Source organism: Acinetobacter sp. SK-43 (assembly GCF_015351505.1).
GTDB classification, from domain to species: domain Bacteria; phylum Pseudomonadota; class Gammaproteobacteria; order Pseudomonadales; family Moraxellaceae; genus Acinetobacter; species Acinetobacter junii.
Map to the genome: position 1 here is coordinate 1 of NZ_JADKPY010000084.1, position 115,343 is coordinate 115,343.

The 115,343-nt window shown below is 39.2% G+C and carries 115 protein-coding genes, 2 tRNA genes, 2 pseudogenes and 1 riboswitch (1 of these 120 running past the window's edge); of the genes and pseudogenes, 52 read left to right on the forward strand and 67 right to left on the reverse strand.

The genetic code is table 11. From position 1 onward, the window contains the following. Positions 1-239: 239 nt before the first annotated feature. Genes IRT38_RS16130 through IRT38_RS16140 form a run of 3 tightly spaced genes read right to left on the reverse strand, consistent with a single transcriptional unit; the run spans position 240 to position 3,049 of the window. Positions 240-1,301 carry a DUF6670 family protein gene (locus tag IRT38_RS16130; protein ID WP_194598256.1) on the reverse strand — a complete coding sequence of 354 codons (1,062 nt, stop codon included), beginning with the start codon at positions 1,299-1,301 and terminating at the stop codon, positions 240-242. Between the two features lie 17 nt (positions 1,302-1,318). After that, a complete protein-coding gene (gene pssA, locus IRT38_RS16135; RefSeq protein WP_004957817.1) occupies positions 1,319-2,152 on the reverse strand; it encodes a CDP-diacylglycerol--serine O-phosphatidyltransferase in 834 nt (277 codons plus the stop codon). Positions 2,153-2,191: 39 nt separating this feature from the next. Beyond that, positions 2,192-3,049, reverse strand: a complete 858-nt coding sequence (locus tag IRT38_RS16140) for a 23S rRNA (adenine(2030)-N(6))-methyltransferase RlmJ (RefSeq protein ID WP_194598257.1) — start codon at positions 3,047-3,049, stop codon at positions 2,192-2,194. 118 nt (positions 3,050-3,167) lie between these two features. On the opposite strand from IRT38_RS16140, the gene IRT38_RS16145 reads away from it, so the two are divergent. Continuing rightward, positions 3,168-3,776 (forward strand): 2OG-Fe(II) oxygenase, encoded by a 609-nt coding sequence (locus tag IRT38_RS16145; protein ID WP_194598258.1) that lies wholly within the window; start codon positions 3,168-3,170, stop codon positions 3,774-3,776. Positions 3,777-3,839: 63 nt separating this feature from the next. Further along, the gene (locus tag IRT38_RS16150) at positions 3,840-4,367 is read left to right on the forward strand and encodes a hypothetical protein (protein WP_004957812.1); all 528 of its coding nucleotides are present in this window, start codon (positions 3,840-3,842) and stop codon (positions 4,365-4,367) included. A gap of 14 nt (positions 4,368-4,381) precedes the next feature. Here IRT38_RS16150 and IRT38_RS16155 read toward each other — a convergent pair whose 3' ends face one another. The 4 genes from IRT38_RS16155 to IRT38_RS16170 form a co-directional block, all read right to left on the reverse strand. Next, positions 4,382-4,624 (reverse strand): DUF2789 family protein, encoded by a 243-nt coding sequence (locus IRT38_RS16155; RefSeq protein ID WP_004916443.1) that lies wholly within the window; start codon positions 4,622-4,624, stop codon positions 4,382-4,384. A gap of 159 nt (positions 4,625-4,783) precedes the next feature. Next, the gene (locus IRT38_RS16160; protein WP_004916445.1) at positions 4,784-5,770 is read right to left on the reverse strand and encodes a malate dehydrogenase; all 987 of its coding nucleotides are present in this window, start codon (positions 5,768-5,770) and stop codon (positions 4,784-4,786) included. A 168-nt stretch (positions 5,771-5,938) separates the two neighbouring features. Continuing rightward, complete coding sequence (locus tag IRT38_RS16165; protein WP_194598259.1) at positions 5,939-6,625, reverse strand: ribonuclease I; 687 nt, start codon at positions 6,623-6,625, stop codon at positions 5,939-5,941. 26 nt (positions 6,626-6,651) lie between these two features. Continuing rightward, complete coding sequence (locus IRT38_RS16170) at positions 6,652-8,643, reverse strand: lytic transglycosylase domain-containing protein (RefSeq protein WP_194598260.1); 1,992 nt, start codon at positions 8,641-8,643, stop codon at positions 6,652-6,654. Between the two features lie 215 nt (positions 8,644-8,858). Between IRT38_RS16170 and miaB the strand changes: the two genes are divergently transcribed. The 4 genes from miaB (at position 8,859) to IRT38_RS16190 (ending at position 12,512) form a co-directional block, all read left to right on the forward strand. Then, on the forward strand, positions 8,859-10,310 hold the full coding sequence (miaB, locus tag IRT38_RS16175) for a tRNA (N6-isopentenyl adenosine(37)-C2)-methylthiotransferase MiaB (protein WP_004958909.1): 1,452 nt from the start codon (positions 8,859-8,861) through the stop codon (positions 10,308-10,310). Positions 10,311-10,349: 39 nt separating this feature from the next. Beyond that, positions 10,350-11,423 carry a PhoH family protein gene (locus IRT38_RS16180; protein ID WP_194598261.1) on the forward strand — a complete coding sequence of 358 codons (1,074 nt, stop codon included), beginning with the start codon at positions 10,350-10,352 and terminating at the stop codon, positions 11,421-11,423. Between the two features lie 292 nt (positions 11,424-11,715). After that, complete coding sequence (gene ybeY / locus IRT38_RS16185; protein WP_004957796.1) at positions 11,716-12,201, forward strand: rRNA maturation RNase YbeY; 486 nt, start codon at positions 11,716-11,718, stop codon at positions 12,199-12,201. 11 nt (positions 12,202-12,212) lie between these two features. Beyond that, positions 12,213-12,512, forward strand: coding sequence for an antibiotic biosynthesis monooxygenase family protein (locus tag IRT38_RS16190; protein ID WP_004957793.1), 300 nt, complete (start codon positions 12,213-12,215; stop codon positions 12,510-12,512). Between the two features lie 64 nt (positions 12,513-12,576). Here the strand turns inward: IRT38_RS16190 and IRT38_RS16195 are convergent, their stop codons facing one another. Further along, positions 12,577-14,727 carry a TonB-dependent siderophore receptor gene (locus IRT38_RS16195; RefSeq protein WP_194598262.1) on the reverse strand — a complete coding sequence of 717 codons (2,151 nt, stop codon included), beginning with the start codon at positions 14,725-14,727 and terminating at the stop codon, positions 12,577-12,579. 252 nt (positions 14,728-14,979) lie between these two features. Further along, positions 14,980-15,867: an energy transducer TonB gene (locus IRT38_RS16200; protein WP_004957789.1), complete on the reverse strand. Its 888-nt coding sequence runs from the start codon at positions 15,865-15,867 to the stop codon at positions 14,980-14,982. Between the two features lie 244 nt (positions 15,868-16,111). On the opposite strand from IRT38_RS16200, the gene IRT38_RS16205 reads away from it, so the two are divergent. The 8 genes from IRT38_RS16205 to msrA all read left to right on the forward strand — a co-directional run bounded on the left by IRT38_RS16205 (position 16,112) and on the right by msrA (position 22,149). Continuing rightward, entirely contained in the window at positions 16,112-16,789 is a 678-nt protein-coding gene (locus IRT38_RS16205) for a hypothetical protein (RefSeq protein ID WP_004958891.1), read from the forward strand. 201 nt (positions 16,790-16,990) lie between these two features. Further along, positions 16,991-17,707 (forward strand): DUF3108 domain-containing protein, encoded by a 717-nt coding sequence (locus IRT38_RS16210; protein WP_004916473.1) that lies wholly within the window; start codon positions 16,991-16,993, stop codon positions 17,705-17,707. Between the two features lie 88 nt (positions 17,708-17,795). Then, positions 17,796-18,371, forward strand: coding sequence for a xanthine phosphoribosyltransferase (locus IRT38_RS16215; protein ID WP_004916475.1), 576 nt, complete (start codon positions 17,796-17,798; stop codon positions 18,369-18,371). A gap of 158 nt (positions 18,372-18,529) precedes the next feature. Next, positions 18,530-19,372 carry a thymidylate synthase gene (gene thyA, locus IRT38_RS16220; protein ID WP_004957784.1) on the forward strand — a complete coding sequence of 281 codons (843 nt, stop codon included), beginning with the start codon at positions 18,530-18,532 and terminating at the stop codon, positions 19,370-19,372. Positions 19,373-19,392: 20 nt separating this feature from the next. Next, positions 19,393-19,902, forward strand: a complete 510-nt coding sequence (locus IRT38_RS16225) for a dihydrofolate reductase (protein WP_004957782.1) — start codon at positions 19,393-19,395, stop codon at positions 19,900-19,902. Between the two features lie 20 nt (positions 19,903-19,922). Next, positions 19,923-20,978: a DUF4105 domain-containing protein gene (locus IRT38_RS16230; protein ID WP_194598263.1), complete on the forward strand. Its 1,056-nt coding sequence runs from the start codon at positions 19,923-19,925 to the stop codon at positions 20,976-20,978. Between the two features lie 90 nt (positions 20,979-21,068). After that, entirely contained in the window at positions 21,069-21,515 is a 447-nt protein-coding gene (locus IRT38_RS16235; RefSeq protein ID WP_194598264.1) for an META domain-containing protein, read from the forward strand. Positions 21,516-21,624: 109 nt separating this feature from the next. Continuing rightward, on the forward strand, positions 21,625-22,149 hold the full coding sequence (gene msrA / locus IRT38_RS16240) for a peptide-methionine (S)-S-oxide reductase MsrA (RefSeq protein ID WP_194598265.1): 525 nt from the start codon (positions 21,625-21,627) through the stop codon (positions 22,147-22,149). A gap of 49 nt (positions 22,150-22,198) precedes the next feature. On the opposite strand, the gene IRT38_RS16245 is transcribed toward msrA, so the two are convergent. The 5 genes from IRT38_RS16245 to IRT38_RS16265 form a co-directional block, all read right to left on the reverse strand. Beyond that, positions 22,199-22,603 (reverse strand): ExbD/TolR family protein, encoded by a 405-nt coding sequence (locus IRT38_RS16245; RefSeq protein ID WP_004916491.1) that lies wholly within the window; start codon positions 22,601-22,603, stop codon positions 22,199-22,201. A gap of 1 nt (position 22,604) precedes the next feature. Next, positions 22,605-23,225 (reverse strand): MotA/TolQ/ExbB proton channel family protein, encoded by a 621-nt coding sequence (locus IRT38_RS16250; RefSeq protein WP_004958871.1) that lies wholly within the window; start codon positions 23,223-23,225, stop codon positions 22,605-22,607. Between the two features lie 42 nt (positions 23,226-23,267). Continuing rightward, positions 23,268-24,026, reverse strand: coding sequence for an energy transducer TonB (locus IRT38_RS16255; protein WP_004916494.1), 759 nt, complete (start codon positions 24,024-24,026; stop codon positions 23,268-23,270). Between the two features lie 230 nt (positions 24,027-24,256). After that, the gene (purU, locus tag IRT38_RS16260) at positions 24,257-25,123 is read right to left on the reverse strand and encodes a formyltetrahydrofolate deformylase (protein ID WP_004916496.1); all 867 of its coding nucleotides are present in this window, start codon (positions 25,121-25,123) and stop codon (positions 24,257-24,259) included. Positions 25,124-25,204: 81 nt separating this feature from the next. Beyond that, complete coding sequence (locus IRT38_RS16265; RefSeq protein WP_004916498.1) at positions 25,205-25,906, reverse strand: TetR/AcrR family transcriptional regulator; 702 nt, start codon at positions 25,904-25,906, stop codon at positions 25,205-25,207. 121 nt (positions 25,907-26,027) lie between these two features. On the opposite strand from IRT38_RS16265, the gene IRT38_RS16270 reads away from it, so the two are divergent. The 4 genes from IRT38_RS16270 to IRT38_RS16285 all read left to right on the forward strand — a co-directional run bounded on the left by IRT38_RS16270 (position 26,028) and on the right by IRT38_RS16285 (position 30,033). Then, positions 26,028-27,482 carry a coniferyl aldehyde dehydrogenase gene (locus IRT38_RS16270; protein WP_125298795.1) on the forward strand — a complete coding sequence of 485 codons (1,455 nt, stop codon included), beginning with the start codon at positions 26,028-26,030 and terminating at the stop codon, positions 27,480-27,482. Positions 27,483-27,650: 168 nt separating this feature from the next. Then, the gene (gene rpmB, locus IRT38_RS16275; protein ID WP_004649871.1) at positions 27,651-27,887 is read left to right on the forward strand and encodes a 50S ribosomal protein L28; all 237 of its coding nucleotides are present in this window, start codon (positions 27,651-27,653) and stop codon (positions 27,885-27,887) included. A gap of 12 nt (positions 27,888-27,899) precedes the next feature. Next, a complete protein-coding gene (gene rpmG / locus IRT38_RS16280; RefSeq protein WP_003654787.1) occupies positions 27,900-28,055 on the forward strand; it encodes a 50S ribosomal protein L33 in 156 nt (51 codons plus the stop codon). Between the two features lie 262 nt (positions 28,056-28,317). Next, positions 28,318-30,033, forward strand: a complete 1,716-nt coding sequence (locus tag IRT38_RS16285; RefSeq protein ID WP_194598266.1) for a cation:proton antiporter — start codon at positions 28,318-28,320, stop codon at positions 30,031-30,033. A 47-nt stretch (positions 30,034-30,080) separates the two neighbouring features. Here IRT38_RS16285 and IRT38_RS16290 read toward each other — a convergent pair whose 3' ends face one another. The 11 genes from IRT38_RS16290 to IRT38_RS16340 all read right to left on the reverse strand — a co-directional run bounded on the left by IRT38_RS16290 (position 30,081) and on the right by IRT38_RS16340 (position 40,046). Then, entirely contained in the window at positions 30,081-30,359 is a 279-nt protein-coding gene (locus tag IRT38_RS16290; RefSeq protein WP_004916505.1) for a hypothetical protein, read from the reverse strand. A 116-nt stretch (positions 30,360-30,475) separates the two neighbouring features. After that, complete coding sequence (locus tag IRT38_RS16295) at positions 30,476-30,979, reverse strand: DUF6586 family protein (protein WP_004916508.1); 504 nt, start codon at positions 30,977-30,979, stop codon at positions 30,476-30,478. Between the two features lie 81 nt (positions 30,980-31,060). Further along, complete coding sequence (locus IRT38_RS16300) at positions 31,061-31,408, reverse strand: ASCH domain-containing protein (protein ID WP_026057354.1); 348 nt, start codon at positions 31,406-31,408, stop codon at positions 31,061-31,063. A gap of 6 nt (positions 31,409-31,414) precedes the next feature. Next, positions 31,415-31,660: an RNA recognition motif domain-containing protein gene (locus IRT38_RS16305; protein WP_004916519.1), complete on the reverse strand. Its 246-nt coding sequence runs from the start codon at positions 31,658-31,660 to the stop codon at positions 31,415-31,417. 58 nt (positions 31,661-31,718) lie between these two features. Further along, the gene (locus IRT38_RS16310) at positions 31,719-33,698 is read right to left on the reverse strand and encodes an ATP-dependent helicase (RefSeq protein WP_194598267.1); all 1,980 of its coding nucleotides are present in this window, start codon (positions 33,696-33,698) and stop codon (positions 31,719-31,721) included. A gap of 122 nt (positions 33,699-33,820) precedes the next feature. Further along, on the reverse strand, positions 33,821-34,393 hold the full coding sequence (locus tag IRT38_RS16315) for an HdeD family acid-resistance protein (protein ID WP_004659074.1): 573 nt from the start codon (positions 34,391-34,393) through the stop codon (positions 33,821-33,823). A 168-nt stretch (positions 34,394-34,561) separates the two neighbouring features. Further along, entirely contained in the window at positions 34,562-35,320 is a 759-nt protein-coding gene (locus IRT38_RS16320; protein WP_194598268.1) for a hypothetical protein, read from the reverse strand. An 88-nt stretch (positions 35,321-35,408) separates the two neighbouring features. After that, the gene (topA, locus tag IRT38_RS16325; RefSeq protein WP_194598269.1) at positions 35,409-38,048 is read right to left on the reverse strand and encodes a type I DNA topoisomerase; all 2,640 of its coding nucleotides are present in this window, start codon (positions 38,046-38,048) and stop codon (positions 35,409-35,411) included. Between the two features lie 33 nt (positions 38,049-38,081). After that, complete coding sequence (locus IRT38_RS16330) at positions 38,082-38,531, reverse strand: hypothetical protein (protein ID WP_004958841.1); 450 nt, start codon at positions 38,529-38,531, stop codon at positions 38,082-38,084. A 66-nt stretch (positions 38,532-38,597) separates the two neighbouring features. Beyond that, the gene (locus IRT38_RS16335) at positions 38,598-39,740 is read right to left on the reverse strand and encodes a PIN domain-containing protein (protein WP_194598270.1); all 1,143 of its coding nucleotides are present in this window, start codon (positions 39,738-39,740) and stop codon (positions 38,598-38,600) included. 60 nt (positions 39,741-39,800) lie between these two features. Continuing rightward, positions 39,801-40,046: a SlyX family protein gene (locus tag IRT38_RS16340; protein ID WP_194598271.1), complete on the reverse strand. Its 246-nt coding sequence runs from the start codon at positions 40,044-40,046 to the stop codon at positions 39,801-39,803. Positions 40,047-40,078: 32 nt separating this feature from the next. Between IRT38_RS16340 and IRT38_RS16345 the strand changes: the two genes are divergently transcribed. Continuing rightward, on the forward strand, positions 40,079-41,992 hold the full coding sequence (locus IRT38_RS16345; protein WP_194598272.1) for an ATP-binding cassette domain-containing protein: 1,914 nt from the start codon (positions 40,079-40,081) through the stop codon (positions 41,990-41,992). 53 nt (positions 41,993-42,045) lie between these two features. Here IRT38_RS16345 and IRT38_RS16350 read toward each other — a convergent pair whose 3' ends face one another. Then, the gene (locus IRT38_RS16350; protein WP_112986901.1) at positions 42,046-42,588 is read right to left on the reverse strand and encodes a DUF4334 domain-containing protein; all 543 of its coding nucleotides are present in this window, start codon (positions 42,586-42,588) and stop codon (positions 42,046-42,048) included. Between the two features lie 206 nt (positions 42,589-42,794). On the opposite strand from IRT38_RS16350, the gene IRT38_RS16355 reads away from it, so the two are divergent. Beyond that, positions 42,795-43,730 (forward strand): lauroyl acyltransferase, encoded by a 936-nt coding sequence (locus IRT38_RS16355; protein WP_112986885.1) that lies wholly within the window; start codon positions 42,795-42,797, stop codon positions 43,728-43,730. Between the two features lie 275 nt (positions 43,731-44,005). Here IRT38_RS16355 and IRT38_RS16360 read toward each other — a convergent pair whose 3' ends face one another. Then, on the reverse strand, positions 44,006-45,115 hold the full coding sequence (locus IRT38_RS16360; protein WP_194598300.1) for an endonuclease/exonuclease/phosphatase family protein: 1,110 nt from the start codon (positions 45,113-45,115) through the stop codon (positions 44,006-44,008). A gap of 189 nt (positions 45,116-45,304) precedes the next feature. On the opposite strand from IRT38_RS16360, the gene asd reads away from it, so the two are divergent. The 5 genes from asd (at position 45,305) to truA (ending at position 51,191) form a co-directional block, all read left to right on the forward strand. After that, positions 45,305-46,423 (forward strand): aspartate-semialdehyde dehydrogenase, encoded by a 1,119-nt coding sequence (gene asd / locus IRT38_RS16365; RefSeq protein ID WP_004916583.1) that lies wholly within the window; start codon positions 45,305-45,307, stop codon positions 46,421-46,423. Between the two features lie 140 nt (positions 46,424-46,563). Then, on the forward strand, positions 46,564-47,994 hold the full coding sequence (locus tag IRT38_RS16370; protein ID WP_194598273.1) for a FimV family protein: 1,431 nt from the start codon (positions 46,564-46,566) through the stop codon (positions 47,992-47,994). A 63-nt stretch (positions 47,995-48,057) separates the two neighbouring features. Continuing rightward, the gene (locus IRT38_RS16375) at positions 48,058-49,365 is read left to right on the forward strand and encodes a FimV domain-containing protein (RefSeq protein ID WP_194598274.1); all 1,308 of its coding nucleotides are present in this window, start codon (positions 48,058-48,060) and stop codon (positions 49,363-49,365) included. 44 nt (positions 49,366-49,409) lie between these two features. Beyond that, entirely contained in the window at positions 49,410-50,378 is a 969-nt protein-coding gene (locus IRT38_RS16380; RefSeq protein WP_194598275.1) for an asparaginase, read from the forward strand. A gap of 15 nt (positions 50,379-50,393) precedes the next feature. Further along, positions 50,394-51,191, forward strand: coding sequence for a tRNA pseudouridine(38-40) synthase TruA (gene truA, locus IRT38_RS16385; RefSeq protein WP_194598276.1), 798 nt, complete (start codon positions 50,394-50,396; stop codon positions 51,189-51,191). Between the two features lie 41 nt (positions 51,192-51,232). Here the strand turns inward: truA and IRT38_RS16390 are convergent, their stop codons facing one another. Continuing rightward, positions 51,233-52,240, reverse strand: coding sequence for an AraC family transcriptional regulator (locus tag IRT38_RS16390; protein WP_112986881.1), 1,008 nt, complete (start codon positions 52,238-52,240; stop codon positions 51,233-51,235). Positions 52,241-52,470: 230 nt separating this feature from the next. On the opposite strand from IRT38_RS16390, the gene infA reads away from it, so the two are divergent. After that, positions 52,471-52,692: a translation initiation factor IF-1 gene (gene infA, locus IRT38_RS16395; RefSeq protein WP_001284370.1), complete on the forward strand. Its 222-nt coding sequence runs from the start codon at positions 52,471-52,473 to the stop codon at positions 52,690-52,692. Positions 52,693-52,751: 59 nt separating this feature from the next. Here the strand turns inward: infA and IRT38_RS16400 are convergent, their stop codons facing one another. Continuing rightward, a complete protein-coding gene (locus IRT38_RS16400; RefSeq protein WP_112986880.1) occupies positions 52,752-53,123 on the reverse strand; it encodes a lysozyme inhibitor LprI family protein in 372 nt (123 codons plus the stop codon). A 156-nt stretch (positions 53,124-53,279) separates the two neighbouring features. On the opposite strand from IRT38_RS16400, the gene IRT38_RS16405 reads away from it, so the two are divergent. Further along, positions 53,280-53,687 (forward strand): hypothetical protein, encoded by a 408-nt coding sequence (locus tag IRT38_RS16405; RefSeq protein ID WP_112986879.1) that lies wholly within the window; start codon positions 53,280-53,282, stop codon positions 53,685-53,687. Positions 53,688-53,747: 60 nt separating this feature from the next. Here IRT38_RS16405 and leuB read toward each other — a convergent pair whose 3' ends face one another. The 4 genes from leuB to leuC all read right to left on the reverse strand — a co-directional run bounded on the left by leuB (position 53,748) and on the right by leuC (position 57,677). Continuing rightward, positions 53,748-54,827 (reverse strand): 3-isopropylmalate dehydrogenase, encoded by a 1,080-nt coding sequence (gene leuB, locus IRT38_RS16410; RefSeq protein ID WP_112986878.1) that lies wholly within the window; start codon positions 54,825-54,827, stop codon positions 53,748-53,750. A gap of 45 nt (positions 54,828-54,872) precedes the next feature. Next, positions 54,873-55,448: a hypothetical protein gene (locus tag IRT38_RS16415; protein ID WP_112986877.1), complete on the reverse strand. Its 576-nt coding sequence runs from the start codon at positions 55,446-55,448 to the stop codon at positions 54,873-54,875. Positions 55,449-55,595: 147 nt separating this feature from the next. Next, a complete protein-coding gene (leuD, locus tag IRT38_RS16420) occupies positions 55,596-56,246 on the reverse strand; it encodes a 3-isopropylmalate dehydratase small subunit (RefSeq protein ID WP_004958794.1) in 651 nt (216 codons plus the stop codon). 12 nt (positions 56,247-56,258) lie between these two features. Beyond that, positions 56,259-57,677 (reverse strand): 3-isopropylmalate dehydratase large subunit, encoded by a 1,419-nt coding sequence (leuC, locus tag IRT38_RS16425; protein WP_112986876.1) that lies wholly within the window; start codon positions 57,675-57,677, stop codon positions 56,259-56,261. A 319-nt stretch (positions 57,678-57,996) separates the two neighbouring features. On the opposite strand from leuC, the gene IRT38_RS16430 reads away from it, so the two are divergent. Both IRT38_RS16430 and IRT38_RS16435 read left to right on the forward strand, forming a co-directional pair. Continuing rightward, positions 57,997-58,203 carry a DUF2061 domain-containing protein gene (locus tag IRT38_RS16430; RefSeq protein WP_017397277.1) on the forward strand — a complete coding sequence of 69 codons (207 nt, stop codon included), beginning with the start codon at positions 57,997-57,999 and terminating at the stop codon, positions 58,201-58,203. 51 nt (positions 58,204-58,254) lie between these two features. Continuing rightward, entirely contained in the window at positions 58,255-59,118 is an 864-nt protein-coding gene (locus IRT38_RS16435) for a LysR family transcriptional regulator (protein ID WP_004916621.1), read from the forward strand. A 2-nt stretch (positions 59,119-59,120) separates the two neighbouring features. Here the strand turns inward: IRT38_RS16435 and IRT38_RS16440 are convergent, their stop codons facing one another. From IRT38_RS16440 to IRT38_RS16455, 4 genes are all read right to left on the reverse strand, one after another. Then, positions 59,121-59,876, reverse strand: coding sequence for a hypothetical protein (locus IRT38_RS16440; RefSeq protein ID WP_112986875.1), 756 nt, complete (start codon positions 59,874-59,876; stop codon positions 59,121-59,123). Between the two features lie 72 nt (positions 59,877-59,948). Beyond that, a complete protein-coding gene (locus tag IRT38_RS16445; RefSeq protein WP_112986874.1) occupies positions 59,949-60,695 on the reverse strand; it encodes a sporulation protein in 747 nt (248 codons plus the stop codon). Between the two features lie 53 nt (positions 60,696-60,748). Continuing rightward, complete coding sequence (locus IRT38_RS16450; RefSeq protein WP_112986873.1) at positions 60,749-62,188, reverse strand: DUF2252 domain-containing protein; 1,440 nt, start codon at positions 62,186-62,188, stop codon at positions 60,749-60,751. 150 nt (positions 62,189-62,338) lie between these two features. Then, entirely contained in the window at positions 62,339-62,989 is a 651-nt protein-coding gene (locus tag IRT38_RS16455; RefSeq protein ID WP_004957667.1) for an HAD family hydrolase, read from the reverse strand. 183 nt (positions 62,990-63,172) lie between these two features. Here IRT38_RS16455 and IRT38_RS16460 point away from each other — a divergent pair, with 183 nt between their 5' ends. Beyond that, a complete protein-coding gene (locus IRT38_RS16460; protein WP_004876647.1) occupies positions 63,173-63,649 on the forward strand; it encodes an RNA pyrophosphohydrolase in 477 nt (158 codons plus the stop codon). A gap of 92 nt (positions 63,650-63,741) precedes the next feature. Next, on the forward strand, positions 63,742-66,036 hold the full coding sequence (ptsP, locus tag IRT38_RS16465; RefSeq protein ID WP_004957663.1) for a phosphoenolpyruvate--protein phosphotransferase: 2,295 nt from the start codon (positions 63,742-63,744) through the stop codon (positions 66,034-66,036). A gap of 117 nt (positions 66,037-66,153) precedes the next feature. Here ptsP and IRT38_RS16470 read toward each other — a convergent pair. Beyond that, positions 66,154-66,612: pseudogene (locus tag IRT38_RS16470) on the reverse strand (hypothetical protein). A gap of 533 nt (positions 66,613-67,145) precedes the next feature. Here IRT38_RS16470 and katG point away from each other — a divergent pair. The 3 genes from katG (at position 67,146) to IRT38_RS16485 (ending at position 70,297) form a co-directional block, all read left to right on the forward strand. Further along, on the forward strand, positions 67,146-69,350 hold the full coding sequence (gene katG, locus IRT38_RS16475; RefSeq protein WP_004957656.1) for a catalase/peroxidase HPI: 2,205 nt from the start codon (positions 67,146-67,148) through the stop codon (positions 69,348-69,350). Positions 69,351-69,452: 102 nt separating this feature from the next. Then, the gene (locus IRT38_RS16480; protein ID WP_194598277.1) at positions 69,453-69,893 is read left to right on the forward strand and encodes a thiol-disulfide oxidoreductase DCC family protein; all 441 of its coding nucleotides are present in this window, start codon (positions 69,453-69,455) and stop codon (positions 69,891-69,893) included. Next, the gene (locus IRT38_RS16485; protein ID WP_112986871.1) at positions 69,890-70,297 is read left to right on the forward strand and encodes a DoxX-like family protein; all 408 of its coding nucleotides are present in this window, start codon (positions 69,890-69,892) and stop codon (positions 70,295-70,297) included. The genes IRT38_RS16480 and IRT38_RS16485 overlap by 4 nt, the downstream gene beginning before the upstream one ends. Here IRT38_RS16485 and IRT38_RS16490 read toward each other — a convergent pair. Then, positions 70,284-71,336, reverse strand: coding sequence for an MBL fold metallo-hydrolase (locus IRT38_RS16490; RefSeq protein ID WP_112986870.1), 1,053 nt, complete (start codon positions 71,334-71,336; stop codon positions 70,284-70,286). The two genes, IRT38_RS16485 and IRT38_RS16490, sit on opposite strands and share 14 nt — an antisense overlap. A 386-nt stretch (positions 71,337-71,722) precedes the next feature. Here IRT38_RS16490 and IRT38_RS16495 point away from each other — a divergent pair, with 386 nt between their 5' ends. Then, a complete protein-coding gene (locus IRT38_RS16495) occupies positions 71,723-72,631 on the forward strand; it encodes a LysR substrate-binding domain-containing protein (protein ID WP_112986869.1) in 909 nt (302 codons plus the stop codon). A gap of 44 nt (positions 72,632-72,675) precedes the next feature. Here the strand turns inward: IRT38_RS16495 and IRT38_RS16500 are convergent, their stop codons facing one another. The 4 genes from IRT38_RS16500 to IRT38_RS16515 form a co-directional block, all read right to left on the reverse strand. Continuing rightward, positions 72,676-73,287 (reverse strand): glutathione S-transferase family protein, encoded by a 612-nt coding sequence (locus IRT38_RS16500; RefSeq protein WP_112986868.1) that lies wholly within the window; start codon positions 73,285-73,287, stop codon positions 72,676-72,678. 51 nt (positions 73,288-73,338) lie between these two features. After that, a complete protein-coding gene (locus IRT38_RS16505; protein ID WP_004957644.1) occupies positions 73,339-74,037 on the reverse strand; it encodes a helix-turn-helix transcriptional regulator in 699 nt (232 codons plus the stop codon). Between the two features lie 75 nt (positions 74,038-74,112). Beyond that, the gene (locus tag IRT38_RS16510) at positions 74,113-74,787 is read right to left on the reverse strand and encodes an HAD-IA family hydrolase (protein ID WP_112986867.1); all 675 of its coding nucleotides are present in this window, start codon (positions 74,785-74,787) and stop codon (positions 74,113-74,115) included. After that, positions 74,784-75,716 (reverse strand): RluA family pseudouridine synthase, encoded by a 933-nt coding sequence (locus IRT38_RS16515; RefSeq protein WP_112986866.1) that lies wholly within the window; start codon positions 75,714-75,716, stop codon positions 74,784-74,786. Before IRT38_RS16515 ends, IRT38_RS16510 begins: the two co-directional genes overlap by 4 nt. A 790-nt stretch (positions 75,717-76,506) precedes the next feature. Here IRT38_RS16515 and IRT38_RS16520 point away from each other — a divergent pair. From IRT38_RS16520 to IRT38_RS16540, 5 genes are all read left to right on the forward strand, one after another. Further along, the gene (locus IRT38_RS16520; RefSeq protein ID WP_112986865.1) at positions 76,507-79,866 is read left to right on the forward strand and encodes an Rne/Rng family ribonuclease; all 3,360 of its coding nucleotides are present in this window, start codon (positions 76,507-76,509) and stop codon (positions 79,864-79,866) included. 191 nt (positions 79,867-80,057) lie between these two features. Further along, the gene (locus tag IRT38_RS16525) at positions 80,058-81,899 is read left to right on the forward strand and encodes a long-chain-acyl-CoA synthetase (RefSeq protein WP_112986899.1); all 1,842 of its coding nucleotides are present in this window, start codon (positions 80,058-80,060) and stop codon (positions 81,897-81,899) included. 173 nt (positions 81,900-82,072) lie between these two features. Next, a tRNA-Lys gene (locus tag IRT38_RS16530) sits at positions 82,073-82,148 on the forward strand. A gap of 119 nt (positions 82,149-82,267) precedes the next feature. Beyond that, positions 82,268-82,343: transfer RNA gene (locus IRT38_RS16535), tRNA-Lys, on the forward strand. 267 nt (positions 82,344-82,610) lie between these two features. After that, on the forward strand, positions 82,611-83,786 hold the full coding sequence (locus IRT38_RS16540; RefSeq protein WP_112987608.1) for a DUF4382 domain-containing protein: 1,176 nt from the start codon (positions 82,611-82,613) through the stop codon (positions 83,784-83,786). A 46-nt stretch (positions 83,787-83,832) separates the two neighbouring features. On the opposite strand, the gene hemW is transcribed toward IRT38_RS16540, so the two are convergent. After that, positions 83,833-84,987 carry a radical SAM family heme chaperone HemW gene (gene hemW, locus IRT38_RS16545; protein ID WP_112987609.1) on the reverse strand — a complete coding sequence of 385 codons (1,155 nt, stop codon included), beginning with the start codon at positions 84,985-84,987 and terminating at the stop codon, positions 83,833-83,835. A gap of 136 nt (positions 84,988-85,123) precedes the next feature. Here hemW and IRT38_RS16550 point away from each other — a divergent pair, with 136 nt between their 5' ends. From IRT38_RS16550 to IRT38_RS16565, 4 genes are all read left to right on the forward strand, one after another. Further along, positions 85,124-85,585, forward strand: a complete 462-nt coding sequence (locus IRT38_RS16550; protein ID WP_099949258.1) for a DMT family transporter — start codon at positions 85,124-85,126, stop codon at positions 85,583-85,585. Between the two features lie 36 nt (positions 85,586-85,621). Next, positions 85,622-86,971, forward strand: a complete 1,350-nt coding sequence (locus tag IRT38_RS16555) for an MATE family efflux transporter (RefSeq protein WP_194598278.1) — start codon at positions 85,622-85,624, stop codon at positions 86,969-86,971. A gap of 182 nt (positions 86,972-87,153) precedes the next feature. Beyond that, complete coding sequence (locus IRT38_RS16560; protein ID WP_151831097.1) at positions 87,154-88,446, forward strand: AarF/ABC1/UbiB kinase family protein; 1,293 nt, start codon at positions 87,154-87,156, stop codon at positions 88,444-88,446. Between the two features lie 141 nt (positions 88,447-88,587). Continuing rightward, complete coding sequence (locus tag IRT38_RS16565) at positions 88,588-88,842, forward strand: type B 50S ribosomal protein L31 (RefSeq protein ID WP_004916670.1); 255 nt, start codon at positions 88,588-88,590, stop codon at positions 88,840-88,842. Between the two features lie 93 nt (positions 88,843-88,935). Here IRT38_RS16565 and IRT38_RS16570 read toward each other — a convergent pair whose 3' ends face one another. The 3 genes from IRT38_RS16570 to IRT38_RS16580 all read right to left on the reverse strand — a co-directional run bounded on the left by IRT38_RS16570 (position 88,936) and on the right by IRT38_RS16580 (position 90,773). Continuing rightward, positions 88,936-89,268 (reverse strand): DUF190 domain-containing protein, encoded by a 333-nt coding sequence (locus tag IRT38_RS16570; RefSeq protein WP_151805514.1) that lies wholly within the window; start codon positions 89,266-89,268, stop codon positions 88,936-88,938. A 15-nt stretch (positions 89,269-89,283) separates the two neighbouring features. Beyond that, positions 89,284-89,664 carry a fluoride efflux transporter CrcB gene (crcB, locus tag IRT38_RS16575; RefSeq protein WP_004916675.1) on the reverse strand — a complete coding sequence of 127 codons (381 nt, stop codon included), beginning with the start codon at positions 89,662-89,664 and terminating at the stop codon, positions 89,284-89,286. A 117-nt stretch (positions 89,665-89,781) separates the two neighbouring features. Next, a riboswitch (Fluoride riboswitch) is annotated at positions 89,782-89,848 on the reverse strand. Between the two features lie 76 nt (positions 89,849-89,924). Beyond that, positions 89,925-90,773 carry a hypothetical protein gene (locus IRT38_RS16580; protein WP_194598279.1) on the reverse strand — a complete coding sequence of 283 codons (849 nt, stop codon included), beginning with the start codon at positions 90,771-90,773 and terminating at the stop codon, positions 89,925-89,927. Positions 90,774-90,912: 139 nt separating this feature from the next. Between IRT38_RS16580 and IRT38_RS16585 the strand changes: the two genes are divergently transcribed. Then, the gene (locus tag IRT38_RS16585; RefSeq protein ID WP_004958735.1) at positions 90,913-91,245 is read left to right on the forward strand and encodes a HopJ type III effector protein; all 333 of its coding nucleotides are present in this window, start codon (positions 90,913-90,915) and stop codon (positions 91,243-91,245) included. 45 nt (positions 91,246-91,290) lie between these two features. On the opposite strand, the gene IRT38_RS16590 is transcribed toward IRT38_RS16585, so the two are convergent. The 5 genes and pseudogenes from IRT38_RS16590 to IRT38_RS16610 form a co-directional block, all read right to left on the reverse strand. Further along, positions 91,291-91,899: a flavin reductase family protein gene (locus tag IRT38_RS16590; RefSeq protein WP_194598280.1), complete on the reverse strand. Its 609-nt coding sequence runs from the start codon at positions 91,897-91,899 to the stop codon at positions 91,291-91,293. 23 nt (positions 91,900-91,922) lie between these two features. Continuing rightward, positions 91,923-92,336, reverse strand: a complete 414-nt coding sequence (locus IRT38_RS16595) for a GFA family protein (protein ID WP_004916686.1) — start codon at positions 92,334-92,336, stop codon at positions 91,923-91,925. Positions 92,337-92,449: 113 nt separating this feature from the next. Continuing rightward, positions 92,450-93,724, reverse strand: a pseudogene (gene dctA / locus IRT38_RS16600) (C4-dicarboxylate transporter DctA). A 118-nt stretch (positions 93,725-93,842) separates the two neighbouring features. Further along, the gene (locus IRT38_RS16605; RefSeq protein ID WP_125318244.1) at positions 93,843-95,045 is read right to left on the reverse strand and encodes a TIGR03862 family flavoprotein; all 1,203 of its coding nucleotides are present in this window, start codon (positions 95,043-95,045) and stop codon (positions 93,843-93,845) included. Beyond that, complete coding sequence (locus IRT38_RS16610) at positions 95,038-95,682, reverse strand: SAM-dependent methyltransferase (RefSeq protein WP_005403605.1); 645 nt, start codon at positions 95,680-95,682, stop codon at positions 95,038-95,040. The genes IRT38_RS16605 and IRT38_RS16610 overlap by 8 nt, the downstream gene beginning before the upstream one ends. 90 nt (positions 95,683-95,772) lie before the next feature. Here IRT38_RS16610 and IRT38_RS16615 point away from each other — a divergent pair, with 90 nt between their 5' ends. Then, positions 95,773-95,964 (forward strand): DNA gyrase inhibitor YacG, encoded by a 192-nt coding sequence (locus IRT38_RS16615; RefSeq protein ID WP_004916696.1) that lies wholly within the window; start codon positions 95,773-95,775, stop codon positions 95,962-95,964. Here IRT38_RS16615 and IRT38_RS16620 read toward each other — a convergent pair. The 5 genes from IRT38_RS16620 to IRT38_RS16640 all read right to left on the reverse strand — a co-directional run bounded on the left by IRT38_RS16620 (position 95,961) and on the right by IRT38_RS16640 (position 100,389). Further along, entirely contained in the window at positions 95,961-96,605 is a 645-nt protein-coding gene (locus IRT38_RS16620) for an MBL fold metallo-hydrolase (RefSeq protein ID WP_004916699.1), read from the reverse strand. The two genes, IRT38_RS16615 and IRT38_RS16620, sit on opposite strands and share 4 nt — an antisense overlap. A 30-nt stretch (positions 96,606-96,635) precedes the next feature. Next, positions 96,636-97,652, reverse strand: a complete 1,017-nt coding sequence (gene hemH, locus IRT38_RS16625) for a ferrochelatase (protein WP_004916701.1) — start codon at positions 97,650-97,652, stop codon at positions 96,636-96,638. Between the two features lie 69 nt (positions 97,653-97,721). Next, positions 97,722-98,750, reverse strand: coding sequence for a DUF4062 domain-containing protein (locus IRT38_RS16630; RefSeq protein WP_004957594.1), 1,029 nt, complete (start codon positions 98,748-98,750; stop codon positions 97,722-97,724). 110 nt (positions 98,751-98,860) lie between these two features. Then, a complete protein-coding gene (gene murI / locus IRT38_RS16635) occupies positions 98,861-99,733 on the reverse strand; it encodes a glutamate racemase (protein ID WP_194598281.1) in 873 nt (290 codons plus the stop codon). A gap of 44 nt (positions 99,734-99,777) precedes the next feature. Then, a complete protein-coding gene (locus tag IRT38_RS16640) occupies positions 99,778-100,389 on the reverse strand; it encodes a DUF1285 domain-containing protein (RefSeq protein ID WP_004916713.1) in 612 nt (203 codons plus the stop codon). Between the two features lie 187 nt (positions 100,390-100,576). Here IRT38_RS16640 and IRT38_RS16645 point away from each other — a divergent pair, with 187 nt between their 5' ends. Next, on the forward strand, positions 100,577-102,289 hold the full coding sequence (locus tag IRT38_RS16645) for an electron transfer flavoprotein-ubiquinone oxidoreductase (protein WP_039047660.1): 1,713 nt from the start codon (positions 100,577-100,579) through the stop codon (positions 102,287-102,289). A gap of 78 nt (positions 102,290-102,367) precedes the next feature. On the opposite strand, the gene IRT38_RS16650 is transcribed toward IRT38_RS16645, so the two are convergent. From IRT38_RS16650 to IRT38_RS16670, 5 genes are all read right to left on the reverse strand, one after another. Continuing rightward, positions 102,368-102,559: a zf-HC2 domain-containing protein gene (locus IRT38_RS16650; protein ID WP_004916718.1), complete on the reverse strand. Its 192-nt coding sequence runs from the start codon at positions 102,557-102,559 to the stop codon at positions 102,368-102,370. After that, on the reverse strand, positions 102,553-103,170 hold the full coding sequence (locus IRT38_RS16655; protein ID WP_004958699.1) for an RNA polymerase factor sigma-70: 618 nt from the start codon (positions 103,168-103,170) through the stop codon (positions 102,553-102,555). Before IRT38_RS16655 ends, IRT38_RS16650 begins: the two co-directional genes overlap by 7 nt. Positions 103,171-103,186: 16 nt before the next feature. After that, positions 103,187-103,918, reverse strand: a complete 732-nt coding sequence (locus IRT38_RS16660; protein WP_194598282.1) for a DUF2063 domain-containing protein — start codon at positions 103,916-103,918, stop codon at positions 103,187-103,189. Next, positions 103,915-104,781: a DUF692 domain-containing protein gene (locus IRT38_RS16665; RefSeq protein ID WP_194598283.1), complete on the reverse strand. Its 867-nt coding sequence runs from the start codon at positions 104,779-104,781 to the stop codon at positions 103,915-103,917. Before IRT38_RS16665 ends, IRT38_RS16660 begins: the two co-directional genes overlap by 4 nt. 65 nt (positions 104,782-104,846) lie before the next feature. Further along, positions 104,847-105,152 carry a hypothetical protein gene (locus IRT38_RS16670; protein WP_004916729.1) on the reverse strand — a complete coding sequence of 102 codons (306 nt, stop codon included), beginning with the start codon at positions 105,150-105,152 and terminating at the stop codon, positions 104,847-104,849. Between the two features lie 161 nt (positions 105,153-105,313). On the opposite strand from IRT38_RS16670, the gene IRT38_RS16675 reads away from it, so the two are divergent. Then, entirely contained in the window at positions 105,314-105,928 is a 615-nt protein-coding gene (locus IRT38_RS16675; RefSeq protein ID WP_194598284.1) for a DoxX family protein, read from the forward strand. 12 nt (positions 105,929-105,940) lie between these two features. Here the strand turns inward: IRT38_RS16675 and IRT38_RS16680 are convergent, their stop codons facing one another. Both IRT38_RS16680 and tusA read right to left on the reverse strand, forming a co-directional pair. Further along, on the reverse strand, positions 105,941-106,537 hold the full coding sequence (locus IRT38_RS16680; RefSeq protein WP_004916736.1) for a LysE/ArgO family amino acid transporter: 597 nt from the start codon (positions 106,535-106,537) through the stop codon (positions 105,941-105,943). Positions 106,538-106,541: 4 nt separating this feature from the next. Then, entirely contained in the window at positions 106,542-106,799 is a 258-nt protein-coding gene (gene tusA, locus IRT38_RS16685) for a sulfurtransferase TusA (RefSeq protein ID WP_004916739.1), read from the reverse strand. A gap of 175 nt (positions 106,800-106,974) precedes the next feature. Here tusA and IRT38_RS16690 point away from each other — a divergent pair, with 175 nt between their 5' ends. Together IRT38_RS16690 and lnt are read left to right on the forward strand one after the other, a co-directional pair. Next, positions 106,975-107,814 carry an HlyC/CorC family transporter gene (locus IRT38_RS16690; RefSeq protein WP_004916742.1) on the forward strand — a complete coding sequence of 280 codons (840 nt, stop codon included), beginning with the start codon at positions 106,975-106,977 and terminating at the stop codon, positions 107,812-107,814. Beyond that, positions 107,811-109,370, forward strand: coding sequence for an apolipoprotein N-acyltransferase (lnt, locus tag IRT38_RS16695; RefSeq protein WP_194598285.1), 1,560 nt, complete (start codon positions 107,811-107,813; stop codon positions 109,368-109,370). The genes IRT38_RS16690 and lnt overlap by 4 nt, the downstream gene beginning before the upstream one ends. Positions 109,371-109,425: 55 nt before the next feature. Here the strand turns inward: lnt and IRT38_RS16700 are convergent, their stop codons facing one another. From IRT38_RS16700 to gspF, 3 genes are all read right to left on the reverse strand, one after another. Next, positions 109,426-109,770, reverse strand: a complete 345-nt coding sequence (locus IRT38_RS16700) for a hypothetical protein (protein ID WP_005403600.1) — start codon at positions 109,768-109,770, stop codon at positions 109,426-109,428. Positions 109,771-110,033: 263 nt separating this feature from the next. Further along, positions 110,034-110,471 (reverse strand): type II secretion system major pseudopilin GspG, encoded by a 438-nt coding sequence (gene gspG / locus IRT38_RS16705; protein ID WP_194598286.1) that lies wholly within the window; start codon positions 110,469-110,471, stop codon positions 110,034-110,036. A gap of 23 nt (positions 110,472-110,494) precedes the next feature. Further along, positions 110,495-111,700 carry a type II secretion system inner membrane protein GspF gene (gene gspF / locus IRT38_RS16710; RefSeq protein WP_004957567.1) on the reverse strand — a complete coding sequence of 402 codons (1,206 nt, stop codon included), beginning with the start codon at positions 111,698-111,700 and terminating at the stop codon, positions 110,495-110,497. 200 nt (positions 111,701-111,900) lie between these two features. Here gspF and IRT38_RS16715 point away from each other — a divergent pair, with 200 nt between their 5' ends. Together IRT38_RS16715 and IRT38_RS16720 are read left to right on the forward strand one after the other, a co-directional pair. Next, positions 111,901-114,126 (forward strand): primosomal protein N', encoded by a 2,226-nt coding sequence (locus IRT38_RS16715; RefSeq protein WP_194598287.1) that lies wholly within the window; start codon positions 111,901-111,903, stop codon positions 114,124-114,126. Positions 114,127-114,160: 34 nt separating this feature from the next. Then, a protein-coding gene (locus IRT38_RS16720; RefSeq protein WP_194598288.1) for a cation:proton antiporter crosses the window boundary here: on the forward strand, positions 114,161-115,343 show its 5' portion. Its footprint extends 638 nt past the window's final position; the window shows 1,183 of its 1,821 coding nt (coding positions 1-1,183); the start codon lies at positions 114,161-114,163; its stop codon lies off the right edge, out of view.

Consider the following 115,343-nt stretch of genomic DNA (forward strand, 5'->3'; position numbering starts at 1 on the left):
GATGATTCGTCATCATCAAGCTAGGTCGGCTATATTACTCTAAATTTCTTTAAAGTCAACAGGCAATTTAGATATTTTTAAAACTTATCAACCAACCCAAGAATCTAACCACTTTAGCCAAACCCTTGTTTCTCAACAAGTTTTTATCCGCATCACCGCCGATGGATGTGCATTCTACAGCATTTCTAATCGCTTGCAAGCGATTTATTGGAATTTATTTTAATATTTAAACTGATAGATTATTTTTTACACAAATAAGGCTGAAAATGTGGAATTTGGTCTAAGATTTGTTCAGTTTTACTTTTTTCTTGCCAATGCAAAGGTCGACAATCGATATATTCACAATACCCACTCCCTTGATAGGACTGATTATTCCAAAATAAATCATAACTAAAACTACCAACATAACCCGCCGCTAGACCAAATTTATAATCGCCCCTACTCTGTCCGTGTAATTGAAAGATAACTTCTTCATTTTCTTGATATTGCCAAATGAATTCACGAGGAAGATACATCTCACGTCCATTAGGAGTTTGAATCTTTGGATACACCCTAAGGGTATCAAAAACTACATTTCGATCATAAAGAGTCGAACCTTGTTGACTGGTTTGAACCTCAATTCGAGAGAAAATTACGTTATTCCATTGGTTGCGCAACTCTGAAAGGATGACTTGAATTTCTTCATTAATATGAATGATTTGATATGTAAAAAAGTGAAAAGCAATAAAAGGTAAATATACCGCCCTTGCATGTTTTAAAATACCTTTGGTCTTAATCAAATATTTTTGATTTTTATAAATAATTTCCCCAACGCACTGACATTGTACATACCAATAGTCAGCCACGCCCCAGTGCAATGCTGTATGGTTTTCTATTTCAGAACAGATATTTACCCTTAAATCACAGCTAAATTCATTGTCATTTCGTTTGAAGTAATAGTTTGGAAAATCAACATGAATTTGATCAACATCTAAGAATTGATATGAATCAGTTTCAAATTGACACTGTTCTTTTGCACTATAACTTTTTAGATGTCCAACTGTTGATAAGCTACTGCTTACCAACACTGTAGCTGTATCGATCGCAGTTGTGGAAATTGCACTTGGATTATAACAAATGGGAATTCGAGGTTGCCCAATCAAACTAATGAAATTCACATAATGAAAAGGTGCAGGGAGATTCGGTAGAATCAAACCTTGATAAACAATTTTAAATAAACCTTTGGGTGGGTAAAAAGTTAAAGCATCTGACTTGTTGAGGTTCAGCTGCTTTAATTGACTATTATTCATCAACAATGGCATGCCGAACCTCCTTTTATTTAGATTGTTATTTTGGAATCATTTTTTTTAGCTAATAGTGTCGTTACAAAACCAGACAACACATAGATGATACATACAACAAGTATCCCTACAGGAATATTGTAGGTGATTGCAGCAAAAATCAAGACTACCGGCAACATGACTACAAAAGGAACACGTTTGCGATCCATTTGTTTAAATGAATAGTATTTGATATTTGAAATCATAAGCAAACCAATCGAAACCATAATCACAGCGTTGATGATTTGTATTGTGATGTCATTTAAATCAAATACCAGAGGATAATCTTGACTCACCCATACCATTGAAATAACGGTTACAGCAGCTAATGGACTTGCTATTCCTATAAAGTAACGTTTATCGACCACACCGATTTGTACATTGAAGCGTGCAAGTCGAAATGCTGCACAGGCTGTGTAAATAAAACAACAAGCTAGACCAATTCGACCCAAATCATTGAGACTCCAACTGTACATCAAAATAGCTGGAGCTACACCGAAGGCTAATAAATCCGAAAGTGAATCATACTGTTCACCAAAAGCACTTTGTGCTCCAATTGCACGAGCAACTCGACCATCCAAACCATCTAACAATGCTGCTAAGAAAATCGCATAAATAGCTTGAGTGAAATTACCATTCATACTAGCGATGATCGAATAAAAACCTGAAAGTAATGCCGCTGTTGTAATCAGATTTGGCCATAAATAAATGCCGCGTCTTTTAACTTTTTGCCCTTCATGCGTTTGTTCTTCTTCTTCGACTTCAAAGGTGATCCCATCAAAAGAAAGCTCTTCTTTCTTCAAATCAGAATCTGACTTAGGAGAATTTGTCATTATTTTCAATTCCTCGAGAATAGTTTGACATTGATGGGCTTATTCACCCACCAACCAACGCACTGCAGCATGACCACCATTTTCACTCATTCGCAAATGAGGGAACAACCATTGTAATGCCTGATCAGCATCTTCTGAAAATTTCCAAGGTGGGTTAATCACCAATAAACCACAACCATTTAATCCAACTGGCGTATCATCAGGCCATACACAAATTTCACATACCAACTGACGACGAATACCAGTCTTAAACATTTTCTTCTCAAAACGGTCAATCATCGCGCGATCTTTAATTGGATACCACACAGCAAAAACACCTGTCGGCCATTTTCTATGTGCAGCTTGTAACAGCTCAACTAGCTGAGGGAAATCTTTACGTTCGATTTCGTATGGTGGGTCAATCATGACCAATCCACGTTTTTCTTTAGGCGGAATGACACCCATCAAACCTTCATAAAAATCACGCTCATGTAAGCCCGCACGTTTATCGCGAATATTAAAATACAATTGTTGAAATACATCACGCTGCATTTCAAATATAGTTGCTTTATCAATATCACGCATGCCTTCAAGCGCAAACCAAGGTGAACCTGGATAAGCGCCTTTACCTGAACCTGCACGCATATCTTCAACAATTTTAAGATATTGTTTTACGCCTTCAGGTGCATTACGTTTAATCGAATCGTCAAGCTTGACCAAACGATGGATACCCGTTAAAAACTCACCTGATTTTTGTGCTTCAGACGTAGATAAATCATATTTACCTGCACCGCCATGGGTATCTATATATCTATAAGGTTTATCTTTAGCATTTAAACGAGCGAGCAGTTGAAGCAAAAGTACATGCTTCATAACATCGGCAAAGTTACCCGCATGGAAATGGTGACGGTAATTCATGTTGACAATTATTCCTCAATTCAAAGGGTAGTTTATCACGAATGAAAAAAGTATTCTTTAGCGTTGATGTGATCGACTAAGATCATACTGCCTCTTCATCAAGCTCTATTGGAAATATATGCAGCAAAGTTCTCTTCCTGAATCGTGGGATTTAGATAAAGTTTTGGATGATTTAAATGAATCAGGTTTTGCCGTTATAGATAATGTTTATCCTGCTACATATGTAGACTCCCTAGTAAACGAATGCAATTCACATCTTGCTGAGTTCAGAGCTGCAGGCATTCAAAATGGTATTGTGAGTCATATACGTAGCGATCATATATTGTGGATTGATGAACAATTACCGATCGCGCAACAACATATTAATGCATTAAAGAACTTGTCTCAGTTATTAAATCAAGCGTTTTATTTGGGAATCAAAGAAGTAGAAGCTCATTTTGCCTGTTACAACGCAGGTGAATTTTATGCATTACATCGAGATAATCCTCAGAAAAAGAATGATCGCATGATTTCAACTGTTTTTTATTTACATGAACAGTGGCAAGAAGACTTTGGCGGTCAGTTACGCTTGCAAGATAAAAATGAGCAATGGCATACCATTCAACCATTGCCTAATCGGCTTGCTATCTTCCAAAGTGATTTACTACATGGAGTGTTGCTTTCGAAACAGCAACGTCTATCAATTACAGCATGGTTACGCAGTGGAAATTCGCTTTGGAATGCCTAAACCTTTAAATTGCAAAATAAAGCCCTATATATGCATGCATAGATCAAGGTTTTGGATAAACTGATGTCAAATGAAACGAAACATGTAGTAAATCGAATTGGTGAAACAGACCAACTCTATTTAAGTGAAAATACACCTGAACTTGCTTTAGAAAGAGCTGACTTACGTCTGCAATTGGTTGTACTCAGTCATGTCCGTCAAGAACAATTGCATTTCTTGCAAGAAGCCATCGTGCTACTTGAGCAAGCTCGGATTGAATTTGAGGAAATGCCATTAAATCTTTATCTTGATCTCTCATTAAATTTAGCCAAAGCTTATATGATTTATTTTGAGCTAACCAAAGAGCAACGTTTTGCAATTATCACGCAGCAAATCCTAAAGCCTCTCGCTCACTACGATCATCTAGATATTTACTTCTTTTTGGCTTATGCATCTGCAAGTAAAGAAGAGTTTGCGATGACTCGACATTGGTTAAAAAAATATGTGGCATGTGTAGATCACGACTTGCAGTTATTACATGCACATCCAGCTTTTAATCAAGCCCGCCAAGAAGACTGGTTCATAAATTTAATCCATAAAAAAGCTCACTGATGTGAGCTTTTTTATTAAGTTGTACTATCGACATGTAGTTGCTGATTCAACTCATCTATCACGATAGCCCATTCATCATCTTTATCCCAATGACTCTTAAGAAAGTCTCGTTGCCCAGCACTCCAAAAATCAGCTTCGTGTAATTTCTGGCTAGCACTCAATTGATGAGTTTTAATAAAGTTTTCCATCGAAACTTCATCTGCATCAAGCCCCAATTGTTCAAATAAAAGTTCAAGTGTTGGTTGTTGTTCAAACATTTTTTCTTCTCCTTAGGTAAAACCCATCTAATAAATAATCTAACAATAAACTGTATTAACTTGCAGGCATATCTCTATATTTTCTTGTTGTATTTTGTTTCTTAAAATAAAAAAGCACTCTACAAGAGAGTGCTTTTCATAATTTATCAAAATGACAAATTATTTAACCATGTCAGCAATCGCTGCACGTTCTTCTTCTAACTCGTTAAGAGTGAAGTTGATACGGTCACGGCTGAATTCGTCAATTTCTAAACCTTGAACGATTTTGTATTCACCGTTTTCAGTTGTTACAGGGAAACCAAACATTACACCTTCAGGAATTCCATAAGAACCGTCAGAAGGAATACCCATAGTTACCCATTTGCCATTTGTACCTAACGCCCAATCACGCATATGGTCAATTGCAGCGTTTGCAGCAGAAGCAGCAGAAGACAAACCACGTGCTTCGATGATCGCAGCACCACGTTTACCAACTGTTGGAAGGAATACATCTTTATTCCATTCAGCATCGTTGATTTTGTCTTTTAAGCTTACACCATTTGCAGTTGCAAAACGGTAGTCAGCATACATAGTTGGAGAGTGGTTACCCCAAACAGTCATGTTCTCGATGTCAGAAACTGCAACGCCAGCTTTTTGAGCAAGTTGAGTTAATGCACGGTTGTGGTCAAGACGCAGCATAGCTGTGAAGTTTTTCGCTGGAAGATCTGGAGCAGATTTCATTGCGATGTAAGCATTTGTATTTGCTGGGTTACCAACAACTAATACTTTAACATCACGGCTAGCAACTTTATTTAAAGCTTGACCTTGACCAATGAAGATCTCGCCATTTACTTTCAATAAGTCAGCACGTTCCATACCAGGACCACGTGGACGTGAACCTACTAATAACGCATAGTCAGCATCTTTAAATGCAACTTCTGGATCATCAGTCCCGATCATGCCTGCCAATAATGGGAAAGCACAGTCATCAAGTTCCATCATTACGCCTTTAAGCGCTTGTTGAGCTTTCTCAAAAGGAACTTCAAGCAATTGTAAAATTACAGGTTGATCTTTACCTAACATTTCACCGCTAGCGATACGGAATAATAAGCTATAACCAATTTGACCTGCAGCGCCTGTAACGGCAACACGAACGGGTTGCTTCATGTGATATTCTCCAATGAGATGCGTTAGCACGATTGAATTCTTTTGTTATTCAACCGAATTATCATAAACGGCAAAGATTGTACTCTAAAGCGAACGCAGATGCATGTAAAAGAGAATGGATTTCAACAAAAGTCTGATAGAAAATACAAATTAATTCAGAAAAAAAGCTTAATAACTTCCTTTAATTGTAAATTCACTTGGACATCCAGTGACCACATGACTCGAACACTGTTTGTACTGACCATTTTTTCGATAACAAACTTTAATTTCTGTCAAAATAGAGTCAAATTTAGAGACTTGGCAAGTAAAACGAATCCCGTTGGGTGGTAAAGAAGGATTTAATTTAGTGAGCTGCTGCCTTAAATTTTCTTGTTGTACTTCAATCGTATTAGGGCTAGTCAAATCAGCAGGTATTTTTAATCGCTCTGCAAAATTAATAATCGTTCTGAAATATTGACTCGCATTCATTGGCACACAGCCGCCGACATTTTGCCAAAGTTGTACCCGTGCATTTTCATCTGGCATTACACGTGCAACCACTTTTGCTTGTAGAGGGGATAATTTAGCCGATGACTTTGTTTGACAGTCTCGACCAACAGGAACTTCAGGTAATAAGCTTGAGATCGTCAGAGAATAACCTTCTAAACATTTACGTTGTTTTTGGCGTGAAGAATCAAAGGAACAGACAGCTGGTGTCATTTGGACATGCATCACATATCCAGCAATATCAGCTTTGTCCGCTGCATATAATGGAACAGCAAATGAAAGAGCTAAATAACAGATTAGTATCTGTATAGCCCTAAACATTGATTCCTTCATCAAGCACATTGATTTCATCAAATACAAAAACTTCATTATCTCAAGTTCAACGATGCCATGCGTTAAGGTTCATTACGTACAGGAATAATACTCATACGTTTTTCCAGAGATTGAGGTCCCTGCCCTAACACTACCCCATAGTGTGTTGCATTGGTCATGACATGTTTTACATAGTCACGTGTTTCTAATAAAGGAATTGACTCAGTGTATTGATCAGCCGCAATTGGTTGAAAATCAGGTTGCCAACGACGTGCACGATTTGGGCCAGCATTATAACCCGCTGTCGCAAGCACTGCATTTCCGCTCAGTTGACCATGAATCATCGAAAGATAAAATGTCCCATATCGAATATTCGTGTTCATTTCACTCAATGCCGCAGGGTTATAGGTTTCTCCCATTTGTCGTGCGACTAATTTGGCCGTGTTTGGCATGATCTGCATCAAACCACCAGCCCCGACATGAGACCTCGCAGTGGTCACAAATCGACTTTCTTGGCGCATTAAACCATACGCCCAAGCTGGATCAATACCAGCATTGTAACTATGACTAGTCACATTACTACGATGCGGCGTTGCAAAACGATAGGTATCATTGTGTCGAGTGCTAGTTCGATCAGCCGCATAAATTGCTCGATCATACCAGCCCATATCATGTGCGCGCTTAGCAGCCGCCAATAATAAACCATCGTCTTTTTGTAGATAAGCCTGTCTGACAGCCCAGTTCCATTCTCTATTGGTATAATTGGCAGGAGCATTAATATCACGTAAAGCGAATGCACGTCTAAAGTGAATATTTTGGTTTAAACGCTGAATATCTTGTGCGCTTGGTTGTTCGTTATAAGGTTGATGATTGTATCGCTCACCTAAACGATCTTTAGCAAGCAAGTTGTGATAATCATCACCAGCCTGCGCTAGTTTGCGATAAATTTGTTGAGCTGCTAACTTCGAGTCTTTGTCATTTCTTTGCTCTGATGCACGAGCCAACCAATATTGCCAACGATCTTCTTGTTTTTGTGTAACCGACATTGAGTCTACTGCACGAATTACACTTTCCCATGCACCAAATCGCACCGCTTGACGCGCATAAATTTCAGCTTCTTCGGGACTAAATGGATAACCATAACTCTTATCAAATGCATTTAATACTTCACGATTAAAACCATTTTTCATTACGGTTGTACCACCAACATAGCCGATAGTACGATACAAATATTTTTGTACTGGACTTGGTAAATCTTGAGCAACACGTTGCACATTGCCTAAAGCATTAGTTAAATCACTATCTGCTACGCGACCCAACGCAAAAATTAAATAGGCGTAATCCGCGTCATTGGCTTTTGGCGCACTCCATAGGTACGCGAGAGGATTAGATTGAATTTGATTAAACTGGGCCAGAGATAAACTTAAACCCATAGTTTGTGCAGTTGCAATTGCTTGCCCCGACTGACCAGCTCTAAGTTGTCCCCACAAGCGTTGTTGGCGATCTTGAGCAGTCATTAAGGGGCTTGATAACATCATACGCCCCAAACCATTACATGATTCAGGTTGGGTATTTGTTGCCAACCAAATATCCTTATATTCTGCATAAACCAAACTATCCCCAGTTTGAGCTCGAACCTGCGCCACAGCACAACTTTCGTCTTGATCAGGGTTCGTTACATAACTGAGGACTGGTTTTGCCTCACTAAAGTTCGCTTGTTTTACCTTTTCTTCAACATAATCTGCTGCTAACTTTTCAGCCATTGCAGACTTTGGATATCGTTGCGCAAAATTGATAATTGAAGATGCTGGCTGAAACCCAAGATTACTATTCAATTTCCAATATTCTGGGTAGTAACCCAAAACATCATTTTGCATCTCATATTGGTACTGATCGAGCAATGCGGTATTCCCCGCATTCGCAGCACGTAAAGCATCATTAAACTGATCATCTAAAGCATATACAGACGAACACGCAAGCAAACCACCGACAACAAAACTACGTTGTAAGATTTTCTTGTTATTTAGTTTTATTTTGAGGTGTGGAACTGAATTGTGTTGCTTATTCATCTTCATCGATACATTTGCCTAATTTCGCCTGCGATTATAGTTTAATAACTCTCAAGTCTTACTATTGTTGTGTTATGTAACTTGCTGATTCATATTCATTAAAATTCACGTATTTTCATCCACAAAGTGTCCATTTTTGTCATTTTTTTATTCTCAGCGAACATTCAAAAATGCTGCTATAATCCGCGGTTTGTTTAAATCCACCTCGTTTAGGAGCCTGCATGACGGTTCAAACATTCACTCCTAGTGCTACAAAAGCTGCCTCAGAAAACACTGTTACCCAGCCAACGCACACCACTGATGTTTCAATGAAGAAGTTATATATTGAAACTCAAGGGTGTCAGATGAATGAGTATGACAGTCATCGTATGGCAGATTTGCTTGGCGACTCACACGGCTACGTTCTGACCACAAATCCAAACGAAGCTGATATCTTGTTAATGAACACTTGTTCAATTCGTGAAAAGGCGCAAGAGAAAGTCTTTAGTGAGCTTGGTCGCTGGCGCAAACTGAAAGAACAAAATCCTGACCTAGTGATTGGTGTCGGTGGCTGTGTTGCTTCTCAAGAAGGTGACAACATTCAAAAGCGCGCACCTTATGTCGACATGGTATTCGGTCCACAAACCCTACACCGCTTGCCACAAATGCTAGATCAACATCAAGCCCAAGTGGAAAAGCCAAAGAAAGAAAAAATCAAATTAGTTGATATTTCTTTTCCAGATATTGAGAAATTTGATTTCTTACCTGAACCACGTGTTGAAGGTTTTAAAGCATTTGTCTCGATCATGGAAGGCTGTTCGAAATATTGTTCATTCTGCGTAGTCCCTTACACACGCGGTGAAGAAGTTTCGCGCCCTCTCGATGATGTGTTAGCAGAAATTGCTGGATTGGCAGAAAAAGGTGTTCGTGAAATTAGCCTGCTTGGTCAAAATGTAAATGGTTATCGTGGTGAAACCTTTGAAGGTGGCATTTGCACATTCCCTGAATTACTGCGCTTAGTTGCTGAAATTCCAGGGATTGGTCGTTTACGTTATACCACCTCTCACCCATTAGAATTTTCTGATGAGTTGATACAATGTTATCGTGATTTGCCTCAGATGGTTTCGCATTTGCATTTACCTGTACAAAGTGGTTCAAACGATGTATTGCAAGCCATGAAGCGTAATCACACGATTGATGTCTACATCGATAAAATTGCAAAACTACGCAAAGTTCGCCCTGATATGCATTTATCAAGTGACTTCATTATTGGCTTCCCTGGCGAAACGGATGAGCACTTCGCTGAGACTTTGCAGTTTATTAAAGATTTAGATTTTGACCACTCTTATAGTTTCGTTTATTCAAAACGTCCTGGTACACCTGCATCTGAACTTCCTGATGACACTCCAGAGCAAGTGAAAAAAGATCGTTTAGCACAAGTTCAACAAGTGATTAAACAATCCAGTATCGATAAAACTGATGCGATGCTGGGTAAAATTGAACGCGTACTGATTGAAAAAGTTTCTGATAAAGATCCAAATCTTCTGATCGGTACAGCGGACAACACTCGTCTTGTTACTTTTATCGGTGATGCAGCTTGGGTTGGACGTTTTGCTGAAATTGAGATTACTGAAATCAAAACTTTAAATTTAGTTTATGGTGAACTCTTGAATCTTGAACCTGACGTGGCGTAATGTAAGGGTATTCTTACAAGACAACATAAAGGGTTTCTCTTGACTGCAGCGATTCGACGTACAGTAACGTTCCCTGAAATTTCCATGGAACGTTTAAAAAGCATGCTCGGTGCGTATAACGGGCATTTAAAACAAATCGAACAACGTTTAGATGTCAAAATAACTCACCGAGGCGATGCCTTTTACTTAGACGGTGATATCGAAGCGGTCGAACGAGCCGAAGCACTTTTGCAACGGCTCTTTCAAGAATCTGAAATTTCTTCTCAAATCAGTGCGGATGTACTTCATTTAATGATTCAAGGATCTCAAACTGATCGTGAATTTTTAGATGACTCTGATCAAGAACATATTGGGCTTGATAACGTTTGGCTACAAACGCGTAAAGGCCGCATCAATCCACGTGGCGCAAATCAAAAACGCTATGTACAACGTATCTTACAAAGCGATATCTCCTTTGGTATCGGGCCTGCGGGTACAGGTAAAACCTATCTTGCAGTCGCTGCAGCAGTAGATATGCTCGAACGTAATGAAATTCAACGTATCTTACTGGTACGTCCAGCAGTTGAAGCAGGTGAGAAACTTGGTTTTTTACCAGGTGACTTAACTCAAAAAATTGATCCTTACCTTCGACCACTTTACGATGCCCTATATGAAATGCTGGGCTTTGAAAAAGTAGCTAAACTCATTGAACGCCAAGTGATTGAAGTAGCACCTCTCGCCTATATGCGCGGACGCACACTGAATCATTCTTTTGTCATTTTGGACGAAGCTCAGAATACAACGCCTGAACAGATGAAAATGTTCCTTACACGCTTAGGATTCGGTTCAAGAGCGGTGATAACGGGTGACGTAACACAAGTGGATTTACCTCGTGGTCAGCAATCAGGTTTGGCTCATGCCTTACGTGTTCTTGAAAACGTCCATGAAATTCATATCACGCGCTTCCACTCTCGAGATGTAGTGCGTCACCAACTGGTACAAAAAATTGTCGAAGCTTATGAAGGCTGGGATAGCGAACAACAACGTTTGTCAGCAGAAGCTCGTGCTGAACGCAAAGCGAGACAAGAAGCACTGGTAGCAGAAAATGATGAGAAAGCTGACGCTCAACATTAATGAATATGCTTTTAGTGTGATATTAAAAAAAGGCACTTGAAATCTGTAGGTTCCATGGTCATTACCGAGTTAAGTATATGAGTGTGAGTAGCCTACAGTGATCTAAATGAGGATAGTTTTGTGTTTTGTCAGCAAACTTATGGATCATCAATTTTTTGAAAGATGGCACATGAAAAGACAAATGATGCAACAAATTGGATCAATATGCAGTAAAGCATTCCTCCAGTCTTCTTTCTATCCCATTGAGTTTCACTCTAAGTTTGTAGATGCAATTTATATTTAAGGATCTATTTTGAAAATCAATTTAAGTCTTCAACAAGACTTTCAAGCCAATGATTTACCATTGAAGCGTGGTCAAATCAAAAAACAAATTGAAACTGCATTACGTCACGTTGGTTTTGACGCAGATTGTGAGATTGGCATTGCTTGCGTTGATCTTGCAGAAAGTCATGAACTGAATTTGCAATACCGAGAGAAAGACAAACCAACCAATGTCTTGTCTTTTCCAAGCGATATTCCAGAAGAAATGCTCAGCTTACTCGAAGCAGAGCCTTTAGGTGACTTGGTCATCTGTATTCCTGTTGTGTTACAAGAAGCAGCAGAGCAACAAAAAACACCAAGTGATCATTTCACTCACTTACTCGTGCATGGAATTTTACATTTACTCGGCTACGACCATGAAACCAGTGAAGCCGAAGCTGAAGAAATGGAAGCTTTGGAAATTGAGATTCTGAAAAAACTTGGGATCAGTAATCCTTACCAAGCTGATGAAAATTAAGCCTGAGTCCTATGTATATCGTTATTTTTAAAGCCACCATTAGACAATTGGATTCTACTTACACAGAAATGGCACAAAAGCTTAGAGATAAAGCAATCGGCCAATATCACTGTGTTAAGTTTGAAGCATGTTGTGAAAATGATTTTGAAATAGCGTTGTCTTACTGGAACAGCCTCGAAGATATTCAACGCTGGCAACAAGATACTGAACATTTAGTTGCCCAACACTTAGGCAAAGAAAAATGGTACCAGCATTTTAATATCGAAATCTGCAAAATCGAACGGACTTACTCAAGTACAAATAAATTGTGAATAAGCTGGAACTTATCCACAATTTTAAAATGGCTGAATACAATTTCAGCCGCTTTTTCAATTCTTAAAATTGATATCGTAATGTAAAGGTCACATTACGAGGTGCGCCATACACCATCAAATTATCACCAATGCCTGTATAGTATTTTTTGTCAAAAATATTATTCAAATTGATCTGAGCTTTAATATTTGAATCTATATCATAGCCAAGCATTAAATTTGCTAAAGCATAGGCATCCTGGGTGATGCGTTTGTCACCATCTCCTGTATAAAACTTACTCTTGTAATTTACACCGCCGCCAATACTCCATTTATCTAACTTATATTTGGTGAATAAATTGGCGTTAGTTCTTGAAGACATTGTTTGCACTTCATTACCCTGAGCATCTTTGGCATTGAAATGAGCAACACCAAAACTTAAATTCCAGTTATTGGCAATTTCTCCATCTAACTCAAATTCAACACCTTTGCTTTCGACACCATCAGCACTACGGTACGCTTTTTCTGTTGTTGGTGTTCCATCTGGACTCGGTATAAAAGTTCCTGTTTCTTCTGCAACATTATCTTGTTTGGTTTGGAATACCGATAAAGCAGCATTCAGCTTTCCATTTAAGAACTCCCCTTTTAAACCCGTCTCATAACTCTTACCTTCTCGTGGATCAAGGTACTGCTTATTTATATCTCGTTTATCTTCTGGTTTAAAAATACTGGTATAACTCGCGTACCAAGAATACTGATCAAGAAAATCAAAAACTAAACCTGCATATGGAGTTACTTCATTTTTGAATTTTCTATTTCCTACACCATCATCACTCTCATATTTCCAGTTTGATAACCGTATGCCTGTAATTAATTTCAAAGGCTCAGCTAAGCTAAATTTACCTGCCAAATAAGCGCCTGTTTGAGTCGTTTTATTAGGAACTTGATAGACATTATTATTTTGAATCGATCCTAATAACGGTACATTTGGATGATCAAAATCAAGTACCGCATCTGATGCAATTTGAGGATTACCTGAATACCATGTGTCTTTTTGTGCTTGGTTATACATAAAACCCGCCACAATTTCTTGCTCTAAACCACCAATAGAAAAGGGAGCAGAAAGATAAGTATCAATATTATTTTCTTTCGTCTTAGTGGCATCAGACCAAGTCATTAATGTACCTTTACTGGTATTTGTAGTTTTATCGAAACTCCCCCACAAATAGAGCAATGCAGTATCTTGTTTTACTTCACGATATGCATAATTCACATGCAAATTCACATCATTGAATAGATTTTGTTTCAAGGTTGCAAAGGCTGTGGTGGTGTCCGTATTCCAATAAGTCCAATCAGAAGTTACTGTTTTGGATCGATCAAAATCGACGCGTTGACCATTACTATCAAATGCTGGTAATCCGCCCCACCGTACTCCATCACGCTCTAAGTTTTGATAACCAGCCCCAACAGAGACATAGGTTTTGTCGCTGATATCAGCATCAACCACCCCATATACAACATTATTATTTTTCTCATACCCTTTCATAAAAGAGTCAGTGTCTTCGTGTTTTACCACGACACGACCACGAACTGTTCCATCCGTATTCAATGGTATAGAAATATCTGCCGAGCTCGTCCATGCATTCCATGACCCCAAAGAAGTACTTACCTGCCCAGTTAGTTCTTTCGCATTCGCATGCTTTCGAATCATATTGATAGCTATGGCTGGGTTACCAGCACCAGTCATTAAACCATTTGCCCCTTTGACTAACTCTACGCGATCATACATTGTTAAATCAGGATCATTTGCTTCCATTCCCACATTACTGGGAACACCATCAAATAAATAATAGTCAACATCAAAGCCTCGCGCTGTGGGATATTGACGCTCATCCCATTGGTTAACTGACACACCTGTGACGTTATTTAATAGATCCTGAAAAGAACTGATATTGGCATCATCCAAATACTCACGAGTTAAAACCTTAACGGATTGTGGCGTTTCACGAAGCGATAGACTCAACTTAGTCGATGTATTTGCACTCTTCGCCTTATAACTTTGAGTTCCCTCTGTAACTGAGGATTGATCATCTTGTGCTTTGAGGCTAATCGTAGGTAGTGCAACTGTCGATGAAGAGGTGCTGGTTTCTGCAGAGGCAAATGAAGGAAGTAATATCGCCATCGCCAACATAAGAGGATGGGCTTTAAAAGATTGAAAAGTCTGAGATTGATGCATGGGAAATTTCCTTATGCAAAGATATGAGATTTAAAATGCATGCGCCGATCTCCCCCAGAGCATTTACTTTTCAGCACAGGAGCGCATACAAAACAATTAAAATACAATGCAAATGATAATTATTTTTATTATCAATTCAAGTTTTATTTATGAAATGTAATAGCGTGTTGTAAAAAAAGAAAAATGAATAACAACAAAAAAAGCTATCTAATTGTATTAAATAGCTTTTGATAAATGATTTATTTTTTAAAATCAATGCACTTCAAACTCAGCATCCACGGGATCAAAACGCCAAGTCCGAATGATACGTAATTCAGAAATATCCTTCTTCATCGTTGAATCAAATGCACCAAAAGGGGCTCCACGGCGCACTGAAGCCTTAGCTGCTTCATCTAAAATAGAATGTCCCGAACTCTCAATTAAACGAATTGCACGTATCCCACCCTGTGAGTTCAGAATAACCATTAATCTAACTTCACCCGATAACCGCTGTTGTTTAGCAGCATCTGGGTAATAGCGATTTCCGTACAGCTCAACTTTTTGGCGGAATTTATCTAGATACGCAGCAGAAGCATCCTGTTTAGCTTGAATACCATCTACCGTTTTAATCCGTTGTTTACGGCTAAAATTTTGTTGTCGTTGTAAATACTGAGCTTCAAGACTAGCAACCATGGCAGCTTTTGCTTGGAACTGGCTTTGTAAATCCTCCAAGGCTTTTTTACGCTCGCTTTGTTCTGCCTGTTTCTGCCAGCTCAATACGGTCATTAAAACTTTTTCTTCAAATTTTAACTCGCGCTTTTGCTGAATTTTTTCTAAGCTTTCAAACTCAGTTTCACCAGTAGTCGCATCAGCCTGCATCGGTGAAGGCATATCACTCGACATGCGATGTGCTTCTCGAAACTCACCTGAACCCTTTTGATCGGCTTGAGCGAGAAAATCAGCATTTTCTACTTTATCAGTACTAGGGCGAATAGAAACTGCGATTTCCTTTGTGGAGGTATCGGATGGAGTTGGCATAGCAAACTGTACCGCAAGCACAGCCAAATGCAGAAGCAATGCTAAAATCACAGCCCCTACAAAAATTGAGTCTTGCCACCAATGAGATGACAACTCCGAACGAAAATTTATTTTATTCCACATGGCATCTTAGCGGCAAAAATTGCCTCATCCCCAACGGCAAAGCCGTATAAAAAGCCGAACCAGTATTCAAAATTTTACAAAAATATGATCCACTTATAGTTACAGTGTATCCATACCATCATTTTATGAAAATGTAGCAATTAATTTTGCTACACTGCAAGTCAGAAATTTATTTTTATTTTTTAGTTATTACAAAGATCGTGGCATTGCTATCTAAAACAATTCACTTTCTGGAACAACTTTTATGCAAACGCTAATTTCATCTGTTGTTAAACGTCTACGTAAAGTTTACCAAAAAGCCGAAGAATTCATCGAAGAAGAGAGAGATTTTTCGCTTTCACAAGTATTTGTGAACGCGACGATGGAGCGTTATGTCACCGAAAAAGTTAAAATCATTAAAGACCTGCATGCTGATTTATATGATGGTTGGTTAAGACTGTATTCGACGATAGACGTCAAAGGTCTGCATACTACCCTTTCTGTTGATTTAAAGCTGTTGCAGATGGAAATGAATAAAGATGTTCAACTTATGGTTTTTGAGCAAATCAGTAACACTCAAGTGATTGAAGCGAGTTTCAAAAACATTTTCCAAAAATGGGGCTTTCATCTTGCGATTTGGTATTACCAAAAGTTTCGTGAGGAAGATCCTTTAGGGAAAATTTTAGAACACTTTGAAGTCGTAACCGTAAAAGATGATTTACTTTATCTAGATTTAAATCGCTGGTTTAGTAAAAAGCCAAGTATTATTGAGACCCTGAGTAAGGTGCATGTAAATCGTGCACGTGTCCGACCAGCAGAATTAATTGTTTGGGGAAATGTGAATCTTACAGCGATCCTCTCCCCATCCAATGAATTTGATGAGGAAGATGATTTAGATATTAGTGAAGTTACCCCAATCCAGCAAAAAGACTCAAAAAGATAATTCTAAACATCCTGTGGCAGTATGTTATTTATACTCTGCCACAGAAAACTCCAACTTCATGATTAATACGAAAAATTAACAAGCGCTTAGTAAAAAACCTGATCTTTTCTTCATAATCTACAGGCATAATAACAACAAATCGTAATGATATCTGGATATCTGGATGATCCCATCAAATGCTCATCCAAAGGACACAATGCTATGACAAACAAATTTACTAAGTTTTTGAGTATTGCAACGGTAACTTCTGCAACACTTGCTTGTGCAAGCTTTTTTAGCCATGCCTATGCAATGGCGCCATTCCAAGCGAGCTATCAATTTAGTTATAACAACAAGAATTTAGGTTCAGCAACACGTACATTATCTCAGCAAGGCAACAACTGGACATATAAATTTGTTGCTAAAGCGGGTGGTATTGCTTCTGCATCTGAAACCAGTCAATTTGCTTTCTCAGATAACAAAATCACTTCACAAAAGTTCAGTCGTACCAGTAAAATTTTAGTGCACAACAACACGATGAATATTAACTTCAATCCAAGTGCTAAAGTGATTAACACCCAAAAAGATGACAAGAAACGTTCTTTTGCTTGGCAAGCTGGTGTTTTGGACGAGTTAAATGCTGAGTTACAAGTTCGTGAAGATTTAAAAAACGGCAATACCTTGCAACCACGTTATTATATTTCAGATGCGAAAGGTGTCGATGAGCGACGTTTTATTAAACAAGGTACTGAAAGTATTAAAACCAGTTATGGAACATTTAATACGATCAAAGTCGTGTTACAACACAGCAAACCTGAACGCAATACCGTATTTTGGTTAGCTCCAAAATTAGATTATCTTCCTGTCAAAGTGACACATAATGATGGTAAATCATCCTATGGACTATTATTGACTGGCTATTCGGGTAAAACCAATTAACCATCTGGTCAATTTTAGCTTGCAATTTTTTGGATGCTTTTTAAAATATGCCTTTGCTTGAAAAAGCATCCGTTTAGAGGATTCTCCCGTGTACGCTTTAGAACAGAAAATCTTAAATGAAGGTATCGTTCTATCTGATCAAGTATTGAAAGTTGACGCTTTCTTAAATCACCAAATCGATCCTGTGTTAATGCAACAGATTGGTAAAGAGTTTGCTGCGCGTTTTAAAGATGCAGGCATTACTAAGATTATTACCATTGAAGCATCTGGGATTGCACCTGCGATTATGGCAGGTTTAGAGCTTGGTGTTCCTGTGATTTTTGCTCGTAAATACCAGTCATTGACTTTAAAAGATGATCTTTATCGTTCTAAAGTGTTCTCATTCACTAAGCAGACTGAAAGCACAATTGCTATTTCAAACAAGCATCTTAATTCAACCGATAAAGCATTGGTTATTGATGACTTCTTGGCGAATGGTCAAGCTGCATTAGGTTTAATCGATCTTATTCATCAAGCAAATGCTGAAGTTGTAGGCGTGGGTATTGTGATTGAAAAATCATTCCAACCAGGTCGAGATGTATTACTTGAAAAAGGTTATCGAGTGGAATCCTTAGCACGTGTTAAATCCCTTGCTGATGGCAAAGTAACCTTTGTTACTGAATAAAGATGACTAGAAACAAAGAGCGCTTATAGAGCGCTCTTTGTATTTTTAAAGAATAGAAATATTATAAGTAGTAATAATCAAGTATCATTCCCTATCAAAGATGTTGAGCAGATTAAGCTGTTTAACATGTAAGTTCACAAACGATTTTAGAGAGCGTTATGCGTACATATTTAGACCTTTTACAACATATCCTAGACAATGGCGGTGACAAGGGTGACCGTACAGGTACAGGTACACGTTCAGTATTTGGTCATCAAATGCGTTTTGATCTTTCTAAAGGTTTTCCATTACTAACCACTAAGAAAGTTCACTTTCGTTCAATAGTAATTGAGCTTCTTTGGTTCCTCAAAGGTGATACTAACGTTCAATATCTCAAAGACAATAAAGTCACTATTTGGGATGAATGGGCAACTGCTGAGCAAACTGCTCGCTTCGGTCGACCTGAAGGTGAGCTTGGTCCTGTATATGGGCATCAGTGGCGTAACTTTGGTGCTACTCAAAATGAAGATGGTAGTTACCAACAAAATGGTTTTGACCAAATTAAATGGCTCGTCAATGAAATCAAAACCAATCCGAATTCACGTCGCTTAATCGTTTCGGGCTGGAATCCAAATGAGGCAGGTAAGGTTGCTTTACCACCTTGTCATACACTGTTCCAATTTTTTGTACATGATAACAAACTCTCCTGCCAACTTTATCAACGTAGTGCAGATGTATTTTTAGGTGTGCCATTTAATATTGCTAGCTATGCCCTACTCACCCATATGATTGCACAAGTCTGTGGTTTAGATGTTGGGGACTTTGTTTGGACTGGTGGTGATACACACTTATATGCAAACCACTTTGAGCAAGCGAAATTACAACTTACTCGTGAACCGTTACCGTTATGTCAGTTAAAGCTCAATCCTGATGTCAAAGATATTTTCGACTTTAAGTTTGAAGACATTGAAATCGTAGGATACGAATCACATCCAGCAATTAAAGCACCTGTAGCAGTTTAACGATAAGTGAGATCAAGAAAATGGCATGGCAAGGTATCGAAGTTGTTCACGTTGTCGCAATGGATAAGAACAACTGTATCGGCAAAGGCAATGCATTGCCTTGGCATATCTCTGCTGATCTAAAACATTTCAAAGCGATTACTCAAGGTGGCGTTGTCATCATGGGTCGTAAAACTTTAGAGTCTATGGGTCGCGCGCTACCTAATCGTGTGAATTGGGTGATTACTCGTGATCCATCATGGCAATTTGAAGGTGTAAAGGTCGCTCATAGCATTGAAGATGCCTTAAATGAAGCACTTACAGACGTACAACATTCTGAAAAAGCGTCTTTATTTATTATTGGTGGTGGAGAGATTTTCACTCAAACCCTCAACATCGCTGATCGTCTGGAATTGACTCATGTTGATTTAGATGTACAAGGTGATGCACATTACCCGAAAATCTCTGAGGATTTCCAAAAAGTAAACTCAGAACATCATCAAGATGAAAAATCGCTGGTTAAGTTTGAGTTTGCGACCTATCAAAAATAAATAATGGATCGCACAGGACTATGCAGAATATTGGATCACGTGAGTTTTTTCTCGCTTTAGGAATAGGTCTGCTCCATAGTCTTTTCACCTTATTTGTGGTCCTGTCTAGCGTGTGGTTATGTCTTGCACTTTGGATCCAACAGCCTCTTGGTTCAGTCTTCAGTCGTATTGTGATTGTGGTCTGGACCATTTTTGCTTTAAGTCTAATTGGTGTATACGTTAGTGGTCATCTTTTCAGTCGTCGTACAGATATCATTATTTACTGCCTTGCATTTGCTTGTTCATTGATCTGGTATTTTTCCATTCAAGCCAAGCAAGACCGCGAATGGGATCCTGAAGTTGCACAGCAGCTTTACTATGAAAAACAAGGTGATCTTGTCCATTTGCATAATATTCGGAACTTTAGCTGGCATACAGATGGAAGCTATGAAATACACTGGGAAGATCGCAAAATAGATTTAAATAAAATCACAGGTGTTAATGTCATTACTTCCTACTGGATGGGTCCACAGATTGCACACACCCTAGTAAGTTTTGATTTTTCAGATCAAAAACCTCTGGTTTTCTCAATTGAAATCCGAAAAGAAAAAGGCGAAGAATTCTCTGCTGTGGGAGGTTTTTTTCGAAAATATGAACTTAGCCTAGTTGCATCAGATGAAAAAGATATTGTGTATACACGCAGTAACGTTCGTCATGAGCAAGTGTATTTGTTTCCAATCAAAATGCCCGCAGATCAACGTAAGGCATTATTTATAGAGTATTTACACAAGGCAGATGAATTACGAGCAGAAGCAAAATGGTACAATACTTTAACCAGTAACTGTACTACGCTGGTATTTGATATGGCTCAAGCAATTAATCCCCAACAACTACCTAAAGATTATCGATTGCTTGCCTCTGGATACTTACCTAATTATTTATATGATCTCGAAGTGCTCAACCAAAATTACAGCTTAAAAGATTGGTATCGTTTAGCACATATTAATCCTCGTGCTGAGCAATTTGATCAACAAATGGATCAAAGTAGTGATAATTTCTCAAAAATAATCCGTTTAGGTATTCCAACAGCAGATTAGATAACATACCGATACGAAATCCACAGCCATTCTTCATTTTTTTAACTCGCAATTAAAATAAAATATTCACATGAATAAGGAAATAAAATTATGTTAAGACCATTTCTCATCAGCCTAGGTTTAGCAACTACAGCCATCGTGAGCGCATGCGCTACGACAACATCATTAAACTCAGCTCAAACGCTTGATCATAGCACTTGGATTGCAACACAAATTCAAGGTACACAACTTGCTTCAAGTAATAACCCTCGTAGCCCACATATTCAATTTGAAAGCTCAACTCAAAGCTTTAGTGGATCAGATGGTTGCAACCGAATTCGCGGTTCATTTAAAACTGAAAATAATCAATTAAAACTGGGACCTGTCATGTCAACTAAAATGGCTTGTATAGGCGATAATGCAGCTGTTTCACGCCAATATTTAGATGCTTTATCGCAAACACAACGTTACAGTTTGAAGGCGAATACTTTGCAACTACTCGATCAATCTGGAAAGGTACTGATTCAATTTAACTCATCAGCGCACATACACCATTAAATCTAATTCACCCCATAAAAAGTACAGACTTAACTGACTCTTAGGGCTTTACTTTTTTATGGGTTCGTTTACTTTAGTAGCATTCTTAAAATAAAAATTGGGGAGTTACATGCAACAAGCTTTATTTGGCGGTGGTTGTTTTTGGTGTGTAGAAGCTGTTTTTCTACAACTTAAAGGTGTTGAAAAAGTCGTGAGTGGCTACGCCGGTGGTCATATTGCAAACCCAAGTTATGAACAAGTATGCCAAGGTGATACTCAACATGCTGAAGTCGTGCAAATTGACTTTGATGAACAGCAAATCAGTTATAGTGATTTATTAAATGTATTCTTTGCCACACATGATCCAACAACATTAAATCGTCAAGGGAATGATATTGGTACGCAATATCGCTCGGTCATCTATTATTTTAATGATGATCAAAAAGTACAAGCGCAGCAAATGATTGAAAACCTAATTAGTGAGGGTTTAAATATTGTTACAGAGCTAAGTCCCGTGCCAACGTTCTACCCAGCTGAAGATTATCATCAAAATTTTTATGCGCGCAATCCTTCACAAGGTTACTGCAATTTTAGCATTCCCCCAAAGCTCTCTAAACTACGCTCTAAGTTTACTGAGCTTCTTAAAACAGAATAGACATAAAAAAAGCAACTCGATGAGTTGCTTTTTTAAATCCTAAATCATTTTAATTTTCACTGACAAAGGCAATATCACTCAAACCTGCTTCACTAGCACGCGACATCACCTGAGCAACCGTATCATATTTCGACTCTTTATCTGCACGCAGTTGAACCGTAGGTTTTTGTTCAGCCTGCCCCGCTTCTTGGAAACGCTTTTCTAGCTCTTCTAAACTAATTATCTGAGCATCCCAAGCAACTTCGCCATTTTGATTAATGCTAATGGTGATGGCTTTCGGCGGTGGATCAATAATTTCAGCCGTGGTTTTTGGTAAGCTTAATGGAATTGATGGGTTAGCAACCGTTGCTGTGACTAAGAAAATAATCATCAATACCAACATAATGTCGATCAGAGGAATGAGATTCATCTCATTCATACCACTGTCGTGGTCTTCACCCAATTGGAAACCCATTTTAAGCTTGACCTCCAACTAAACTTTGTTGAGTCGCTTTAGCTTCGGTTTTCGTCGTGCTTTCTTGTTGCAACATCGTATCGATCAATAAACTATGTGCCTGATCTTGTAAGTCATGTGCTAAACCACGATTGAAACGTACACAGATGTTATAAGCAAGTACCGCAGGAATTGCAACTGCAAGACCAAGACCCGTCATAATCAATGCCTCACCCACTGGTGTTGCTACTTGAGCTAAACCTGCTTGACCGCTCTTACCGACAGCAACAAGCGCGTGGAAGATTCCCCAGACTGTACCAAACAAACCAACGAATGGTGCGATCGAAGCAATGGTACCCAATACAGATACGCCTTTTTCCGCTTGAGACTTTTCAGCAGAAATTTGACGTAACAATGCTTGCTCAGCAACCGCTTTACGTTGTTCAAACGTCAATGGTTGTAGTTTAGATTTGAGCGACGTCAAAGCTTGAGCAAGTTGAGCATAAGCCTGTTGTTTTAATTGGCGAGTTCCCATCAAACGTAGAATAAAAATCGTCCACGTTGCAATCGACATTGCTAAAAGGATGAAATACAGAGTTTTACTTACTGCATCTGCATGTTGCCAATAAACTGAAAAGTTCATATACGAACTCCTGATTTAATCTGTCACAAGGACTCAAATTGATTAAGGATTAAACTCAAACGGTTGCTCTGTTTTAATCGGGTAAGCAACGCCATTTTCCATATACGGTTTAAATTTAGCATTTCGCACTGCACGTAATGCTTTTTCATCTAAATTCGGTAAGCCACTACTACGGGTAATACGTGCCGTAGTCACTCGACCTTTCTCATCAGCTTCAATATACACCGTAATCAAACGAGTCTGATTTTCTAAATCTCTCGGGGTAAATGAAACTTTTGGCGAACGGCTCCATTGAATACCAGCACCTCCAATTGAAACACGTTTTGGTGATGGGTCAGCCGCAGGTTGTGGTTTCACAACTTCTTGAACAGGTTGAGGCTTTTCAACCACTTTTTCTGTTACGACAGTACTGACAACTTTCGTTTCAATCTTAGGTTCGACTTTCGGTTCTGTTTTCTGAATCACTTGTTTTGGTGTTTCAGTTTTGACTTGCTGAACTTTTTCAACTTTTTTAGGCGGTGGAGGTAAAGGTTTATCAACAACCTTGACTTCTTTCACCTCTTTTTTAGGTTCAGGTTTTGGTTGTTCTTTCGGTTTAGGCAATTCAGGCTGTGTGACTTCTTTAATTTTAACAAACTTTACTTTTAAAGGCTCTTTTTCGATTGGTCGCAGTTCAATCGTTTTCATGTGACTCACCGCCCACAAAACGCCAGCGTGTCCAATCACAACTGCAACAAGAGCAGCGATGACTTTCTTTTTCATCGAATAAGGTGCGTTGAATGTAGCAGGAGATTGACTCATAAGAATCTAAGTACCTAATAGATGATGATACTTTCGAAAAAGCGATTTCAATCATCGGATAGAACAATAAAAGTGCCGTAATAATAAATGAGAAGTGTTTTCATTTGCAACTATTTTTTTGTGAATCTGCCGATTAGCTCACAACAAACCAACAAAACCAATGTTATAACATTACAATAAATACATAAAAAAAAGCACGCGTTTATGCATGCTTTATTTTTTTAATTTATTTATTGAAAAACAACGGTTTTGTTGCCATCAACAATAATACGATCTTCTAAATGCCATTTGACCGCACGTGCCAACACATTGCGTTCAACGTCTTCACCAAGCTCACGTAATTGTTCGACGTTATAATCATGGCTTACACGTTCAACGTCCTGCTCAATGATTGGTCCCTGATCAAGATCAGCTGTTACATAATGCGCAGTTGCTCCAATCAGTTTCACTCCTTTCTCATATGCTTGTTTATATGGGTTTGCGCCCACGAAAGCAGGTAAGAATGAATGGTGAATATTGATAATCTTCATTTCCCATTGAGCAACAAAATCTTCGCTTAAGATCTGCATATAACGGGCTAAGATCAATAAATCGTTGCCCTGCATCATGTCATTGATCTGTGCATAAGCTTCAACTTTATTGTCTTTATTCACTGGCACAACGTGAAATGGGATACCAAAGTTTTCAACAGCATCACGCAAATCAGGATGGTTTGAAATGACTTGAGTAATTTCACATGGCAATGATCCACGTGCATGACGCCATAAAAGCTCTAATAAAGCATGATCAACTTTTGAAACCAAAATACCAACTTTCTTCAATTCATTTACAAAAGTCAGTTTCCACTGCATTTCATAACGCTCAGCAACGTTAGCAGCGAAGGTTTGCATCAAGGCTTCTTTACGAGATTGCAAATGATCAAGTTCAAATTCAACACGCATAAAATAACGTCCGCCCTGAGCTTCTGTCGCGTATTGATCAAGTGCGGTAATGTTTGCTCCCTGATGATACAAAAAGCTCGATACAGCTTGCACGATTCCCGGCTTGTCTTCACAAGTAATCAGTAAACGTGCTGTATTGGCAGTGGTCGTGTTCATGTGGTTAATATCACTTATTCAAATCAAATTAAAATCAAGCCGAGCATTCTAGCTCTTTTTTGCGTCTGACTAAATACCTGATCACGACTCATCGTCATTTTTAAGGTTGGATAAACTTGCAAACAAATCGGATGGACCAAGTGACCGGAGCAACTGTTCATAAGTTTGACGACTTTCACCCATTAAATATGGTCCTTCTAAAAACACCATCTGTCTCAATGCTTGCCAAACCCACTTTTCTTCTAAGTGTGTGTTATCACTGATATGCCCAGACATGTACAAGAAGTTAGTCCAGTTGGTAAGAACGATCCACAAGTTAATAATCAATGCCTCAATTTCAGAATCGGTCATCTTCATCAGACCAGCATCCACAAAGGCACGATAAATCTTTTGACCTTGTTGCATCACTTGCCCTGCAAATCGCGGGTAGATTTTTCTAAAGTCTTCGTTATTTTCTACAAGATGATAAACATCACGATGAATAAAGCGATAAGCCCAAAGTTGGTTGCTCAACACCTGAAAATAACTAATTTTATCGTTTGCATTGAGTGGACGATCAACGGGTAAGGCTAACATTTCCAATGTCTCAGCCTGATATTGCTGAGCCAACTCTTTGATAATTTCTTGTTTATTACGAAAGTGATAATACAAGTTGCCAGGGCTAATCCCCAGCTCAGCCGCAATATGATTGGTTGTAACCGAACGCTCTCCACGCTCATTAAACAACTGCAAACTGATTTGCAAAATTCTATCTTTAGTTTTGTTCGGTTTAGCGTGCGACATCGTTTTTAACCATCTATAACATTATCAATAGGTTATAAAGCAAACTCATAAAGTGACTTGACACTTTAGAGTATTTACTCTAAAAATTAAAAAATAATAAGCTTTATTTTGGTCCACTCCTATGAACAGTCAAACAAAAACAACCGCTATGACACCTCATGTTGATGTAAAACGGCTACATGATTTGCTTGATCAGCAAAAAGCAGCTTACCAACGCCATCCTGTACCAAGTGCCAAAGAACGTATTGAACGTTTGGCTCGACTTAAAAATATCTTGGTAAAATATCAAGATCAATTTGCTAACGCAATTAATCAAGATTATGGCAATCGTGCGGTAATGGAAACCAAAATTGGTGAAGTTCTTACATGTTTGGAACACATCAAATATTACAGCAAGAATTTAACAGAATGGATGAAACCATCTAAGCGTCATATCAGCATGTTACACCAACCAGCAAAAGGTTGGGTAGAATATCAACCATTGGGCGTGATCGGTGTTATTGCGCCATGGAACTACCCGTTATTGCTTTCAGTTGGTCCTTTGATTTGTGCATTGGCAGCGGGTAACCATGCCATGATCAAAATCTCAAGTGCATCATCAAACTTTGGTTATGTTCTTGAAAATGCTTTAGCAGAGGCATTTCCACAAGAGTTGGTTGCTGTTGTAAATGGTGGCGGTGTTATTTCTGATGCTTTCAGCCATCTACCATTTGATAAAATGATTTTCACAGGTTCTACATCTGTTGGTAAAACAGTGATGGCGGCGGCAGCTGAAAATCTAGTTCCTGTTATATTAGAACTTGGCGGTAAATCACCAGCTCTTGTTCATTCAGCAATGAACATTCGTGATGTAGCTCAACGTATCGCTGTTGGTAAACTTTGGAATGCGGGTCAAACTTGTGTTGCTCCAGACTATATGTTCTTACCTAAAGGCAAAACAGCAGAGTTTACAAAGCACTATAACGACTTTGTGAACACAATGTACCCAACCCTTCGTGATAATAAAGATTACACCTCTATTATCAATGACAAGCAATACAATCGTCTGCAAAGCTACTTAGAAGATGCACGTGACCAAGGCGCAACCATTGTTGAGTTGAACACGAAAAATGAATCTTTAACTGACGTTCGCAAGATTGCTCCAACATTGGTTACTGGTGTAACAACTGAAATGCAAATCATGAAGAATGAAATCTTCGGTCCAATCTTACCTGTTCTAGAATATGAACATATTGAAGATGCGATTCAGTTCATCAATAACCATCCACGTCCATTAGCATTCTATTATTTTGATATTGATAGTGCTCGTGCTGAATACGTAGCAAGTCGCACGCACTCTGGGCATTTTGGTATTAACCAAACACTGACCCACGTTGCACAAGATGATCTTCCATTTGGTGGTGTTGGTGCATCAGGTATGGGCAAATATCATGGTAAAGAAGGTTTCTTTAGCTTCTCTCATGAACGTTCAGTCATGTCGAATCCTGTAAGCCCTAAACTATATAGCTTGAAGTTCATCCTTCCACCGTATAATAAAGCGATGCATAAAGTGCTTTTAAAAACACTATTCCGCTAAGCTGATCAAGGCATGATCTATCACACTAGATCATGCTCTGTTTTTACCAAATTCGCTTGTCTTTTAATCGTATTTTTGGTATAAAACGCCCCTTGAATGATTTCATCCGTTTACTTGAATGGCTAGTTGCACGAAACGGTGCTGTATAAACTAGCAATGGAGTTCACCATGTCTAAGGTTTGCCAAGTTACCGGCAAGCGTCCTATCGTTGGTAACAACGTATCGCACGCAAACAACAAAACCAAACGCCGGTTCGAGCCGAACCTGCACCACCACCGTTTTTGGTTAGAAAGCGAAAAGCGTTTTGTACGTCTTCGTTTAACCACTAAAGGTATGCGTATTATTGATAAATTGGGTATCGAGAAAGTTGTTGCTGATCTCCGTGCTCAAGGTCAAAAGATCTAAGGAGTCTGAACAATGCGTGATAAGATTCGCCTCGTTTCTACAGCTGGTACAGGTTATTTCTATACCACTACTAAAAACAAACGTACTATGCCGGAAAAAATGGAAATCAAAAAATTTGATCCAAAAATCCGTCAACACGTAATTTTCAAAGAAGCTAAAATTAAATAATTTTAGTTCTTTAAAAAAAACGACTTCTCATGAAGTCGTTTTTTTTACTTTAAATTTCCTATCTTTTAAGATTTCTTTCTCTCACAGTATAAATGCGCTAGGCTTTAGAAAGTGTTACAGCAATTTACATAATTTTTTTTGATAAATAAAAAAATTATCATCAACAAATTCGATTTTAATTGCTAAAATTTTAAACTACTTGCTTTGGCATTTTTTATGCTTATTTTATTTTGACCTTAACCGCAACGATTAAGGAGCTTCGATGCCACATGATGTTGATTTAATTATATTACTTGCTGTTGGCTTTGGTATGGCTCTTATTTTTGGCTATATCGCAGCACGTTTACGCCTACCTCCTTTGATCGGCTATTTAATTGCGGGCATTATCATTAGCCCAAATACACCAGGTATCGTCGGTGACATTCATCTAGCTAACCAGCTTGCAGAGCTAGGTGTGATGTTTTTGATGTTTGGTGTAGGAATGCACTTCTCCCTTAACGATCTATTACAAGTCCGTCGTATTGCTTTACCTGGGGCTATTCTTCAAATCGCTGTCGCTACCCTCTTAGGTATGGGAGTTTCAATGCTCTGGGGCTGGGGTTTTGGCTCAGCACTCATTTTTGGTTTAAGTCTTTCCTGTGCCAGTACGGTTGTATTATTAAAAGCCCTAGGGGATCGTGGTTTACTTGATTCTGTTAATGGAAAAATTGCTGTCGGTTGGCTATTGGTTGAAGACCTTGTCATGGTCTTGGCTTTAGTGTTGTTACCTGCAACTGCAGTTTTACTGGGCGGGCATGCATTACCCAACACAGATCCATCTCAAAGTATTTGGGTCACGATTGGTATAACTTTACTTAAAGTCACAGGCTTTATTGCATTTATGTTGATCATCGGCAAACGACTAGTTCCGATGATCATGCAGTTTGTCGCTCGTTTGGGTTCTCGTGAGTTATTTACGCTTACGGTAGTTGCTGCAGCAGTCTCAATTGCATATGGCTCTTATGCTGTATTTGGCGTTTCTATGGCACTCGGTGCGTTCTTTGCGGGAATGGTGGTTAAAGAGTCTGACTTTAGCCATCGTGCTGAAGAAGAAACCCTTCCTCTACGTGAAATCTTTTCGATTCTATTTTTTGTTTCCGTTGGAATGCTCTTTGATCCAAGAATATTGGTCGAAGAACCACTCCATATCTTAGCTGTCGTCGCAATCATCATGGTCGGTAAAACATTAGCTGCCATGGCATTGGTTTTATTCTTCCGTTATCCAATCAATACCGCATTGACTGTCGGTGCAAGTTTGGCGCAAATCGGAGAATTCTCTTTCATTTTAGCGACGCTAGGTTTAGCTCTAGGATTACTCACACCTGAGGCGCAAAACCTCATTCTTGCAGGTGCATTATTTTCAATTACGCTTAATTCTTTTGTGTTCTCTGCAATTGAACCTGCACAACGTTGGATTCGTGAGCGCTCACATTTAGCCCGTCTACTAGAGCGTAGTGGCGACCCATTAGCAATGTTACCTGACGAAGTTGACCAATCCTACCTTCGTGATCAGGTGGTGATCATTGGCTATGGGGGTGTTGGACGTCGTATCAGTGAAAATCTAATTGAGCAGAACATCAAAGTTGTTATTGCTGAAGAAAATCGTGAGATTGTTGAGAAGTTACGTGCCAGTGGTATTGCAGCCGTGAGTGGTGAAGCCACTGAACCAAATGTATTGATCCAAGCGCATATTCAACATGCACGTTTATTGGTGATTTCACCCATGGATATCCTCGACATTCATCGAATTGTCGATATCTCAAAACAGCTAAATCCTGAAATACAGGTATTAATCTGTGCTGAGAGTAAGGAAGAAGCCGCTGTTATTCGCGAGGAAAATATTGGTGAAGTATTCTACGCAAAAGAAGAAATGGCAAAGAATATGAGCCATCATATTTTGAATCAAATCGAGCTTGCACATCAACCAAACACTCATTGATTGTTTGGTCATATAAAAAAGCGTACTCAAGGTACGCTTTTTTATTATTAGCTTAAATGTTTAGGTTTTTCATCAACGACTTCGGCTTGCCACTGATTCATTTGTTTCTCTAATAAACCAAATAGAGCTGCTTGAATCATATGTTGTGCCACAAGAGGTGTTTGATCACCTAAGATCGCTTTTACTTCTTCACTGAACTGAATTTTTACGAGAGGTTCATTTTCTGAACCTGCATTACGTAAAGCAAGCTCACCACCTTCGAGTTGAACCAATTCAAGAATCGCTTCCTGACTACCAAATAATTCTTTTAACTGTTGCATAGACATCTATTTTCTCCATGATTCAACATGGTGGCAAAGCACCCTTGCACTTTACAATCTCACGTCTTACTTATATAGGTACGGCTTGATTAGATTTCAAGTCAGTAACGATCTTGCTTGAGTTAGAATTCAACCATTTCATTACGAAAACCATCGATCAAATGACTCAATTCACGATGCCATTCTCGGAGAATCTTTGAATCTGGCAACCACGCTTGAGGACTTTGAGTGACTTTAATAATCAGGTTTGAAGATGTTTCACTTTCTGGCTCAGGAGAAGTTGGTTCAGGCGCGTATTGGCACATGCGATAAGCACGTTTTAACTCAGCAATGAACCCATCTTTGGCCAATTGCTGCAATACTGCAACCTCTGGAGAAACTTGACCTTTATCAGCCATGTGTTCTTCAATTGATTTAAATGTTGGTTGCATATCATTGAGACGATAATAGCGAACCAACTCTTGAAGAAAAGCCAAAATTGCACCATGCAAATGAAAAACTGCTGCTTCGCGATGTGCCTGTGCTTGTTGGATATTGTCAGTTTGCTCCGCTTGTTGACATGCGAGACGAGCAAAATAGAGTTTTTGATTGGTACGATCGGCATGATAGCGAGCAACACGAGACATAATAAATCCCTATTTTCATTTAAAACGAAAACTGATTGTAAAGCGTATTGGAGATGAAAAAAATAGCACTTATAGATTCAATTAAAGACGATAAAGTTTTCGTTTCGCAATTGCTTCAATTGGTTGCTTTAAAGGACGTACATTTGAAATAACCCAAGCGAAATATCCATCCGCCCAATCAGTAGCACAAGCTGCATCAATTTCTTGAGCCAACCAAGGATGTACTGACTCGATATCGATCAAAGCCACTACTTTGCACATCTCTTCATCGCCATGATTATTCAAAAAGTGCGTATTCTCAACAATCACTAAATCTTTAAGCGGTAATTTCTCAGGTTGCCACGAGCAAACCTCTAAGGTCTTTATGCCTTGTACAATTCGCTCAGCATTTAGAGCAACAATCGATAAAACTTGATATTGCTTTAAGATTATGGATTAAGCTTTATCTTCAGCTATTTTTACACGAATCCCAAGACCTTTGAGTTTTAATGTATTTAGCCCTTTCACGGCTTTAATCGCTTCGCGTGGATTTGGCATTTCAACAAAACCAAAACCTTTGGATTTACCAGTCTCAGCATCTTTGACTACAACACAAGAATCGACTTTGCCATAAGCTTTGAATAAGTCGAGGATTTCTGCGTCTGTCACCAAACGATCTAAATTGCGAACTAAAATTTTCATGTTAAAACCTAGAGATGATTCACCATGAAGTGAATCAAAAGAAATGAATCACTCTAGTTTAATCGAAATCTATGCCAAAACCTAAATTGATTGTGCTTGAGCGAGCACGATTCGTTTGCCCATATGCACGAGGAATGTCACGATGAATTTGAATGTCCACTAAATGTTGAGGTAAATCATTTAGAAAGTAGCTTTCTATTTTTCTACCCAATTCATCATACTGATCTTGTGACCATAGATTTAAATTCTGTTTGGTTAAGATCAACTCATTTTCTGCACGCGTCAATGCGACATACAAAACACGCCTCTCCTCTTCGACATCATCAAAATCCCCCTGCGCCCGTGCATGTGGATATTGATTGGGAGATACATGTGGAACATAACAGACTTTTTGTTCAGCACCTTTTGCAGAGTGAATCGTAATCAAAGTCACTAAGTCTTGATCGGGTGTCTTGTCAATTTCTGATATCGAAATTGGGTCAAGTACATATTCTTCTAAAAATTCACCAAGTGAATGATGCTTACGTGCTAATTGTTTCACCAAATCAAAATCTTTGACTCTGCGTGACCAATCTTTGGTTTTGTAGTTATTTTCTAATTGCTCATTTAAAGCATCCAAAGCTAAGCCGATACAAGCTTCCACATGCTGCTGTAATACATCTAATTGCATTAAGATCAAAATCGCTTGTTGTGGCACTTTGCCATGTCGTTCTAATCGTTGACAACGTGCTTCGATATCAGGCAACTGAATGAGCTCTTGCGCTAATTTACTTGCTCCAACATCACCTACACCATCCCAAAGCGTCAAAAAGCGCATCCAAGCTAAATCATCCTGTGGATTGACACTGACGCGAAGCAAACTTAAAACATCTTTGACATGAGCGGATTCAAGCAACTTTACGCCACCAATAAATCGATAAGGAATATTCGCCGCAATCAAAGCCCCTTCCAAATACCGCCCGCTAAAACCTGAACGTAATAAAATCATATGTTCTGCCCAAGCAGCACCCTGCGAATGCCGTTGATTTAGATCTTGAACAATCCAATTGGCTTCTTCAAACTCATTACTCAGGATATGCAATTGTGGTTTTAAACCCTTTCCTCGATAGGCTTGTAAATGCTTGTCATAACCAATTTGGCTTTGCTCAAGTAACCAATTGGATAAATCTAAAATACCTTGGGTCGAGCGATAATTCATTTCTAAAGTCAACACTTCAGCATCTGGTACACGCTCTTTAAAGTGATGAATATTTTCAAAATCTGCACCACGAAAACCATAAATAGATTGAGCATCATCCCCAACACAGAATAATTTCACCTTACCCACCAAAGGCTGCAATAAAGCCCATTGCAGTGGATTAGTATCCTGCATTTCATCGACTAACAATGCTGAACAGAAACCCGTCACCCACTTCACCAACTCAGGTGAGTTTTGTAAATGCACCGCCACAATCGAAAGAATGTCGTCATAATCGAGGAAATTACGCTCTTGCTTGCGCTGCTCATAGGCTTTCATCAATTCGGCGATTTGCGACTTATACTCTACAGCTTGCGGTAATTGCTTGAATAAAGCATCAGATAATTTGGTTTTCGTGTTCCGTGCATAAGAATATAAATCACATAATTCAGCAGCTTTCGGCAACACATTACCTTTATCCTTACCACGCAATAAGCGAAACATCAGCAATTGATCATCTCGATCAATGATACTGAATTGGGTCAAACCAAAAGCGCGTGGATTACGGCGCAAAAGATACATACAAAAGGTATGAAATGTTGAGGCACGTAAACCTTTGGATTGTGCCCCCATATGTTGTTCAACTCGCGTAACTATCTCACTGGCAGCTCGCCGGGTAAACGTTAGAATTTGGATCTGCTGTGCAGGTAAACCTTGATCAATTAAATATGCTGCTCTAGCTACAATCGTTTTGGTTTTTCCACAACCCGCCCCTGCTAAAACTAAACAGTTATGCGCAACCGTAGTGGCTGCTTGTTTTTGTTGAGGGTTGAGTTCATCAATTAGCTTGGCGAGCGTCATAAAATTGGTCAATCAGAAATGAAAGGCTATTTTAGCAGACTAAAACTGCATCGCGGTTTTCAACTATAAAACAAAAAGAGCATGTATCAACATGCTCTCAATATTTCAATAATTGTCGAATGTTAAATCACAGTTGAACTGTGTGGGAGCTGTTTGATTGCACTTGCAAAAGTTAAATAATTAATCCCTTGAAAAAGGATATCAATCGCGAGAAACATACCAAGTACCCAAAATGGTGAATCAGGTGACGATAGAATGAGAATACCTGTTAAAAGTGTTAATACACCAGAAAACAACACCCATCCCCAACCTGAGATCGGTCTTAAAATAAAGGCATTAACACTACGTATAATTCCAGCAATAATCAATGCGATTGCCAATAAATTGGTCAAAACCACTGCTGTAATCACGGGCGTAGTAAAAGCGAAATAACCAGCTGCAATATACAAAACGCCGAATAATGCCCACAACCACCGTGTCCCACCCTGAAAGACCATAAATGCAGCGATAAAATGTAAAATACCGCCGAGCATCATAAGGACACCAAAAAGAAGGACCGCTGATAATGTTGCAAAAGGCAGTGCAGCTAAAAGAACTAAACCAAAAATAACCAATAAGACACCTAATAACAGATACCATTTACGATCAGCGTGTAGCTGATTGCGAATCAGATCGTTACCCACCGTTTTCATCATTATTTACTCTTTTATCATCAATGTTATAGCTCTATTTTGAGCGTGTTCCATACACGATATTGTATAAAGCATGTTGAGAAATAATGACCGAATGTCAGGAAATCACGCTTTTTATTACATTGATCTTTTTATTTGATTGGTATGGATAAGTCAGAACTTATCCACAGATTATTGAACCCATCCTATCTCTTTTGCTGTGAGCAGACTAATAACTGTTTGTTCTAAATCATCAGGCATTTTACTTTTTTGCTCTGATAAAGGGATTCTCCCCCCCATAATTTCGGCTTCAGTTTGAGGATATAGGGGTCTTTTCTCGTATTGAGCATAGCCAATTGGAAAAAGTGGTTCGCCATTGGCTAAATTATATTTATCCGTAGCACCAAAACCATGAAGCAACTCATGTACGAGCACAACATTATTCTGTCTTTCTTGCTTATGAGCTGCGAATAAATTGACTGAACCAATACGACCTCGCTCAAGCGCAGTAGAGTGTTTCAACTCTCTTGTATTTTTTGGGTCATAATAATTCAAATATAAAGTTAAACTTGGAGAACCATCTATTGATTCATGTTGTTTCCATGCATAGAAACGAAATTTTAAACTCCACAATATATTATTGATAACACTTGGTTGTTCAGGTGTCTTAGGTGGTATTTGTTGTAATTCACGTCCTATCTGAACCATAAAATAACTACTTTGCCCACGATATTGTTGACTTTTTTTTTCTAAATACCGTTTGACCTCATAGAAATCATCTAGCTGTAATTCTTGGATATATTTTTGGGTAGAGGGTAAGCTATCAGCGTTGATGGGATGTAGCAGAATATTGATCGGTTGGTTCCAGTCTTGGTTTTGATCACGATATGCATTAATTGCTACAATCAATAAAACAACTAAAAGACATGCAACCCTAATATTTTTCCACATGTACGCCCCAAAAGTTTTAAGATTTGATTGATTATTTTGTTTATATAAAAAATGCTAGCGAGTGCTAGCATTTTTCGCAATGAATTATTTAAGCTTCAACCCATTTTCCATTTTGGAATACTAGACTCCACTTGGTTTGTTTACCTTCCGCAGTTTCTGAACCAACATACTGCTCTTGATTCTTACGGCTAAATTTAACAACTGTCGGATTACCTTCAGGATCAGTATCAGGAGCTTGCAGCAAGAATTGATATTTTGGATCAAGTTGTTCAGCTACACTACGCAATTCAGATACTTTTGGTGCACGCGTTTCACGAATTTTCGGGAATTTACTTGCAGCCAAGAATAAACCAGCAGCGCCATCACGCAAAACGAAGAAATCATCATGCTTCGTTGAACGTAGATGCTCCATTTTGATTGGGTCTACACGTGGTGGAGCAGGTTGACCACTCTTGAGTACCTTACGAGTATTGTCACAGCTAGTACATGCGAAATATGGACCAAAACGACCCGTTTTAAGCTGCATCTCACCATCACATTTATCGCATGGGATAGTCGGGCCATCATAACCCTTGATCTTGAATTCGCCTTCTTCGACTTCATAACCATCACAATCAGGGTTGTTACCACAAACATGTAATTTGCGACCACCATCCACGACATAGCTGTCCATCGCAGTACCACATTTTGGACAACGGTGTTTTGACATCAAATCAGCAGTTTCAGCACCATCATCATCCGATAACGCAGCTAATGATTCGACCGGCGTAAGGTTTAAAGTACCCTTACAGCGTTCTTTCGGTGGCAGGTTGTATCCTGAACAGCCCAAGAATACCCCTGTCGTCCCTGTACGAATTTGCATTGGACGAGAACATTCAGGACAAGCAACATCAGCTACTTCAATAGGCTGATTGCGACGCATACCGTCTTCGCCTTGAGCATTGGTCAGGCGCTTTTTGAAGTCACCGTAGAATGTATCTAGTAGCTCTTTCCAGTTACGCTCACCTGTCGCGACTTTATCGAGCTGACCTTCCAAATCTGCGGTAAAGGCATAGTTCATCAAATTATTAAAACTTTCATCGAGACGATCTGTCACGATTTCGCCCATTTTCTCGGCAAAGAGACGGCGATTTTCAAGTTTCACATAACCACGTTCTTGAATGGTTGAAATGATCGCTGCATAAGTAGAAGGTCGACCAATACCTTTCTTCTCTAATTCTTTAACTAAAGATGCTTCAGTAAAACGTGCAGGTGGCTTAGTAAAGTGTTGACTTGGATCAAGTTTTTCTAATTTGAGTACTTCACCAACTTTTACAGCCGGTAACAATACATCATCATCAGATTTATTCGCACCGCGAACTTTGGTAAAACCATCAAAAACAAGGGTACGACCTTTAGCTTTTAATTCAACATTTGCAGCTTCAACAGTTAAGGTTGAAGACAAATATTCAGCAGGTGTCATTTGGCAAGCCACAAATTGACGCCAAATCAAATCATACAAACGTTGTGCATCACGCTCTACACCTGCAAGTTTATCGCCAGTGAGTGCCACATCAGATGGACGAATTGCTTCATGGGCTTCTTGTGCCCCTGCTTTATTACCATAACGATTTGGTTGAGCAGGCAAATACTTGTCACCAAAGTTTTGCTGGATATGGTTACGAACCATATTCACTGCATCGTCGCTCAAGAAAGTGGAGTCAGTACGCATATACGTAATAAAACCACCTTCATACAATCGTTGCGCTAACATCATGGTTTTCTTAACAGAGAAACCTAAACGCGTACTTGCTGCTTGCTGTAAAGTTGAAGTGATATAAGGTGCACTTGGATTTACCTTTGTCGGTTTATCTTCACGCAACGCAACTTTATATTCAGCATCTTTCAAAACACTTAATAGTGCATCTGTTTCAGCTTTAGTCTTGAGCTTAAGTGTCTTGCCAGCTTGTTTAACAGCTTCTAGACGAATGTCTTCTTTTTTAGACATCGTGTCAGCAAACACTTGCCAATATTCTTCTGGAACAAAGGCACGAATTTCACGTTCACGTTCAACCACAAGTTTTACAGCAACAGACTGAACACGACCTGCAGATAAGCCACGGGCAATCTTTTCCCAAAGCAAAGGCGATACCATAAAACCAACTACACGGTCGAGGAAACGACGTGCTTGCTGAGCATTCACTCGATTTAAATCAAGACGAGTAGGCTGTTTAAAAGCTTCTTGGATCGCATTTTTAGTGATTTCGTTAAATACCACACGGTGATAGCGACTATCGTCACCACCTATCACTTCTCTTAAATGCCAAGCAATCGCTTCTCCTTCTCTATCCAAGTCCGTTGCGAGATAGATTGCATCAGCATCTTTGGCAAGTTTTTTTAGTTCAGCAACAACATGCTCTTTGCCAGGCAACACTTCGTAGTGTGCGACCCAATCATGCTCGGGATCAACGCCCATACGATTAATAAGTGCAGACTGAGCTTTTTCAGCTTTTTGTTCTTCAGTTAATTTAGTACGGGTTGCAGGCTTCTTTTCAGTTGTTTTTGCTCCCCCGCCTGTTGGTAAATCACGTACGTGACCAACAGATGACTTCACTATAAATTGTGAACCTAAATATTTGTTAATGGTTTTCGCTTTTGCAGGCGACTCCACAATCACTAAGGCACGTTTAGTTGCAGCAGAGTTAGAAGCTGCTGTGCTTTTGGAAGCAGAGCGTGGAGTATTCGCCATAATGAATCGTTTTTCCTATGATCAATCAATAAATTAGCGTTGTGCTAGTTCGTGTAAATAAACTTTTATATCTTCAAGCTGAGTGGCTCTGAGATCAGTTTCTTCATCCCAATACAGTCCCACACAGTTTGCCTGCATATCAATAGCATAAACTCCTTTTAATGCAATGGGTAAGTCATTAAATTTCTGATCGCCCTGCACAACCTGAAGCTTGCCATCAACAACTCTTGCACGCATAAGTGCTAAGCGAGCATCTGGAATAAGCACACTATAATAAGCAACCATACTGGCGCGTTTTTCAGATGCCATTGGAATTTTCGTCCACTCAGGCGCAACGATGAGTCGTGGGTGTAATCCCATTTTGCGAGCTTGATCGCGCATTAAACCGAGTGCTTTTTCTCTTGGACTCACACGTAAACCAAAAATAGAGCCAAGTACAAATAGTACAATGGCAACAGTTATCCAAATTCCAACATTACTCATTAAAGGTGCCCAAAACTTCCTTTTATTAGCGTTACATAAGTTGAATGAAAAAGGCAAGTTGAGTTTTTACATCTCTTCCAAATAAATATTATTTGATATTTTCATCACAAACGATTTCTGTATTTTTATTTCATTCAAAACATAAATGATTTTTTGAATCAGTTTTTCTTTAGACTCTTTCTGACAAACCTTAAAGTCAGGTATCGCCATATCCATGGGAGAATGTTGTGGCAATAATTCCAAATTTGACCATCTTCTAATATTGTTATCTATGTAAATAATTTTCCCATCATCTAAGTTCTTCACAATGCCATAACGAAGAAGAAGCTTAGATCTATTCTTAACTAAACTATCACTTTCCAACTTTAAAACTGATTTAATTGAATTATTTAAGCTAGATAAACTCGACGGCTTTCCTTGTTGCTTAATTAAATAATCACAATATTCTTTAATTTGCCGTAGATGAAATTTTTCTGAAATATCCTGGATTTCAGGGATTTCTTCAATTATCTCGGACTTATTTGGATTTTCATTGTGTGCTATTTCAGATTTATTTAAAAAAGTTTTTAAATTCTCTCGATTAAGCGTAACTCCTTGTGCGCTAAACTTAATCATCTTGAAATTCATCAACGTCTTGATTAATTTTTCAGCCTCTTTAGTCGTAACATTTGCCCATGATTTAACACCATTTAATAATGCTTTTTCATTACTTGGCATGTTTTTTAGTTTTGAAAGAATACTAATAAGATGCTTTAATTTTAATGTAAAGTCAGAATCACTTAAGTTATTTGGAGCTAAAACTAGCGATGGTTGTTCTTTTATTTTTTCAATCTCTTTCACCTCCGAAAGCATTTTAAGTTGTGATGCTTGAAAACCCATTATCCTCAACAAATCAACAATATACTCTAAAGCCCCATCATTAGACATGACATCAAAGCAAGTCTGATTTTTATCCATTTGAATTGAAAGTTGCCCTGCTAAAAATGCAAGACCAAAATCAGCAGCATCTTTACCAATTTTAGGCATTTTAATGACAACTAGCTTTTTATCCATGACAAAAGGAGAAAATTTAATTAATGCATCTAAACTTAAAGTCACAGGAGACTTTGCATAGACTAAATACACGCAAGCATAAGTTTTCAATAGTTGTAATAGCTCTTTTTCAGTTTTATGAATATTTTCAATATCCAAGAGCAAGACTTTTTTCATTTTTATCTCTAAATGTAAAATCCGCTAATTTCATCACTTTAGCGTTTAAGATTTATTTTATCAATAATGCGGTGGTTTGTTACTCATTGGATCAAACGGTGCAATTCCTTCTGACAAGTCTGAAGACTCAACGCGTTGGTATAAAAGCTGCATTTGTTTCTTCAAAACTGCTATTTCTTGTGTCTGAATTGCGAGCTGTTGATTGAGTTGCTCAACTAAATCGTCTAAAAATGCAATTCGCACTTGCAAATCTTCAATGGGTGCGGACAATGACGCGTGATCATCAAAATTTTGTTGTTTACTCATTTCAGACCTCATCTGAGCTTTTAGGAAACATTATGGCCTATATTACTTTAAGGGATGTCCATCTCGCATTTGGCGGACCAGCCCTACTCGACGGCGCGAACTTTAACCTAGAACGTGGTGAACGAGTCTGTTTAATCGGTCGTAATGGTGAAGGTAAGTCTACTTTACTTAAACTGATTGAGGGAAGCTTATTACCCGATAGTGGTGAAGTTTCGATTCAAAATGGCTTAACCGTTTCTATGTTAGCCCAAGATGTTCCAATGGATTCAGGCAAAGTTGCCGACATTGTGGCGGATGGTGCGGGTGAAGCCGCAAGTGTCTTAAAAGAATATCATGAGGCAAGTGATGCTTGTGTGCTAGGTGATATGGATGCCTGCGACCGTATGGGTATGCTGCAGCATAAGCTAGATCAGTTAGATGGCTGGGCATTAGAAAATAAAGTAAATACCATTTTGGGTAAAATGGGACTCGACCCAAATGCAGATTTGGGTGACCTATCAGGTGGTCGTAAACGTCGTGTACTACTGGCGCGCGCGCTACTCACTCAACCAGATGTTTTATTACTCGACGAACCGACCAACCATTTGGATGTGGAAAGTATTGAATGGTTAGAAAAATTCCTATTAGATCAAAACAATCTCACGCTTTTATTTATCTCACATGACCGTTCATTTGTAGATAGTATTGCGACCCGTATTGTTGAACTTGATCGTGGTATTCTGCGTGGCTATGAAGGTAACTATTCACGTTACTTAGAACTTAAAGCTCAGCAAATGGAAGCTGAAGAAAAACAGAATGCTTTATTTGATAAAAAACTTGCTGAAGAAGAAGCTTGGATTCGCCAAGGCATCAAAGCACGTCGTACCCGTAATGAAGGTCGTGTTCGTGCTTTAAAAGCTTTGCGTGAAGAATCTAAAGCTCGTCGCTTCCAACAAGGCAAAGTTAGCATGGCGACACAAGAGGCTAACCGTTCAGGTAAGCTGGTCTTTGAGATAGAGAACTTAAGTGTTAGCTATGATAGTAAACCACTCATTAAAGATTTCTCTGCAATCGTATTACGTGGTGATCGTATCGGTTTAGTCGGTGATAATGGTGTCGGAAAAACCACACTCATCAAAGCGATTCTAGGTGAAATCCAACACGGCGGTTCGGTTAAAACGGGTACACAACTCGAAGTTGCTTATTTCGATCAACTTCGTAATGCACTCGACCTCGAAAAAACCGTTATGGCGAACGTGTCGGAAGGCTCAGACTTTGTCGATGTGAATGGTAACCGTCGTCATATCTATAGTTATTTACAAGACTTTTTATTCTCACCTGAACGTGCACGTACACCTGTGAAAGCTCTTTCTGGTGGTGAGCGTAACCGAATTCTGTTGGCAAAACTTCTACTCAAACCATCAAACTTAATTGTTATGGATGAGCCAACCAATGATTTGGATATGGTGACACTTGAGTTGCTTGAAGAAATGTTGTCTGAATATAAAGGCACTTTGTTACTCATCTCGCATGACCGTGCATTTATGGACAACGTCGTCACCTCAACTTGGGTGTTCGATGGAAAAGGTAATATTGATGAATATATTGGTGGTTACCAAGACTACTTGGAGCAACGACCAGATCAGAAAGTCGTTGATCAAAAGAGTGATGTAAAAAAGGCACAAGCCAAGGCTGAAGCTGCTGCATTGGCTGCCGCAACTCCAACGCCAAAGAAAGTGAAGCTAAGCTATAAAGATCAACGCGAACTTGAGCAACTTCCTGCTGAAATTGAGAAATTAGAAGCAGAACAAACTGAACTCTCAGAAAAACTAGCGGATGGTTCATGGTTTGTTTCTGACGCGAATGCAGCGACTTTAGCCAGTCAACGCTTAGCTGAAATTGATGAGTTATTGCTTGAAAAATTAGAGCGTTGGGATGTATTAGAAAATCTTAGCAAAGGTTCATAATTCATTTCACAAGCCCAATCTTCAGGATATTACATAATAATTTGAAGATTGGGCTATTCCCATAGATGTTTACTTCCCTCATCTCGTATAAGAATAAAAAAATAAGGCTGAGCTTGATCTTTTAAATCCATCCACCCAAGCACTGTATTTTGATCAATACGCCTAAATACATCATTAATCGGTTTTTCATCATAAATCATGGTGGCAGATGATTTACCTCTAAACTCAATCATCCTTAATCTTGCTTTACTTTTATCTGTTTTGAGTAATCTCAATCCTCTCACCAGATACTTACTCTTACTTTTTAAAAAGCTAAAATCTAAACCTAATGGCAACCATTTCGGATCAATACTAAATAAGTTGGAACTTTTTGGGTTCAGTAAAACCAGTGGAAATACTGTTTCATCATCTATAAATTTTTTCCCGTACCAATTTGCTTTATCCAACAGACCATTCATTGGATGACTAGTGATGACTTCCAAACCTTTCCATTGACCATGCATAAACTCGCAATCAACACTCTCTAAATGATCAAAATAATTCATCATTTCCTGAGTATCCATTTTCTTGCCATCAAATATTTCTGAAATATTCATCTGTCTTTTTACCTTAATTATTTTAGCTATCCCTACAATCAATCTATTAAATAACTGTTTTTTTATACAGCACTTCAATAGAGTAAAAATCAACCACCATTCTATGATTTTTATTGTAAATACAACAAACCTCCTAGAACAATTATTAGAAAAGCAACTTCGTGTTACACTTCGCAAAAATTCAACTTATTTACGCATCTAAGTATATGAGCCAACAACAGTCTTATATTCCTGGCGAATTTCGATGGGAATTTTTACTTCCAAAATACTGGAAAATTTGGATCGCCATTATTTTCCTTATGCTTTTGGCTATTCTGCCTTGGGCAATTCAATGGCGCTTAGCACATGGACTAGCAGCATTATGTTGGTATCTATTAAAATCGCGTCGTAAAACCACGCTAAAAAATTTAGAAGTTTGTTTTCCTGAATGGTCGCCTGCCGAAGTTGAAGCTCAAGCCAAACAGGTGTTTGTCGACATGATGTTAGGTGTGTTTGAAACTCTAAATGCGTGGTATTGCCCACATTGGTTTAAAGGTCGACATACCATAGAAGGCTTAGAGCATATCCTTGATGCCAAAGCCGAAGGTAAAGGCATATTGTTACTCGGCACACACAGTACCTTGCTTGATGCGGGTGGTTATATTTGTGCTCAATACTTTGAACCCGATGTTGTTTATCGACCACAGAATAATCCAATGTTGGACATGTTGATTTATCGTTGTCGAGCGACTATTTATCAACAACAAATTGATCATGATGATATGCGAGGCTTAGTACGTCGTTTAAAAGATGGCGGTGCTATTTGGTACAGCCCCGATCAAGATTTTGGTTTAAAACAAGGTGTGATGGCTCCCTTTTTTGGTGTGCCTGCTGCAACCGTGACTGCGCATCGTCGTTTATTAAAAATCTCTAAGTCCGTTGCAATTCCATTGTATTTTTACCGTTATGGTGATATCCACAATCCACAATATAAAGTACTCATCGAACCAATCGTCGAAAATATGCCAAGTGAAGATGAAGTAGATGATGCGATTCGTGTAAATAAAATTATTGAGGCTCAACTACGTATTGCACCGACACAATGGATGTGGTTTCACCGTAGATTCAAAACTCGAGCAGAAGGTTACGAAAAAATCTATTAGAAAAAATTAAAACCCGAGTTTCGCATCCTGCAAAACTCGGGCAAATGAGGTTGTGCTCTCAGATCTTTGTTATTATCTTGCTTCCGTAGCAGGCATCATATCCATAATGCATTTTCCATCTCAGCGTCGCTATCCTTAAACGGAAATCCATTCCTGCGTCCATGTGCTGATGTATTTAGAATAAATCTTTTGATCAAACTCGACTATTCGCCGTAGACTTAAATCAATGTACGATATTGCTTACATCACGATATTTGCCATTTCATTCTATTGAATCACTTATAAGGCTGAGCCAATTCATCAACAACTTGCTTGTGCTCTTGTTCTGCTTTTTCTATACCATCCCGAATCGCTTCTTGAGCCTCTCGTTCATCTTCAGCGCTTTGTTCTAGTTCTTCCTGCTGTTGCTCAAAAATACGACCCGTCTGTAAAACGACATAAATTGGAAAATGATCAGAACCTATATGAGATAAACGTTTCATTTCCACTAAGCCAAAGTCAGTACTATGAAAGATATGGTCTAAAGACCAACGTAAAAGTCGATAATCTGCGTGAAAAGTATTCATGAAATAGCGACCTACCCGTGGATCTAGCAAACCACTGATTCGTTGAAATAATCGCGTGGTGCGTGACCATGCCACATCATTAAGATCCCCCATGACAATACAACTTTCATCCAAATCTTTTATTCGATCGCCAATAATTAAAAGCTCGGCATCTCTTAAAGTTGAATCTTTAGCTTCAGTTGGGCTTGGTGGTTTAGGGTGTAAACAATATAACTGTACTTGGATACCTGAACGTAATGTTACCGAAGCGTGTATAGATGGAATTTCATCACTTAAGATAAATTTCACTTCTGTATCGTGCAATGGCAAGCGGCTATATAGATGCATACCATATAAGTTATCTAAAGGTACGGGCACGCGATAAGGATAATCTTGTTCAATGTGAACTAACGCATTTTGCCAACTTGAATCTGACTCTAATGTCAGCACAACATCAGGTTTTAGTGTGTCTATATGCTCAAGCAATAGATGATATTTATCATTTGGCGTCAACACATTGGCAACCAGCAATGAGATTTGCTGGTTTTCATTGATTTGCTCAGGCTTAACTTTTTGAACTTGTTTTTTCCAAATCGGGGTATATGGAAGAACCATTTTCAACTGATAAGCGATTGCTGCGACCAGTCCAACAAACAGCAACTCGGTAGTCAAGGTCCATTTGGGAATAGCAAATAACATTGCAAAAAAGGAGAAGAGACCGAGTGCCAGAATCTGTAAGCGCGGAAAGTCTGCACCTCTAAACCACCACTCATCTCTGGGGATTAATGACCAAAACGAAAGCCATATAACCAATACTGCACAAATCTGAATCCATATCATGTTCATTTTTCTCGAGGGGATGTCTTAGATTCTCAATAAAGTTATGGCTTTATCAATTTTCCATCTAATACAAACAAATTATTTCACTCAATTAAATTATCGTTTTATTTACGTAAAGCTTGCAGTTGTGGTCGCTTTTGATACACTCAAACCCCTTAAAAGTTTTTTGAAATACCGAGGCACAATGACATGAAAGTAGGTCTGGTCGGTTGGCGTGGGATGGTGGGTTCTGTCCTTATGCAACGTATGGTTGAAGAGAATGATTTTGCTCATATTGAGCCATTCTATTTTTCTACCAGTAATGCAGGTGGCGAAGCGCCTTCATTTGGTGGTAAGACTGCCCCAGCACTTATGGATGCTTCAGACATTAAGAGTCTGAAACAAATGGATGTCATTTTAACCTGCCAAGGTGGTGACTATACCTCTGATGTATTCCCAAAACTTAAAGCAGAAGGTTGGGATGGTTATTGGATTGATGCTGCGTCTACCCTTCGTATGGCGGATGATGCAATCATCGTACTTGATCCAGTAAACTTAAATGTGATTAAAGATGGTTTAGTCAACGGAACAAAAACTTTCGTTGGTGGCAACTGTACAGTTTCACTTATGTTGATGGGTTTAGGCTCTCTGTTCCAAAATAATTTAGTGGAATGGGCAACTTCGATGACTTATCAAGCAGCTTCTGGTGCTGGTGCGCAAAACATGCGTGAACTCATCACGGGTATGGGCTATTTGTACAACAATACTAAAGAATTACTAGATGATCCAAAATCTGCGATTCTTGATATTGATCGTCAAATTGCTGACTTACAACGTGGTGAAGGTTTCCCTAAAGCAAACTTTGGCGTGCCACTCGCTGGTTCATTGATTCCATACATCGACAAACAACTCGAAAGTGGTCAATCAAAAGAAGAATGGAAAGGCCAAGTTGAAACCAACAAAATCTTGGGTAATCAACAAATCGTTCCAATTGATGGTCACTGTGTTCGTATCGGTGCAATGCGTTGCCACTCACAAGCAATCACTTTAAAGTTGAAAAAAGATGTTGCGCTTGATGAGATTGAAGACATGATTCGTAACTCTAGCCAATGGGCTAAAGTGGTTCCAAATACTCGTGAAGCTTCAATGACTGACCTGACGCCTGTTGCAGTAACAGGCACTTTAACTGTTCCTGTAGGTCGTTTACGCAAGCTAAATATGGGTAAAGAATATTTAGGTGCATTTACAGTAGGCGATCAGCTACTTTGGGGTGCTGCTGAACCTTTACGACGTATGCTTCGTATTTTAGTTGAATACAAGAACGCTTAAGCAAAAACACCTAAAAATCAAAAGCCGATCACACTTGATCGGCTTTTTTATGTTTTCACTTTTGAAGAATTTACAATTCATTTACATCACGTTAATGTATACTTTTACACGACTATAACATCACTTTTTCATGGATCGAGATGACTGTTTATAACAAATTAAAAATTGCCATTTTAGCCATATTTTCTTCGCAAAATCTTTACGCAATTACACTCGATCCGTTGCAAGTTCAATCTGCGCCTGGGGAATTACTTTACGCTGAGATGAGTTTTCATCAAGCAGACACGAACTCAAAACTAGAAGTGAGCTTAGCTACGCCTGAAGATTTAATGATGATTGGCGCAGCACACCAACCACCGTCTGGTTTAAATTTTTTTACAAGACGCAATAGCCAAGGCGAAGGAACGATTGTTATTACTTCCACACGCCCAATGACTGCAGCTGAATTAAATATTATTTTAAAAATTCAGGAAGGTAGCGCATCACATTTAAAACATATCCGACAGCCTATTCGTAGATCTGTTGATCCTGTTTTAGCTAAATCAATTGCCGAAAAACCGCTTACACCTAAGTTTATTGTGAGTGAAAAAGATATCGCATTAAACTTACCAGTGAGTACTCGATTTAATGCCAATGCGTCTGCGTCAAAAGAGCAAAGTTTAAAACAAGAAACTTTGCTGAATGCACCATATAAACTTCCTCCTGTTTTAAATAATGATGATTCTTCAGCAAATGCTGCTGCTATTTCAATTGCACCACAACCAAGTGCGCAACCAAATACGGTACAACAAACTGCCTCAGCAAATAATAACATCAATGCTGAACAAGTTGCTCAAGCTCCTGCACCTTCAAAAGTCGTTGAGTCTTCGCAAACACCACAGACGGATCTCAATAGTGAAAAAACGATTGCTCGTCAGGACATGAAAAAGGTAGAAACAACACCAACTCAACAAAAAGCTCAACAACCTAACAAAACTCAGCAGGCAAAAGTCAAAGCACCTGAGCAGAAAAAACTAAATTCTGAAAAAACCCAACAACACGTAGTTCAACGCAATGAGTCTCTGTGGAGTATTGCACAGCAAATCGCAAGTCAGACTCAACAGCCAGTAACACAAGTCATGTCTCAAATTAAAAAACAAAACGAACATGCATTTATTGGGGGTAATCAAAATAGAATACGCCAAGGTTCACGTTTAAACTTTAATCTAAGCAATATTCCAAGTCGTCCAGCACAAAATACTAATCAGCTTGCAGCACAAACCACAACTGCACCTAATGGACGTACCAAATACCGTTTGCAACAAGCTGAAATGTCTTTAGTTGCCGAGAGTAATCAAGATTCCAGCACAGGAAGTGCGAAGAAGGACACATTACAACAAAAAACCAGTGCTGACTTATCATTAAAAGTTATGACAGCAAGGGAAAAAACCGTTACATTACAACGAAACGTGACTCAGTTAGAGTTGGCATTGCGTCAAAAGGAACAGCGTATCCAGCTATTAAATGCTCGACTGGCTGAATTACAAGAGCAACTAAAAGCTCAACAGGAAACTAAAAAGCCAACACGCTAGGTTACGAGAAGATTCTCATAAATTTACACTAAAAGCTGCTCTAATCTTTAAGGGGTGAAGATCATGTCAACTATCATCATTGTATTGTTAGTTATTGTATTAGTCGTTGCGATCGTTTTAAAAAAACGTGCTGACAATGAAAATACAGCAACTCCTAAAAAAGGAGGTGCAGCCAAACCTCAAAAGAAAGCAGCATCAAAAAAAGTTGCGACCAAATCAACACCTATTGCTGAAGTCGAAACACTACAACAGACAAATAAAGTTCAAGCCAGTACACCTGTACCAACACAACTGAAAGAAAAGATTGAGCAACTTATTCTTGCTAATAACTTCCAAGCTGCTGAAGCTCAAATCAATCAGGCACTTAAAACAGATGATTCTCAGCATGACTTGTATATCTTATTGTTAGATCTTCACATCGCTCAAAAAGATGATTTTGCAATTAATCAGTTGATTAAACATTTACAAGATTTAGAACTAAATTCACTGATCCAAACTGCACTGGACAAGAAAAAAGAATACGAAACCAATAAACCTTCAGATGCTTTAGAATTTCATTCTAGCAAAGGTCATTTTGGTCAAACATCAACTATTACCGAAACTCCTGTACAAGATAATTCAGCAGATTTTGATGCATTGGTTGCTTCACCTAGCCCAGCTCAATCATTTGATCAACTGCAAACCGAAGTTACACCGTCTCCAGTCGAAGAGCCAAAAATAGAAGCTGAACCTACTCCTGAAGTTAAACCTTTAGATTTTAGTTTTTCTTTTGAACAAAAAGAAACTGCTGAACCTGCAATAGAAATTGAAACCAAATCCTCGCCTGAACCTGAATTAACAGAATCAAAAGATCAAGCCCCTCTTGAATTTTCTTTCAACCTCGAACCTACAACCTCACCTACTGTCACTGAACAGGAAGTCAAAGTTGAAGAAACCAAATCTGGTCTAGATTTTAGTTTTGCTGATCTTGAACTAAAAACACCTGAACCTGAAACAAAAACTGAAGCACCAATTCATTTAGATTTAGACTTCAATCAACCTGAAGTTAAGCTTGAAGAACAGCCAGTCTTTGACAAAACGGCATTTACATTTGAGATTAACGAACCGACAACGGCTGAAGAAACTCAACCTGAACTCATAACACCAGTCTCTCAAACAGCACCTGCTCTTTCAACTAACGATCCTTTAATGCAATCTTTTCCAGATTTGCAAACTATGGACGAAGCTCAACTTAATCTTGATCTAGCAGAACAATATATTGAATTAGGTGCTTATGAATCTGCGCGAGTTATATTGCAGACCAATCAATCACTTTTTAATCAAGATCAACAACAATACGTAGAAAAGTTACTGAATAAAATAGCTTCCTAAATTTGATCAGTCTAATATAAGCAGTCTCTCGGACTGCTTTTTTTATGATGAAAAAAATTGCTTTGATCTACATGGGTGGTACGTTTGGCTGTGTCGGTAATCCGTTAATGCCAATGCCTGAAAATGAGTTTATTCCCTTACTTAAAAAAGTCATTCCACCCCATCTTGACGTTGATTGTTTTGCAGCACCTAGTATAAAAGACAGTAGTGCTTGTACGGCTGTAGATTGGCTGAAGCTTATTCAGCAAATTCAAGACCTTCAACTCAAAAACTATCAACATTTTGTCATCATTCATGGCACTGACACGCTCAGTTATGCGGCAGCGACACTTGCACGTTTCTTGGGACAGTCATCTCATATTATGATTACGGGTAGTCAATATCCTCTACTAAATATTGAAGGGAATGACACTCGAGAATTTACTGATGCTCTCGGGAATCTAAATTTAGCACTTGAGCAGGTACTTAGCCTTCCTGTCGGTACATATTTAGCATTTCATCAACATATTTTCCATGCGCAAACTGTTCTCAAAGTACATACGACTGAATTAGATGCTTTTGCAGGCATTGATGCACATCAATCATGCCAAACTTCTATCGAAAATTTTATTGTTCAAGCTGAACATATAGAACGTGCCTCCTCATTAACAGTACTGAATTTAATGTTGCAGCCAATCGCAAAAGAACAACTTGCTGCTCAACTCGAAAATTTAATTAAAAACCCACCACACTTCTTGATATTACAAGGGTTTGGAACAGGAAATATTGCAACCAATTCCGAATTATTGAATTTATTCGAAGCATTATATGAACGAGGTTGTGTTGTCATTATTAGCTCACAAGTGGTGTTTGGTAAACTTGATCAACGATACGCTGTGAGTTCTTGGATAGAAAATGCCAAAGTATTAATCAATGATTGTCATAGTCATGCGGATTTATATGCAAAAGCATTGCAAATGTATTTAAAATACCCGACTCATGTTCAATGGTTTGAACATTGGAATACACACTAAGATTGAGGTTTAAGCATGCAACGTTACGCGATCGGTATTGAATTTTGTGGTACTCAATACCGTGGTTGGCAAACTCAACAAGCAGGCGTTGTAAGTGTGCAAGAAACCATCGAAAAGGTACTCAGTAAAATCGCCGACCACCCTGTCACGCTTCATGCTGCTGGGCGGACTGATGCTGGCGTTCATGCAACCAATATGGTCGCACATTTCGATACCACGGCCATTCGTCCCGAACGTGGATGGCTTATGGGAGCAAATAGCCAACTCCCAAAAGACATTTCTATTCAGTGGATCAAATGCATGGATGAAAATTTTCATGCACGTTTTAAAGCAATGGCTCGTCGTTATCGTTATGTAGTATACAACGCCCCCACTCGTCCTGCTTTACTCCACAAGCAAGTCACCCATCTACACCAAGAATTAGATGTGCAAAAAATGATTAAAGCTGCTGCGAAATTTGAAGGCACTCACAATTTTGAGTCATTCAGAGCTGCCGCATGCCAATCCAATCAACCTGTACGACATGTAAAGCATTGTCGTTTATTTGAACATGGTCGCTATTTAGTTTTAGATATTCAAGCCGATGGTTTCTTACACCACATGGTTCGAAATATCATGGGGTGCTTACTTGAGATCGGGCAAGGAATGTATGAGATTGACCATATAGACTCGATGTTTGCTGCCGAAGATCGTCGCGCAGCAGGGATTACTGCTCCCGCAGATGGTCTATATTTTATCCAATCTTATTACCCAGATCAGTTTGATTTACCTCAGCTGCCTCTCGGACCTCACTGGTTAAATCTACCCGAATAAAAAAAAGCCCTCTTCTTGAGGGTTTTTCCTGATGTAAAAGATTAACGCTGTTTTCTTTTACGATACTCAACAGGGGTTTCATTCGTCCAGCGTTTGAATGCACGATAGAATGTACTTGGTTCTGAAAAGCCCGTTAAATAAACAATTCTTTCAACACTTTCATTGGTATTTGCCAAAAGTTTTTTCGCCAAACGACAACGATAATCGGAGAGGATTTGCTGAAAACTGGTATTCGCCTCGCTAAGCTGAGTTCTTAAACGACGCGGTGTAATGTTGAGCTGGGCTGCAACGGTTTCTAAAGTTGTCTCACCGCTTTCTAATGTTGAGCCAATTGCACGACGTACTTCACCCACCAGATCATAGCGAGCTAATTCTTGTAACTTCTCAATCGCAAGTTGCTCGTGTAGTTGTAATAATTCTGGTTCGGCCTGCCATAGTGGATAATCAAGCACAGCCATATCAAAATAAAGACGTGTTTCTTTCTGACCTAAACTGACAGGGCAGCCATACACTCTGAAATACTCATCATCATCAGCGCCTTCATTGAAATTGAAATCAATGAAGATCGGATGAAATTGTCCTTCGGTAATGAACTTGAAGAAGCGCAAAATACCTGACATCGCACATTCAGAAAAATGACGATTGACTAAATTATCAGGCCAATATTGTTCACCATTGCTTAAATAGCAACGACCATCTTCTATGACTAACTTCGCATCAAACGCATCACTTATCAGACGTTGATAGGCTAAGGCACGCTTAAGCCCTTCACCAAACGTTTCACTACTGATAAATAAGTGTTCAATGACTTGACCACGATATAATGGAAGATGCTCACCTAAATGCAGACCAATATCTGGATCATTACTCACTTCCTGTGCTGCGATCCAAAATGCATTTTGAGCACTTAAAGGGGTTCTGGCATTGGTATCAACTTGATTTAGAGCAACACCTGCTTTTGTTAAAATCTCTTCAGTTGGTAATCCTGCTTTACGAATTGCCTGATAACCAAAGCGCAATACAACCGATGCATCTGTTAACTGACCCACGCAGTGCCCTTCCCTGTAGATACTTTATTATGACAATAAGCGATGATTTTAGATTAACGTTGATTGACCAAACTGACAACACTATTATGCTTCTTTTGTTAAAAAAAAATACAGATTGTTAGACAGTTTTCTCAAAATAAACGTTGCAGCCTTTGCTAAGCCAGCGTCTTGTAAATTTTAAATAAATTGACTATAATTTGCGCCTTTCCAATTTGATCATCAGGTAGGCCATGGCCAATAAAGAGGAACTCATTGAGTTCGAAGGCGTTGTCACCGAAACGCTTCCTAATACGATGTTCCGTGTACGTTTAGAAAACGGTCACGAAGTTATTGCTCACATTTCTGGTAAAATGCGTAAACACTATATCCGTATTTTAACAGGTGACAGTGTTAAAGTTGAAATGACACCTTATGACTTAACTAAGGGTCGTATCACGTACCGTGCACGCTAAGATTAGTGAATGCAAAAAAGCCACATGATTTGTGGCTTTTTTTATATCTATAAATTGCGCTATTCACTCAAACGTGTAGTTTTACAGCCTACTGTCTCACATTCACGTAAACGCTCTAATAGCCAATGATTGCGCTCTTGTGTCGTTGATAAGCGACATTGTACATCTACAGAAACTTGCTGATCATCAGTACATTCAGCATCTCTATAGCGAATCCAAGCAAGTTGTGACTTTTTCAAAATTTTTTGTTGTGTTTCATCTAATTTCTGACGTAATTGCTGGTAGTTCTTATTCAAATCTGCATCAGCACTCGCATAAATTTTATTGGTACAGTAAATATCATCATAGGTATTCCGAGCTTTATCACAATTATTTGCCATCGCGAATGTTGATGCCACCCCCAAAATTAAACCTAAGATGATCTTATGCATGAGTTCTTTCCAAACAATTTATTATCCAAATATCTAAGCATATTTCGCAAGAATTGAACATTGCCGACCGATAGACGAGTTTGTATATTTTTGTTTAATGGTTTTAAATAGATAGATGATCATTCATTTAAATACTTGCTCAATAAAGGATGACTTATGCAGTATTACAAGGTATGGATATTAGCAGTATTTATTTTATTACAAGCATGTACCACACCAAATTGGAGATCGGTACAGCTTCAAGATTATTTACAACCCTATATCGGTCAACCAGCAAGCAACATTCAACAAAACTTGAATCTTAGAGAGTTAGGTTTTCAAACATTGAAAGCACCTAAAAAAACCGATGAATATTTAATATTTACGGTGCTACGTCCAATCAATATTCCTGTGCCTATGACACAAAGCATAGGTGGAATAGGACCAACCATGACTGGTACTCGATTAGGATCAATAACAACTAGTCAGCAATCTTATGATGTTAATTTTTACTGTCATATTATTTTTGAATTAGATCAGCAACAAATTGCTCGTTCAATACGTTATGAAGGTAAGGCGTGCTAGCAAAAATTTGCAATAAAAAACGTAGCGCAAGCTACGTTTTCTATTGAGTTCGATACCGAATTAGTTGAGCGCCGAAACTACAGCCTCACCCATCGCATCTGTTCCAACTTTTGTCATCCCTTCAGACATAATATCTGCTGTACGTAGGCCTTGATCTAAAACTTGACCTACAGCATCTTCTATTGCTTTCGCAGCAGCTTCTTCACGGAATGTGTAACGCAACATCATTGCAACTGAGAGCACTGTTGCAAGCGGATTCGCAACATTTTGACCTGCGATATCAGGTGCTGAACCATGACATGGTTCGTACATCCCCTTACCATTTTCATCTAAAGATGCTGATGGCAACATCCCGATCGAACCAGTAAGCATAGCGGCTTCGTCAGACAAGATATCACCAAATAAATTACCAGTCACAATAACATCAAACTGTTTAGGAGCACGTACCAATTGCATTGCAGCATTATCAACATACATATGAGACAGTTGAATATTTGAATACTGCGCTTGCTGTAAATCAGTGACGGTTTGCTTCCACAATTCAGTGACTTCAAGCACATTAGCTTTATCTACTGAACAAACTTTACCACCACGTAATCCAGCTAATTCGAATGCAACTTTAGCAATACGCTTAATTTCGCTTTCTGAATAAATATCGGTGTTATAACCTTGTTTCTCACCGTTTTCTAACTCACGGATACCACGAGGCTGACCAAAATAAATACCACCCGTTAATTCACGTACAATCAGAATATCTAAACCTGCAACGATTTCTGGTTTCAAGCTAGATGCATCTGCCAATTGTGGATACAAAATCGCTGGACGCAAGTTAGCAAATAAATTGAGTTCACTACGGATTTTTAACAAACCACGTTCAGGACGAATCGAACGCTCAATGCTATCCCACTTAGGACCGCCTACAGCACCCAACAAAATAGCATCTGCTTTTTTAGCCTGTTCACTTGTTACAGCTGGATATGGTTCACCATGTGCATCAATTGCAGAACCACCGAGCAATCCATGTTCCCATGTTAAACCTAAGTTAAATTTATCATTGACCTTAGTTAATACTTTTTCAGCTGCACCAACGATTTCAGGACCAATTCCATCACCCGCTAGAATTAAAATATGCTTAGACATCTATATTTCCAGTTTCATGTAAGCAGTTACGACACTGCACGTCGATTAAATTTTCTTTTCTACAAACTCACCCAATCCCGTACTGACATCAAATGGACGACAGAAACGGCGGATTGTTCGTTGCTCTTGTAGTAAATCCACACATAAAGGTTCAGGCACAGAGACTTTTAACAAGCTACCTGACTGATGTGCTCTATCTCGGTACATTTTGAAGGTATAGCGCTGGTTAGACTTAAACGCATGAATTACATGAAAAGTTTCAGCACGGTCAGGTGAAATAGGATAATAACGAATCACTACTTCATATTGTTTAGCAGGCACGCTGAGATAAACTTGTTGCTTGCGACTAAATACTGGACCATGTAACCGAACGATTCCTTTTTCCATTGCTTGTGAGCTAATACGACGTGATTTGGGATCCATCACGACAGTATCACCTAGTCGTTCAAACTCACAGTTATCGACACCTGAACAATATAAAGTTGCATTTTCCGCTTTGTCTTCTAGTGCATTTTGCGCAATACGAACTTGATCAACTACATTTGGTGCATTCTGACACGCAGTTAAAGTCGTACCGATAAATAAACACAGCAAACTACTGCGAGCGAGTTTTCTTTTCATTATTCAAGCCCAGTCCTCATTTCATGCAAACATGCAAGCAAATCGTATTCGCTAGCATGTTAACAAGAGTTCAATCACCGCGCTATGGTTATGTTCAAAATGTCTCCAAGACATCGCTTCATATTTACATTTAAATAATATAAATAGTTAGGCTTGGATCTCTTGAAACACCCATGGGCGTTGTTGTTTTGCCTTTTCTTCGTAACGACGAATATCATCGGCAGCTTGTAATGTTAAACCAATATCATCCAAACCATTTAATAAGCAGTGCTTACGGAATGGATCAATTTCAAACTTAAACGCCTCTCCATTCGGAGTACGTACTTCTTGTGCAGCTAAATCAATTGTAAGTTGATAAGCTTCTGTTTCAGCGCACTCTTTAAATAACTGATCAACAATCTCTTCAGACAAGATCACGGGCAACATGCCATTTTTGAAACAATTATTGAAGAAAATATCTGCAAAACTTGGCGCAATTACAGTACGGAAACCATATTCATTTAATGCCCAAGGCGCGTGTTCACGGCTAGAACCACAACCGAAATTAGTACGAGCCAATAGAATTGTTGAACCTTGATAGCGCGGTTTATTTAAAACAAAATCTGGATTCTTAGGACGTTTACTAATGTCCTGCCCCAAATAACCTTCGTCCAAATAACGCAACTCATCAAATAAGTTATCGCCAAAACCTGTGCGCTTAATTGACTTCAAAAACTGTTTTGGAATAATCAAATCCGTATCGACATTCGCACGATCTAAAGGTGCAACAATACCTTGTTCTACAGTGTATTTTTCCATGATTTAGCTCCTTTAGAATGAACGAACATCAACAAAATGACCTGCAATTGCTGCCGCTGCTGCCATTGCTGGACTAACCAAATGAGTACGTCCACCATTACCTTGACGACCTTCAAAATTACGATTTGAAGTCGATGCACAATGCTCACCTGGTTGCAATTTATCAGCATTCATCGCTAAGCACATTGAGCAACCTGGTTCACGCCATTCAAAACCTGCTTCCAAGAAAATCTGATCTAAACCTTCTTGTTCTGCTTGTTGTTTGACTAAGCCAGATCCAGGAACAATCATCGCCTGTTTAATGCTAGCAGCAACTTTACGACCTTTGACAACTTCAGCAGCCGCACGAATATCTTCGATACGTGAGTTTGTACAAGAACCAATAAACACTCGATCTAATTGGATATCTGCCAATGCTTGACCTGCATTTAAGCCCATATATTGATATGCACGTGTCCAATCATTACGTTGCACGTCATCTTTAGCTTGCTCTAAAGTCGGTACTGCTTGTGATACAGGAATCACCATTTCTGGTGAAGTTCCCCAAGACACTTGTGGTTCAATTTCTGCACCGTTTAACTCAACAACAGCATCGAACACAGCATCTGTATCAGAATGCAAAGTATTCCAGTAGGCAACTGCTTGATCCCATTGCTCTGCTTGAGGTGCGTAGTTACGACCTTTTACATATTCAATGGTTTTATCATCTACAGCAACCATACCCACGCGTGCGCCAGCCTCGATCGCCATATTACAAACAGTCATACGACCTTCAATCGACATATCACGGAATACTTGACCGCCAAATTCGATTGCGTAACCTGTGCCACCCGCTGTACCGATTTTACCAATAATCGCTAAAACCACGTCTTTTGGAGTGACACCTTTACCTAATACACCATCGACACGAACAAGCATATTCTTCGATTTTTTCTGTACCAAGCATTGAGTCGCTAAAACATGCTCAACTTCAGATGTTCCGATACCATGTGCTAAACAACCGAATGCACCATGCGTAGCCGTGTGAGAATCACCACACACAACAGTCATACCAGGTAATGTTAAACCTTGTTCTGGACCAACAACATGTGCGATACCTTGACGGATATCATTAATACCAAATTCAACGATATTAAAGGTCTTACAGTTATCATCTAAGGTTTGAACTTGGATACGAGAAGTATCATCTTCAATCCCTGCAATGCCTTGTTCACGCTCTTTTTTAGAGGTCGGTACATTGTGGTCAGGTGTTGCGACATTGGCACTTAAACGCCATGGTTGACGTCCTGCAAGCTGTAAACCTTCAAATGCTTGTGGACTAGTCACTTCATGTAATAAATGACGATCAATGTAAATTAAACACGATCCATCATCACGCTCAGTGACTAAATGATCATCCCATAATTTGTCATATAATGTTTTGCCTGCCATGTCTTCGCTCTCCGTAGTGCTTGCCATAGGACTGGGTATTTGTAATCTTAGCTTGATTATAACAACCGTTTCACATAAATCTAATTTATCATTTTTATAAATTAACAAACTTTTAGGAATAAAAAACTCTTTCAAATGATTCAGGATTTCAAATGATATATAAGCTTGAATTATATAAAAAACTAGAAACTAGCACTCAGATGAAGACTTATCGTTGATTCATTTATAAATCCAATCATCATCAATTGAAATTTCTTTTTTACAATACAAGTGATAATGATTATTATTTAAATAATTAAGATTTAAAATGGTGACTCAGATGGCAAATATTCAAAAATTCGTGATAAATAACCAACGAACTTTAAAAAAAACCTTGAGTTACTACATCATGCACATCACTGTTGCTATGATGGTGGCATATCTAGTGACAGGCAATTTGATCATGGCAGCAACGCTCAGTTTGCTTGAGCCAACAGTGCAAGCCTTTGCATTTTTCTTCCATGAAAAAGTATGGAGTCGTTTCTAGAACCTATCCGTTGCAGACACAACGAATTTAAACGCCTTATGGAAAGCCAATATGAATCTTGCTGCTTTTGAAGCATTTGTGAAAGTGATGGAAACAGGTTCTATTTCAATCGCTGCAGAATTATTATTTATCACTCAACCTGCTGTCACTAAACGTATTCATAGTTTAGAAGATTATTTTGGCGTAAAATTATTTGAGTCAGCAGGTCGAGGTATTCAACCAACACATGCTGCACATTCATTACTTCCAAAAGTAAAGACATGGTTAAATGAATTAGGTGAGATTCACCACACACTTAGCCATGAACAGACTCAGGTGCAAGGTCGCCTTAAAATTGGCACTAGCCATCATATTGGTCTACATCATCTCGCCGAACCACTTAAGAAATTTGTTCAACTTTTTCCTCAAGTCACTTTGGATGTGCATTTTGTCGACTCTGAACAAGCACATGAACAAGTCCTTGCAGGAGAGTTAGAACTTGCCTTTTTAACGTTACCCCCAGCAGGTGATGATCGACTCAGCTACGTGACTATTTGGAATGACCCCTTAGTATTTGTGAGTGCACCTTTTCATCCTTTGGCAAAACAAACTCAACTTAATCTTGAAGATTTAATCGCCTATCCTAGTCTTTTGCCTGCTGCACAAACTTATACGAGTCAAATTACGTTGTCAGAGTTTGAAAAAAATGGTCTAAAACCTAAAATAACCATGAGTAACAATCCTTTAGAATCTATCAGGATGCTTGTTTCAATAGGTTTGGGTTGGTCGGTTTTGCCTAAAACTTTTCTAAATGAAGATTTAAAACAACTCGATTTAAATTTAAAAATGAATCGTCAACTCGGTATGGTTTGGCATCCAGCGCGGATTCAATCTAGAGCTGCTGAAGAGCTGATTCAACTGATGAAAAACGATTAAATTTAATCCCCACCACAACTGCTACAACTACTTCCACAACTCGATGATGAGGACGACTGTTCTTGCAAGTATTTTGCATAATCTTTAGTCATTTTATCCAAATCAAAGTGTTGTCCCTGCTCCCAATTCAAAGCTTGGTCAATTGCAAATAATCGAGGCATTTGCGTCGTGTTTCTAGGATCATATCCATGCAACATACAACTATATTTCCATGCTTCAAATAATTGCTTCGCTTGTTGCTCTGGTTGAGTCTCATCACCATAAGGATGATGATTCAACTCTCGGCCAATAGTCTGAATGCATAATTTTCTGTATTGATCAGGATATTCCAACATCTCAAGCCATAAGGCATCGACTGCGTTTGAAGGCATTGCATATGCTTGCTGTTGAATTGCATGCAGGGCTAGATAATCTTTAAATCCTGCCTCTATCAGACGACGTTGCTTTAAACTAATATGCGGATAGAGTTGTTGTAACGATCGCATAAAAACAGGGTCAAGTTTTATCTCTTGAATCTTTTGTAGTTTTTGTCTTCTGCTTCGAATGATCAGTAAATGGTTAAAGACCAGCAGCATCCATATACTCGGCAAAATCACCCAAGCTGTAAACAGATGTTGTTGCCAACCAAACATCAGTAGAACAATCAAGATGGGCAATATAATCCATAGTATTTTTAAGTGTTGTTGTTGTCGATCTAGTTTCAGTAACGCATCAAGCTTAGGAGAAGTATATTCTTCCTGATTTATTTTTATTTTCATAGTTTTATCTTAAGAAGAAAAGATGACAGTTATATGACAAAAAACCTCCCAAATGGGAGGCTTTTAACTTGATTATGCAATCTGTAATAAACGGCGAATTTGCTGTGTGATTTGATTCACATCAAGGTTTTGATTTGAAATAGTCATCGTCAATAATTGATCTGAACGGAATGTACGATCAATTTCTAACATGATATGGGTTTGCTGTGCTTCTGCGACGAATGAAACTTCTACCTCATTAAAGCCACTAAACATATGTGAGGATACAAACTCTAACTCCTGATAGCAGCCAATTGTCGATCTAAAGTTTCGAGCTGTAAGCTGTCCTTTTTCGACATCAACTGTAGATAAAACAAAACCACACTGTTGCATCGCTTGTAAAAAGCTTTGCATTGCTGCTGTTGGCAATACTTTTAGATAATCACGATCAGTGGCATCTAAGCCCCAATCAACATCCATATGAGTCTGAATCCAAACTCGCGCACCATTTCTACGACATGCAACTTCTGTAATTGGTGTTTCAAAAGGCAATTGGATACTAAATGGGAAAGAATGAGCCTGATGTGCAGGTAATAAGAATCTCGAATTCACTAACCATTCTTGTAAAACCAAAGGTTGATTAAACTCATGATCACCAGATTCTACTTCTGCTATCGTCATCAATTGTAAATAAAGACCATTAATTTCTTTATCAGAAGATCCCCCTTTGAAACTAATTTCCCCATGCAGTGTCTCACCTGCTTGCAAGTTTGGATTCTGTAAACGTGTTTCTACAGTCACGCCTTGAAGACCCAAACCAGACATAATTTTATTAAACATTTTTCTCTAACCTTTCGAATTATTTCATATCATCTGTAGCAGCATACTTATTGTTACAGCGCATCATCTCCAGCGAGCTGAATCTTACCATCAGCAACTTCATTCATAAATTGCTGATAGTCATTTAGATTACGTTCTGCATAAGCTTCTGCATACGATTGCAATACCTCTACAATCGTACCACCCTCACCAAGATATCCCATCAATACATCAGCATTTCCAGCCTTAGCGTGAGCATGAGCTAAAGCCAAACCACAACTTTCAGCATATTCATAAAAATATTCATCATCCATATCACTCAGATCAACTGAAATTTTCATATCGCGCAATTGGCGCACATGGAAATGTTGATCAAGTGTTGAAGAGAAACCTAGGAAAATATCACTAGCGGCTTGCATGAGTTGCTGACCATGCACTACACGCTCACCCTCATGTATCACTTTGTCCAAAAATAACGGACTAAGAATAGAAGGATTGGCTTCTTTCATTTGTAAAATTAATGGTTCACGATCCGCATCCTGGAATAATGCGATAGCTGATCGTGTCCCAACACTTCCGACTCCGACTACCTTCAACGCTACATCAGTGCGTTGATAACGATCAAAGAGCACTTGGCGATCATATTTCAAAGATTCACGATATTGTTTGAAGAAGATATCTACATCTTTGCTAAATGGTTCATCTGAATTTGGATGCCATAATAATGGCGCATCATCCACGAAATGGCGGAATCCTGTATCTTCATCTTTTTGCGTGAGCTTAGGCAAAACAGAATATGCATTTCTTTTTTGTGCAGAATCAAGATGCTTCGCACGCTTCTTTCTTAGCTTTCGACATTCAGTATTTTCTAACAAGGTACTGGCATCAACTTTTTCGTACCACACTTGTAATGGTGAAAGTTCCGTATTTTCCAGTAGATGCTGACGGTAGCTGTTCAGCATTGTTTTAATTGCTTTTAATCCTACATTATCTGCTAGATCAATATCACGTGCAGCAATCACAAAGCTAGTGGCTAAACGTTTTAAATCCCATTCAAATGGCGCAACCAAAGTCTCATCAAAATCATTAATACCAAATAATAAGTTACGTTCTGGACTAGCAAAGCCACCAAAATTACTCAAATGACAATCGCCACAAATCTGTTGAAATAAACCAGAGTTCGACTGCTCCCAAGCTTGATCAAATAGCATTAAGGAAGGCATACCACGATAAAAGGTAAATGGTGAAACGCTCATACGTTTTGCACGAATTGGTTTAAGCAATTCTAAACGTCCTTGATTGCTCCAATCATAAATCGTGAGTGCTGTTGTTCCCTTTGGGCGTTCAGATAATTGTGATAGTTGTTCGCGTGGAATTTTTTTCCGTTGAGCTTTACCTAATTTAAAGCCTTCGCTTTTATTGAGTAATTTCCCCTGATAACTATGACGTGTCAAATCAATCGTTTCATCATTCCAAAGTTGTTTTGGTAACTTAATTTGTGGTGTTTTTGGCATTATCCCCTCATCATTTTTTAAATAAAATTTTATATTCTTATAATCTTGATACCAGCTTAATTCAATGTTTTTATTCAATATCATCTTTATCAAAAATAAAAAAATAGACGTCATTACAACGTCTATTTTTAAACAACTAAATTCAGAAACTTAAATCGACCAGTCTTGAATGTCCCAATCCTGTTCTTTTGCCAATTTTTCTAAGCGGTCATCAGGATTTACCGCAATTGCATGAGTTGCATACTCAAGTAAGAACCGATCATTAATCGAATCAGAATATGCCCATGACTCAGCTACTGTTCGCCCAGCCAACCACTGATCCAAACGTGCAAGCTTGCCTTTTTGATAACAAGGAATTCCAGTCACTTTACCGGTATATTTCCCGTCTACAACTTCAGCATTTGTCGCAATAATTTCAGTAATACCAAATTCACGAAAAATCGGTGCAGTAATAAAATCACTTGTCGCAGTTATCCCGACAATCGCATGTCCTAAATCTTGATGTTTTTTGATTGCATCAAAACCTTTAGGGCGCATTTTAGGACGAATAACTTTCTGCATAAACAACTGATGTAACTCAGTTAAATAAGTATTGTCATGCTGAGTTAAAAATTGGAATACAAATTCATTGTAGGCAATCGGATCAAGTTGCCCAGCTTTATAATCTTCATAGAATTTGTCATTCATTTGACGATGATGAACTGGATCTACCAAACCTTCATTGACCAAAAATTCACCCCAAGAATGGTCAGAGTCAGTATTTAACAGGGTATGATCTAAATCAAACAAAGCCAATTGCATAGAATTTCTCGTTTAAACTGAAAATTAAGAAAAAAAATGTAAATCTATCTCCGCTAGTCGATAGAAATTCGTTAAGATCATAGCAATTTTAAACATTTTACTTTGACCTTTTTCGAGTTGGACGTGAAGAGTGACTGTCCCCGAGATCAAAGTCAACGATATAGACAAAATTTAGGTAGCCAAATGATCGACTCAGAAGGTTTCCGACCCAACGTCGGGATCATTTTGGCAAACGATGACGGACAAGTCTTATGGGCAAAGCGCATTGGTCACAATGCTTGGCAATTTCCACAAGGAGGTATCCAGTTTGGAGAAACCCCTGAACAGGCACTTTATCGTGAACTGAGAGAAGAAGTCGGCTTATTGCCCGAACACGTCCAGATTATAGCGCAAACTAAAGGTTGGCTGCGTTATCGTTTGCCACATCGGTACATTCGGTCAGATTCAGATCCCGTATGTATTGGACAAAAACAAAAGTGGTTTTTACTGAAGTTAACGGCGTCGCCGCATCATATTCAGTTAAACCTATCCGACCCACCCGAATTTGATGAATGGCAATGGGTGAGTTATTGGTATCCATTAGGTCAAGTGGTGAATTTCAAACGTGATGTTTACCGTAAAGCCATGATGGAGTTGTGTTTGCAACTACCTCAACGCTAAACATCAATAAATCATCACTTTAAGCAATGATTTTTGACTAGAGAGCTGTTATAACTAGGTTCATAACGATTTATAAATTGGAGTAAACATCCATGTCAAACATGCAACTCGACACGCTTAGACGCATTGTGCAAGAAATCAATGCGTCCGTCAGTTTGCATGACTCCTTGGACATTATGGTCAACCATGTGGCTGAGGCGATGCATGTAGATGTTTGCTCGATTTACCTATTGGATGAACGTAATAAACGCTATGTGTTGATGGCTTCAAAAGGTCTTAAACCTGAAGCAGTTGGACATGTCTCATTAAATATTGGTGAGGGTCTGGTCGGCTTAGTTGGACAACGCGAAGAAATCGTTAACCTTGACAATGCTCCTAAGCATGACCGATTTGCTTATTTACCTGAAACAGGTGAAGAGCTATTTAACTCATTCCTTGGCGTACCAGTCATGTATCGCCGTAAGGTTATGGGCGTTTTAGTTGTTCAAAATAAAGAACCTCAAGACTTTAGTGAAGCAGCTGAATCATTCCTCGTGACGCTTTGTGCTCAGCTTTCTGGCGTAATTGCACATGCACATGCCGTTGGTAATATTGATGTTTTCCGTAAGCCTACTAGTGGCTCAACATACAAAACGTTCCAAGGTGTTTCAGGTGCAGGCGGTGTCGCGCTAGGACGTGCAATTGTGCTCTACCCTCCTGCTGATCTTACGGTAATTCCAGATCGAGAAGCAGAAGATATTAGTGAGGAGCTCGAACTTCTTGATCAAGCGATTGCCTCTGTACGTAAGGAAATTCAATCCTTAGATGAAAAAATGCAAGACTCACTCATGTCTGAAGAACGTGCTTTATTTAGTGTGTTCTTGAGAATGTTGGATGAAAATGCATTACCAAGTGAAATTAAAGACCACATTCGAGCTGGAAGTTGGGCACAAGGTGCTGTCCGTAAAGTTATTGATAAACATATTGCGTTGTTTGCGCAAATGGAAGATGACTATCTGCGTGAACGTGTTTCAGATTTAAAAGACCTAGGTCGTCGAATTTTGGCATGTTTGCAAGAAGCCGATTCGAGTCATCGAGAGCTAAGCCCTGACAGCATCCTGATTGGTGAAGAAATCAGTACGGCTGCTCTGGTTGAATTACCTGTTGATAATATTGCGGCAATCGTTACTTCTGAAGGTGCTGCCAATTCACATATGGTGATCGTGGCTCGTGCGCTTGGTATTCCAACAGTTGTTGGCGTCACTGAATTACCAATCACCACACTTGATGACATTGAAATGATCGTCGATGCTTATCAAGGTCGAGTCTTCGTTAATCCGCCACGTCGATTGCGCCAACGATATAAAGAAGTCCAAAAAGAAGAAGAACAAATTGCGAAAGACTTAAAGCAATATGAAACCAAGGATGCAATTACCCCTGATGGTGTATCAATTCCTCTATTCGTCAACACAGGTTTGATGATTGATGTTGTCCGTGGTGTGCAACGTGGTGCAAAAGGTGTCGGACTATACCGTAGTGAAATTCCTTTTATGCTTCGTGAGCGCTTTCCAGGTGAAGAAGAACAACGTGCTATCTATCGTCAACAGCTAAGCCACTTTGCAAATAAGCCAGTGATTATGCGTACCCTCGATATTGGTGCGGATAAAGACTTGCCTTATTTCAGCATTGAAGAAGAAAACTCTGCTTTAGGTTGGCGTGGTTTGCGTTTTACCTTAGACCATCCTGAGATTTTCTCTGCACAGATTCGCGCGATGTTAAAAGCGAGTATTGGTCTAAATAACTTACATATTTTATTGCCGATGGTGACAAGCGTCAGTGAAGTTGAGGAAGTTCTTTATTTATTGGAACGTGATTGGATTGCGGTTCAAGAAGAAGAACAAGTTAAAATCACTCGACCAAAAATCGGAATTATGGTCGAAGTACCTAGTGTCCTCTTTCAAATCAGTGAGTTTGCCGAGCTAGTTGATTTCTTCTCTGTCGGTTCTAACGATTTGACCCAGTACTTACTTGCAGTCGATCGAAACAACCCTCATGTTGCAAACGTTTATTCGCATTTTCATCCATCAGTTTTGCGTGCATTAAGTCGTTTAGTTGAAGACTGCCACATCCATCAAAAACCCGTCAGTGTGTGCGGCGAAATGGCAGGTGATCCTTTATCTGCGATTTTATTGATGGCGATGGGCTTTAATACGCTTTCAATGAGTTCAAGTAATATCTTGCGTGTTCGAAAAGCAATTTGTCATGTTCCAATGAGCGATGCCAAACAACTTTTGGATGAAGTACTGAAAATGAATAACCCACTGATTGTAAAAAGTTGGTTAGAACATTATTTCAGAACACATGGTTTAGCTGACATGGTGAAATCAAATCGTATGTTGAATGCTTAAATCAATACACAAAAAACAAAAAGGATGATCTGATTGGATCATCCTTTCTCTTTGAAAGAATAAAATAGTTAAACGCTTCAAAACATATCCCTATGTTCCTATTCAGAAGATTCACTATTATTGGCGATCACGTAAAAGTACTTGTTGTTTACCTGCACCCAAGCTTACGCATGGAAACTGTCGATCATAATCAATCATAATTGTATCTTTAGTCACTGGATTAGCTGCGTCAGCTTCCCAAGTAACATAATAAGTGAGCTCTGCATTGTCCTTCACAGCGGGTTGAATATGCTCACGATGCGTCTGAGGAATAGCAAATTCAACCGTAAACGGAATCTGCGAAACCTGAACCTTTTTTTCTTGAATCAAAGTGGCAGGTGCATCAGCCATACGTTTTTCTAAAGCATACAAACGCACTGTACCTTGTTGTTGTGGGACTTTATATGAACTATTCCCAACAAACTCAACTGAGAGTAAATTTGAATTGCTTGCTTACCGCTCCTGACTTTGAGGAGATGAAACACATCCCGTTAGAATAGTTATTGTTAAACCAACACCAAACGCAACTTTCTTCATTTGCTATTCCCAATCATTTCATTTATCCGAAAATAACATAAAATTTTGCCAAATCCCGTTTGCTTACAGACCATCAACAGAGTCTAAGAAACTGGATACACTGAGCACAATTTACAGAACTACTACATGAAAATTGTTATGCTTTGACGGATTTAAAGCGATTTATAATTATGAACTTTAGATAAACTATATCGACTCCTCCAAAAAAACAGAAATTGTAAATATATATTTTTAAATGATTTTTATAAAAAAATACAAATATCATCTCTACACTTCGACATTTCAAGTTTAAGATTTAATCAGCTTCAATCGAATAAAGCATTTAAGACATCAACTTTAATCCATTGGAAAAAAAGGTTTCACAAACCTAGAGTAAAAGTACAAAGAGTGTGAATTGATTCATATGCAATCAAATTTAGGCATCACCCAGATCGATACCCAATTTGTGTAAAGGATCATTAAAGCATTCATCATTTTGAACGGTAAATAGTAAAAGTGACTTCGCTCACAGGTCACTTTGCTGGAGAAAGATCATGAGCCAAGACAATAAAGTACAATCAAATACAACGACTTCAGGACAATGTCCTGTCATTCATGGTGGTAATACCGAGGTTCATGGTGGACCAATGGCATGGTGGCCAAATGCACTAAACCTCGACATTTTGCATCAACATGATAAGAAAACTGATCCCATGGATCCTGATTTCGATTACGCAAAAGCATTTTCTGAACTTGATCTAGAAGCCGTTAAACAAGATTTACGAGAATTAATTAATACCAGTCAAGACTGGTGGCCAGCCGATTGGGGCAGTTATGTTGGCATGATGGTTCGTACCGCTTGGCATCTTGCAGGTAGCTATCGTAAACAGGATGGTCGCGGTGGAGCGAACACAGGTAATCAACGTTTTGCTCCTCTTAATAGCTGGCCAGATAATGTCAACACAGATAAAGGCCGCCGTTTGCTTTGGCCAATTAAACGTAAATATGGCAACAAAATCTCATGGGGCGATTTAATCGTACTAGCTGGTACAGTAGCTTATGAAGTTGCTGGGTTGAAAACTTTTGGTTTTGCTGGTGGTCGCGTCGACATTTGGGCACCTGAAAAAGACGTGTACTGGGGAAGCGAGAAAAAATGGTTGGATGCAACCAAAAATCGTTATGAAAATGATCAAGATCGTACTTCATTAGAGAATCCACTTGCAGCTGTACAAATGGGTTTAATTTACGTAAATCCTGAAGGTGTTGATGGTGTACCTGATCCACTGAAAACAGCTCAAGATATGCGCACCACATTTGATCGTATGGGAATGGATGATGAAGAAACAGTCGCATTAACAGCTGGTGGTCATACTGTTGGTAAAGCACACGGTAATGGTAAAGCAGAAAATCTAGGTGCTGATGTTGAAGGCGCTGATGTCGAGTTCCAAGGTTTAGGTTGGCACAACTCTGAAGGTACGGGTAATGGTGCAAATACCATGGTCAGTGGAATCGAAGGCGCTTGGACAACACATCCAACCAAATGGGACAATGAATTCTTCTATTTATTATTTACCTATGATTGGGAACTGCGTAAAAGCCCTGCAGGTGCTCATCAATGGGAACCGATTAATATTAAAGAAGAAGATAAACCTGTTGATGCCCACAATCCGAATATTCGCCGAAACCCGATCATGACTGATGCCGATATGGCACTCAAAATTGATCCAGAATATCGTAAAATTTCTGAACGTTTCTATCGCGATCCAGCTTATTTGGCTGAAGTATTCTCTCGTGCATGGTTTAAGTTAACCCACCGTGATATGGGGCCAAAAAGCCGTTATTTAGGACCTGATGTTCCACAAGAAGATTTGATTTGGCAAGATCCTATCCCAACAGTGGACTACACTTTGACAGATAGTGAAATTGCAGAACTTAAAGCGAAGTTACTTGCAAGTGGGCTCTCTGCTTCAGATCTTATTACAACAGCATGGGACAGCGCGCGTACCTATCGTGGTTCGGACTTCCGTGGTGGTGCAAATGGTGCACGTATCCGTTTAGCTCCGCAGAAAGATTGGGTAGCTAACGAACCAGAACGTTTACAAAGAGTCCTTTCAGTTTTAGAGTCAATTCAAGCGAGTTTGGCTAAAAAAGTGAGCCTTGCAGATCTGATCGTACTTGGTGGTACTGCTGCGGTCGAACAAGCCGCTCATAAAGCAGGTGTCAACATCACTGTACCATTCGCTGCAGGTCGTGGCGATGCAACAGCTGAACAAACTGATGTTTACTCTTTTGAGCCATTAGAACCATTGCATGATGGTTTCCGTAATTGGCAGAAACAACACTATGATGTAACGCCTGAAGAGTTGTTGTTAGATCAGGCTCAACTTTTAGGTTTAACAGCACCTGAAATGACCGTATTGATCGGTGGTATGCGTGTGTTAGGTGCAAATTATGGCGATAATCCTCAAGGTGTATTGACCGATCGAGTAGGTGTTCTGAGCAATGACTTTTTTGTGAATTTGACAGACATGAAATACAACTGGAAGCCAACTGGTCGAAATAGTTACAACATCGTTGAACGTGACACAGGTACAGTTAAATGGACTGCAAGTCGTGTTGACTTAGTCTTCGGTTCGAACTCGATTTTACGTGCCTATTCTGAAGTCTACGCTCAAGATGACAATAAAGAAAAGTTCGTTAAAGACTTTGTGAAAGCTTGGGTAAAAGTGATGAATGCAGATCGATTTGATCTTGCCTAAATCCTCTTAAAATGAAGAAATGAAGAACCTTTTATGGTTCTTCATTTTTTTATGCTGGATTTTGAACTATGATCACAACAATGAATCAGGAAAATAATAACAATGACTACTTCACTCGATCATATAATCCAAACCAATAGCATCATCTTGTTTGATGCTCATTGTGTATTATGCTCTGCATGGGCAGATTTCATGGTGAAAAATGATCCTCAACTTCAATTCAAGTTAGCATCAGTTCAGTCACCAATAGGTCAACGTATTTTAACGATATATCAACTTCCTACTGATCATTTTGAAACAATGGTATTAGTAGAGCATGGAAAACTATATACAGAATCAACTGCATTTATCAGAATCATTAAGCACTTATCTTTTCCATATTCAACACTTCAGTACACTCAGTTTATTCCCAAAGTGATCCGAGATTTTGGATACCGACGAATTGCGCTCAACCGTTATCGTCTTTTTGGCAAGACTGAACAATGCTACAGAATGACACCTGAAATCGCGGCGCATTTTTTAACTGATGATATGGTCTCATGAATAAATTAATCCAAACCCATCAACGTATTTTGAAATTCAGTCAATGGATGATTGCCTTACTATGGATTTATCAGGGTTTATTTCCAAAATTGATTTTTAAAGTAGAAGATGAACAATACATTTGGCAATACATGGGCTTAACTTCAGAGTACATCTTCTGGATCATTTCACTTTCAGGGATCGCTGAAATTATCTTCGGTTTTATGTTTTTATTGTTTACGCAGCGGTATTTACACTGGCTAAATATTATCAGTTTGATTGGGTTATTTTTTTTCGTTTTATTGATCTACCCAAACCGAATTTACCAAGCATTTAATCCTGTCGTCATGAATCTAGGATTGATTAGCCTTTCAATTATTGCATTGTGGTGTATTGATGCTCTCAAACAGATCAAGCACGAATAAAATGTCCTTCTCTTATACAATAAAATGGATTGACCAATTTTGACGAGGACTTCATTGCTTGTTGCAACTCATGTTCAGGTGCATCACGGTCTTCATCGGTGAGCTGGAAAGTTCGATAGTGAATCGCCAATGATCGGTGGGCATGTAGATCTAAGTGTGCATGAAAAGCATCTTGTGGATTCATATGAACAAAACGCATCAATTGACGTGGTTCGTAAGCCCCTATTGGTAATAGAGCTACACGGGCATCACCATAACGCTCATGAATCTTTTTAAAATGCGGAGAATATCCCGTATCACCAGCAAAGAAACAATGTCCTGTTTTTGCCAATAATGAAAAACCACCCCATAAGGCCCGATTTTGATCACGCACGCCACGACCAGAGGCATGCTGTGCAGGTGTATAAGCAATTTTTAATTCATCATGAAACGGAATTTCTTGCCACCAATCCATCTCAATAACATGAAAGTGTTTAGGCAAATAATATCCATTACCAAGCCCAGTATAGATTGGCATCGTAAATTTTTGATGCAACCATTCTAAACTGGCTATATCCATATGGTCATAATGGTTATGACTTAACAACACACCATGAATCCAAGGCAAGTGTTCCAAAGCAATACCTGCAGGGCAAACACGTTGCGGACCACGCCCCTGCTGAGGACTCACATACTCACACCAAACGGGATCCGTCAGGAAATTGTAACGACCGATTTGGATCAATACCGTTGCATGCCCTACGAACCAAATTTTCCAGTCATTTAAATCAGCATGTGGTCGATTTTGAGGTAACTCAAGCATCTGATTTCGTAGATTTTGCTCGTGATATCGATCAACGTTCCACGTATATGACTTCCGTGTTGCAAGCCATTTAAACAAGCGTGTTCGATCAAATGGTGGATCACGTTTTTCAATATTATAAAAACGATCAAAACCACAATGGTCAGAAGCCTCATGAGGAAATGGTGGTTTCCCAAAAGTATGGCTCAAGCAAGATTGGGTCGGCAATTGGTAAGTTAATGTCGGCTTATCTTTCATGTACTTCTTCTATAGTGGAATTTAATCATCTCAAGCAGCGATGGTGATCTATTTATCAGATAAATAGCTTTCTACTTTAACGTTTTCCATCTCACGTGAATGTATCAATTTTGAGAAGTTTGAATGCATTTCAATTCATGCACTTTAGTCCTCGTAGAACCCATTTAGTTATGCTGATTTTCACCTAATGAGTCAACATAAATTTATATAAAGGTTCAATTTTTTATCATGATCAGATTAAGTCACAATTTTAGGTTTTTAATACATTTTTTCTATCTCAAAACTGAGCACATCGGTCATAAAAACAGCTATGATATAGTCTTACGCCAGTTTCACCCATTATCAATCTTTCTAAAACTAGAATAAGGCACACTTGGATTCGTCTTATGGAATTACGACATTTACGTTACTTCATCACCGTTGCCGAAGAGCTAAGTTTTAGTAAAGCAGCAATTAAGCTTCACACAGCACAGCCCTCTTTAAGTCAACAAATCAAAGACTTAGAGGATGATATTGGTGTTCAATTATTTCATAGAACCAAACGAAAAGTAGAGTTGACAGATGAAGGTCACGTTTTTCTAGAGCAGGCACGTTTAACGATCACTCAAGCAGATAAAGCAGTGACAATGGCGCGACAAGTTGCTGCTGCAAAAGTTCAATGTCTTAGAATTGGATTCGTTCCTTCAGCAGAAATCCGTATTTTTCCTTATATTTTGCCACGTTTACGCGTGAAAATTCCAAAACTACAAATTTGTACACTCAATCTAAAAGAAACTGACCAAATCACTGAATTAAAAAAAGGTGATTTAGACATTATTTTTATTAATCAAGATTTTCAAAATGATACTTTTGCCAGTCAGTTAGTTTTGAAAGAGCCTCTTGTATTTATGCTCCCGAAACAACATCCTTTTGCTAAATTTGAAGAAATTAAACTTGAGCAATTAAAAGAGTTAGAGTTAACCATCCTTTCTAATAAATTGTCACAACCCTTATCGAAAACGATTTTGCAATATATTGAATTTAATAAAATTCAGTTCAAAACCATCCATGAAACCAATCATATAGTGGATTGCATTCAAGCGGTAAACTCAGGTGTGAGCTGTGCAATTCTGCCATCCTATATGGAAGCCCTAGCGACTGATCAAGTCATTGTAAAACCCTTAGCTAAGCCATTGCCCAGTTTGGATGTATTTATGGCGTTTAATAAAAATCCCCCCAATCAAGCGACCGAACAATTTTTGGAAGAGATTCGACAAGTTTTTGCACTTGATCAATTTGCACTTTATGCAAGCTGAAAAAATAAAAAAAGCCGAGTTGTCGGCTTTTTTGATGTTTGGGCTTAAGCATTACTAAAGAATTCAGCAAACTTCTGATAACTTGGGCGCTGACTAACACTCTGTAAATATCGCTCAATCGTAGGATGCGACTGTACTTCACCCATTTTCAACTGCCAAAATAGCATTGCTGCAACTAACACATCAGCAGCGGTGAATTGTTCTCCACATAAAAAAGGAGCTGCTTCATTCAATCCAACCACAAAAGCATGATAAGCATCTTGGTAGTCACCATAACCAATCGAAGATTTCTGCTCAGGTGTAACCTCATTTATACCCAACATTCGATCTGTCGCTGCCGCTTCCCATGGTCCTGAGATAAAGAACAACCAACGATAATATAAACCTCGTTTGGGATCGTTGAGTGCAGGTGCTAGTCCTTTATCGATAAATTTATCAGCTAAATAGGCACATATTGCACCCAATTCATAAATAACAATGTCACCATCAACCAGAACAGGTACTTTACCAAAAGGATTCATCTGCAAATATTCTGGTGTTTTCATTTCAGTTTTAAATGCAACCTCAATACGCTCACATTCAATTCCGAGTTCTAGTAGTAGCCAATCCACGACCACACCGCGTGAAAAACTATTGGTATAAAGTTTAAGTGCCATTTTTGTATTTCCTTGTTTATTGGTTTTATTTAAATTTAATCGCTTTGATTGTCAGTTTTTGTCAGTAGTCGATTCACACACTTCTTGAACCCACCATTGTTGAAATAATTGCTGTTTGAATTGTGGATAATGGACTTGGGTCAAACTTAACTCACGTATTCTATCGATACGAAAGTGTCGAAACCCTTCGCGTAACTCACACCATGCTGCTAACACAATACGATCATTAAAATATCCTAAAGCAAAAGGCCAAAGCATTCTTGTACTTATTCGTTGTTGCTCATCTGCATAATCCACGAGGATTTTTACTTGTTGGCGGATAGCTAAACGCACTTGCTCAACGAGCATTTCATCGACAGGCAACCATGTATTAATCGACCTCAAGGTCGTCTGCTCTAGCAAATGCTGACAGTGCTGAGGTAAAACTGCATTCAGTTTAGCTAACACGGAGGTTGATGCCGCTTTCAGTGCTTGATCAGGAATGTCTTTTAACCAATTCAACGCAAGAAAAATTGCTTCAATTTCAGTTTCATTTAAAGTCATTGGCGGCAAAAGAAAATCTTCTTTTAGCTGAAATCCCAGTCCTGCCGAAGCATCAATACTGACGCCTTGCTCACGTAGTGTTTCAATATCTCGATATAAAGTGCGTTGGCTAACCTCAAGACGTTCGGCTAGCGCCTGTGCAGTAACAGGATAACGGTATTCTCTAAGCAGTTGTAATAAATGAAGTAAACGAATGGAACGACTCATACTTTCCCTATTTTTATTATTGAAGATAGGGATTGATCAATCCCTATCTATGTCGTCTCAAATGATTTTTGTTGTTTAACTTTCAGTTAAAGCAGACTCAGCTAAGTGATTGCGCAAATACTGATGCAACTCCGCCACATCATTTGCAATCGTCAAAGGTTGATACTGTACTAATGTTTCAACAGTATGCACACCATAACTCACCCCAATTCGAGGCATGCCAATATTTTGAGCCATCTCAAGATCATAACTGGTATCACCTACCATAATTGCAGATTCAGCAGCCACATCCATTTCCGTGAGTATTTCCTGCAACATCAGCGGATCTGGTTTTGACTTAGTTTCACTAGCTGCGCGGGTAATATCAAAAATGTGATGGCTATTGGTTTGGCTCAAAACTCGATCTAAACCTTTACGACTTTTACCTGTCGCCACAGCAAGTTTGAAACCTTGCTGTTTTAACTCTAGCAAAAGTTCAGCAACACCCGTAAACCAAGCATCACCTTTAGAGTTGGCAACATAATGATCTGCATAGCATTGCAAAATATCTTGCTGTAAATGCGGAACCTGTGGAAATAAAATTTGCATGACTTCAGGTAAGCCTAAACCAATGATACTCTTTGCAGCATCATCGGTAAGCGGTTGTTCAAACTGCTGTGCTGCGTATTGCAGACTTGCCACGATTTGCCCAACCGAGTCAAACAACGTCCCATCCCAATCAAAAATGACTAATTCAACATTCTGACTCATTTTTGCTTTCTCAACTCATTAATCACCTGTTGCATATCTTCAGGCATTGGTGCTTCGATGGTTGGGTAGTTCGGAATATCTAAGCGCATTGCATGCAAGCATAAACGGCGTGCTTCAGGACCTGTATAAGCTGTATTGTGACCATACTTATCATCCCCAATCAAAGGATGCCCGATACTTAGACCATGTACACGAATTTGATGCGTACGACCAGATAAAGGTGAAGCGTGGACTAATGTTGCGGCTTCAAATCGCTCAATCACCTTCCATTCCGTCTTGCTCGGTTTACCTTCTTTAGTGACACGGACACGTCGCTCACCATTCGCAAGTTCATAACGAAGCAAAGGCGCATCAATCAATTGCTGATCCAAACTCACTTGCCCTTTGACGATTGCTGCATAGGTCTTCTTAATCTTATGCTCTCGCAATAGATCCTGAAGTAACTTGAGGGTACTTCGCTTCTTACTAATCATCACTAGACCGGAGGTATCACGGTCAATACGATGAATCAATTCTAAATATTTTTTGCCTGTCGCAGCACGCATGGCTTCAATCAAGCCATATGCAACCCCGCTACCACCATGAACTGCAATACCAGATGGTTTATTCACCACTAATAAGCCTTCATCTTCGTAAACCACACGGCTGAGTAAACTTTGTGCTACACCATCACTCACGGGTGCATCGGTTTCATCTTTTTGTTCATAACGAATCGGCGCAACTCGAATTTGGTCACCAATACTCAGTCGTGTTTCTGCTTTTATTCTTTTTTTGTTGACCCGAACCTGTCCTTCACGAATCAAACGATAGATTCGACTTTTAGGAACACCTTTTAATCGGGTAAATAAAAAATTATCGATTCGCTGCCCTTCTTGATGCTCATCCACGTCAAACCAAGTGACACTTTGCCATTGTTGTGTAGAATTCATACGTTCGATTCATCCAAGATTTGCTAAATACGATTAAAAAATGATCATTTAGCTAAGTTATTTCACAAGAAACCTAAACTTAGCCCATAGGCAGATGCCGCAAGGTTTGATATATTCAGCGCACGGATACCACCGTAAGTGAGCATCAAATCAGAAATTTTATTTAGATAAAATTTTAAATCGATGAGATCTTCACCAACAACTCGGATAGGTCCTAAAGAATTATGCCGACGCCGAAGGCTTATTATATCGGCAAAATGACAAACTGTTGCGTTTAATTGTGCATCAGCACATGCAGTTTGCTCAGAAAAAATATGTCGCCAGCAATTTGTTGGTTATTAAACGTAAACTGATCCACATCAGACAATTTGCTCCCTGATGTCGCATTCAGGCTAAAGCGTTGATGCATTGGAACTGCTAAGCAGTGATACGATGATCATTCCGTATCAAGACTTCCAGATGGATCGACTTCAATGCTTAATGACAGTGAAAGTCACCATCCAATGCACCGCTCACCCGCCAGTGAAGCGTACAGGAAACTTTGATTATGTCGGGGTCTTACCATATTTCTCAGATGCAAGACAGAGATGAAATATCAACAGACCAAAGATAGAAGCAGTATTGCCAACATCGAAACAACCGTATCAAAGCCCAAACTGGAAATTTACAGTCAGTGGTTTCAGAGCTTCGCAAATAAAAGTAGTCTCTGAGTCTTGATCGCGTCAATTTGATGTTTGCTCAAAAGTATTGAGCTTGTTGTTTGTGTGCATCACTATTAGGTGTCACACCCATGAAACGTATGTTGATTAATGCAACCCACGCCGAAGAAGTTCGCGTTGCACTTATCACTGGTAATCGCCTTTACGATTTCGATTTAGAAAACCGTACTCGTGAACAAAAAAAATCAAACATCTACAAAGGTCACGTCACTCGCGTTGAACCATCTTTAGAAGCGGTTTTCGTCGAGTATGGCGCTCAGCGTCAAGGTTTCCTTTCAATGCGAGAGATTGCAAACTCGTATTTCAAAGCAGATCCTCGTCAAACTTCTAACATTCGTGAACTGATCACCGAAGGCACTGAACTACTCGTTCAAGTTGAGAAAGAAGAGCGTGGCAACAAAGGTGCTGCCCTCTCTACCTTTATTTCTCTTGCAGGTCGTTATTTAGTTCTTATGCCAAACAACCCGAAAGGTGGTGGTATCAGCCGTCAAATTTCAGGTTCTGTGCGTGAAGAACTAAAAGAAATTTTATCTTCTCTAAATGTACCTCGTGGCATGAGCGTCATTGTTCGTACCGCAGGTATCGGTCGCACCCAAGAAGAACTTCAACTGGATTTACAACATTTGTTGGATCTTTGGGCTCAAATTCAAAGCTCTGCAAGTTCAGGTCCATCACCAATGCTTGTTCACCAAGAAGCAGGGGTAGTGACGCGTGCTATTCGTGATTACTTACGTGATGACGTTGCAGAAATCTTGATTGATAGCGAGCAAGCATATAACGAAGCGTATAACTTTGTTAAAGCAGTAATGCCACGTCAGCTTGATAAGTTAAAAACTTATACCTTGAATGAGCCTTTATTTGCTCACTTCGGGATTGAAAGTCAAATCCAAACCGCTTATGAACGTGAAGTAAAACTTCCTTCAGGTGGTTCAATTGTGATTGATCAAACTGAAGCTTTAGTTTCAATTGATATTAACTCAGCGAAATCAACGCGTGGTCACGATGTTGAAGAAACTGCATTAAATACCAATTTAGAAGCAGCTGAAGAAATTGCGCGTCAACTTCGCTTACGTGATATTGGCGGTTTAGTTGTGATCGATTTCATCGACATGACCAAAGATCGCAACCAACGTATGGTTGAAGCGAAATTACGTGAAGCGACACAAAGCGATCGTGCACGTATCCAGTTCGGTCAACTTTCACGTTTTGGTCTGATGGAAATGAGCCGTCAACGCTTACGTCCTTCTTTAGAAGAAGCGACAGGTTATGTGTGCCCACGCTGTCATGGCACAGGAATGGTTCGTGACTTACGTTCACTGTCACTTTCGATTATGCGTAAAGTTGAAGAAATTGCTTTACGTGAACGCCAAGGTGAAGTTCAAGTTGAAGTACCTGTTGAAATCGCTGCGTTCTTATTGAATGAAAAGCGTCACAGCCTTGTTTATCTTGAACAAACTTCAAATGTACGTGTCACTGTGTTGCCTCACCCGCACTTGGAAACACCACATTATCAAATCCAGTTCAATCCAGATGGCTTTGCCCCATCTAGCTATGAACGTACTGAAGCAACTCGTTCAAGTGAAAAAGAACTTGGTTATGAGTCTTCTGATTGGCATTTAGAAGAAGCAGATCACAGCCATCCAGCTGCTCCTGCACAAAATGCAACAGCACCACAAAAGAAAGCCCATCAAGCTCAAGCTGCACAAGCAAAACCAGCTCAAGCGACTGTACAGAAATCAGCAAGCCCTTGTGCTTGGTTAGAGAACTTATTTGTTCAAAAACAAGCTCAAACTACTGATCAATCTCGTTCTGCACAAAACGCTGCTGCTGCGATTGAGCAAATGATCAATAACGGCGCAGTAAGTCGTGGTCAGTTTGGACAAGTGAATATCCCTGCTCCTGCAGCTGTAGAAACACCTGCTCCTGCAAGCAATAACGCTTATATTTCACAAGCACCAGCAAAACAAGAAGCACGTGAAACATTTGAAAAAGACGAAAAATCTCATCGTCCTAATCAAAACCAGAAGAAGCGCAAACATAAAGAACAACGTGAGCAACACTCACATGCACATGAACCACAAAATCAAGTGCATGAAGAAGTGACTCAAGTTTCACGTCATGAACAACGTCAAGAACAACGTGATCAAAAACGCCAGCAAAAGCGTCATCAACCTCAAGAAGCTCAGCAGCAACATCAAGAGACTGCAGTGAATGAGTCTGCGCCTTTGCCACGTCGTGATCGCAACAACCAACAACGTCCGAACCGACCAAACCGTCATCGTGACCAAAGTGTTTTAAATGAAACTCCAGTAGTCACAGCTGAAGCGGCAGTTAATCCACAACAAGTAAAAGTGGACGTTGTTGATGCACCACGTGCGGAAGCGATGAACACGGCATTGATCGTAAATATTGATCAAGGTCAAAGTGAAATCGTTGCAATTAATGCAGAAAAAGTACCGTTAGATGTGCCTCACACTGAGTCTGTAAAAGCTGTAAATGCGACAGCAGAAACAGTTGAGCCAACTCAAGCGGCACAGCCAGAAGTTGAAGAAACTGCTGTTGTTGAGCCATCAACTCAAGTAGCGCCTGTAAAACGTGCAAGTAACGATCCTCGTTCACGTCGCCGTTCGCATCATGGTGGCGGGCATACTAATCAAAAGCCAGCACCTAAAATTGCGCACTCGCAGATACCAACCTTAGGGCAATATACTATTGGTGGTCTGATTCGCCATATCTATGGTGAAGATTGCACAATTTTGATTGAACAATTTGGTTTAGTCACAACGTTCAACCGTGCATTACAAAAGTTCGCTGAACAATACGCAAGTAGTATTGCAGTAGAAACTGTTGTGGTTGAAGAAAAGCGTCCTGTTACACGTGATGCTGTTCTTCCTTCACAGAAGCCAACTCAGGAAGCAGAACCTGCACCAGTGTTACCGTTAACACCACCTGAAGCTCCTGTGACTCGCGTTGCAAATGACCCTCGTGAACGCCGTCGCCTTGCCAAACTTGCTGCGGAACAAGCAAAAGAAGCACATATTGCAGCGAACGCTTCAGTAGCTCAACCAGCAACTACCGCAGAGACGCCAGTTGAAGCAAAAGAAGCTGAACCAGCAACTTCTACTTCAGAGCCAGTTGATGCAATTCCTGAGCAGCAACCTCTCGAGCTCACAACGGCAACAGAAGTGCAAGATGCTCAAGAAACTGCTGCAGAAGCAATTGAAGAAGCACAAACCACTGTTCTTCAACAAGAAGCAACTGAAACAGAAACCGTTGAAGTTGCTGTAGCCGAAGAAAAAGTAGAGACTGTTGTTGAAGGTGATGAGACTGAAGCGGAAGATGAAGCTGCGAAACTAGAGAAAGATAAATCTAGTCGCCCTCGTCGCCCTCGTGGTCGTCCACCGAAAAAAGCAACTGCTGGCAATGAATAATTTGCTAAATTGCACACAATAAGCACAAGCCTAGTCATTTCGATGACTAGGCTTTTTTGTTATTTTGTCAGATTAGGTTGATTGCTCTAGGAACTTCCCATTAAAAAACAGCATTAACAACAATGATCTTAATGGTTGTGTTCCAACAGATAGCCATTTTTTGGATTGATCGAAAAATAAACAGGATTGATATGAGCCAAACTACACAGACCGATATTATTACCCTTAGTGATGTCGCAACTCGCCTTCCCAACTTCATCACAAAAGTACCTCATATCCTCAATGGTCTTAAACAGGCTTATTTGCGGACGCCTACTTCCCCAGCAGGCTTAGGAATTGCCTTTGAAAAAGCAGTTAAGCGTAATCCGCAAGGAATCGCCCTGTTATTTGAAGATCAACGTTATAGCTACAGTGCTTTGAACGAATGGGCAAACCAAATTGCGCATTACTACTTGTCGATTGGGGCAAAAAAAGGTGATGTAATTGCAGTGATGGTCGAAAACCGCCCTGAATTGATTGCCACTATTGTTGCTTTAGCTAAAATTGGCGTAACGATTGCACTTGTAAATACATCACAGGTCGGCAAAGTTCTAGCACACAGTATTAACTTAGTTAATCCTATCGCGGTGATTGCTGGCGAAGAAGTACGAGCTGCGATAGATGAAATTCGTCAAGATTTAACTGTTGCTCAAGATCGTTTCCATTGGTTTGCAGATCAAGAAACTCGTCAAAATGCCGGTGTAGCACCTAAAGGCTATGTCAATCTTGCTCAACAAATTGATCAATTCCCTAAATTCAATCCATCAACCACACACACTGTGACAGGTAAAGATGGATTATTCTATATCTATACATCTGGTACGACAGGCTTGCCTAAAGCTGTAATCTTCACGCATAGCCGTTGGACACTTGCTTATGGTACATACGGTCATATTCTAAATTTAGGTAAAGATGACGTAATGTATGTCACTTTACCGCTCTATCATGCAACAGGCGTCGTCGTGTGCTGGTGTGGTGTGATTGCTGGTAGCGCAACTTTAGCTGTACGTCGTAAATACTCGACGAGTGCATTCTGGAAAGATGTTCAGAAATTTAATGCGTCAGCGATCGGTTATGTCGGTGAATTATGTCGTTACCTCATGGATGCACCCGTTACAGAACTTGACCGTGCTCACCGTGTTACCAAAATGATTGGTAATGGTATGAGACCAAATATTTGGGGCAAATTCAAAGAGCGCTTTGGTGTTCAAGAAGTCCTTGAGCTTTATGCATCAAGTGAAGGTAACGTTGGCTTCAGCAATATTTTCAACTTTGACAATACAGTTGGTTTTTCTCCAACACCATATGCAATTGTTGAATATGACAAAGAGAAAAACGAACTAGTACGTGACAGCAAGGGTTATTGCAAGAAAGTCAAAACAGGGCAAGTCGGCTTACTCGTAGGTAAGATTACTAGCCGTTCACCTTTCGATGGTTATACTGATCCTGAGAAAAACAAATCAGTTATCTTGAAAGATGTCTTTACTAAAGGTGATTCGTATTTCAACACTGGTGATTTAGTACGTGATATTGGCTTCCGTCATGCACAGTTTGTAGATCGTTTGGGTGATACTTTCCGTTGGAAAGGTGAGAACGTTTCAACGACTGAAGTTGAAAACATGGTTTCTGAATACGAAAAGATCGCTGAAGCTGTTGTTTATGGTGTAGAAATTCCAAACACCAATGGTCGTGCAGGTATGGCTGCTATCACTTTAACCGATGGCGCTGAACTGAATGATAATGACCTTACGGAAATGGTCAGTGTATTCAAGAAATGCTTACCAGCTTATGCGATTCCAGTGTTCTTACGTGTACAAGCCAAAGTTGAAACAACAGGTACCTTTAAGTATCAAAAGAATAAGCTGAAAGAAGATGCATTTGACCCAAGCAAGACAGATGAACGCTTGTTGGTTTTATTACCAGGCGCAACGAGATACTGTGATGTAAATGCTGAAATCTTTGAGAATATTCAGGCATATCAATACCGTTTCTAGTTTATTTTTTAGCTAAACAAGAGGAAATCGTGCTTTTTATAAACAATCATGCAGATGTTTTTAAATTTCCTCTTGTGTTAGCTGAATAAGTTGCTAGAATACGCAACATCAAAACGAAGACGCACTTAGAACTGATTAGTTTTACTTGCGAAGCATGTTTAATCGCTTGCTTAGGGTCGTTAGCTCAGTTGGTAGAGCAGCGGACTTTTAATCCGTTGGTCCCGCGTTCGAGTCGCGGACGACCCACCACTTAATGTTTTGATAGTTTGTAAAATGTATTTTACAAACGCCTGTAAGAGGTTTAACTTAGAAAAATCATAGATTTTCTCTAAGGTCTAAGTAAAGGTTATTTTACTTATCCTCATTCAGGGTCGTTAGCTCAGTTGGTAGAGCAGCGGACTTTTAATCCGTTGGTCCCGCGTTCGAGTCGCGGACGACCCACCAAATTCTAAAAAACCTCATCATATGATGAGGTTTTTTTATGCCTATTCATGAAGTTAATATCTGTGAAGTTAGGATTTGTGATTACTTCATCTAAAATGATATCTAATCATGATCTAAAACTATCTTTATGTATAAAACAGAAACCAGCTCACACCAATTTAATCAATAAAAACAAATATTTATAATTATACAACATAGTATTTTGACAAAATCTTTTATATTCCGAAAACAATTTTACATACTATTCTCGGATGAAAGGACCTATTCATGAAGAATATTCAATTGATTAGCTTGGTTGCTATAACTTCTTTAGGCTTAGTTGCATGTGGTGGTGGAAGCAGCGCTGATAATAATTCAAACAATACAGGCACGCTCAATGTCAGCCTAACCGATAACCCTGCTTGTGGAATGGATCACGTCTATGTCACTGTCAAAGAGGTAAAAGTACATAGCAGTAGTACAGCAAAAGATAGTGATGCAGGCTGGTATTCAGTAAAACTAGCTAATCCTAAAAAAATAGATTTACTTACACTGACCAATGGTGCTCTCACAACTTTAGGACAGACCCCTCTTCCAGCTGGGCGCTATACACAAATCCGTTTAGTTCTGGATCAAAATCAAGGATCAAAGTGGGTTAACTCTGTTGTTCCTACAGGAGGTACCGAGCTAGCATTGACGACACCGAGCGCGGCTCAGAGTGGCTATAAAGTCGTGGGATCATTTGATGTAAAGCCAGACACACTAGTTGACCTTGTTTTAGATTTTGATGCATGCCAATCTATTGTGAAACGTGGAAATGGTTCATACAACCTGAAACCAGTTGTCACAGCAACACCACAAGTTGTGAGTGGAACCATCAGTGGCTTCGTCAGCCCAAGCCTTGCTCAAGCAGGTGCAACCGTTTATGCACAGCAAAATGGTGAAATCATTAAAGGTACTCCTGTACCAGCGACAGGTGACTTTAAATTAATGCCACTTGTCCAAAGTAAAACTAATGGCAACTATGACATTGTTATAACCGCTCCTGGATATGCAACTGCAGTGATTAAATCAGTTCCTGTCACCGCTGAACAAACTACCACCATTTCTACTCAAGCATTACCGATTAATACAAATGTAGCAACACACTATCGTGTTAGTGGAACAGCGACTCCAAGCAGCGACTTAATTAAAGTCAATGCAAAACAAACTAGTGGTGGTACGACTTATACAGTAAATACAATCAATGCGACTTTAGACACTGGTGCCTATAGCTTATCCTTAAGTACAGGTGCACCTTATTTAGGTCCATACACAGGTACATTGCCAATCGTATTAACTCCTGATATTACCGTAAATGGACAATACACTATCAGTGCGACCGATACAGTAAAAGCAACGACTCAAAATGCACCTGTTACGATTTCAACGATGGATGTAAACAACATTAACTTTAATTTTTAATATTTGTGCTCCCTTTAGCAATGCTCGTTAAAGGGAGTTTTTGTTCTTATAAGAATGATTCTAAGACTGAATTTAAAAAAATATGCCCCTGCTCAGTACAAGCAATTTTACTTGTATCATCAAGCAATAGTTTTTTCTGACGTAATTTACTCAATGGCGTTTGCAGGTGATTTAAATCTAGACCTGTTCTTTGCTGATAAAGCTCAGCAGCAACACCTTCATTCAAACGTAAAGCATTCATCATAAACTCAAAAGGTAGCTCATCAGCCTTGATACGTTTCATTTGTAGATGTTCAGCAGGAACTTTAGCAAGATAATCTTTTGGTAAACGAGTTTTTTGGAAACGGTATACTCCATCAGGTCTTGTGACCTTGCCATGTGCACCAGCACCAATCGCCAAATAATCCCCAAATTGCCAGTAATTCAAATTATGGGCAGATGGCTTTTCTTTTCTCCATGCTGACACCTCATAATTAATAAAACCATTCGCAATTAAATATGCTTCACCCAGTTCTTGAATCTGCTCCAAAATCTCATCTTGCGGTAAAGCAGGTTGCGTTCGAAAGAAAACCGTATTCGGCTCAATCGTAAGTTGATACCAACTGATGTGCGTTGCACCATGCTCTACAGCCAACTTAAGATCTGTTAGAGCTTGCTCGACAGTTTGCGAGGGTAAACCATGCATAAGGTCTACATTGACGCGCTCAAAGCCTGCTTGACGAGCCTGCTGAATTGCATCCATAGCATTGTGCGCGGAATGGATACGACCTAAGCGTTGTAAGTGTTCTGTATCAAAGCTTTGCACACCAATCGACAGGCGATTGATCCCAACAGAAAGATAATCCGCAAAAGGATCATGCTCTACCGTTCCAGGGTTTGCTTCTAAGGTAATCTCACAATCATCTGAGAAACTTAAACGTGCTTTAAGCTGATCAAAAAGCCACTGATAGCCTTGAGCGGAAATCAATGATGGCGTTCCACCACCAATAAATACACTATGAATTAATCTTCCCTGCGCCATTTCAACTTGTGTTTCAAAGTCAGCGACCAATGCTGTTAAATATTGCTGTTCCAAATCCATTGAGAGTTGACCATCAGGCACGGCATGTGAATTGAAGTCACAGTAAGGACACTTACGCACACACCAAGGCATATGGATATACAAGGAAAGTGGGATATTAATTGGATTTAACAGACTCAAAGTAGAAGCTCAATGACAGAACATCGCTATTTTAACATGACTCTTACAGAGTCTGTTGCTGGTTCTGTAGACACGGCTTATCATCCTGTAAGTATTCAGTTAGACTGAGATAACGAAGAACAATTACATTGAGATGATGATGAAAATTTCTAGCCAATTGCTACTCTTTCTGCCTTTAGCCTTTGGAGTAGGAATTGCAATGGCATTTCAAACTGCAATAAATTCACAATTGAGAGAACATTTAAGCTCTCCCCTTCAAGCAGCATTTCTTTCGTTTCTCATCGGTACTGCTGTTTTAGCGGCACTCGTCTATTTTCAGGATGCATCTAAACCAAATTTACATGAACTTTCAAGCATTCCATGGTATTTATGGATTGGTGGATTTCTCGGTGTTTATGCGATTAGCATGAGTATTTATACTGCTCCAAAATTAGGTTTTCTCACATTTTCAGGATTAGTTATTTTTGGTCAGATCGCTATTTCAATGCTGCTCGATCATTTTGGCTGGTTAGGTACAGATAAAGCACCTATCAACTGGCAGCGTTTACTCGGTGGTATCATTATTTTTATTGGCGTTTTACTCACTTTACAGCGCTAACGTTTCTTCCGTTTTTAATAAATAAGAGTATTTTTTGTGTTACAAGCAACCAGCAAGCGCTATGAATTAAAACAACTGTTTCACTTGATGCTACCAATACTAATCACTCAGTTTGCCCAAGCTGGATTAGGCTTGATTGATACAATTATGGCAGGTCATCTTTCTGCTGGCGATCTTGCTGCAATTGCTGTGGGTGTGGGTCTGTGGATTCCTATCATGCTGTTGTTTTCTGGGATTATGATTGCGACCACACCACTCGTCGCTGAAGCACGTGGTGCTAAAACACCTGAAAAAATTCCAACTATCGCACGTCAATCTTTATGGGTAGCATTGATTCTAGGTGTCGTTGCAATGTTTATTTTGCAATGTATGCCACTTTTGTTGCCTTACTTTGGCGTACCAGAGCATCTCCTCCCGAAAGCCAGCCTATTCCTACATGCGATTGGTTTTGGTATGCCTGCTGTAATGATGTATGCAGCTTTACGTAGCTATTCAGAAGCGCTTGGACATCCTCGTCCAGTCACAGTAATCAGTTTATTGGCACTCTTAGTACTGATTCCACTGAACTTCATTTTCATGTATGGCTTTGGGCCAATTCCAGCTCTAGGCAGTGCTGGATGTGGCTTTGCGACAGCGATTCTACAATGGTTAATGTTCATTACACTTGCAATATACATTTCTAAAGCGCGTGCATATAAACAAGCTCCTATTTTTACGCAATGGGAAAAAATAGATCCAACTTGGGTTAAACGAATTTTAAAACTTGGCTTTCCAATTGGCTTAGCGGTTTTCTTTGAGGTCAGTATTTTTAGCACAGGTGCGTTGGTATTAGGACCACTTGGAGAGAACGCAATTGCAGCACATCAAATTGCAATTTCAGTCACATCTCAGTTATTTATGATTCCTTTATCCTTAGCGATTGCCTTAACAATTCGGGTCGGGATGTATTATGGGGAAAAGAATTGGCAAGCTATGCGCCAAGCACAGAAAGTAGGATTGATGAGTGCGACATTCTTTGCATTGTGCACCATGCTTCTGATTGCCTCAGCTCGACCATATATCGTTGCAATCTACACCAATGATATAGATGTGATCCCCATGGCGATGTATCTGCTATGGTTTGCAATGGCATACCAATTAATGGATGCATGGCAAGTAAGCGCTGCAGGCTGCCTCCGTGGTATGCAAGACACTCAAGCCCCTATGTGGATTACACTGATGGCATACTGGGTGATTGCTTTCCCAATCGGTTTGTATTTAGCTCGTTATACGATTTGGGGTGTTGCAGGTGTTTGGCTAGGTTTGATTATTGGCTTAACGATTGCTTGTGTATTATTGATTGGTCGTTTGTATTTAAACAATCAACGCTTAGAGAAAACACTATAAAGAATATTCGTTTCTAACGTATTCATGGTATGGAAAGCTCTAACAACTGAGCTTTTCATTTATTATCGACCTACTCATAAATAATGACTTACATCACTTAACATTTTCTTATAGGCAATTTAAGTTTTGTACCCTATGATCAAGATACTCCTTTGAGATAAAACAATTGAGGTCTAACGAATATGGCAAAGCATGCGAGTTCTTCCGGTAAACGCTTTTTAAAACTGGCAGGCATGACCGCAAGTATTGCAAGCAAAAGCGTGGCTAACTCTATTCGAAATCTCACTGCCGATGAAGAACAAAAAAATGCAGCACGTAGCCAACTTTTCCAAGATATCGGAATTCAAATCGCTGATACACTTGGAGAAATGAAAGGTGCTGTAATGAAGGTCGGACAGATTGCCTCTCAATACAAAGATATTTTTCCACCAGAAGTCGCCAAAGCGATTGCTAAGTTACAACGCCAAGCCCCTGCCATGCCTTTTGCTGCGATCCAACAGCAAGTCGAAAAAGAGTTAGGCAAACCCTTAAACCAAATTTTTAGCTCTTTCGAAACCGAACCATTTGCAGCAGCATCCATCGGTCAAGTGCATCGTGCTATTTTGCCGAATGGGCAAGCAGTGGTAGTCAAAGTACAATATCCTGGTGTCGATCAAGCTTGTGAAAGCGATTTAAAACAGGTTCGCCTTGCTTTACGTTTAATGGGTGTATTAAAAATTGATAAAAAACTTCAAGATCAACTTTTTAAAGAAATCCAAGACAGTCTATCAGCTGAATTGAACTATGAAATTGAAGCCCAGAACCTAGAAGTATTTAAAACCTTTCATGAAAAACTCGATCAACAAGTGATTATACCTACCGTCTATAAAGACTATTCATCTCGCCGTGTACTCACACTCAGTTATGAAAAAGGTGAATCAATCGAAACGGCAAGTACGTGGTCTGTCGAAACACGCAATCAAATTGGTCGTCGAATCGTACGTGCGCTTGGACAAGAAATTTTCTTTTTAAGACGATTTCATTGCGATCCACACCCAGGTAACTTTGCATTTAGAGAAGATGGTAGCGTAATTATTTACGATTATGGTAGTGTAAAAACCTTATCGCCTGAGATCGTTCAACATTTTAAATCCCTCGTCAATGCTGCTCGACAAGAAAATATTGCTCAAGTTGAAGACTTATTAGTCGAATTAAAGGCATTGGCTGAAAAAGAAAAGTTCCCTGGCGAACTTTATAGTCAATGGATTGAAATTTTATTACGTCCGCTCAGTACACATTATGATTTTGCAGAAAATTCTTCACATCACGATGGCATGCGCCTAGTGAAAAAATCTTTAAAATATTGGGATGTATTTAAACCTTCTCCCGATACATTGATGGTGAATCGTACTGTATCTGGACATTACTGGAATCTCATTCATCTCAAAGTGCATGACAATCTGAACGATTTATTTGAAGAACTCGTGCCTAGTTAAATTTCTTAAAACTTAGTGCCCCTTACTTAATCGAAAGACGAAAATCTATATGTCATTTCAAAGCAAAACTTGAAATACTCAAAATTGACTTCACGCATTGTTATGTTATAACATTTCTATATAATTTTAGGAGTCTTAAAAATGCGTAAAGATATTCACCCTGCTTACCAACAAGTACTATTTCACGATACCAATGCCGATGCTTACTTCTTGATTGGTAGCACGATCCAAACCAAACAGACTAAAGAATATCAAGGTCAAGTTTACCCTTATGTGACGCTAGATATTTCAAGCGCATCACATCCGTTTTATACAGGCGAAGTACGTCAAGCAAGCAACGAAGGTCGTGTTGCGAGCTTCAATAAACGATTTGGTCGTTTTAGTCGTAAAGCTTAATCTTATTTTAAGTTTGACGCTGTACATTAGAAGCATTCGAAGTCTAAGGTTATATCTCCTCCACTTAGACTTCTTTTTTATGTCAAAAATTTGTCATCCATCTCGCAGTGATGATTGCCCAATCACACCATATTCAACAGCCTGCTTGACATAAAATAGAGAAATCGCTTTATCCTCAAGACATTCAAACAACACTCTAGCCTGTTCATCATTCACGGCGAATTGAATTTGAACAGGCTGATCAGCCAACTCAAAAAATCCTGCAGAATGAATTTGCCCACGATGATCCATACCATGTGTTGCATTTATGACTGTTGCACCTCCCAACTTCATTTGTTGGGCAACGGACAATAACCATTCAACAATCGGTTGACCTTGGTACATTCGACTGCGTTCAGCATAAAAGGTAATTAAGAATCCATTCATAAGTTCTCTCCCGAACTACGCAGCACTCAACCACTGATGCAAGCTCATGCCAATCAAAGTAAAGACGAGTGAACCAATCACGTGAATAACAATCGCAGCAACAGCATAGCTGAGCTTACCTTGTTGCAATAATGCAATGATCTCTGCTGAAAAGGTTGAAAAAGTCGTTAATGCACCACAAAACCCTGTGATCACAAATAACTTATAATTTGGACTAAGTGCGCTTTGTGAAAAATATGAAATTGCAAATCCAATAATAAAACCACCAATAAAATTTACGGTGACTGTACCCAATGGAATCGCTGGAAAAATAGGATTGAGCTTTAAACCAATCAACCAACGTAGCCAAGCACCTAAGATTGATCCTAATGCAATTGAGATAAGTGGATAGTACATGATTTACTCCAAACTCAGATTTGGAGACAGTAATGCATTAAACATAGCGAGTACTTTTGCCATCTGCGGACTCCAGAAGATAAACAGAGCGCGCATAAACCTACGCTCCCCGTACAGGACAACGTAGGCATCATTAGCCAGTTTGGCGGTTTGTAAAAGGAGGAATGCCATCTCCTTAATCCTAAAATAACATAGATTTTGAACAACTCAACCTATGTTTTTTCCTGTGTATAACGCTTCAGTTATCCACAACTTGATGTTCAATTTAATATTTTTTCATTCAAGACGTGAAAATCTAGAGCAGGAATTACAAAAGCAAAAACATCTGCATCAGCGTCTATTTGGAACTGCTTTAGCAGTTCAGGGGGGCTTAGAGCAAGCACTTCTGCGGCTTGAATTTGCTCGAAGCAGACTGGCATTTGAATATCACCTTGCGACATTCGTTGGGGTTGATCAACCCACTCTGCCCATGCATGATCTTGATCAACTAGAAAATGCACAGCATCCGCCCATGAATCAAATAAATTCTGCCATGTTGCAGGTAAACTTTTTTCCTGTCGAATACCGACATGGCTCTTAAAAGAATAATCTTGATCTAGATAAACCTCCGTCTGAATAGCCTGCTGTTTAGAATCAAATTGATGCTCGAACTTTGCAGCATATTGGGCAGGCATTACATCGCTTGCAAGACGACCACCAACAACATATAAAGCATGGTCAATCAAAACCTGTTCAAAAATGACCGTTTTAGGTGCCGTATCATTGAGATAAAAACGCCAGTTACCTTGTCGAGGAGAAGGCATCCAACGTCGAAATGGACCAAGAAAACGAAAGCCAAAATGATGATGTTGGTAACTGAGAATGGTAAAAACAGTTTTGCCCAGTCTTTCCCACAAATGAACCGGCTCAGGATAGCGTTCTCGAACCTGCTCGATATCGACTAACAATGATAAATACACAATATGACTGACCTGACTTTCAAATCGTATAAAAGGTAATAGACGCATGAAAAAGCGGCGCACAGGTAAGATAAATTGACAGCTAAGCAGCAAGCTAAAATAACGGAGGAAAGGCTTGTGTTTAGGCACCCTAAAATGATGTCGATTCATTATTATTTATACATTTGATTTATCTTTTACAGCATAAACAGCTTGCCCTATTCGGTCTAGTTTCCACAGCATCAAACATCAACTTTCTTGATTCGATGGTATGATGCTCACATTCATTTTATGCACATGGAATTTTAAAATGGCTCAAACCTTATTGGCACAACTGAAAGATGGTTCTGCAAAATTTGCTGATGTTATTGCCTTTATTGAAGCTCGTTATCAACACACGCCTACAGCTTTTCAAAATGGCGCTCAATTTAATGCTGCAACTGAAAACCAAGGAAGTGCAAAAGTCTTTAGTTTTGCTCAATTAGAGGGTTTAAACCAAGCAGATACTTTAAGTTTATTTGCGGAACACTATGCATCTGTGCTCGCAACACCTGAAGGAACAGATCACCAAAATATTCGTCAGTTTATGCAAAATGGCTGGGATGGTGTGAAATTTGAAGGTCAGGCATTGTCTGTAAAATAATCTAAAAAAGGAGGAGGGATTAAAACCTCCTTTTTTGAATCTCGATTAAATTTGCGGTCTCGATAATTTACGCAGATCACTAGTTAAACTATAAAAATCACCACCCATTTTTCCAAGACTGTTTAATTTTTCTTGGTCTATCATCGCTCCATTCCAGACCCGATCATCTACATAAATCGCCTGAACATCGAGTAAAGCAACTTTTCCCCCAGAGGGAAGTGTACTGAACTCTAAAATTTCTCTTAAGCGACATTCGTAACGAACCAAAGAGTCTTGAACAGATAAGGGTTGTACTGAATAGCTTGGACAAGATGCAATCTCAGCATATTCAAATTCACTTTGCTCAGCAGCTAAAGATGCACAAGACAAATTCAATTTCTCAAGTAGTTTTGTATCAGCGATATGTACTACACACTCTTGAGTATCAATAAGATTTCGAAGTGTGTCTTTATCCTGCCCACTTTGTGGGTTCACTTGTGAATACCATAAGATCGGTGGGTTACAACTCGCCACACTAAAAAATGAATAAGGGGCGATATTGGCGACACCATCTTTAGATAAAGTGCTGATCCATGCAATCGGTCGAGGGGTAATCCCACCGACTAAAAGTCGATACACTTCCGTTGGGCTTAACGATGCCGTCTCAAAAATCATGTTTAATCCTCAACCTAAAGCGATTATGGTCGCTCAACATATTGTGGTAAATCATCTGCAATACAGTCCCACTCAGCTTTTGATGCAGCAAAAATATGCATGGTTGGTCTTTGCTGAATAGCGGTATCCAGAGTACCTATTCTTAGGCGATAAAACTCAGGTATATCTGATTTAATACTTATAATAGGTGAGCCACAATCTGTACAAAAACAACGTTGAGTCGTCTCAGTGGATTGAAATTTTTTGAGTAAATGCTCACCTTGCGTAATTTTAAAATCACTTACTTTAATTGGAGCATTTGTGGCATAAGCTGTGCCATTGGCTTTACGACAACGCTGACAATGACATTGCACAATATCTCCAATTTCGCCATGGATTTCATAACGAATACCGTTACACAAACAACTGCCGTGATATACAGGTAAAGTTTGAGACATTGCACATTCCTTTGATGAATTTTCCATTAAAAATATAGGCTAGATATAAGCTCCATGCAAATTAGAAATGCTATTTTTAAGAAACTATTTATTGTCTCAGATAGTGATTTAATCTAGGAATTCAACTCAATCTTTTGATCCAATACAGCTTGGGCACGTGCATGATCAATATCCTGTTCCCAATGAGCAATCACAACCGTTGCCACACAGTTTCAGATCAAATTCGTACAAGCACGCACAATCCCAATAAACCAATCAACGGACAATAACAACACCAAGCCAATCGTTGGAAGACCAGGTATGACAGACAAAGTTGCAGCTAATATCACTAGTGCAGAACCTGGGATACCGTGTGCACCTTTTGAAGTCACCAAAGAAACCAATAAAATTGCAAGTAAATCATGCATCGATAAATCAATATTGCAAGCTTGGGCAATAAATATAACGCCAAGAGTTAGATAGATAGAGAATCCATCTAGATTAAAAGAATAACCTGTCGGGATCACTAAACCCACGGTGGAATCCTTAATTCCTAGATTTTTTAACTTTTTCATTATCTGAGATAGCACCGAATCAGAGGATGCTGTTCCCAATACAATGGATAGTTTTGCTTTAAAATAATTTAGAAATTTAAATATATTTAAACCTGTAAATTTCAGGATTCCACCTAAAATAACAAGTACAAACAAAATACAAGTCACATAAAACAATAAGACTAAATAGCCAAGCTGAGCCAATGAATCTAATCCGAATTTAGCAGTGGTATAAACGACTGAACCGAATACCCCAACTGGTGCTAAACGAATGATTAAAGCCATCATCTTAAAAAACACTTCAGAAAAAGCTTAGATTGCTTTACATACCAACTCTGCCAAATGCTTTGGAATCATGAGTTAAGCGACACCAAACAAAATAGCGATCAATAAGACTTGTAAAATATCACCACGAGCAAAAACATCTACAAATGTTTTAGGAATAATATGTAATAAGAAATCTGATCCCGAACTCATCGTGTGCGCACGTTCGGTATAAACATTTAAATCCTTTCCATCTAACTGGGTGATATCAATATTCATACCAACGCCAGGTTTGAAGACATATGCAATCACAATTCCCAAAACCAAAGCAATGCTGGCCACAATCTCAAAATATAAAATCGTTTTTGCGCCAACCTTCCCCATTTTTTTAAGATCATTTGCTCCATACAATCCAAGCACAACTACACAGAAAACAATAGGCGCAATAAGCATCTTGATCAGTGCAATAAAGCCATCACCTAGTGGTTTTAAAGCTAAAGAAAAATCGTGAAAACTGATTCCAATGATAATACCGAGAATTAACGCAAAAATGACTTGAAGAAATAGACTAGATTTGAATCTCTGCAACATTGAATATTCATATATCAAAAAGACAAATCTCAACTTTGCAAGAAACTCGCCAATAGATAAAAATCGCGTTATTTAAAACATGAAAAATACATTAAATTTATAAAAACTTTTTAAAACATTATCTTATAGTGTCAGATATTAAGTATTGATGTACCCCTGTTCCTGCCGCTCGCCCAGTTGCAAAACAAGCAGTGAGTAAATATCCCCCTGTTGGTGCATCCCAATCCAGCATTTCACCACAACAAAACACAAAAGGATTTGATTGCAATTGTAATTGAGAAGACAAAGCGATCTGTTTAACACCACCCGCACAGCTAATGGCTTCTTCGATTGGACGAAAGCCATCGAGTGAAATATTAAGGTTCTTGATCTGCTGAGCCATCTGTTTTACATCTGACCATATGCTTTTATTCGTGACTTCACGCAACAGATTAATTTTGACGTGATCTAAGCCTGCTTTTCGCCAAATATTGGTTAGGGATTGCTTTTTATTGCTGTGTAATTTTTTTTCTAATTGTTCGGCACTGACATCTGGCAATAAGTCCAGATGCAATATGAAAGGTTGCTTTTGATGATTCAAAGCTCTTAAATCACGCCCTAATTTATAAATCACACCACTTTCAAAACCATAGTGAGTAATCACAATATCACCATGCGTTTTATTTTCTGCATTCACCCATGCATCAACGCGTTTAAGTGGTTGTCCAAAACAGTCTTGCATAAATGGTGACCATGCTTTCAATACACCTGCATTACTGGCTTGAAAGGGTTCAATCTGATCTTCAGACAACCATTGCTGCCAAGCACCATCACTGCCTAATTGTGACCATGAAACAGCTCCACAGGCCAACACAATCGCATCATAATGATCAGTGTAACATCCTGTTTGGTTTTCAATCGTTAACTGATTCTTGGTCACATCGACACAACGATGACGATAATAAAACTTCACCCCATCATCTACCAATCGTTTTAGCCAAGCACGGAGTAAAGGAGCTGCTTTCATCTCGGTCGGGAAAATTCGCCCTGAACTCCCCACATAGAACTCTATGCCCAAACCTTTCATCCAGTCTTGAATCCACTGCGCGTCCCAATGTCTCACCCATGGACTTAACCACACTGAGTGATCATAGCGTTGAATAAAAGTATCGATTGGCTCAGCATGAGAAATATTCAAACCTGTTTTCCCAGCCATAAGGAACTTACGCGCTGCTGAAGGCTTCTGCTCAAAAACGTCAATTTGATAATCATATTGGCTCAATACTTCAGCAGCCATCAAACCTGCTGGGCCAGCACCGATAATCGCAATACGTTTAGACATCAGATTGCTCTTGAGCATTTTGACCTTGCAAAGGTGCAAAATCATCAAAACGAGTCGAATAATTTTCAGGCTTGGTGATGATCAACTGTTGGCAAAGTTCACCACGTTCCAAGTACTTGACTTCAAAATGTGTACGTGCAGAGTCTGTTGCTATTTTTTGCTTTTCATAAGGCAACTTCCACAATTGAATCAGTTGCTGTTCAGCTTCTTCAATATACTCTTCAATATTACTTGCTAAAGTAATGGTGCCATTCGGCTGAAGACGTGAAAGTAAAAACTCAAAGAACGGCATATTTAACCAACGCTGTGCTGGATTATGGGGTTCTGGGTTTGGATAAAGAATAAAAAATTGTTCTACTTGTGCAGGATGCAAAGCATGTACGACCCAAGGCAAAGCATCAGCATGTATCGGGTATAAATATTCACGTGGTTCAAGCTGATGCTGTTTTTGCATCGCTAAAAATTTTTCTTTAGTTCGTTCGATAGCATACAACGTCGTTTGCGGATTTTGCCCTGTGAACAGTAAAGCATGCTTACCTTTACCCGCACCGATTTCAACACAAATCGGCGTATTCGGAATCACCTGAAAATCACGTGGTGCTTGCATGCGGTGCGCTTGAAATTGACGAATCGACATATTCACATCAAACTATCTAGAAATCGGCATAAGTCTAACAATTCACTTTGCTTTTGCCTAATCTATTTGTTTTTGATGTAGGAATTTTCTATGCCACGTACATTCCCCTGCCCACGTTGTGGACAAGACAGCACTTGGGAAGGTAATGAATTTCGCCCATTTTGCTCAGAGCGTTGTAAGCTGATTGATTTAGGGGCTTGGGCAAACGATGAATATAAACTGCCTACCCAAGACGCACCTCAGGCAGGCGATAAACGTCATGAAGATGAATACGAGGATTAGCCAGCTTTACTTGCAACGAATGGGTTGAATTGTTTCTCGTAACCAATTGTGCTGATTGGACCATGCCCCGAAATAAACTGAGTTTCATCGGGTAAGCTAAAGCATTCTCTTTTAATCGAATCGAGTAACTGCTGATGATTTCCTTTTGGAAAATCTGTGCGTCCTATCGAGCCTTTAAACAACACATCACCCGTCCAAAGCAAACCATGCTTTTGATTGTAAAACATCACATGACCAGGCGTATGTCCTGGTGCAAAACGCACCTCGAATTCGTCTTCACCCAGTTTTAAGGTTTCACCACCTTCTAACCACTGATCGACTTTAACAGGTTGGGGAATTGGGAAACCATAACGTGCTGAGACTTCTTGAATCATATCTAACCAGAATTGGTCTTCTTTATGTGGACCAATCACAGGAATTTTCCAAGCTTCAGCCAATTCTCCTACAGCACCAGCATGATCAAGATGTCCGTGAGTTAACCATAATGCTTTAACGGTTAAACCCAAAGCCTCAACTTCTTTTTTTAGTACTGCTGCATCGCCACCTGCATCAATCAAAACCGCCTCTTTGCTTTCACTGTCCCATAAAATTGAGCAATTTTGAGCAAATGCGGTAACAGGAACAATTTTGACTTGCAGCATAAAAAACCTCTGGCGTGAAAGAAGATCGTCTTAACGATGAGCTAAGGTATGAGTAAGAGCATCAAGATTAGCCTGAACCAGACTTGCAAGCAAATCTATATGTGCTTGGTCAGTATTTAATGCAGGAATATAAGCATATTCTCCACCACCAGCGTGTTGGAAAGTTTCTTTATTTTCAACTGCCAATTCTTCTAATGTTTCCAGACAATCTGCTGAAAAAGCAGGACTCAGCACTTGTACAGATCGAACCCCTGCTTGTCCCCATTGTTCCAATAAAACATCGGTATAAGGTTTAACCCACTCTTGTTTACCAAAACGAGATTGGAAACTGATTGCCCATTCATCTTCATTTAAATGCAATGCTTCAGCAACCAGTTTTGCGGTCATACGACAACGATCTGCATAAGGATCACCTTTGTCTGCATAAGGCTGAGGAATACCATGAAATGACATCAATAATTTTTCAGGTTTTCCGTGCTGCTCTTGATAAGCAAGCACACTATCCACCAAAGCTTGAATGAATAATGGATGCTGATAATAATCTTTGATCATGGTTATTCCAGGCAAATGGCGCTGATTTGGAATCCATCGTGCAAAAGCATCATATAAAGGTGCAGTCGATGTCGCAGAATATTGCGGAAATAATGGTAATAAAATCACATGCTCTTGAGGCACTTTCTCAAGTTGCTCAAATACTGCATAAATGCTTGGTTGGCCATAAGTCATGGCAGGCACAACCGTTAAGTCAAATTGATGATTTTCATCCAGCAAACGCTGCTTAATCAATTGTGTTTGTTTGAGAACAATTTCACGCATTGGTGAGTCAGTTGACCAAACTGAGGCATACGCTTGAGCAACCCGTTTTGGGCGAAATGGAAGAACAAAAGCATGTAGAATCACCCACCAAATAAATTTTGGTATTTCAATTACACGCGTGTCAGATAAAAATTGCTTCAAAAAACGACGTACTGCTGGTGCAGTCGCTTCGTCGGGCGTACCTAAATTTGCTAAAATCACAGTGACTTTTGGTTTTGGTGTCGCTGACATAAATCGTTTCCGCTATAGCTGAATTTCTTCAATTACTTTAGCAGCTTTATGATTCTTTTTTAAATTGGTTTAATGCATTGTTTTAAATTGAAAAACCCGATTGCTATCTAGGACATTACTTTCCAATAACTTTTGAGCTTTATGCGTCAACTGCCATAACATACGTTGGCGATCATCACGTCCCGTAGGTACAATCCATTCATTCTGACGCATTTGCATTTTTATCTCATGCAAAGCACGTATATTGATCTGTGCTCTTGAAACAGCGTGTGCTCTTGGCATCTCTTTACGCGCATCTTCCAAACCTGTTTCATTTAAATATTCATTCATACGTTTTGAAAAATATTCTTCAGGAGTTGGACTAACAAAAGATGAACCAAGTACATTGAGCAATTGTGCCCATGTTAATTTACGGAACGTTTTGATGTCTTTAAAATTACCATCTTGATAGGCATGCATACGATATTCAAAAGAATAAAGTTCATGCATTGAAACCTTAGGTAACATTGAAATTGGATCTGCTTCGCGACTACCCATCTCAGTTTCGAGTTGTTTTAGTTTGGCGCGTAAACTATCGATCTCATCTTGTAAAACTTGAGTGTTCTGAGGACGCACCCAACCTACCACAGGATAACGCTCTAACATTTGTGGCATGCTCGAACGAACAGCTAGTTCCAAATCTCTTAAGGTACGATATGTAAATATTTGATCAACATCATGCTGTAGCTGTTTTCTAAACTCTTTAAACTTTTCTTTTAATTCAGGTTTATTATCTTGCAGTTGTAAGTCACGCGAGTCGGGATCTTCATGCATAAATACAATCACAGGTTTTTGCTTAGTCATCGCATAGATATACTCTAAATGCATATAACCTACGCCAGAAACAGATTGTTCACCATACTGGCTGCCAAGCAAAATCACTACGTAATCGCAGTCATCAATTTGACGTCGGGCGATCGATGTGCTCAATGGCGTGCGTTGTTCTAAGCCCCAAGAGAAAAAGCCCATTCCCACCAAAGTTTGAGTCAGTACTGCTCGCTCTGGTTGCATTTCATTGCCAGACGTAGAAATAAAGACTTGATAACGAGTATCTTGCATAGCCTGTGCCCCACTTCACTTATCCATAAGTTTAAGCTAAACCGCCCAAAAACCTATTAACAGATAACCCCAAATAAAATTTTAAATATGGTATGAGTCGAGCTTAATATCTAAACTTCATCCAAATTATTGATTGTCCACGTCAATTGTGACGACATAAGATGCTGAACTACGGGTTGTAACTCGACTGCATTCTGTCCACTAACGAAACATTCAATACGTGTAATATTATGACTTATTTTGTCACATAATAACCTATTTTTTATTAAAATATACGCTGTTTGTCGCGCAACTGCTTGTCCTGAATCGATTAATTTTAACTTTTCATTAAAAATCTGACGAATAGCATCTTTCAAAAATGGATAGTGAGTGCAGCCTAGTACAAGAAAATCTGCCCTCTGATCTACCACTGGTTGCAAAATATTATGAAGCTCAACTAAACATGCTTCACTCATCTGCTCTCCTGCCTCTACAAAAGGCACAAGTTTGAGGCTCGTAACAGTTAAAACTTTCACACCTGCAGGCTCTGCAAACTTAAGCATAACTTCTTTAATTAACTTACCACGAAACGTTGCAGGTGTTGCTAGCACAGCGACGACTTTTGATTGTGTCTGAAGTACAGCAGGTTTCAACGCTGGCACTAAGCCGACAATCGGAAAATGCTCACCATAATGTTCACGCAGATAATCCAAACTAAATGCTGATGCTGTATTACAGGCAACGACAGCGATTTTGCAACCTTGCCTATAAAGCCATTCAATTGCTTTTGCCGTTAGCTCACGAATTTCTTGATCAGAACGCGCCCCATAAGGTACATGAGCGGTGTCAGCATAATAAAGAATGCGCTCATTGGGTAAATGAGAGGCAATTTCTTGAGCAATCGACAACCCTCCAATCCCAGAATCAAATACACCTATCGGAGCATCTGAGGATGCATGAGGCATAGGATTTAATAACTCTGCGATAGGTTGAACAGCTGTCATACACGAAAACGTAGTGGTGAAATATCTCTGTTAAAGATTAAACCTCAGGTGCTCAAATGCAAGACTAAATCACCACTTTTTAATGTTAAAACAGCTTCACCTTGTGAATTTTCAGACAAAGTGCCGTAATTCACGAGATGATAAAAACTTTGACGCTGAATCAAGGCATTGATTCCAAATCGAACATGAACATAAGGTCTTAACTCACCTGCATATTCACGCATAAAAATCGGATGCTGTTCATCCACAATGACGACATCTTGATTACTGGTCGTAAGTTGTAGATATTTTTTTCCATCTAGTTCTATTTGATCAGCTTGATTGATGAGTAAAGGCTCATCTTCAACTTCAATTTCAATCTGTTCAACTGGTGTTTTTAAGTAGAATTTTCCATCTTCTTTCCAAAGCACTTTACTAAACAGATCCAAGAGTGCCTGACGCTTAACCAATTGACCTTCGTGCCACCACTCTCCATTGGCTTTTACTTTCAAATCCATTTTGCCACAATGCTTTGGATGCCATTGGTCTAAAGGTGGAATTGACCTTTTGTGACTTTGCTGTACATCTTTTAAGTATTGTGCAATGTTCATTAAGTTTTTATCATCAGACAACACGATTTTTCCTGTATTCTGTGGAGAATCATTTTCATTTATCATAGTTTATGCCTTGCTGACGGGAAAATATGACCACTCAGCCAATTGGCGAGATCAAGGTTTAAAACTATACTATCCCAAACGTTTGCAAGCGCAATAGTTAGTTTTGTGCTTGGCAATTCAGAACACTCATGGCAGCACCGAATAGCAATGATTACGGTTGCCACCCTTAAAATATGAGGAGTCCTACATGGAACACATCGAACGTGAAGCGATGGAGTTTGACGTAGTGATCGTAGGCGCTGGACCTGCGGGTTTATCTGCTGCGATTAAAATTCGTCAATTAGCGATTGAAAACAACCTACCTGACCTTTCAGTCTGTGTGGTTGAAAAAGGCTCTGAAGTTGGTGCGCATATCCTTTCTGGTGCTGTACTTGAACCACGTGCCATGAATGAATTGTTCCCGAACTGGAAAGAAGAAGGCGCTCCGCTGAATGTTCCTGTAACGGATGACGAAACTTATTTCTTATTATCTGATACTAAAGCACAAAAGATGCCGTATTGGATGGTTCCTAAATCAATGCACAACGAAGGGAACTATGTCATTTCTCTTGGTAACGTTGTTCGTTGGTTAGGTCAAAAAGCTGAAGAATTAGAAGTTTCTATTTTCCCTGGTTTTGCTGCATCTGAAGTACTTTATCATGAAGATGGTACTGTAAAAGGCATCCAAACAGGTGATATGGGTATTGGCAAAAATGGTGAGCCAACACACAACTTTACTCCTGGTTATGAACTTCATGCGAAATATACATTATTCGCTGAAGGTTGCCGTGGTCACCTCGGTAAGCGTTTAATTGCTAAATACAACTTAGATAAAGATGCTGATCCACAACATTACGGTATTGGTATCAAAGAACTTTGGGAAATCGATCCTGCAAAACACAAGCCTGGTCTTGTAATGCATGGTGCGGGTTGGCCTTTGTCTGAGACAGGTTCTGCAGGTGGTTGGTGGTTATATCACGCTGAAAACAACCAAGTAACTTTGGGTATGATCGTAGACTTATCTTACGAAAACCCTCACATGTATCCATTCATGGAAATGCAACGTTGGAAAACACACCCAACGATTAAGCAATTCCTAGAGGGTGGTAAGCGTATTTCTTACGGCGCGCGTGCGGTAGTGAAAGGCGGTTTCAACTCTTTACCTAAACTAACATTCCCAGGCGGTTGCTTGATCGGTGATGATGCTGGTTTCTTGAACTTCTCAAAAATCAAAGGCTCACACACTGCAATGAAGTCAGGCATGTTATGTGGCGAGGCTGTATTTGAAGCCATCGCTGCTGGTGTAGCAAAAGGTGGTGATCTTGCCATTGCTCGTGTACTTGAAGGCGATGATCATTTTGCTAAAGAGTTAACTGCTTATACAGATAAATATAACAACTCTTGGTTAAAAGAAGAGTTATATCAAGCGCGTAACTTTGGTCCAGCGATGCATAAGTTTGGTACATGGATTGGTGGTGCGTTCAACTTTATTGACCAAAATGTCTTTAAAGTACCATTTACATTACATGACTTAAAACAAGACTTTGCTGTACTTAAAACTGTAGATGCGTCAACATTCAAACCTAACTATCCGAAAGCTGATGGCAAGTTAGTATTTGATCGTTTATCTTCTGTCTTTATTTCAAATACTGTACACGAAGAGAATCAACCAGCTCACTTGAAGCTGACTGATCCATCTATTCCAGTCAACGTAAACTTACCAAAATGGGATGAGCCTGCTCAACGTTATTGCCCTGCTGGTGTTTATGAAGTGATGGAAAATGATGACGGTTCTAAACGCTTCCAAATCAACGCTGCGAACTGTGTACACTGTAAGACTTGTGATATTAAAGACCCATCACAGAACATTACATGGGTAACGCCAGAAGGTGGCGGTGGTCCAAACTACCCGAATATGTAATTTTTAATTTGTGCTGAAACTCAGTTTTTAGTACGAATTAAGCTAAGAAAGCCTCATGAAATATGAGGCTTTCTTATTTTAATCTTTCTGTTTTTCATCAAATTTTTTATATTGTTTTGATAACAAACTTAAGCTCTTCATCTGCTTGCCAAAACGTCGACACGAACTACACATCACCACATGAAACTGTAAGGCACTCATTTCTTTGAAGTTCAGTGTCCGATCTTGTTTTTCTGAAAGCAATTGGGTCGCTTCTCGGCACGTCAACATGAACAATCCTCCTGAAGTAACCATTTGTTTTCTAAGCATTCACGTAGTCTGGTTCGACTGCGATACATTAAAACGTTCAAGTTTGAGACACTTAGCTCTAATTTCTCACAGATTTCATCTGAACTAAGTTCTATCATTTCCCGCAACATAAACACTTGTGCATACTTTGCTGGTAAATGATTCAAACAGGTATCGAAAATCATCCAAAAATCTTGCTGCTCCATCATTTCCTCAGGATTCAACCATGCTTTTGGTCTTTCTGATTTTTGCCAATGCCCTGAAGCATCAAACAACTCATCCACGCTTCGCTCATTTTCTTCCGTATCAAACAATTCAGACATACTGACTAAACGTTGCTTCTGACGAATCAGATCAACAATTTTATTTTTTAAAATAGCAAATACCCATGTTTTAAATGCTGATCGACCAGAAAAAGAACCTGAATGTTGTAAAGCACTGACTAAAGCTTCTTGCACAACATCCTCAGCTTGATGAAATGAAGAAAGTTGCAATACTGCAAATTTCATCATTTGTTGTCGTAGTTCCATCAGAAAATCATCGTTATACAGTTGCTGCGATGCATTAGCATTCGATGTTGTCATTTCAGGCATCGCGTTTCTCACTATGCTAGTCAGGTTTGTATAACAATTCTAAGCGGATCAAATCTTCTGCAAGTTCATCCAGTTGAGTATTCACTTCACTGAACGATAGATCAGGAATTATTTGCTGGATAAACTCAGCGAGTGCTATTCGCGGCAATGGTTGTTGTGCTAATTGCTCTATTAGATAAGCGGTTAATGGAGTCAATAATTCAACACAAACCCGATCATGTTTGTTTCGCCAAACCATGATGGCACTTGGAGCGGGATCTTTGTTAATTTGATTGATTGACCACTGGTAAACAGGATATTGATACACCAACACCCAAACTTGTGTAGTCAGCTGCCAATTTAATTCGGCATTCAAAGTAACATCTTCAATTTCAAGTGTATCCAAGTACAGTTCAAGCCATTCGTATTGCAATAGCTCAGCAAGCCACGGATATTCAAATAAAATAGGATGCTGCTTTTCTGTGAGAAACTCTCTGAATTGCAATGAGATATCGTTATAAAGCGGAGACTGATTCTGAGATTCTCGAAAAAAATCCGTCAGTAACTGTTGCCATTGCTGCTCAGGCAATAAAGATCGAGCCACCGGATAAACTAAATTGATAAATGAGCAAACATTGTTGAACAACAGTTCTCGATAAACTTGCATACGATCCAAAGCAAAAGGCACTGCTTTTACTGAATTTGGATCACGCAGCCAGTTACAAAAATCATGTTGGGTCTGCTGAAAAGTATGCTCATTCATACTCATACATTCACCCCATCGACCAAATTCTGGCTCATTGGGATTAGTGTATGTTGATTTGAATATTGATGCTGTAACTGCTGAATCTTATTCAATTCACTCTGAAGTTGCTGCCATGTTGGGATATTAAAATCGCGCTCTAATAACGTTGGTTTCACACCACAAACCTGATAAGTGTATTCCAACAATGCCCACACGGGATCACATACTTCAGCACCATGAGTATCAATGAGTAAATCTGTACTCACCTGTTCATGCCCTGCTATATGTAAATAACGAATACGTTGTTTCGGCATAGCTTCAATGAAAGCATAAGCATCTGCTTGGTGATTGATACTATTTACATAAACGTTATTCACGTCCAACAATAATTCGCAATCTGCTTGTGTGATGACTTCACGGACAAAGTCTGCCTCAGACATTTCAGCATTCGGCATAAGATAAGTAGAAACATTTTCTAATACTAATCTTCGCCTTAAAATATCTTGAACTTGAGAAATTCGTTCCACTACATACTTCACAGCAGCTTCAGTCATTGGGATAGGCAAGAGATCGTATAGATAGCCACCATCATTGGTATAACTCAGATGTTCCGAATAAATCTCGACTTGATAAGAATCTAAGAATTTTTTGATTTGATGAATAAAATCAATATTTAAGGGATGAGGACCACCAATCGACAAAGAGAGTCCGTGACAAATTAATGGAGATTTTTCTACACACTGAGCTAGAAGTTTCGCATGTCGACCACCAAAGCCCATCCAATTTTCTGGAGCAACTTCAATAAAGTCAGGATGGTGAGTCGCACCTAAAAATGCCTCGATAAAATCTCGTCTTAGACCAAGACCCACACTTGTGATTGCATCCATAAAGAATCCTTTTGGTGAATGACAGCCATCTTTTTAGATGCTGTCATCTACCGTCTGCTTAAGGCTTAATGAGCGCCACACTTCCCATCAGCCACTTTTTTGTCTGCTCCACATTTTGCATCTGCCATCTTTTTGTCTGCACCGCATTTAGCATCCGCAGCTTTTTTATCTGCGCCGCATTTTGCATCAGTAGTTTTGTGTTGTTTTTTCGCTTTATCTGAACCACATTTCGCTTCACCACATTTTGCATCTGCAGTTTTAGTCACATGTGTTTCAGTCGTCGTCGATGCTGCCGAAACTTGGGTTGCTGCACCAACCATAGATAATGCAACTAAAGCGGCAACCGAAGTCATTGAGTTTAATTTATTCATTGTGAAGTTCCTTTTAAGTAAATATTGCTTTTGTACTAGGTACATAAAATTAGACGTGCGAACAATCAAATTATTACAGTCAAATTTAGATTTTTTTTGTGTAAGAAATCAAAAATTCAAACGACTAATAACTAATAAAACTTATTCGTTGTGAATTTCTCATGAAAAATCTAATTTATTCTTTACATAAACGCTATCAGAATTTGGGTTCCAACTTAAATTATTTTGATGGAATCGCTTCTTTAGCGCTTCGCCTATATTTAATTCCTATTTTTTGGATGGCTGGACACAATAAACTACAACATTTCAATGATACAGTTGAATGGTTTGGCAATAGTGAATGGGGCTTGGGCTTACCCTTCCCATTGGTTATGGCTAGCCTTGCAATTTCGGCTGAGTTAGGTGGTGCTGCCTTACTTGCCTTAGGTCTTGCAACGCGACTGATTTGTATTCCATTGATTATCACTATGCTGGTCGCTATCTTTACTGTACACATTCAAAATGGATGGCAAGCCATTGCTGATCCACATGCTCCTTTTGCAAATATGCAAGTGATTGAATCGGCTGAAAAACTAGAGAAAGCGAGAGAGATTCTGAGCACTTATGGAAATTATGATTGGCTTACATCAAGTGGCTCATTTGTCATATTGAATAATGGCGTTGAGTTTGCAGTGACCTATTTGGTTATGTTGGGTGCACTACTGGTTCTTGGCGGTGGAAGATATGTAAGTTGTGATTACTGGATCAGTCGAAAAGTAATTAAATCAAAAAGATAGGTGCATAAACACCTATCTTAATAGTGAAAGTGCGATCAACCACATGATACAGCCAATCAATAGATCTAAGACTTTCCAAGCTTTAGGATTTGCAAATACAGGACGCAATAATCTCGCCCCAAATCCTAAACTAAAAAAGAATAAAAATGACGCTGATACTGCCCCACTAGCAAAAGAGATCTTATCTGCATATTGAGCAGATATAGAACCTAATAATACAACCGTGTCTAAGTAGACATGCGGATTTAACCAAGAGAAACTGAGACATAAAACTATCGTTTGCCAGAAAGTCGTTGTTTCTTGTTCAGAGGCAATTAAACCTGACTGCGAATTATAAGCATTGTAAAAGCTGCGGGCGCCGTAAATAAATAAAAAAAGTGCGCCGAAATACTTCATAGCTTGAATCAACCATGCTTGTTGACTCAATATTGAAGCAAATCCAAACACACCTAAACAAATTAAAAATGCGTCGGATAAAGCACAGATCAGACATACCCAAAATACATGCTGTTTGAGCAATCCTTGCTTTAAAACAAAAGCATTTTGTGCACCAATTGCGAGAATAAGTGAAAGTCCCAGCGCAAAACCTGAGAAATAGGTCGAAAGCAAACGATTAACCTTTTTGCACTAAATAATGATATTCAGTATTGCTATTTTCGTCTAAAGACTCTTCTTTCAACAGTAATTCATGCCCTAAATGCATGCAGAATTTAGGTATATCCCAAGAAGTTGAAGGGTCTGTTGCAAAAACTTCTACCACATCCCCAGATTTTGCTTTACGAATCGCTTGATGCAGCATCATCACTGGTTCAGGACAACGTAAACCACGGGTATTAAGTTGTACTGTTGGGAGTTTGGTTTGTTCAGACATCATATAACTCAAATATGCTAATTTTCACATTTTATCATAAAGTCATACTGTAGAAATCACCTGCACTTTTTTGAAAAACTGTACATTTCTTGCATCGTTTTATTGATGCATATCCGCTTTTTCTTCGGTATGATGAAAATCATCTAATTGATATAGAGAGTCTTTAGGAAAGATCATGGTCGATGAATCCAGTCCGTCGTGGGGTATGCGTGGCTTAAGAAAATGGTTAGGTACTGCACCTGAAACTCGCGATGAATTACTTAAGTTAGTTCAAGATTCACGTCGCTTCTTAGAACCCGACACAGTCGCAATGCTTGAAGGTGTTCTAGATCTGCCAGCAACGAAGATTCGAGAGGTTATGACACCTCGTACTGCAATTATTAGCTTACAAGAAGATGATCAACTGCTTGACATCTTGCATGTTTTAATTGAATCAGCACACTCTCGCTTTCCCGTTTTTTCTGCTGATCAAACTGACAATGTTGTGGGCATTCTTCTTGCAAAAGACTTATTGCCATTTCTCACTGAACGCAATGTCAAAGTCGACATTCGCTCATTGATGCGCCAACCGGTATTTGTTCCTGAAAGTGCGCGATCAGATCAAGTGCTTCGCATGCTAAAAAACACACAAACGCATATCGCCATCGTGATTGATGAATATGGTTCAACTTCAGGTTTAGTTACTCTGGAAGATATTCTTGAAGAGATCGTTGGTGAAATTGAAGATGAACATGACATTGCTGATGAAGAAGCTTTGTACATTGTTCCTGACAATGATCCAACCACAGCAAATACTTGGATTGTTCAAGCACTTACACCAATTGAACATTTCAACACAATTTTAGATGCAGATTTTTCTGACGATGAAGTTGAAACTATGGGCGGTTTACTGCTGCAAGAAATCGGTTTAGTGAGCGATCTACAAGGTCAGACGATTGAACTTGGTGATTGGGAATTTACCATTATTGAAGCAGATGCACGCACTATTCATCTGATTCGAGCTGTCCGTCAATGAGAAGCTACTTTGAAAAGCTGTTCAACCCATCCCAAACCCACAAACAGCTTCCGTTTATCTTTCCACTCCTGATTGCACTTATTTCAGGTACAATCTTTAGTTTTGCGCTCGCACCGTATTACTTTTGGTGGTTAGCAATCTTATCTCCTGCTTTACTCTATGCCGTATTACGCCAGCGTAATCCTAGACAGGCATTTGTATTGGGCTGGGCATACGGATTCGGATTGTGGTTCGTAGGTGCATTTTGGTTATATACCTCCATTCACGTCTATGGTGATACTAACTCCTTTTTAAGCGTTTTGATGATTGCCTTTATGGCAGCTGCAATGGGCTTATTTACCGCTTTTCAGACTTGGCTTTACCGTCGATTTTTCCCTGAAACTCCACTGACATTTGCACCACTTTGGGTTTTATTTGAATGGGCAAAAACATGGGTCTTCACAGGATTTCCATGGCTTTTTGCAGGCTATGCATTCACAGAACGATTATTAGATGGTTATGCGCCTTTATTTGGGGTCTATGCTGTATCGTTTGTCGTGATCGTGCTCGCATGTGCTCTTGTCGAAATCCTTAATCGTCGTTGGTTTTGGGCCATTCCATCTGGTTTACTGATCTTAGGTGCATGGGGTGCGGGTTTCATTCAATTTGTACAACCCAAAACAGAAAAACCACTCAGTGTTTCATTAATCCAAGGCAATATTCCTCAAGACCTGAAATGGTTGACTGAATATCAAATTAAAACCTTGGAAATCTATGCCAACCTGAGTCGTGCTGAATGGGGACGTGATTTAATTGTTTGGCCTGAATCTTCGATTCCTCTGTTTCAAACAGACATTCCTGACTTTTTAAAAGCAATGGATGCACAGGCTAAAAAATCTGATACTGCTTGGGTTACGGGTATTCCTTATTGGGACATCCCTAAATCACAACAAGTAGGTGAGCCTTTGTACTATAACAGTATCATGGCTTCTGGTAGTGAATCGTCTGGCTTATATAAAAAGCAACGCCTCGTACCCTTTGGTGAATACATTCCGTTGTCTGGAATGTTGAAATGGGTACTTCCTGCAATGCAGAACGATGTAAGTATGAGTGGTTTTTCTCGCGGAGAATCAGATCAAAAACCATTATCTGTGAAAGGACATGCGCTTGCAGCTGCAATTTGTTATGAAGTGGCTTATCCAAATCTCACTCGCCGTAATGCACTCAATAGCGATTTTTTAATCACAGTTTCAAATGATGCTTGGTTTACAGGAACGGCTGGACCTTGGCAACATTTACAAATGGTGCAAATGCGTGCCAAAGAAAATGGTCGTTGGTTTATTCGAGCAACCAATACAGGCGTCACGGCCTTTATTGATCAGAATGGTCATATTGTGAAACAGGCTCCTATGGATCACGAAGCAGTATTACGTGGTGATTTACCAGCGATGCAAGGTCAAACACTTTATAATCGTTTAAGTGATTTCCCGATTCTTATTTTCTCTGTTCTACTTTTAATTATCGGTTGGATATATCGTCCTAGAAAAGTCGATATTTCATTTAAATCACGTCGATAATTTCTAAAGAGCGTTTTGAATCCAAAGCGCTCTTTTTTTATTCATAATATTCAAATTAAAATAAGATTGAAAACTGTACCGTGAGATACGCGACTAAACCAGATAAGAAAAACATCGGCAAAGCTCGATAAGCTTTAAAAATGAATTGTTCATATTTTGGAATTAGATTACTAATATTCCAAATACTGGTTTTCAAAGCACTCAAGAAACAAACGATAAACCACGTACTCAATAAACTTATTGCAAAAAAGCCAATGACGATCTGACTACTTCCTTCAGCCGTTTGCCATAAGTTTAATGCCCCTTCACAGACAGGTAATAAACTTAAAATGAGCAATACAGATTTAAGCATTGCCCAATGAAACTGATTCAGTTCATCTAACAAAAAAAATGCTTTCATCTGATTTCTCCATCACCCATTTAAATGATCTGAATTTATTATGCAAAGCTTTAATCTAAATAAAAAGTTTAATTTAATGAATCACTTCTGTTTCTTGTAACTATTAAATATGGGAATAATTCTTATTATAAATCTCAAATTAGTTTGATTATATTATTATCATGTTTTTCATAAATTTATGATTATTTTATGAATTAAGAAACATTATCACTTCACTCTTGATTTATTTATTCTAAAAGTGAAGTGATCGTTTTAATTAGAATTTATGGTTGATAATAAATATCTGCATCATTACCCTCACCACCCTCTTTTCCATCTGCACCAAACGAATACAAATCAAAAGAGCGACCTTCACGACCTGGAATGACATATTGTAAGTCATTTTCCCAGCTGTCTTTAGGATAACCACCTTTGACATAGCCACTAGGCAACCAATTTTTTGCGGTTGCAGGTTGATTCACTAATGCATCTAAACCACCATCTTGCATCGATGGGTAACGCCCATTATCTAATTTATATTGATCTAAAGCGCCAGCAACACCTTTTAAAGTAATTTGCGTGGTATCAACTTTAGCTTTTTCGCCGCGTCCCATCACGTTCGGAACGATCAATGCAGCTAGAACACCTAAAATGACAATCACAACCATCACTTCAATTAACGTGAAGCCAGATTGCTTCATATACATTTTTTGCTTATTCATTTTCATCTCTTTCATGCAATTCATCAAATCATATTGTTCATATTAATAATTGGCAACATTACCGCAATCACGATCACCAATACAATCGCTGCCATAAAAACCAACATCAGAGGTTCTAGCAGTGCCAATAAGGTGGAGATAAAGGTCGTGACTTCTCGATCTTGCATCGTAGATGCACGATCCAACATGCGGTCTAACTCACCTGAAGCCTCACCACTACGAATCATTTGTACCATCATTGGTGGAAAATAACCGCAACGTTCTAACTGTGTTGCCAAATTACCACCTTCTGTTACACGCTCCATTGCGACTTCAATCGAATCACGAATCACCCAATTGTTACTCACCTCTGCACCAATGCGCAAAGCCTCAACCAAAGGAACACCTGAACGTGTCAAAATTGATAAAGTGCTGGCAAACCGTGCAGCATTTATACCACGTGAAAGTTTACCAAATAGTGGCAATTTGAGTGTTAATCGGTCAAATGCATAATGCCCTGCAGTTGTTCTTAAAAACCTCGTAAACAGAATGAGAGCAATAAAACCAATGATCAACATGCCTATCCATGTTTGACGAATAAACGCACTAATTTTCATCAATAACACGGTGATCCAAGGCAATGCCTCTTTACTTTGTTCAAAGGTTTTTACGATTTCAGGAACAACATATGTCATTAATCCCATCACGATCCCAAATGACATCAACATCAGGATAATCGGATAGATCATTGCACCTTGAATTTTCTTCTGCATCGCAAAACGATTTTCAGTGTAATCAGAAAGCTGATCTAAGATCAGATCCAGATGTCCAGACCTTTCGCCAGCAGCAACTGTCGCAATATACAATTCTGGAAACCGTCCTGATTGTTGCATTGCCTGTGCCAGTGAATGTCCTTCCAAAACCTTTGATCGAACCGAAATTAAAAGATTTTGAACGTGTGACTTTTCACTCTGCTTACTCACAGCTCGCAGTGCTTCTTCCAAAGGAATGCCTGCTGCGACTAAAACAGATAACTGTCGTGTCATCAGTGCCAAATCGTAAGCACTAAAGCTTTTTCTAAACCATGATCGCTGTTGTTGCTTGTCTTTTTGCTCAACCGCATCAACAGCAATCGGTGTCCACGCTTTGTCACGCAACTGTTGACGAATTTGTCGAGCGGAATCGCCTTCCAGCACACCTTTGTGTTGCTTTCCAGCAGCATCGATTGCAGTAAATTGATAAGCAGGCATGGTTCTGTTCTAATTGTCCAAAAATAGTTGTCGTTACTGTTGCATCCATGTAAGGAATAAGGAACGATAGTTCCATTCTATATTCATCAAGATCGTAAAATTACTGTTTTGATTTGAATATTTGATACGCCTTGTGCACAGCACTTTAGCATAATTCCATGATATGACGTCATGCCATTTTACACGTGAATAAAGCCAATATGCCTACCGAAAATTCTAACGCTATTCTTTACCGTATTCGAGTTGCATTACCCGTCTATGTGTATGACACGTTTGACTATACGGTCAGTGCAGAGCAATACTTGCAAGCTCAAATAGGCGCACGTGTTTCTGTTTCATTTGGTCGCCAAAATCTGATCGGTATCATTACTGAGAAAGTTGATCCAAATGAGCCGTTTACAGGGCAATTCAAACTTAAACCGATTACAGCACTTCTTGATGAAGATGCTATCTTAGACCAACAAGTTTTAACTTTGTTGACATGGTCTGCGCAGTATTATCAATTCCCGATTGGTGAAGTGATGCAAAGTGCACTTCCTGCACTCTTAAGACAGGGTCGTGCTTTAGATATCTTATTTCACCACTGGAATATTCTCACGCATGACGATCCAGAATCTTTATTAAAACGTTCTCAAAAGCAATACGATGCCTATCAGATTCTAAAACTTCATCCACATGGTGCTACCGAAAATATTTTAAATCTTAGTGGTGTAGAAACTGCAACATTAAAAGCATTGGAAAAAAAGGGACTGATTGAATGTCAGCTTGAAGCTCATGACTTTACACCGATGCCTATACAACTTGCACAAATGCCTTTAACGCCGAACGAAGATCAAAAGCGAGCAATTCAACAAATACTCAAAGCCCAACAACGTTACCAAGCCTTTTTACTAGATGGACTTACAGGCAGTGGTAAAACCGAAGTCTATTTGCAAGTAATGCATGAGGTCCTAAAGCAAGGTAAACAAGTTTTGGTGTTGGTGCCTGAAATTGGTTTGACACCTCAAACGGTCGCACGCTTCAAATCTCGTTTTCATTGCGATGTTGCTTTACTGCACTCGGGACTTAATGATTCAAAACGTTTGCAAGCTTGGCAACATGCACAAACTGGTAAAGCATCTATCATCATTGGAACGCGTTCTGCGATTTACACCCCTTTGCCGCATCTAGGTTTGATCATCTTAGATGAAGAACACGATCTCTCTTATAAACAACAAGAGGGTTTCCGTTATCACACTCGTGATGTTGCCCTTTATCGTGGTCATTTACACAATTGCCCTGTGATTTTGGGTTCAGCTACACCAAGTATTGATAGTTATCATTTAGTGGAGTCTGGTAAATTGCATTTACTTGAACTCAATCAACGTGCTGGAACTGCGGTCTTACCGAAAATGCATGTGATTGATCTAAAAGTAGCAAAGAAGAAAAATGGCATTAGTCAAAACCTAATTGATCAAATTAAATTAACTTTAGAGCGCAAAGAACAGGTTCTTATCTTCCTAAACCGTCGAGGTTACGCTCCTGTTTTGCTATGTGAAAGTTGTGGGTGGCAAGCAAATTGCCCACATTGTGATGCACATTTTACTGTACATTCACAGCCTTATTCTTATTTACACTGTCATCATTGCGGTACGATCAATCGCCTGCCAGATGAATGCCCTGCTTGTAAACATCAAACGTTAAAAAGCATTGGTGCTGGAACTGCAAAAGTTGAAGAACAGTTACACGAGTTATTCCCCCATCATGAAGTGATTCGGGTAGATCGTGACAGTACAAGTCGTGTGGGTAGTTGGCAAAAAATCTATGATCGAATTCAACAGAATAAACCAAGCATTTTGTTAGGCACTCAAATGCTGGCGAAGGGACATCATTTCCCACACGTCACATTAGTCGCTATTCTGGATATCGACTCAGGATTATTAAGCGTAGACCCTAGAGCACCTGAGCGCACAGCACAATTGATCATACAAGTTGCAGGACGTGCAGGACGTGGTGAACATAAAGGCAGCGTGTATTTACAAAGTTTAAGACCTGATCATCCAATGCTCACAACCTTGATTGAACAAGACTATCGTGCCGTTGCAAAACAGATGCTGAGTGAACGTAAAGTTGCGATGTTACCGCCTTATCGTTACGCTGTTTTAGTCCGTGTAGAGTCGAAAGATCGTGATTATAGTCAACAGTTTTTGATGGAAGCAGCACAAAGCTTAAGAGCTATTGCAGCAGATATTATTGAAATTTGGGGACCTATTCCTGCCCCAATGGAACGCAAAGCAGGGCGTTATCGAGCGCATATGGTGATTTTATCTGCCGACCGAGCAAAACTGCATTTTTATTTACGTCAATGGTGGCAACAAGTGGTACATTTACCTCGCCAACATCAACTCAGATTATCAATTGATGTTGATCCACAAGAGTTTAGTTGAATTCACGATAAGAATTTTAGATTCGAGGCATTAAATGTCTTTATTGATTACTGTCCTTTTTTTCCTCGTAGCAGCATTAATTTTTGCACCTATCGCAAAGCGTTATACATTCTCAACGATTTTAAGCTTTACGATTGCAGGACTTTTGTTAGGTCCTAGTGTTTTCAAACTGATTGATGATGTTGATGAAATTCAACTTTTAACCGACTTAGGCATGTTGGCTGTTTTGTTTTTCCTAGGTTTTTATTTAAAACCTAAACAACTGTGGCAACAACGTCATCGTGTCTTAAAGCTCTATGCTATGCCTTTGGCTTTGATTAGCATTGTCCTCTGTGTCGTATGCTTTCTCTTGTTGGATCAGTTGTTACTAGGCTGTCTTTTGGGGCTATCCCTGAGCTTTTCATCTGTCTTTTTAGTACAACAATTTATAGAGCAAAAAAATCAGGTTCATAGTCAATTAGGACAAAATAGTTTAACCGCAGTTCAACTACAAAGTTGTTTTGCTGTGATCCTTATTATCCTTTTTCCATTACTCGAAGATACCGCAACTACACGTCATGGTATCGCCTATTTTGCTGCAATCATTGCAACAATCTCGGGGTTATTTTTAGCAAGCCGCTATCTAGTGCGTCCAGCTTTTCATTATTTAGCGCGCCATAAAAGTCTTGAACTTCTTCCCATCCTCAGCACGCTGGTTGTACTCAGTATTTTTTTGATACTACAGATTTTAAATATTCATATCTTAATCGCTGCTTTTTTAGCAGGTCTAGTGCTCGCTGAAACTGATTTTCGTACTGAGATCGGAAACTTTATTCAACCTTTTAAACATGCGTTCATCGGACTGCTGTTTTTTGCTTTAGGATTAAACCTAACACTCAATCCCTTATTCCAAACTCCTGTTTTTATTGTCGCTGCGATCATTGGGCTTGTGGTGATTAAAGCAGGCATTATTGGAGTGACAAGCTATTTTCAACAACGCCAACTAAAACTCAGTAACCTGTCCGCTATATTGCTGGCACAAAGTGGAGAGCTGACCTTTATCTTGCTCAAAATTACTGAAAGTGAAAAAGTCATCAGTACACAAATATTACAGCCAACTCTAGTCGTGGTATTTGGGTCAATGCTTTTGACTCCACCTTTATTTTGGCTGCTGAATTCTAAAGTTTTACCTTTGATCTTTAAAAAGCCAGTTCAGCCCGACTCAGACGAAGTTGCGC

What these genes read in the sequence shown, in the direction of transcription:
- infA (WP_001284370.1), top strand. Translation starts at nt 52,471, where the DNA reads ATGGCCAATAAAGAGGAACTCATTGAGTTCGAAGGCGTTGTCACCGAA.
- IRT38_RS16345 (WP_194598272.1), top strand. Translation starts at nt 40,079, where the DNA reads ATGGCCTATATTACTTTAAGGGATGTCCATCTCGCATTTGGCGGACCA.
- IRT38_RS16580 (WP_194598279.1), bottom strand. Translation starts at nt 90,773, where the DNA reads ATGAATCGACATCATTTTAGGGTGCCTAAACACAAGCCTTTCCTCCGT.
- IRT38_RS16270 (WP_125298795.1), top strand. Translation starts at nt 26,028, where the DNA reads ATGAACAGTCAAACAAAAACAACCGCTATGACACCTCATGTTGATGTA.
- IRT38_RS16205 (WP_004958891.1), top strand. Translation starts at nt 16,112, where the DNA reads ATGCAAACGCTAATTTCATCTGTTGTTAAACGTCTACGTAAAGTTTAC.
- IRT38_RS16360 (WP_194598300.1), bottom strand. Translation starts at nt 45,115, where the DNA reads ATGATATGGATTCAGATTTGTGCAGTATTGGTTATATGGCTTTCGTTT.
- lnt (WP_194598285.1), top strand. Translation starts at nt 107,811, where the DNA reads ATGAGAAGCTACTTTGAAAAGCTGTTCAACCCATCCCAAACCCACAAA.
- IRT38_RS16230 (WP_194598263.1), top strand. Translation starts at nt 19,923, where the DNA reads ATGCAGAATATTGGATCACGTGAGTTTTTTCTCGCTTTAGGAATAGGT.
- IRT38_RS16380 (WP_194598275.1), top strand. Translation starts at nt 49,410, where the DNA reads ATGATGAAAAAAATTGCTTTGATCTACATGGGTGGTACGTTTGGCTGT.
- IRT38_RS16190 (WP_004957793.1), top strand. Translation starts at nt 12,213, where the DNA reads ATGTATATCGTTATTTTTAAAGCCACCATTAGACAATTGGATTCTACT.
- gspG (WP_194598286.1), bottom strand. Translation starts at nt 110,471, where the DNA reads ATGAATAAGCAAAAAATGTATATGAAGCAATCTGGCTTCACGTTAATT.
- IRT38_RS16480 (WP_194598277.1), top strand. Translation starts at nt 69,453, where the DNA reads ATGACTACTTCACTCGATCATATAATCCAAACCAATAGCATCATCTTG.
- IRT38_RS16140 (WP_194598257.1), bottom strand. Translation starts at nt 3,049, where the DNA reads ATGAATTACCGTCACCATTTCCATGCGGGTAACTTTGCCGATGTTATG.
- IRT38_RS16515 (WP_112986866.1), bottom strand. Translation starts at nt 75,716, where the DNA reads ATGAATTCTACACAACAATGGCAAAGTGTCACTTGGTTTGACGTGGAT.
- IRT38_RS16520 (WP_112986865.1), top strand. Translation starts at nt 76,507, where the DNA reads ATGAAACGTATGTTGATTAATGCAACCCACGCCGAAGAAGTTCGCGTT.
- IRT38_RS16570 (WP_151805514.1), bottom strand. Translation starts at nt 89,268, where the DNA reads ATGAATGGATTCTTAATTACCTTTTATGCTGAACGCAGTCGAATGTAC.
- IRT38_RS16670 (WP_004916729.1), bottom strand. Translation starts at nt 105,152, where the DNA reads ATGAATAAATTAAACTCAATGACTTCGGTTGCCGCTTTAGTTGCATTA.
- IRT38_RS16305 (WP_004916519.1), bottom strand. Translation starts at nt 31,660, where the DNA reads ATGAAAATTTTAGTTCGCAATTTAGATCGTTTGGTGACAGACGCAGAA.
- IRT38_RS16375 (WP_194598274.1), top strand. Translation starts at nt 48,058, where the DNA reads ATGTCAACTATCATCATTGTATTGTTAGTTATTGTATTAGTCGTTGCG.
- leuB (WP_112986878.1), bottom strand. Translation starts at nt 54,827, where the DNA reads ATGTCTAAGCATATTTTAATTCTAGCGGGTGATGGAATTGGTCCTGAA.
- rpmG (WP_003654787.1), top strand. Translation starts at nt 27,900, where the DNA reads ATGCGTGATAAGATTCGCCTCGTTTCTACAGCTGGTACAGGTTATTTC.
- IRT38_RS16485 (WP_112986871.1), top strand. Translation starts at nt 69,890, where the DNA reads ATGAATAAATTAATCCAAACCCATCAACGTATTTTGAAATTCAGTCAA.
- IRT38_RS16250 (WP_004958871.1), bottom strand. Translation starts at nt 23,225, where the DNA reads ATGAACTTTTCAGTTTATTGGCAACATGCAGATGCAGTAAGTAAAACT.
- IRT38_RS16170 (WP_194598260.1), bottom strand. Translation starts at nt 8,643, where the DNA reads ATGAAGATGAATAAGCAACACAATTCAGTTCCACACCTCAAAATAAAA.
- truA (WP_194598276.1), top strand. Translation starts at nt 50,394, where the DNA reads ATGCAACGTTACGCGATCGGTATTGAATTTTGTGGTACTCAATACCGT.
- IRT38_RS16700 (WP_005403600.1), bottom strand. Translation starts at nt 109,770, where the DNA reads ATGAAAGCATTTTTTTTGTTAGATGAACTGAATCAGTTTCATTGGGCA.
- IRT38_RS16615 (WP_004916696.1), top strand. Translation starts at nt 95,773, where the DNA reads ATGCCACGTACATTCCCCTGCCCACGTTGTGGACAAGACAGCACTTGG.
- IRT38_RS16560 (WP_151831097.1), top strand. Translation starts at nt 87,154, where the DNA reads ATGGCAAAGCATGCGAGTTCTTCCGGTAAACGCTTTTTAAAACTGGCA.
- IRT38_RS16210 (WP_004916473.1), top strand. Translation starts at nt 16,991, where the DNA reads ATGACAAACAAATTTACTAAGTTTTTGAGTATTGCAACGGTAACTTCT.
- purU (WP_004916496.1), bottom strand. Translation starts at nt 25,123, where the DNA reads ATGAACACGACCACTGCCAATACAGCACGTTTACTGATTACTTGTGAA.
- topA (WP_194598269.1), bottom strand. Translation starts at nt 38,048, where the DNA reads ATGGCGAATACTCCACGCTCTGCTTCCAAAAGCACAGCAGCTTCTAAC.
- IRT38_RS16150 (WP_004957812.1), top strand. Translation starts at nt 3,840, where the DNA reads ATGTCAAATGAAACGAAACATGTAGTAAATCGAATTGGTGAAACAGAC.
- IRT38_RS16650 (WP_004916718.1), bottom strand. Translation starts at nt 102,559, where the DNA reads ATGTTGACGTGCCGAGAAGCGACCCAATTGCTTTCAGAAAAACAAGAT.
- IRT38_RS16665 (WP_194598283.1), bottom strand. Translation starts at nt 104,781, where the DNA reads ATGGATGCAATCACAAGTGTGGGTCTTGGTCTAAGACGAGATTTTATC.
- asd (WP_004916583.1), top strand. Translation starts at nt 45,305, where the DNA reads ATGAAAGTAGGTCTGGTCGGTTGGCGTGGGATGGTGGGTTCTGTCCTT.
- IRT38_RS16715 (WP_194598287.1), top strand. Translation starts at nt 111,901, where the DNA reads ATGCCTACCGAAAATTCTAACGCTATTCTTTACCGTATTCGAGTTGCA.
- IRT38_RS16315 (WP_004659074.1), bottom strand. Translation starts at nt 34,393, where the DNA reads ATGATGAAAACGGTGGGTAACGATCTGATTCGCAATCAGCTACACGCT.
- hemH (WP_004916701.1), bottom strand. Translation starts at nt 97,652, where the DNA reads ATGTCAGCGACACCAAAACCAAAAGTCACTGTGATTTTAGCAAATTTA.
- IRT38_RS16430 (WP_017397277.1), top strand. Translation starts at nt 57,997, where the DNA reads ATGGCAAATATTCAAAAATTCGTGATAAATAACCAACGAACTTTAAAA.
- leuC (WP_112986876.1), bottom strand. Translation starts at nt 57,677, where the DNA reads ATGGCAGGCAAAACATTATATGACAAATTATGGGATGATCATTTAGTC.
- IRT38_RS16145 (WP_194598258.1), top strand. Translation starts at nt 3,168, where the DNA reads ATGCAGCAAAGTTCTCTTCCTGAATCGTGGGATTTAGATAAAGTTTTG.
- IRT38_RS16310 (WP_194598267.1), bottom strand. Translation starts at nt 33,698, where the DNA reads ATGACGCTCGCCAAGCTAATTGATGAACTCAACCCTCAACAAAAACAA.
- IRT38_RS16455 (WP_004957667.1), bottom strand. Translation starts at nt 62,989, where the DNA reads ATGCAATTGGCTTTGTTTGATTTAGATCATACCCTGTTAAATACTGAC.
- IRT38_RS16285 (WP_194598266.1), top strand. Translation starts at nt 28,318, where the DNA reads ATGCCACATGATGTTGATTTAATTATATTACTTGCTGTTGGCTTTGGT.
- IRT38_RS16265 (WP_004916498.1), bottom strand. Translation starts at nt 25,906, where the DNA reads ATGTCGCACGCTAAACCGAACAAAACTAAAGATAGAATTTTGCAAATC.
- IRT38_RS16605 (WP_125318244.1), bottom strand. Translation starts at nt 95,045, where the DNA reads ATGTCTAAACGTATTGCGATTATCGGTGCTGGCCCAGCAGGTTTGATG.
- katG (WP_004957656.1), top strand. Translation starts at nt 67,146, where the DNA reads ATGAGCCAAGACAATAAAGTACAATCAAATACAACGACTTCAGGACAA.
- IRT38_RS16445 (WP_112986874.1), bottom strand. Translation starts at nt 60,695, where the DNA reads ATGTTTAATAAAATTATGTCTGGTTTGGGTCTTCAAGGCGTGACTGTA.
- IRT38_RS16165 (WP_194598259.1), bottom strand. Translation starts at nt 6,625, where the DNA reads ATGAAGTTTTTGTATTTGATGAAATCAATGTGCTTGATGAAGGAATCA.
- IRT38_RS16590 (WP_194598280.1), bottom strand. Translation starts at nt 91,899, where the DNA reads ATGATTTTTGAGACGGCATCGTTAAGCCCAACGGAAGTGTATCGACTT.
- IRT38_RS16495 (WP_112986869.1), top strand. Translation starts at nt 71,723, where the DNA reads ATGGAATTACGACATTTACGTTACTTCATCACCGTTGCCGAAGAGCTA.
- IRT38_RS16290 (WP_004916505.1), bottom strand. Translation starts at nt 30,359, where the DNA reads ATGTCTATGCAACAGTTAAAAGAATTATTTGGTAGTCAGGAAGCGATT.
- IRT38_RS16340 (WP_194598271.1), bottom strand. Translation starts at nt 40,046, where the DNA reads ATGAGTAAACAACAAAATTTTGATGATCACGCGTCATTGTCCGCACCC.
- IRT38_RS16525 (WP_112986899.1), top strand. Translation starts at nt 80,058, where the DNA reads ATGAGCCAAACTACACAGACCGATATTATTACCCTTAGTGATGTCGCA.
- pssA (WP_004957817.1), bottom strand. Translation starts at nt 2,152, where the DNA reads ATGACAAATTCTCCTAAGTCAGATTCTGATTTGAAGAAAGAAGAGCTT.
- IRT38_RS16500 (WP_112986868.1), bottom strand. Translation starts at nt 73,287, where the DNA reads ATGGCACTTAAACTTTATACCAATAGTTTTTCACGCGGTGTGGTCGTG.
- crcB (WP_004916675.1), bottom strand. Translation starts at nt 89,664, where the DNA reads ATGTACTATCCACTTATCTCAATTGCATTAGGATCAATCTTAGGTGCT.
- IRT38_RS16490 (WP_112986870.1), bottom strand. Translation starts at nt 71,336, where the DNA reads ATGAAAGATAAGCCGACATTAACTTACCAATTGCCGACCCAATCTTGC.
- IRT38_RS16295 (WP_004916508.1), bottom strand. Translation starts at nt 30,979, where the DNA reads ATGTCTCGTGTTGCTCGCTATCATGCCGATCGTACCAATCAAAAACTC.
- IRT38_RS16245 (WP_004916491.1), bottom strand. Translation starts at nt 22,603, where the DNA reads ATGGGTTTCCAATTGGGTGAAGACCACGACAGTGGTATGAATGAGATG.
- IRT38_RS16225 (WP_004957782.1), top strand. Translation starts at nt 19,393, where the DNA reads ATGGCATGGCAAGGTATCGAAGTTGTTCACGTTGTCGCAATGGATAAG.
- IRT38_RS16355 (WP_112986885.1), top strand. Translation starts at nt 42,795, where the DNA reads ATGAGCCAACAACAGTCTTATATTCCTGGCGAATTTCGATGGGAATTT.
- IRT38_RS16655 (WP_004958699.1), bottom strand. Translation starts at nt 103,170, where the DNA reads ATGCCTGAAATGACAACATCGAATGCTAATGCATCGCAGCAACTGTAT.
- IRT38_RS16160 (WP_004916445.1), bottom strand. Translation starts at nt 5,770, where the DNA reads ATGAAGCAACCCGTTCGTGTTGCCGTTACAGGCGCTGCAGGTCAAATT.
- IRT38_RS16645 (WP_039047660.1), top strand. Translation starts at nt 100,577, where the DNA reads ATGGAACACATCGAACGTGAAGCGATGGAGTTTGACGTAGTGATCGTA.
- tusA (WP_004916739.1), bottom strand. Translation starts at nt 106,799, where the DNA reads ATGTCTGAACAAACCAAACTCCCAACAGTACAACTTAATACCCGTGGT.
- IRT38_RS16690 (WP_004916742.1), top strand. Translation starts at nt 106,975, where the DNA reads ATGGTCGATGAATCCAGTCCGTCGTGGGGTATGCGTGGCTTAAGAAAA.
- IRT38_RS16550 (WP_099949258.1), top strand. Translation starts at nt 85,124, where the DNA reads ATGATGAAAATTTCTAGCCAATTGCTACTCTTTCTGCCTTTAGCCTTT.
- IRT38_RS16510 (WP_112986867.1), bottom strand. Translation starts at nt 74,787, where the DNA reads ATGAGTCAGAATGTTGAATTAGTCATTTTTGATTGGGATGGGACGTTG.
- IRT38_RS16330 (WP_004958841.1), bottom strand. Translation starts at nt 38,531, where the DNA reads ATGAGTAATGTTGGAATTTGGATAACTGTTGCCATTGTACTATTTGTA.
- IRT38_RS16675 (WP_194598284.1), top strand. Translation starts at nt 105,314, where the DNA reads ATGAAAAATCTAATTTATTCTTTACATAAACGCTATCAGAATTTGGGT.
- IRT38_RS16255 (WP_004916494.1), bottom strand. Translation starts at nt 24,026, where the DNA reads ATGAGTCAATCTCCTGCTACATTCAACGCACCTTATTCGATGAAAAAG.
- msrA (WP_194598265.1), top strand. Translation starts at nt 21,625, where the DNA reads ATGCAACAAGCTTTATTTGGCGGTGGTTGTTTTTGGTGTGTAGAAGCT.
- rpmB (WP_004649871.1), top strand. Translation starts at nt 27,651, where the DNA reads ATGTCTAAGGTTTGCCAAGTTACCGGCAAGCGTCCTATCGTTGGTAAC.
- IRT38_RS16130 (WP_194598256.1), bottom strand. Translation starts at nt 1,301, where the DNA reads ATGCCATTGTTGATGAATAATAGTCAATTAAAGCAGCTGAACCTCAAC.
- IRT38_RS16595 (WP_004916686.1), bottom strand. Translation starts at nt 92,336, where the DNA reads ATGTCTCAAACTTTACCTGTATATCACGGCAGTTGTTTGTGTAACGGT.
- IRT38_RS16195 (WP_194598262.1), bottom strand. Translation starts at nt 14,727, where the DNA reads ATGCATCAATCTCAGACTTTTCAATCTTTTAAAGCCCATCCTCTTATG.
- IRT38_RS16620 (WP_004916699.1), bottom strand. Translation starts at nt 96,605, where the DNA reads ATGCTGCAAGTCAAAATTGTTCCTGTTACCGCATTTGCTCAAAATTGC.
- IRT38_RS16415 (WP_112986877.1), bottom strand. Translation starts at nt 55,448, where the DNA reads ATGAAAAGAAAACTCGCTCGCAGTAGTTTGCTGTGTTTATTTATCGGT.
- IRT38_RS16450 (WP_112986873.1), bottom strand. Translation starts at nt 62,188, where the DNA reads ATGCCAAAAACACCACAAATTAAGTTACCAAAACAACTTTGGAATGAT.
- murI (WP_194598281.1), bottom strand. Translation starts at nt 99,733, where the DNA reads ATGACAGCTGTTCAACCTATCGCAGAGTTATTAAATCCTATGCCTCAT.
- IRT38_RS16200 (WP_004957789.1), bottom strand. Translation starts at nt 15,867, where the DNA reads ATGTGGAATAAAATAAATTTTCGTTCGGAGTTGTCATCTCATTGGTGG.
- gspF (WP_004957567.1), bottom strand. Translation starts at nt 111,700, where the DNA reads ATGCCTGCTTATCAATTTACTGCAATCGATGCTGCTGGAAAGCAACAC.
- IRT38_RS16610 (WP_005403605.1), bottom strand. Translation starts at nt 95,682, where the DNA reads ATGTCGATTCGTCAATTTCAAGCGCACCGCATGCAAGCACCACGTGAT.
- thyA (WP_004957784.1), top strand. Translation starts at nt 18,530, where the DNA reads ATGCGTACATATTTAGACCTTTTACAACATATCCTAGACAATGGCGGT.
- IRT38_RS16585 (WP_004958735.1), top strand. Translation starts at nt 90,913, where the DNA reads ATGGCTCAAACCTTATTGGCACAACTGAAAGATGGTTCTGCAAAATTT.
- leuD (WP_004958794.1), bottom strand. Translation starts at nt 56,246, where the DNA reads ATGGAAAAATACACTGTAGAACAAGGTATTGTTGCACCTTTAGATCGT.
- IRT38_RS16460 (WP_004876647.1), top strand. Translation starts at nt 63,173, where the DNA reads ATGATCGACTCAGAAGGTTTCCGACCCAACGTCGGGATCATTTTGGCA.
- IRT38_RS16335 (WP_194598270.1), bottom strand. Translation starts at nt 39,740, where the DNA reads ATGAAAAAAGTCTTGCTCTTGGATATTGAAAATATTCATAAAACTGAA.
- IRT38_RS16320 (WP_194598268.1), bottom strand. Translation starts at nt 35,320, where the DNA reads ATGTGGAAAAATATTAGGGTTGCATGTCTTTTAGTTGTTTTATTGATT.
- IRT38_RS16435 (WP_004916621.1), top strand. Translation starts at nt 58,255, where the DNA reads ATGAATCTTGCTGCTTTTGAAGCATTTGTGAAAGTGATGGAAACAGGT.
- IRT38_RS16505 (WP_004957644.1), bottom strand. Translation starts at nt 74,037, where the DNA reads ATGAGTCGTTCCATTCGTTTACTTCATTTATTACAACTGCTTAGAGAA.
- IRT38_RS16400 (WP_112986880.1), bottom strand. Translation starts at nt 53,123, where the DNA reads ATGCATAAGATCATCTTAGGTTTAATTTTGGGGGTGGCATCAACATTC.
- IRT38_RS16350 (WP_112986901.1), bottom strand. Translation starts at nt 42,588, where the DNA reads ATGAATATTTCAGAAATATTTGATGGCAAGAAAATGGATACTCAGGAA.
- IRT38_RS16405 (WP_112986879.1), top strand. Translation starts at nt 53,280, where the DNA reads ATGCAGTATTACAAGGTATGGATATTAGCAGTATTTATTTTATTACAA.
- IRT38_RS16660 (WP_194598282.1), bottom strand. Translation starts at nt 103,918, where the DNA reads ATGAGTATGAATGAGCATACTTTTCAGCAGACCCAACATGATTTTTGT.
- IRT38_RS16630 (WP_004957594.1), bottom strand. Translation starts at nt 98,750, where the DNA reads ATGCAAGATACTCGTTATCAAGTCTTTATTTCTACGTCTGGCAATGAA.
- IRT38_RS16235 (WP_194598264.1), top strand. Translation starts at nt 21,069, where the DNA reads ATGTTAAGACCATTTCTCATCAGCCTAGGTTTAGCAACTACAGCCATC.
- IRT38_RS16155 (WP_004916443.1), bottom strand. Translation starts at nt 4,624, where the DNA reads ATGTTTGAACAACAACCAACACTTGAACTTTTATTTGAACAATTGGGG.
- IRT38_RS16440 (WP_112986875.1), bottom strand. Translation starts at nt 59,876, where the DNA reads ATGAAAATAAAAATAAATCAGGAAGAATATACTTCTCCTAAGCTTGAT.
- IRT38_RS16565 (WP_004916670.1), top strand. Translation starts at nt 88,588, where the DNA reads ATGCGTAAAGATATTCACCCTGCTTACCAACAAGTACTATTTCACGAT.
- IRT38_RS16370 (WP_194598273.1), top strand. Translation starts at nt 46,564, where the DNA reads ATGACTGTTTATAACAAATTAAAAATTGCCATTTTAGCCATATTTTCT.
- IRT38_RS16640 (WP_004916713.1), bottom strand. Translation starts at nt 100,389, where the DNA reads ATGATAAATGAAAATGATTCTCCACAGAATACAGGAAAAATCGTGTTG.
- miaB (WP_004958909.1), top strand. Translation starts at nt 8,859, where the DNA reads ATGACGGTTCAAACATTCACTCCTAGTGCTACAAAAGCTGCCTCAGAA.
- ptsP (WP_004957663.1), top strand. Translation starts at nt 63,742, where the DNA reads ATGTCAAACATGCAACTCGACACGCTTAGACGCATTGTGCAAGAAATC.
- IRT38_RS16540 (WP_112987608.1), top strand. Translation starts at nt 82,611, where the DNA reads ATGAAGAATATTCAATTGATTAGCTTGGTTGCTATAACTTCTTTAGGC.